At 69.6% G+C, this 115,343-nt stretch carries 72 protein-coding genes and 1 pseudogene (1 of these 73 running past the window's edge); 36 read left to right on the top strand and 37 right to left on the bottom strand.

Annotated features, from left to right (window positions below; translation table 11 throughout):
- Nucleotides 1-179 carry the 3' end of an IclR family transcriptional regulator gene (locus tag ACWC91_RS21580; RefSeq protein ID WP_450639943.1) on the top strand. It extends 589 nt beyond the left edge of the window, so 179 of the gene's 768 nt are visible here — the last part of the coding sequence; the start codon falls outside the window, past its left edge; its stop codon occupies nucleotides 177-179.
- 24 nt (nucleotides 180-203) lie between these two features.
- On the opposite strand, the gene ACWC91_RS21575 is transcribed toward ACWC91_RS21580, so the two are convergent.
- Complete coding sequence (locus ACWC91_RS21575) at nucleotides 204-596, bottom strand: NUDIX domain-containing protein (RefSeq protein ID WP_450639942.1); 393 nt, start codon at nucleotides 594-596, stop codon at nucleotides 204-206.
- 275 nt (nucleotides 597-871) lie between these two features.
- Here ACWC91_RS21575 and ACWC91_RS21570 point away from each other — a divergent pair, with 275 nt between their 5' ends.
- From ACWC91_RS21570 to ACWC91_RS21555, 4 genes are all read left to right on the top strand, one after another.
- Entirely contained in the window at nucleotides 872-1,456 is a 585-nt protein-coding gene (locus ACWC91_RS21570) for an HNH endonuclease family protein (RefSeq protein WP_450639941.1), read from the top strand.
- 225 nt (nucleotides 1,457-1,681) lie between these two features.
- Nucleotides 1,682-3,751, top strand: coding sequence for an AAA family ATPase (locus ACWC91_RS21565; RefSeq protein WP_450639939.1), 2,070 nt, complete (start codon nucleotides 1,682-1,684; stop codon nucleotides 3,749-3,751).
- A 172-nt stretch (nucleotides 3,752-3,923) separates the two neighbouring features.
- Entirely contained in the window at nucleotides 3,924-4,253 is a 330-nt protein-coding gene (locus tag ACWC91_RS21560; RefSeq protein WP_240509975.1) for a plasmid mobilization protein, read from the top strand.
- Entirely contained in the window at nucleotides 4,250-4,735 is a 486-nt protein-coding gene (locus ACWC91_RS21555; protein WP_382353064.1) for a PIN domain-containing protein, read from the top strand. Before ACWC91_RS21560 ends, ACWC91_RS21555 begins: the two co-directional genes overlap by 4 nt.
- Before the next feature lie 1,088 nt (nucleotides 4,736-5,823).
- Here ACWC91_RS21555 and ACWC91_RS21550 read toward each other — a convergent pair.
- Both ACWC91_RS21550 and ACWC91_RS21545 read right to left on the bottom strand, forming a co-directional pair.
- The gene (locus ACWC91_RS21550) at nucleotides 5,824-6,513 is read right to left on the bottom strand and encodes a hypothetical protein (RefSeq protein ID WP_450639937.1); all 690 of its coding nucleotides are present in this window, start codon (nucleotides 6,511-6,513) and stop codon (nucleotides 5,824-5,826) included.
- 273 nt (nucleotides 6,514-6,786) lie between these two features.
- The gene (locus ACWC91_RS21545) at nucleotides 6,787-7,257 is read right to left on the bottom strand and encodes an ATP-binding protein (protein WP_450639935.1); all 471 of its coding nucleotides are present in this window, start codon (nucleotides 7,255-7,257) and stop codon (nucleotides 6,787-6,789) included.
- A 168-nt stretch (nucleotides 7,258-7,425) separates the two neighbouring features.
- Here ACWC91_RS21545 and ACWC91_RS21540 point away from each other — a divergent pair, with 168 nt between their 5' ends.
- Entirely contained in the window at nucleotides 7,426-8,298 is an 873-nt protein-coding gene (locus ACWC91_RS21540) for a helix-turn-helix domain-containing protein (protein WP_450639934.1), read from the top strand.
- Nucleotides 8,295-8,480 (top strand): DUF397 domain-containing protein, encoded by a 186-nt coding sequence (locus ACWC91_RS21535; RefSeq protein WP_351335798.1) that lies wholly within the window; start codon nucleotides 8,295-8,297, stop codon nucleotides 8,478-8,480. Before ACWC91_RS21540 ends, ACWC91_RS21535 begins: the two co-directional genes overlap by 4 nt.
- A 134-nt stretch (nucleotides 8,481-8,614) precedes the next feature.
- Here the strand turns inward: ACWC91_RS21535 and ACWC91_RS21530 are convergent, their stop codons facing one another.
- The 7 genes from ACWC91_RS21530 to ACWC91_RS21500 all read right to left on the bottom strand — a co-directional run bounded on the left by ACWC91_RS21530 (nucleotide 8,615) and on the right by ACWC91_RS21500 (nucleotide 22,527).
- Nucleotides 8,615-11,380 (bottom strand): ATP-dependent helicase, encoded by a 2,766-nt coding sequence (locus ACWC91_RS21530; RefSeq protein WP_450639932.1) that lies wholly within the window; start codon nucleotides 11,378-11,380, stop codon nucleotides 8,615-8,617.
- 122 nt (nucleotides 11,381-11,502) lie between these two features.
- Entirely contained in the window at nucleotides 11,503-14,265 is a 2,763-nt protein-coding gene (locus ACWC91_RS21525; RefSeq protein ID WP_450639930.1) for a site-specific DNA-methyltransferase, read from the bottom strand.
- Between the two features lie 5 nt (nucleotides 14,266-14,270).
- A complete protein-coding gene (locus tag ACWC91_RS21520) occupies nucleotides 14,271-17,489 on the bottom strand; it encodes a BPTD_3080 family restriction endonuclease (RefSeq protein ID WP_450639929.1) in 3,219 nt (1,072 codons plus the stop codon).
- Between the two features lie 78 nt (nucleotides 17,490-17,567).
- Nucleotides 17,568-18,932 carry an AAA family ATPase gene (locus tag ACWC91_RS21515; protein WP_450639928.1) on the bottom strand — a complete coding sequence of 455 codons (1,365 nt, stop codon included), beginning with the start codon at nucleotides 18,930-18,932 and terminating at the stop codon, nucleotides 17,568-17,570.
- On the bottom strand, nucleotides 18,929-20,446 hold the full coding sequence (locus ACWC91_RS21510; RefSeq protein WP_450639927.1) for a hypothetical protein: 1,518 nt from the start codon (nucleotides 20,444-20,446) through the stop codon (nucleotides 18,929-18,931). Before ACWC91_RS21510 ends, ACWC91_RS21515 begins: the two co-directional genes overlap by 4 nt.
- Entirely contained in the window at nucleotides 20,443-21,561 is a 1,119-nt protein-coding gene (locus ACWC91_RS21505; RefSeq protein WP_450639925.1) for a hypothetical protein, read from the bottom strand. Before ACWC91_RS21505 ends, ACWC91_RS21510 begins: the two co-directional genes overlap by 4 nt.
- A 90-nt stretch (nucleotides 21,562-21,651) precedes the next feature.
- Complete coding sequence (locus tag ACWC91_RS21500) at nucleotides 21,652-22,527, bottom strand: hypothetical protein (protein ID WP_450639923.1); 876 nt, start codon at nucleotides 22,525-22,527, stop codon at nucleotides 21,652-21,654.
- Nucleotides 22,528-22,663: 136 nt separating this feature from the next.
- Here ACWC91_RS21500 and ACWC91_RS21495 point away from each other — a divergent pair, with 136 nt between their 5' ends.
- From ACWC91_RS21495 to ACWC91_RS21480, 4 genes are all read left to right on the top strand, one after another.
- Nucleotides 22,664-24,310, top strand: a complete 1,647-nt coding sequence (locus tag ACWC91_RS21495) for a PD-(D/E)XK nuclease family protein (RefSeq protein WP_450639921.1) — start codon at nucleotides 22,664-22,666, stop codon at nucleotides 24,308-24,310.
- The gene (locus ACWC91_RS21490; RefSeq protein WP_450639919.1) at nucleotides 24,307-25,482 is read left to right on the top strand and encodes a pPIWI_RE_Y domain-containing protein; all 1,176 of its coding nucleotides are present in this window, start codon (nucleotides 24,307-24,309) and stop codon (nucleotides 25,480-25,482) included. Before ACWC91_RS21495 ends, ACWC91_RS21490 begins: the two co-directional genes overlap by 4 nt.
- Nucleotides 25,475-28,912 (top strand): pPIWI_RE_Z domain-containing protein, encoded by a 3,438-nt coding sequence (locus tag ACWC91_RS21485; protein ID WP_450639917.1) that lies wholly within the window; start codon nucleotides 25,475-25,477, stop codon nucleotides 28,910-28,912. The genes ACWC91_RS21490 and ACWC91_RS21485 overlap by 8 nt, the downstream gene beginning before the upstream one ends.
- Nucleotides 28,913-28,996: 84 nt before the next feature.
- On the top strand, nucleotides 28,997-31,867 hold the full coding sequence (locus ACWC91_RS21480) for a pPIWI_RE module domain-containing protein (protein ID WP_450639915.1): 2,871 nt from the start codon (nucleotides 28,997-28,999) through the stop codon (nucleotides 31,865-31,867).
- Between the two features lie 592 nt (nucleotides 31,868-32,459).
- Here ACWC91_RS21480 and ACWC91_RS21475 read toward each other — a convergent pair.
- The 3 genes from ACWC91_RS21475 to ACWC91_RS21465 all read right to left on the bottom strand — a co-directional run bounded on the left by ACWC91_RS21475 (nucleotide 32,460) and on the right by ACWC91_RS21465 (nucleotide 36,358).
- Nucleotides 32,460-33,338 carry a copper homeostasis protein CutC gene (locus ACWC91_RS21475; RefSeq protein WP_450639913.1) on the bottom strand — a complete coding sequence of 293 codons (879 nt, stop codon included), beginning with the start codon at nucleotides 33,336-33,338 and terminating at the stop codon, nucleotides 32,460-32,462.
- The gene (locus ACWC91_RS21470) at nucleotides 33,335-34,858 is read right to left on the bottom strand and encodes a M81 family metallopeptidase (protein ID WP_450639911.1); all 1,524 of its coding nucleotides are present in this window, start codon (nucleotides 34,856-34,858) and stop codon (nucleotides 33,335-33,337) included. The genes ACWC91_RS21475 and ACWC91_RS21470 overlap by 4 nt, the downstream gene beginning before the upstream one ends.
- A gap of 252 nt (nucleotides 34,859-35,110) precedes the next feature.
- The gene (locus tag ACWC91_RS21465; protein WP_450639910.1) at nucleotides 35,111-36,358 is read right to left on the bottom strand and encodes an ROK family protein; all 1,248 of its coding nucleotides are present in this window, start codon (nucleotides 36,356-36,358) and stop codon (nucleotides 35,111-35,113) included.
- A gap of 312 nt (nucleotides 36,359-36,670) precedes the next feature.
- Here ACWC91_RS21465 and ACWC91_RS21460 point away from each other — a divergent pair, with 312 nt between their 5' ends.
- The 5 genes from ACWC91_RS21460 (at nucleotide 36,671) to ACWC91_RS21440 (ending at nucleotide 43,287) form a co-directional block, all read left to right on the top strand.
- Nucleotides 36,671-38,485 (top strand): peptide ABC transporter substrate-binding protein, encoded by a 1,815-nt coding sequence (locus tag ACWC91_RS21460; protein ID WP_450639909.1) that lies wholly within the window; start codon nucleotides 36,671-36,673, stop codon nucleotides 38,483-38,485.
- Nucleotides 38,486-38,673: 188 nt separating this feature from the next.
- Complete coding sequence (locus ACWC91_RS21455) at nucleotides 38,674-39,633, top strand: ABC transporter permease (protein ID WP_141356626.1); 960 nt, start codon at nucleotides 38,674-38,676, stop codon at nucleotides 39,631-39,633.
- A complete protein-coding gene (locus tag ACWC91_RS21450) occupies nucleotides 39,630-40,529 on the top strand; it encodes an ABC transporter permease (RefSeq protein ID WP_281156202.1) in 900 nt (299 codons plus the stop codon). Before ACWC91_RS21455 ends, ACWC91_RS21450 begins: the two co-directional genes overlap by 4 nt.
- Nucleotides 40,526-42,304, top strand: coding sequence for a dipeptide ABC transporter ATP-binding protein (locus ACWC91_RS21445; protein WP_281156203.1), 1,779 nt, complete (start codon nucleotides 40,526-40,528; stop codon nucleotides 42,302-42,304). Before ACWC91_RS21450 ends, ACWC91_RS21445 begins: the two co-directional genes overlap by 4 nt.
- A gap of 62 nt (nucleotides 42,305-42,366) precedes the next feature.
- Nucleotides 42,367-43,287, top strand: coding sequence for an ROK family protein (locus ACWC91_RS21440; protein ID WP_263638611.1), 921 nt, complete (start codon nucleotides 42,367-42,369; stop codon nucleotides 43,285-43,287).
- A 694-nt stretch (nucleotides 43,288-43,981) separates the two neighbouring features.
- Here the strand turns inward: ACWC91_RS21440 and ACWC91_RS21435 are convergent.
- A complete protein-coding gene (locus ACWC91_RS21435) occupies nucleotides 43,982-45,868 on the bottom strand; it encodes an ATP-dependent nuclease (protein ID WP_450639907.1) in 1,887 nt (628 codons plus the stop codon).
- Between the two features lie 709 nt (nucleotides 45,869-46,577).
- Between ACWC91_RS21435 and ACWC91_RS21430 the strand changes: the two genes are divergently transcribed.
- Entirely contained in the window at nucleotides 46,578-47,522 is a 945-nt protein-coding gene (locus ACWC91_RS21430) for a serine/threonine-protein kinase (protein WP_450639905.1), read from the top strand.
- A 34-nt stretch (nucleotides 47,523-47,556) separates the two neighbouring features.
- Here the strand turns inward: ACWC91_RS21430 and ACWC91_RS21425 are convergent, their stop codons facing one another.
- From ACWC91_RS21425 to ACWC91_RS21410, 4 genes are all read right to left on the bottom strand, one after another.
- The gene (locus ACWC91_RS21425; RefSeq protein ID WP_450639903.1) at nucleotides 47,557-49,815 is read right to left on the bottom strand and encodes a UvrD-helicase domain-containing protein; all 2,259 of its coding nucleotides are present in this window, start codon (nucleotides 49,813-49,815) and stop codon (nucleotides 47,557-47,559) included.
- A complete protein-coding gene (locus tag ACWC91_RS21420) occupies nucleotides 49,812-56,726 on the bottom strand; it encodes a DEAD/DEAH box helicase (protein WP_450639902.1) in 6,915 nt (2,304 codons plus the stop codon). Before ACWC91_RS21420 ends, ACWC91_RS21425 begins: the two co-directional genes overlap by 4 nt.
- Before the next feature lie 181 nt (nucleotides 56,727-56,907).
- On the bottom strand, nucleotides 56,908-57,579 hold the full coding sequence (locus ACWC91_RS21415) for a hypothetical protein (RefSeq protein WP_450639900.1): 672 nt from the start codon (nucleotides 57,577-57,579) through the stop codon (nucleotides 56,908-56,910).
- Nucleotides 57,576-58,811 carry an AAA family ATPase gene (locus tag ACWC91_RS21410; protein ID WP_450639898.1) on the bottom strand — a complete coding sequence of 412 codons (1,236 nt, stop codon included), beginning with the start codon at nucleotides 58,809-58,811 and terminating at the stop codon, nucleotides 57,576-57,578. The genes ACWC91_RS21415 and ACWC91_RS21410 overlap by 4 nt, the downstream gene beginning before the upstream one ends.
- 428 nt (nucleotides 58,812-59,239) lie before the next feature.
- Here ACWC91_RS21410 and ACWC91_RS21405 point away from each other — a divergent pair, with 428 nt between their 5' ends.
- Entirely contained in the window at nucleotides 59,240-59,530 is a 291-nt protein-coding gene (locus ACWC91_RS21405) for a hypothetical protein (RefSeq protein ID WP_450639896.1), read from the top strand.
- Between the two features lie 209 nt (nucleotides 59,531-59,739).
- Here ACWC91_RS21405 and ACWC91_RS21400 read toward each other — a convergent pair whose 3' ends face one another.
- Nucleotides 59,740-60,510: a hypothetical protein gene (locus ACWC91_RS21400; RefSeq protein WP_450639895.1), complete on the bottom strand. Its 771-nt coding sequence runs from the start codon at nucleotides 60,508-60,510 to the stop codon at nucleotides 59,740-59,742.
- Between the two features lie 486 nt (nucleotides 60,511-60,996).
- Here ACWC91_RS21400 and ACWC91_RS21395 point away from each other — a divergent pair, with 486 nt between their 5' ends.
- Nucleotides 60,997-61,491 (top strand): hypothetical protein, encoded by a 495-nt coding sequence (locus ACWC91_RS21395; protein ID WP_450639894.1) that lies wholly within the window; start codon nucleotides 60,997-60,999, stop codon nucleotides 61,489-61,491.
- 174 nt (nucleotides 61,492-61,665) lie between these two features.
- Here ACWC91_RS21395 and ACWC91_RS21390 read toward each other — a convergent pair whose 3' ends face one another.
- The gene (locus ACWC91_RS21390) at nucleotides 61,666-62,142 is read right to left on the bottom strand and encodes an ATP-binding protein (protein ID WP_450639893.1); all 477 of its coding nucleotides are present in this window, start codon (nucleotides 62,140-62,142) and stop codon (nucleotides 61,666-61,668) included.
- 389 nt (nucleotides 62,143-62,531) lie between these two features.
- On the opposite strand from ACWC91_RS21390, the gene ACWC91_RS21385 reads away from it, so the two are divergent.
- Both ACWC91_RS21385 and ACWC91_RS21380 read left to right on the top strand, forming a co-directional pair.
- Nucleotides 62,532-62,750, top strand: coding sequence for a hypothetical protein (locus tag ACWC91_RS21385; protein ID WP_450639892.1), 219 nt, complete (start codon nucleotides 62,532-62,534; stop codon nucleotides 62,748-62,750).
- On the top strand, nucleotides 62,743-63,975 hold the full coding sequence (locus ACWC91_RS21380; protein ID WP_450639891.1) for a helix-turn-helix domain-containing protein: 1,233 nt from the start codon (nucleotides 62,743-62,745) through the stop codon (nucleotides 63,973-63,975). The genes ACWC91_RS21385 and ACWC91_RS21380 overlap by 8 nt, the downstream gene beginning before the upstream one ends.
- A gap of 181 nt (nucleotides 63,976-64,156) precedes the next feature.
- On the opposite strand, the gene ACWC91_RS21375 is transcribed toward ACWC91_RS21380, so the two are convergent.
- Both ACWC91_RS21375 and ACWC91_RS21370 read right to left on the bottom strand, forming a co-directional pair.
- Complete coding sequence (locus ACWC91_RS21375) at nucleotides 64,157-65,038, bottom strand: hypothetical protein (RefSeq protein ID WP_450639889.1); 882 nt, start codon at nucleotides 65,036-65,038, stop codon at nucleotides 64,157-64,159.
- Nucleotides 65,039-65,378: 340 nt separating this feature from the next.
- On the bottom strand, nucleotides 65,379-67,193 hold the full coding sequence (locus ACWC91_RS21370) for a hypothetical protein (RefSeq protein ID WP_450639887.1): 1,815 nt from the start codon (nucleotides 67,191-67,193) through the stop codon (nucleotides 65,379-65,381).
- A 217-nt stretch (nucleotides 67,194-67,410) separates the two neighbouring features.
- On the opposite strand from ACWC91_RS21370, the gene ACWC91_RS21365 reads away from it, so the two are divergent.
- The 3 genes from ACWC91_RS21365 to ACWC91_RS21355 all read left to right on the top strand — a co-directional run bounded on the left by ACWC91_RS21365 (nucleotide 67,411) and on the right by ACWC91_RS21355 (nucleotide 69,163).
- Nucleotides 67,411-67,743: a transposase family protein gene (locus ACWC91_RS21365; RefSeq protein WP_450639886.1), complete on the top strand. Its 333-nt coding sequence runs from the start codon at nucleotides 67,411-67,413 to the stop codon at nucleotides 67,741-67,743.
- 398 nt (nucleotides 67,744-68,141) lie between these two features.
- Nucleotides 68,142-68,960, top strand: a complete 819-nt coding sequence (locus ACWC91_RS21360) for a helix-turn-helix domain-containing protein (protein ID WP_450639885.1) — start codon at nucleotides 68,142-68,144, stop codon at nucleotides 68,958-68,960.
- A complete protein-coding gene (locus ACWC91_RS21355; RefSeq protein WP_450639883.1) occupies nucleotides 68,957-69,163 on the top strand; it encodes a DUF397 domain-containing protein in 207 nt (68 codons plus the stop codon). Before ACWC91_RS21360 ends, ACWC91_RS21355 begins: the two co-directional genes overlap by 4 nt.
- A gap of 118 nt (nucleotides 69,164-69,281) precedes the next feature.
- Here the strand turns inward: ACWC91_RS21355 and ACWC91_RS21350 are convergent, their stop codons facing one another.
- From ACWC91_RS21350 to ACWC91_RS21335, 4 genes are all read right to left on the bottom strand, one after another.
- The gene (locus ACWC91_RS21350) at nucleotides 69,282-74,381 is read right to left on the bottom strand and encodes a class I SAM-dependent DNA methyltransferase (RefSeq protein ID WP_450639882.1); all 5,100 of its coding nucleotides are present in this window, start codon (nucleotides 74,379-74,381) and stop codon (nucleotides 69,282-69,284) included.
- Nucleotides 74,382-74,405: 24 nt separating this feature from the next.
- Nucleotides 74,406-77,288 carry an SNF2-related protein gene (locus ACWC91_RS21345; RefSeq protein ID WP_450639881.1) on the bottom strand — a complete coding sequence of 961 codons (2,883 nt, stop codon included), beginning with the start codon at nucleotides 77,286-77,288 and terminating at the stop codon, nucleotides 74,406-74,408.
- Nucleotides 77,289-77,427: 139 nt separating this feature from the next.
- On the bottom strand, nucleotides 77,428-78,678 hold the full coding sequence (locus ACWC91_RS21340; RefSeq protein ID WP_450639880.1) for a protein kinase domain-containing protein: 1,251 nt from the start codon (nucleotides 78,676-78,678) through the stop codon (nucleotides 77,428-77,430).
- Between the two features lie 169 nt (nucleotides 78,679-78,847).
- A complete protein-coding gene (locus ACWC91_RS21335; protein ID WP_450639878.1) occupies nucleotides 78,848-81,004 on the bottom strand; it encodes an N-6 DNA methylase in 2,157 nt (718 codons plus the stop codon).
- Nucleotides 81,005-81,150: 146 nt separating this feature from the next.
- Between ACWC91_RS21335 and ACWC91_RS21330 the strand changes: the two genes are divergently transcribed.
- The 6 genes from ACWC91_RS21330 to ACWC91_RS21305 all read left to right on the top strand — a co-directional run bounded on the left by ACWC91_RS21330 (nucleotide 81,151) and on the right by ACWC91_RS21305 (nucleotide 91,197).
- Nucleotides 81,151-82,377: a DNA sulfur modification protein DndB gene (locus ACWC91_RS21330; protein ID WP_450639876.1), complete on the top strand. Its 1,227-nt coding sequence runs from the start codon at nucleotides 81,151-81,153 to the stop codon at nucleotides 82,375-82,377.
- Between the two features lie 108 nt (nucleotides 82,378-82,485).
- Nucleotides 82,486-83,076, top strand: a complete 591-nt coding sequence (locus tag ACWC91_RS21325) for a hypothetical protein (RefSeq protein ID WP_450639875.1) — start codon at nucleotides 82,486-82,488, stop codon at nucleotides 83,074-83,076.
- 137 nt (nucleotides 83,077-83,213) lie between these two features.
- A complete protein-coding gene (locus ACWC91_RS21320) occupies nucleotides 83,214-86,795 on the top strand; it encodes a HelD family protein (protein ID WP_450639874.1) in 3,582 nt (1,193 codons plus the stop codon).
- A gap of 93 nt (nucleotides 86,796-86,888) precedes the next feature.
- Entirely contained in the window at nucleotides 86,889-88,583 is a 1,695-nt protein-coding gene (locus tag ACWC91_RS21315) for a hypothetical protein (RefSeq protein ID WP_450639872.1), read from the top strand.
- Nucleotides 88,580-89,149 carry a hypothetical protein gene (locus ACWC91_RS21310; RefSeq protein WP_450639870.1) on the top strand — a complete coding sequence of 190 codons (570 nt, stop codon included), beginning with the start codon at nucleotides 88,580-88,582 and terminating at the stop codon, nucleotides 89,147-89,149. Before ACWC91_RS21315 ends, ACWC91_RS21310 begins: the two co-directional genes overlap by 4 nt.
- Nucleotides 89,146-91,197, top strand: coding sequence for an Hsp70 family protein (locus ACWC91_RS21305; RefSeq protein WP_450639869.1), 2,052 nt, complete (start codon nucleotides 89,146-89,148; stop codon nucleotides 91,195-91,197). Before ACWC91_RS21310 ends, ACWC91_RS21305 begins: the two co-directional genes overlap by 4 nt.
- Nucleotides 91,198-91,429: 232 nt before the next feature.
- On the opposite strand, the gene ACWC91_RS21300 is transcribed toward ACWC91_RS21305, so the two are convergent.
- The 6 genes from ACWC91_RS21300 to ACWC91_RS21275 form a co-directional block, all read right to left on the bottom strand.
- Complete coding sequence (locus ACWC91_RS21300; RefSeq protein WP_450639867.1) at nucleotides 91,430-91,651, bottom strand: hypothetical protein; 222 nt, start codon at nucleotides 91,649-91,651, stop codon at nucleotides 91,430-91,432.
- Nucleotides 91,652-91,662: 11 nt separating this feature from the next.
- A complete protein-coding gene (locus ACWC91_RS21295; protein WP_450639865.1) occupies nucleotides 91,663-91,980 on the bottom strand; it encodes a hypothetical protein in 318 nt (105 codons plus the stop codon).
- A gap of 130 nt (nucleotides 91,981-92,110) precedes the next feature.
- Nucleotides 92,111-92,332, bottom strand: a complete 222-nt coding sequence (locus ACWC91_RS21290) for a hypothetical protein (protein WP_450639863.1) — start codon at nucleotides 92,330-92,332, stop codon at nucleotides 92,111-92,113.
- Nucleotides 92,333-92,721: 389 nt separating this feature from the next.
- Nucleotides 92,722-94,866, bottom strand: coding sequence for a DUF6351 family protein (locus ACWC91_RS21285; RefSeq protein WP_450639861.1), 2,145 nt, complete (start codon nucleotides 94,864-94,866; stop codon nucleotides 92,722-92,724).
- Nucleotides 94,867-95,165: 299 nt separating this feature from the next.
- On the bottom strand, nucleotides 95,166-95,936 hold the full coding sequence (locus ACWC91_RS21280) for an SDR family NAD(P)-dependent oxidoreductase (RefSeq protein WP_450639860.1): 771 nt from the start codon (nucleotides 95,934-95,936) through the stop codon (nucleotides 95,166-95,168).
- Between the two features lie 156 nt (nucleotides 95,937-96,092).
- On the bottom strand, nucleotides 96,093-97,880 hold the full coding sequence (locus tag ACWC91_RS21275) for an ABC transporter substrate-binding protein (protein ID WP_225079684.1): 1,788 nt from the start codon (nucleotides 97,878-97,880) through the stop codon (nucleotides 96,093-96,095).
- Between the two features lie 115 nt (nucleotides 97,881-97,995).
- Here ACWC91_RS21275 and ACWC91_RS21270 point away from each other — a divergent pair, with 115 nt between their 5' ends.
- From ACWC91_RS21270 to ACWC91_RS21260, 3 genes are read left to right on the top strand one after another with little or no spacing between them, the layout of a single operon-like run.
- Nucleotides 97,996-98,784 (top strand): polysaccharide deacetylase family protein, encoded by a 789-nt coding sequence (locus ACWC91_RS21270; protein ID WP_225079685.1) that lies wholly within the window; start codon nucleotides 97,996-97,998, stop codon nucleotides 98,782-98,784.
- A gap of 58 nt (nucleotides 98,785-98,842) precedes the next feature.
- Nucleotides 98,843-100,087 (top strand): C45 family autoproteolytic acyltransferase/hydolase, encoded by a 1,245-nt coding sequence (locus ACWC91_RS21265; protein WP_450639857.1) that lies wholly within the window; start codon nucleotides 98,843-98,845, stop codon nucleotides 100,085-100,087.
- Nucleotides 100,088-100,142: 55 nt separating this feature from the next.
- The gene (locus tag ACWC91_RS21260) at nucleotides 100,143-101,516 is read left to right on the top strand and encodes an APC family permease (protein ID WP_450639855.1); all 1,374 of its coding nucleotides are present in this window, start codon (nucleotides 100,143-100,145) and stop codon (nucleotides 101,514-101,516) included.
- Between the two features lie 28 nt (nucleotides 101,517-101,544).
- Here the strand turns inward: ACWC91_RS21260 and ACWC91_RS21255 are convergent.
- From ACWC91_RS21255 to ACWC91_RS21245, 3 genes and pseudogenes are all read right to left on the bottom strand, one after another.
- Nucleotides 101,545-101,697: pseudogene (locus ACWC91_RS21255) on the bottom strand (IS982 family transposase); the annotation flags it as partial.
- 96 nt (nucleotides 101,698-101,793) lie between these two features.
- Entirely contained in the window at nucleotides 101,794-103,449 is a 1,656-nt protein-coding gene (locus ACWC91_RS21250) for an amidohydrolase (RefSeq protein ID WP_450639853.1), read from the bottom strand.
- A 43-nt stretch (nucleotides 103,450-103,492) separates the two neighbouring features.
- Nucleotides 103,493-104,827 carry an MFS transporter gene (locus ACWC91_RS21245; RefSeq protein ID WP_450639851.1) on the bottom strand — a complete coding sequence of 445 codons (1,335 nt, stop codon included), beginning with the start codon at nucleotides 104,825-104,827 and terminating at the stop codon, nucleotides 103,493-103,495.
- 140 nt (nucleotides 104,828-104,967) lie between these two features.
- On the opposite strand from ACWC91_RS21245, the gene ACWC91_RS21240 reads away from it, so the two are divergent.
- Complete coding sequence (locus ACWC91_RS21240; RefSeq protein WP_225079690.1) at nucleotides 104,968-105,861, top strand: LysR family transcriptional regulator; 894 nt, start codon at nucleotides 104,968-104,970, stop codon at nucleotides 105,859-105,861.
- A 14-nt stretch (nucleotides 105,862-105,875) separates the two neighbouring features.
- On the opposite strand, the gene ACWC91_RS21235 is transcribed toward ACWC91_RS21240, so the two are convergent.
- Both ACWC91_RS21235 and ACWC91_RS21230 read right to left on the bottom strand, forming a co-directional pair.
- Nucleotides 105,876-107,711 (bottom strand): ABC transporter ATP-binding protein, encoded by a 1,836-nt coding sequence (locus tag ACWC91_RS21235; protein WP_450639850.1) that lies wholly within the window; start codon nucleotides 107,709-107,711, stop codon nucleotides 105,876-105,878.
- Nucleotides 107,692-109,440 (bottom strand): ABC transporter ATP-binding protein, encoded by a 1,749-nt coding sequence (locus tag ACWC91_RS21230; protein ID WP_450639849.1) that lies wholly within the window; start codon nucleotides 109,438-109,440, stop codon nucleotides 107,692-107,694. The genes ACWC91_RS21235 and ACWC91_RS21230 overlap by 20 nt, the downstream gene beginning before the upstream one ends.
- 285 nt (nucleotides 109,441-109,725) lie before the next feature.
- Between ACWC91_RS21230 and ACWC91_RS21225 the strand changes: the two genes are divergently transcribed.
- Together ACWC91_RS21225 and ACWC91_RS21220 are read left to right on the top strand one after the other, a co-directional pair.
- Entirely contained in the window at nucleotides 109,726-110,760 is a 1,035-nt protein-coding gene (locus ACWC91_RS21225) for a GDP-mannose 4,6-dehydratase (protein WP_225079693.1), read from the top strand.
- A gap of 168 nt (nucleotides 110,761-110,928) precedes the next feature.
- Nucleotides 110,929-115,343 (top strand): beta-ketoacyl synthase N-terminal-like domain-containing protein (locus ACWC91_RS21220; RefSeq protein ID WP_450639847.1); only part of this gene is annotated, 4,415 nt, incomplete at its 3' end.

Raw genomic sequence — 115,343 nt, 5'->3', positions numbered from 1 at the left:
ACCTCGAGGAAAGTGCACACGACCTGCACGGCGTAGGCGTGGCCATCCGCAACCGCATCGGGGAACCGCTCGCCGCGATCTCCGTGTACGCACCCGCCGTACGTCTGCGTGAACAGGACATGCCAGCGATTGCCACGGCCCTGCAGGAGACCGCCACCACGATCGCCAGGGCAGCGTGACAGCGGGCGCCGAGGTGCCAGGACTCAAGGCCCCAACGTGATCCGCCCGTCCGGGATCCAGCCCTCCAGGTATCCCGTCAACAGCACATCCACATCTGGCAGATCGCACAGTGTGCACAACTCCTGCCACTGCTCCGGCCCCGCCCAGCGTGTCGCTCCCCTCGAGGGCAGATGCTCCGGCGGAGCACCAGTCGCAGCGAGACGAAAGATGAACACGTGTGCCTCTCGACGGCTCCGGCCTACGGGCACAGGCACCTGAGCCCAGCGGCATCCTTCAACAGCGCCCGCGCGCACCTGCATCGCGCCGACTACATCGCGGAGTATGCGCGCTGCCGCCTCACGGTAGGACTCTGCGGCTCGGACGGATCCTGAAGGGAGCACCCATCGGGGAACAGCTCCAGGCAAGTCGTCTGCCACCAGAGCGAGCCGCCTAGCTGCTCAAGGAGTTCCCTGAGCAGGTACTCAGCCGCTACCTCCCCGGCAGGGGCGAGGTCTTCGTCCATGACGTCGTCCGGCCGTATGCCGAGGCTTATGCCCAGATCCGTGAAGCGCGTTATGAGTCCGCTTCGGGTGCGGAGGCGGTCAACGCCTGGTTCAGGAGGCTCCAGCAGGTCGACAACTACGACTGGCGGCCCACCGCTCTCTGGGCGCTGCGCCACCACGAGGACGACCCGGCATGGCTCGACACGTTCATGCGGGCCTTGGAGCGGCTGTCGGCCAGCATGTTCGTCCGTCGCGTCTACACGACTCCCCGCGTCACACGCTACGCCGAGCTGCTTCGGCAGCTCGACGAAGGGCAGGGCCTCGCCTCCCCGGCCCTCGAACTGAGGGACGACGAGAAGGCCGAGACCCGGGCGAGACTCGACGGCGATCTCTATCTGGTCGGCAAGATCCGCAAGTACGTGCTGCTCCGGCTCGACGAGCTGCTGGCCCGTGGGCAGGGAGTGACTTACGACCACCCGCTCATCACCGTGGAGCACGTGCTGCCGCAGAACCCGAAGGCCGATTCGCAGTGGGGCGGGCTGTTCGACGAGGAGCAGCGTGCCCAGTGGACACACCGCCTGGGAAACCTGGTGCTGCTGAACCGCGCCAAGAACTCGGCGGCCCAGAACTACGACTTCGCCGCCAAGAAGGCCAAGTACTTCACCGGCCGCGGGGGAGTGGTCCCCTTCGCGCTGACCAGCCAGGTACTCCAGCACGTCGAGTGGACTCCCGAGGTGCTGAAGGCCAGGCAGGAGGAGCTGCTGGGGGTGCTCTTCGAGGAGTGGCGTCTGTGAGCGCGGGGGCCGGGGCGGGGTGTCACATCCCGGCCCCGAGCCCAATGATCTCCATAAAATTCCAAAGTGTTCCATTATTGGGTCTCTGTGGGCTATGGTCGTCCACAACTCAGGTCTCACGGCCCCGCGTTACAACGCTGCTCCCGTGTGTCCCTCTGTCGTTCAGTTGCCGTCGGCCTGTCCGGCCGTACGCTCCGCAGTCGTCGCCTCCACGGGAGTCCCGTCATGCCCGTACCTGCCGATCCCGCCCCGGACCCGTCTCCCACAGGGCCGCCCGCCCAGGAGCCGTCGGCCAGCACCCTTGCCAGTCTCATCACCGGGCGGCTCGTCGGCTCGGACCTCGATGAGGACACCCGAGCCCTCCTGCTCACCGCCTTCCAGGGCGACGGCGGGGCGCGCGGCCGAATGCCGGGCGCCTACCTGCAGTCCGTCACGGTCAGCGGCTTCCGCGGCATCGGCCGTACCGCACGCCTCCCCCTCACCCCCGGCCCGGGACTCACCCTGGTCACCGGCCGCAACGGCTCCGGCAAGTCGAGCTTCGCGGAGGCTGTCGAGATCGCGCTGACCGGCGACAACGCCCGCTGGCGCGGCCGCAGCGACATCTGGCGCAAGAGCTGGCGCAACCTCCACCACGGTGAGGAACCCCAGGTCGCCGTGGAGTTGCGCCTCGACGGCGATCCGGAGCCGGCCACCTTGCTGCGCACCTGGCACGGGGACGACGTCGCCGACTCCACCGCCGAACTCGACCAGTCCGGCCACGACCCCGTCCCGCTTCCGGACCTTGGCTGGCAGGAGGACCTGGCGACCTACCGCCCCTTCCTGTCGTACTCCGAGCTCGGCCAGGTGATTGGCGGCAAGCCCAGCGAGATGTACGACGCCGTCGCCTCCATCCTCGGGCTGGAGCAACTTGCCGCCGCCGACAAGCAGTTGCGCGAGCTGGCCCGCGAGTACGAGGCACCCGCCAAGGCGGCCAAGGCCGAACTGCCCGCCCTGCTCACCCTCCTGGACAGCACCGACGACCCCCGCGCCCGGGCAGCCCACACCGCACTGAGCGGGCGGCGCCCGGACCTCGCGCGGGCGGCCGAACTGGCCGCCGGGACCGGCCCGGTGGACAAGGCCCTCCTGTTCGACCTGCGCCGCCGCTCCACCCTGACCGGACCCGACACCGAGGCGGTCACCACGGCCGTGGCCCGGCTGCGCGAAGCCATCGCCTCCGCCGAGGACCTTCGGGGCACGTCCGCCGAGGACGCGCTGCGCCGCGCCGAACTCCTCGCCCGCGCGCTCGCCCACCACCGCGCCCACCCCGCCCTCGACACCTGCCCGGTGTGCGGCGGCACGGCCCGCCTCGATGAGGAATGGGCACGCGACGCCGCCGAGCAGGAACTCCGGCTGCGCGCTGAGGCCGAGCAGGTCCTCACCACCCGCAGGGAACTCAACGCGGCCGCGCAGGCCGTCCGCGACCTGGCCGTCCCGCCCCCCGACTGGCTGCCGTCCGAGATCGCCGCTGCCTGGGACGACTGGCTGCGGTGCCGCACCGTCTCCGACCCGGCCGTGCTGGCGTCCGCTGCCGAGAACGCCGCACGGACTGCCGCCGACGCCGCACGGGTCACCCGCCAGGAGGCCGCGGCGCGCCTCGCCGACCAGGACGACACCTGGCGCGACGTCGCGCAGGTGCTCGCCGCCTGGCTGGACAAGGCCCACGCGGCCGAGCAGGCGGCCCCCGACCTGGCTCGCGTCAAGGCCGCCCAGAAATGGCTCAGGGACACCCACGACGAGGTCCGCGCCGACCGGATGCGGCCCATCGCCGAGGACGCCCAGCGCATCTGGTCCAACCTGCGCCAGCAGAGCAACGTCGCCCTCGGCCCAGTCCGCCTCAGCGGCTCCGCAACCCAGCGCAAGGTCGCCCTCGACGTGACCGTCGATGACATCGACGCCCCAGCGCTCGGCGTGATGAGCCAGGGGGAACTGTACTCCCTCGCCCTGTCCCTCTTCCTCCCGCGCACCTTCCTCCCGGAGAACCCCTTCCGGTTCCTCGTCATCGACGACCCGGTGCAGTCCATGGACCCCGCCAAGGTGGACGGCCTCGCCCGCGTCCTCGCACTCCTCGCCGAGCACCGCCAGGTCGTCGTCTTCACCCACGACACCCGTTTGCCGCAGGCCCTGAAGTACCTGCGGCTGCCCGCCACGGTCCTCACCGTCGACCGCCGTGAGCGCTCCGCCGTACGCGTCCGCTCCGGCGACGACCCCGTCAAGCAGGCCCTGTACGACGCGAAGGCGCTCGCCAGGACCCGGTGACACCACCCCCCAGGTCATTCGCTCGACAGGGGGCAACAGTCATGCCGGGCCCGGAGGCCAGCGGCCCTCTTGCAGGACCGCGAAAAAGATAACGGGGGAGGAGACGTGCCCGCTTGCCCACCTTCGACCGACCGCACTCGCGCTGTCGTCATACGCGTATTACGATGCCCTTGTGGCGAAGACGCGCATCAGCATCAGCTTGGAGCAAGACCAGGCCGAACGCATCAGGCAGCATGCGGAACGGGCGGGCATGGACGTCTCGGCCTACCTGGTGCATGCCGCAACGCGCCAGATGGCCGAGAGCGATGCCATAGAGGAACAGTTCGCCGAGGTGGACGCACTCATCGCCCGGGCAGAGCGGGCAGCGGACGGGCTGCCCGCCGAACCTGCCCCGGAACCGGCCGCTGAGCTGACGGAGCAGGAACGCCGCGAGGTCGAGGAGGCCCTGGGGCTCGTACACGGCCGGGACCGGCAAGGCCGCCGTCCGGGACACGCCGCGTGAGCGCACGGGTGCCGGTCTACGACACCGGCATGCTCATCGCACTCGCCGACCGCAAAGCGAAGGCGGTGGCTCTGCACGAGGGACTGCGCACGGTCCCGCACCGGGCACTGGTGCTCGGACCGGTCCTCGCCCAGGTGTGGCGCCCCCAGCCGGCGCTGGTGCACGCCCTGTCCGGCGTCCTGAAGGACTGCACGGTCCCTCAGGCCCGTACGTCCGAGCCGCCCATGCGTGAGACGAAGGCGGGCCGTCCGGAGTGTCTGGCCTGTGCGACCGGCCCGGACCTCGCGGACTGGCGGCGCATCGGTACGGCGCTGGGGCGGGCGGCCCTGCCGACGAAGAAGAGGCCGGACGTGGTGGACGCCTGGGTGGCCCTGGCAGCGGCCCGGCACGGCAGCGCGGTGATCTTCACCACCGACCCGGGGGACATCCGCGCCTACCTGACGGTCCTCGCGCCGACGGACGTGCATGTGGTCGCCGTCTGACGGACGGGAGTCACTCTCCGCCCCGCCCAGAAGGTCGCGCAGGTGGTGAACGAGCCGTCGGCAGGAGCGGGGCGCGGGGCTCGGCCCTGCGCAGGCTCGCTCCGCGAGCGGGTGCGAGGCGATCAGCTGGCAACGGTGACGGCCATCCAGTGCCACGGCCTCCCCGCGCGCCGACCGCTGAACTCGCCGAGGGTCCTCCACCCGCTTCGCCATTTACCACGGCCGTGGTACTTGGCACGGCAGGAGCACGTGCACAGAAAGCCCTGGGCGTTCTGGCAGGAAGAGTTGCACCTTTCACGCGGGTTGTACTCACGGCCGATGAGGACGCTCGGGTACCTGCGGAGCAGCTCGCGGCTTATGTGGGGGAAATGAGCGCCGGCAACCGTCCAACACTTCTCGTGGCCGTCCCATCGGAACGATCGATCGCTTCCGACCCAGCCGGAGAGTTTCCGCTCGTGCTCCCACATCGTGTGGGCCGGGAACCAGACGCTGAACCACCCATTGGCGGGCAAGCCGATTGTCGGCAGGTGCTCACCCCGATAATTCGGTAGCCACTCAGGGGGCTTGAGGTACTCGGTCTTCTTTCGCCGGTCACGCCTGCGTCCTTTGCCTCCGCTCGCAATCTGCCGGCTGCGTCGAGGTCCGGGCCCCCACTCGACCGACACGAGTGCGGCGAGCTGACCGGAGGCATGGCAAGGGAGATGACTCAGCGGCCTGTCGTGGGCGACCACGCGGCCGTCCTGGTCGACCTGGATGGAGTTGCGGCACTTCAAACTCGTCCGGTTGAACCTTCCACCGCCCACGAGCACCCCCTTGGTTGCGCTGATGTCTCCCGTATCCGCTGTTGTGTCCTGCCGGTCTCGGCCAGCACCTCGTCGGCTGTACCCCCACGCCCAACTGCACGGCATTGGTACCAAGGGTGCGTGCTCGTGAGGTGCGAGTTCCTTGGTTGGCGCTCCTCAGGCTCTGCGCAGGCGGTGTAGGTGCCGGAACCGACTGCGGTGGCGGAGGCGGGGCAGGCACCCGACGTCCTTCAATGCGCCGAGGGCCAGTCAGGCGGTTCTCGGACTCTGGCGGTGTGCTGCGCGTCAGCCATCCCACGACGTCGGGGGTGGGCCAAATGCGCGACGACCGGCCCTCACGGCCAGAGTGGCCATGGCAGCGTTGGCGCCACCACCAATCACAGCGCCGATACCGAAGGGTGCAACTCGACCGAGAACGATGATTCCCTGCTTGGTCCCGTACTTCGTGATGAAGTTCTTCCCCAAGACCTTGTTGATCTGGCGCAACGTCTCGACGGGCACCCTGGCGACAACCTGACGTCCCCAATGTTGCCCCGTACGCTCGGCGACTTTGGTAATGGTGGCTGAGCCGCTCCCGCCGAGCATGATTCCCATCACGATCGTTCGACGGCGCTCGATCTCGTCGATGGGGACTCTGTGGACTTCGGCGAGCGAGAGCGCGAAGAGGGCGCTCAGTTCAAGAGACGAGAGAGCCTCGCCTGCCGACAGTGCCAGTGCGACTCCCGTGCCGACGCCGGGCGCGGCTGCAGTTCCTCCAACCGCCGCACCCGTTCCGGTCAAGGCGCTGACGTACATCCGCTCTAGATTGCGGATTACCTGTTCTGGCGTCGCCTCTGGGTTCCGCTGGCGGGCGCGGGCGATGTTCTTGCGTATTAGTAGGCTCTGGCTGTCGATTGCCTTATCGAGGAGGTCGAGGACTCGCTGCCCACGCACGTCTGTTTCCGGAACCGGTCCGTCGTGGGCACCTGTTGCCATGCCTTGAACTCCTTCGGTCGTTAGGTCCCAAGTCTCCCACTCAGGCCGCCATTTAAGGAGCGTTTTCCCGACAGCTCCTACCTGTCCGGGCTCGGAGCCGTTTGCGGTCCGCGCCATCGGCTGCGAGATCACTGTCAGCACCTGCCAGAGCCTCGTCGAACCGGACTGCGGCGACGGCTCACCTGGGCGTCTGGCCTGACCTCATCGACCGGGACGGAAGGTTGTGCTCAGCCGCCTGCCGCGCACCGGGTGAACCGTGCCCAGCCGTCGTGGTCAGATCCGCCCGCTGTGCGTGTCCGGGCCGGGGGTCTCGCAGGCGCATTCAGCCCAGACCGTCTTGCCGCCGGGCGGGTACGGCTCGACGCCCCAGCGGTCTGCGAGGGCAGTCACCAGGAGGAGGCCACGGCCGGACTCTGTCTCCGGGGACGGTCCGCAGTCCGCAGGCGGTGACGGGAGGCGCTCGCCCCGGGCGTCGGTGACGGCGATACGGAGCTGGCCGGCCGCGGTGTCGAGGGTGAGGGTGAGCCGGAAGTCGCGGCTGTTGACACGACCGTGCAGGGCGGCGTTGGCGGCGAGTTCGGCCACGATCTGCTCGGCGTGCTCGGTGACGCCGGGTGACACCGGCCACGCGCGGAGTTGCTCGGCGGCGAGAAGGCGGGCAAGCCGGGCTCCACGGCGGGTGGACGACAGGAGCTGGTTGAACGTGTGTACGGTGGTGGTGAGTTGGGGTGTGGTTGCGCTCATGGGGCCACGGTGACGGGTCCGCGGCGGCGCGTTCCAGAGCTGCGGTCCGTACGCTGCGTCAGCGTACGGGCACATTTCGTGGACGGTACGGCGGTTCATGCGTCACGCTGGGTGTCGTCGGGTGGGGGACGGCGCACAGCGCGTGTACGGAACCGGAGGTGGCCGCGGATGACCGGCGGCGGTGTGGTGGACGACGAAGACATGCCGGGCGGCGAGGCGGACCGGGAGCCCGATCCCTCGGACAGCCTGCGGACGTTCGGGGCGGTCATGCAGGCACTGCGTGAACTCGCGGGGTACAGCAGAACCGAGTTCGCGGACCTGGTGCGCTTCTCCAAGCACACGGTGGAGTCGGTGGAGTTGGGGCGGCGGATGCCCGATGTGGCGTTGGTGGAGCGCTCAGAGGAGGCGTTGGGGAACACGGGGGCGCTGCGGAAGTCGTCGAAGTACGTGACACGGGGGCGCGGGGATGTGGGGCTCGCGGCCTGGTTCCGGCAGTGGGCTCGGCTGGAGCGGGTGGCGGTGAGCCTGCGCACGTACGAGTGCCGGCTGGTGCCGGGGTTGTTGCAGTCGGAGGGGTATGCGCGGGCCCTGTTCGAGAACCGCATTCCGCTACTGACCGACGAGCAGTTGGAGGCTCAGGTGGCGGCTAGGTTGGATCGGCAGAGGATGCTGCTGGAGCGGCCCACTGTTCCCTTCCACTTCATCGTGGAGGAGGCAGTATTCCGGCGCAGGCTGGGTGGTCGTGACGTGCAGCGTCGCCAGCTGGACTACGTGCTGGAACGTACTGCGCCTCGCAACGTGACACTGCAAGTCATGCCGTCGGATGCGGAGTTGCATGCCTGCATGGACGGCCCCGTGCGCCTTTTGGAGACGCCGAAGGGGCAACGGCTGGCGTACTCCGAAGGGCAGGAGAACGGCCGGTTGATCTCTGACCCGAAAGAGGTGAGCCTCCTCTGTCAGCGCTATGACACACTGCGCTCGCAGGCCCTGAACCCCAAAGACTCCCGGGGTCTGCAGAAGCGACTCCGAGGAGAGCTATGAGCACGTCGGAACTGGCCTGGTTCAAGTCCAGCTACAGCGGCAGCTCGGGCGACGACTGCGTCGAGGTCGCCGTCACCGAACAGGCCGTGTGCGTACGGGACTCCAAGGACGTGTCGCGTCCTCACTTCGCTGTTGGCCGCGAGGGGTGGTCGCAGTTCCTGGGATTCGTATCGGAGGCGTGACGTCCCTTCGGAGGTGAGCGGTAGCCGAGCGTCCGTGTCTGCCAGATAGGGACGCAGACGAGACCATGCACCGCTCACGGTCGATCCTTCCTGGCCCATGCCCTTGCACGGGCCAGGAAGGAGCGGAGTGCCCGTCAGCCTTCGCGGCTACGGCAGATGCCCGCGAAGTCGCAGCCGGCACAGGAGGTGCACCAGTTCTCCAGGCGGGACAGCCGGTTGGTGCGCAGTGAATTCGCCGCCTCCGTGACCCGCTCGCCGAGGTCGGTCATGACCTTGGGGTCCACCATCTCCCGGGTGTCGCGTCCCGCCTTGTCGAGGTTGAGGACCTCGACGACGTCCGCGTCCTGCCCGGTCAGCTCTCGGTATCCGAGCACGTACAGGTGCAACTGGTCACGGGTCAGGTCCTCGGCCTGGGCGCGTTCGCTGGACTTGAAGTCGACGACCGACGTCTCGTTCGTGTCCAGCCGCTTGATCAGGTCGACGCGGCCGGTCACGGTAACGCCGGGGACCGGGTGGATCTCGACGGGCTGCTCGGAGTACCGCGTCTGGTGCAGGGTCGCGCCATGGCGCTCAAGGTAGCGGCGCACGGCCGTTTCGGCGGCGGGGCGGAGCTGGTCGGCCGCCGCCTTGTTCGCGAACGGGAGGTTCAGGTGGCGGTCAACGAGATCCTCCGCCTCCTCGGAGGTGGCGATGTCGCCCTCGATGGCACGTTTGTGGATCTCGGCCATGACGTCGTGCAGGGACTTGCCATAGCCGAGTTCCTTCTGCAGGGGCGAGTCGAAGCCGTAGAGCAGGCGGAGCTTGAAGGAGTATGGGCATTCGAAGAGGTACTTCAGGTCCGAGAAGGACATGACGACCTCGGGGGTGCCGCGCCTGGGGGTCGGTGTCAGTCGGTCATCGGGGGAGGGGACGACCTCCCGGGTCAGGACCGTGTGGACTCCCGTGGCTTCGTTGAAGAAGTCCGAGCGTTTCTTGCCAGTGCGCTTCTCGCTGGGAGCGAAGGAGAGCGCCAGGTACTTCTGGGCGCGGGTGACGGCGACGTAGAAGAGGCGCCGCTCGTCCGCCTCGGTGCCCCGGTAACGGGCCGCGCCCGGGATGAGGTCCTCCTCGACCACGTGGAAGACGCCGAGCCCGCCCCGGCCGGAGGCGGGGAATGTGTTCTTGCGCAGGGCGGGCAGGAAGACGGCGGGCCACTGCATGCCCTTGGCCTGGTGGACGGTGGCGATGACGACGGCGTTGGGCTGGGCGTAGCCGTTGTCCCCGTCGGACTCCTCGTAGTAGTCGGGTGCCTGGTGCTCGACCCACTTGGCGAACGCGTCGAACCGCTGCTGGGGCTCGCTGGTGAGGTGGATGCGCTCGAAGTCCCCGATCGCGGTGGAGAAGCGACCGAGGTTGTAGTAGACGAGTTCACCCCGCTCGCGCGGAACGCGCTCCTCGCGCAGCTCGACGGCTTCGAGGAAATCAAGGAAGACGCCTTGGAGCGTGGTGGAGTCCCAGGGCTTGGACGCGTCCCACCGCATGGCCGCGGTGAGCACGGGGAGTCCGGCGCGGACATCGCCCTCCGTGAGCCCGACGCCGGCGTCGACCCACGCGTCGATCACATCCTGCTCGTCGGCCTCCCCCGCGACGAACCGGAAGCAGCTGACGGCCGCCTGGACCTCCGGTGTCTCGAACAGTTTGGTCAGGCCCTTGATGACATACGGGATGTCGCGGCGCCGGAGTTCTTCGACGAGCGGGCCGGCGTCGGCCTTGACGGAGCGGAACAGGACGGCGAAGTCGGACCAGTCGAGTCCCCGGGGCTCGCTGCCTTCCCGGTCTTGGAACGGCACGCCGCGCAGCCGCTCGATGCGGTCGACGAGCCAGCTGGCCTCCGCCTCCGTGTCCGGGAATTCGAGTGCCAGCAGGTCGCCGCGCTCGAAGGTCTGGTGGCCCGCCGCTGTCATCGCCTTATTGAGGCGTTCGCCAGGCGGAATCTGCTCGACGACTCGACGCGCGAGGTCGACGATGGCGGGGCTGGAGCGGAAGTTCTCGTTCAGCGTGGCTCGGCGGACGCCCGGGTAGCGGTTCTCGATCGTGAGGATGTTCTCGACGGCACTGCCGCGCCACTGATAGATCGTCTGGTCGTCGTCACCGACCACGCAGAGGTTCGCCCCGTGGCGGGTGAGTCCGTGGATCAGCTGCTCCTGGACCGGGTTGGTGTCCTGGTACTCGTCGACGACGACGTACCTGACGGTCTCCTTGACATGCCGCTGGAGGCTCAGGACGGACTCGTCGCCCTCGTCGTTGTCGTCGTTGAGCAGGACCGCGGCGTTGTGGAGGATGGCTGTGTAGTCGAAGTACGCGCGTTCGCTGAGCAGTCGCATGTACTTGTCGAGCCCGTCCGCCACGTCGGAGCGGAGCCCGTCCAGATCCACGTCGTCCTCCCGGAGGATCGACATGACCTGCTGGTACAGCTTGGAGTTGACCCAGCGCCGCAGGGGCTTCGGGGTTCCCTGGACGATCGCGTTCGTTGTGGTCAGCCCTGACTGGGTGCTGTACTTGTCGATGATCAGGCGGGTCTGCACGTCGTTGAGGACGTTGTACTTGAACGCCTCGGGCACGTGGCTGTGCAGCAGGTCGAGGGCGTAGCCGTGCATGGTGCCGATGTACATCTCGGCGAGGCCGTGCACCTCGCCGTGGAGTTCGCGGATCCGTGTGTGCACACGCTCCTTCAACTCGCCTGCGGCCTTCTCGGTGAAGGTGAAGGCGACGATGTTCCTGGGCTGGACACCGGGCCGCCCGATCAGGCGGGCGATCCGTTGCGAGATCACCTCCGTCTTGCCGGAACCGGCGCAGGCGACGATGAGGAGGTTGTCGTCGTGGGTGTCGATGGCGGTGCGCTGGGCGTCCGTGAACTGCACTGTTCCCCCCGAAACTGGCTGTTGTGCTGGTGCTGGTGCGGTGACGTGGTGCTTTCGTGTGGCGTGGTCAGTGGCGGGTGGGGTGCGTGCCGTGGCGGTACGCACCCCACCCGGTGGTGGTGTCAGATGTCGATGGCTTTGAGGACTTCGTCGCCGTAGTAGTTGACGACCTTGACGGCGATGCGTCCGGACTCGGGCTTGGGGAAGGGGCGGGACTTCGTGGTGAAGAGGGTGGACAGCGCCTCGTCGTCGATCTGGCCCTTGAGCGTCTTGCCGAGCCGCTCGTACGGGTTGAGCCCCGTGGACTTCCCGTTCTCGCCCGAGAAGTAGACGTGGCGCACGATGAATGCCTCGGCGTCGTAGTCCGTGTCGATGGACCACATCATGATGTCGTCAGGACCTTCGGCGCGGACGTCACCCGTCGTCGGGTTGTAGATGTCAAGGCCCTTGATCTCGGCGACGAGCTGGCCGTCGCTCGTCTCCGTCAGCTCGATGTCGGGCTCACCGAAGACTGTGAACAGGTTTCCGGCGCCTGTGTTGGCGAGTTCGTCGCCCATGGCGAGGTCCGGGTTCATACGCACGTTGAGCACGGCCATCTTGCCGACCTGACGCTGCTGGATGACGGAGAACTCGCCTCGCTCCTGGTTGATCTCGTTGGTCGCTTCGGTCGCGTTCGCGTCGAAGGCGAAACCGAGGATGAGTAGAAGGTCGATCTCGCCGAACCGGAGCGCTTCACGGGCCGCGTTCTTGATGAACAGGGAGTCGACGGTTCCGTACTCGGGACCGAGCGCGATACCGACGCGGGCCGGTGTCCCCTCCTCGGCGTCCTTGCGGATGCCGACGGCGGTCAGTATCCGCCCGGACACCGGTTCGACCGACTCGAACTCCAGCCGCTCGTTCCGGTAGCCGTTCTGCACGCCGGCCTTCTTGACGTGCTCCAGGATCGTCTCCTCGTACGAGGCGCCGGACGGCATCATCTCGGCGGCCTTCTCGGAGGCGGGGACATCCTGGTCGAAGGAGACGGAGCGGTGCGGCGAGAGCGACTCGACGGTGAAGGGGCCGGCGACGCGGACGGCCTTCTTGTTCTCGTAGGGACGGTCGTACAGCGTCTCGAACTCGGCGTGCTTCTTGATCGCCTTGTCGATCTGGTCGCGGGTCATCCCCTCCTTGATGTCGGGGTTGTTCGCGATCGACTTCAGCGTGATGTGCGGAACACGCTCGTAGACGAAGCCACGGCGGATGTCGTGCTTCGAGGGCGAGCGGTCGAGCGGCTGCTGGCTGAGTTCGGCTTCCTTGGACTTTCCTTCGGGGGAGTCGGCGAGGAGGTATGAGGGGTACAGAGCGCCCATAATGCGGTGGCGGGCAAGGGCGATAGCGACACGGGAAGAGTCGATGGTAATCCAGCGGCGCCCGTACTGCTCCGCTACATAGGCGGTTGTTCCAGATCCGCAGGTGGGGTCGAGAACCAGGTCGCCCGGGTCAGTGCACATGATCATGCATCGCGTCACAGCTGGAAGAGCAGTTTGAACGACGTATACCTTGTCGCCTCCGAATTGGTTCTGCCCCAGTGTGTCGGTCCAGACATCGCTCAACGGCATGGCCGGAAAATCGTCAAGATAACGAACGTAAGAGAGATTCTTTCCGCTGGTCGGGGCGACGCGGCCTGCGGCGATCAATTTTTGCATACCGGGCTCGTTGGTCTTCCAGCGGGCCTTAGGCCCGGGGTCGAATGATCGTCCCCCGATCTCTACCCTGAACCAAGATGCCGCACCCTCTCCCTTGGTGCGCCCCATGCTTTGACTTGTCAAATTATCGCCTGCGAAAATCCTGGCACCCTGAGGGAGAGTGGAGTTATCTGCGACCTCCGCCTTAGTTAGTGGCCGAACGGTCCCGTCAGCTAGGTGTACACGCGTGTACCCTGAACCGCCTGCGCCGCCGGTGGCTTTTTCTCGGAAGAGCTGGCGAAATTTCATGTCTTGCCGTGACTTGGCGTACCAGATAATGTAGTCGGCGGTGCCGCCGAATGTACTGGTTGAGCTGCTGGTCTTTAGGAATGTGATTTGCGAGACGAAATTCTCGCCTCCGAATACTTCGTCCAGGAGGCATCGCACAAGGTGTACGTTCTCGTCTCCGATTTGGACGAATACTGAGCCGGATGCCGACAGCAGGTCGCGCGCCGCAATCAGCCTATCCCTCAAATATGCTAGATATGAGTTGATGCCCAAATCCCACGTATCGCGGAAGGCCTTGAGTTGCTCCACTTCCCTCGTTGCTGAGGCGAGGGCCCCGTCCTTTACGTCCCGCGACCGTGCAGATACCTGCCAGTTCGAGTTGAACTTGATCCCATACGGCGGATCGATATACACCATCTGAACCTTGCCTCGCAGATTCTCCCGCTCCGCGAGGCTCGCCATCACCTGGAGCGAGTCGCCCAGGATCATGCGGTTGGTCCAGTTCATCTGGTGGTTGTACCAGTCGACCTTGTCCAGCTCATCCGGGATGCCGTCGTCGAAGAACTCGGTACCGAAGAGCGAGAGTTCCTCCCGGGCGCTCTCACTTCCCTCGCTCTCCCGCCGCCTCTTCGTCTCGTCCATCAGCTGCTTGACGAGGTAGCGCGGCTCGATCCGCTCCTGCCGGAAGATCGGGGGGGCCGGGACCTCCAGGTCCTCGCGGTCCTGCTCGTCCTTGCCCTTCCAGACAAGCTGGGGGTCCTTGGCGAAGTCGCGCTTGCCACGCCAGGTCATGGCAGCCTCGACTGCCTCCGTGACCAGGTCGAACGCGTCCGCCGTCGGGTTGTTCACTCGTGTTTCCTCATGCTTTATGGCCTCTACGGCCTTGGTGCTGTTCGCGGCGGTCTTCGCACTGCGCTTCCGGGGAGCGGCCATCGTGCTTACTTCCCTTCCTCGTCGTCGTTGCCGTCGTGCTGCCGCCGCTGCCGGGATTCGCCCTCGGCCTCGCGCGCCGCGCTGAACAGGTCGTCGTCCCAGGGGTAGTCATCGTCGCCCCAGTCCGCTTCGTCATCGTCGCTCTTGAGCCTGTCCAGGCTCTTGAGCCCTTCCTCGCACAGCCCCGTCAGCGCCCCGTCGCCGTAGAGCGACTCGATCGCGGCCGCCAGGCCGGACTTGAACGTGGTCGGGTTTTGAGACAGCTCGACATAGCCCCACTTGCCGAAGCCGCCGTGGTTGTTCACGGCCGCGCACCACATCCGCGCGGTCTCCGCCTTCACCGCCCGCTTGCCGGCCGACTTGCGCGAACCCGAGACCTCCACGATCAGGTGGCGCTGCTCGTCGTCCTCGTCCCGGGGCTTGAGCCGGACGATGAAGTCGGGCAGGTACCGGTGCGTACGTCCCGCGAAGAGGTAGGGGATCGCGAACTCTAGGTGGTCGTTCTTGACGTACGACTGCACGTTCTTGTTGCCGTCGAGCAGAGTGGCCAGGATCTGCTCCCACGTGTTGCCGTCTATCCCGTCGAGCACGACGTAGTTCACCGGCGACTTGTCCTCGTCGGCCTCGTAGACCGCCTTGGTGGTGTAGAAGTCCACGTTGTCGGTGGAGCCTTCCGGCGCATAGCGCGCGAAGATGGGCAGCACCTTGGACGTGTTGTTGCCTTCCTGGCGGTTCAGCGCGGCGAAGAACAGCTCAGCCGCCCGTTGCCGCTCCTCGGAGACCTGGGAGATGATCGCCAGGGCACGCTGGTTGTCAGTGCCGACGCAGTGTGTGATCCAGTCCTTGGCGAGCCGTACCAGGTTCGGGAACATCCACGGCTTACGTCCAAGTTTCGGATCCTCCAGCAAGTCCAGTGCGTGTTTGGCCAGTTGGAAGGAGACCTGCTGCACGCGGATGTCCCTGCCGTCGACCAGCGTGTGCCGGGCCTGCTCTCCGACGATGCCCTCCACATCGGCCCGCGTGGCGACGCCCTCGTCGACCTTGAACGGCTCCGCCTCGGTGAAGTCCGCGTAGAACTGCGCCTCCTCCACCTCCACCCGGTATCCCTCCAGGCAAGGGAAAGTGATGCGCAGGTCCTCCCGGTCCCTCATGGCCCGGACGTGCTTCGGCTCCGGTCGAGGCTTGGACTTCAGCTCCCGGTTCGGATCCGTCTGGATGAACTGGAATGGGATGCCGTAGACGTCCGCGTACTCCGGTTCCAGCAGCCCCTCCTCGTTGACCGAGTACGAGATGCGGCGCAGACCGCGGCCCACCACCTGTTCGCACAGCAGGTGGCTTCCGAAGGCACGCACGCCCAGGATGTGCGTGACCGTGTTGGCGTCCCAGCCCTCCGTCAGCATGGACACGGACACCACGCACCGCACGTCCTGCCCGAGCTTGCCCTTCTTGCCGACGGTGTTCAGGACTTCGCGCAACAGATCGGCGTCCTTCAGCGCCTCCACGTCGCGGTCCGGGAACCGGGTGCGGTACTCCTCCTTGAACGCCTCCAGTTCCTCGGCCGCCGCTGCCTTGAACTGGGCGTCGAGCTGGGGGTTGTCGGACTCCAGCTGCGCCGAGTCGACCAGGATGGTGCGCGGGACGGCATAGCGGCGGCCCTGGGCGTCGTAGTTGGAGAAGTGTTCCAGCATGCCCGGCTTGCCGAGTCCGTCGGCGTCCGGGAGCTCACGTCCGGCGATCTGGTCGTACACCCACTTCGAGACCGTCGTGTTGTTGCAGACGATGATGAACACCGGGGGCGTGGATCCGGTGCCCCGGGTCTCCTCCTCCCACCGCGCGAACGCCTGCGCGTAGTTCCGGTACAGGCTGTGGGCGGCACCTTCCAATACCGGGGGGAGCGTCTTGTCCGCGAGCGTCTCCGGCTTCTGGGCGCGCGTCGGCATCTTGTCCCTGATGTGCTCCCACAGGTTCAGGTACGAGACGTCCTTGTGTTCAGCGTCGTCGTCCACCGGTACACGCGGGATCTTGACGAGGCCCGACTCGATGGCGTCCAGGAGTCCGAAGTCGCTGACCACCCACGGGAAGAGGGTGCCCTCCGGGTAGCCCGAGCCGTTCAGGTAGAAGGGGGTCGCGGAGAGGTCGTAGACGGTCTTGATGCCGGTCTTGCGCATGATGTGGTTCAGTCCGTCGAACCACTGACGAGCGTGCTTGTTCTCCTCCTCGGCCTGCTTCTTCTCCTCCCCCTTCAGCTCGTCCAGGGTGACGGCACCCTCCAGGGCGGCCCCGCGAGTCTGGTAGCAGTGGTGAGCCTCGTCGTTGAAGACGATGATCTCGCCCTTGCTCCCGCCAAGATCGCGCAGGACCCGGTTGACCATCATGGGGGGCGTCTCGACGAAGGGGTCGTCCTTGGACTTGGCCAGGAGCAGCTTCTTGGTCTTGGACGCGAGTCCCTGACCCTCCCGCGTCGTCCGGAGCATGAACGTGTGGTAGTTGGTGATCGCCACCTGAGCCTGACCGAGCGCACCCCACAGGTCTGCGGGGACGATGTCCCGCTCCTTGTAGTAGTTGTTCGGGTCGGAGGGCATCAGCACGCGCAGCCGGTCCCGGATGGTCACACCGGGCGCCACCAGGAGGAAGCGCTTGGCGAACCGGCGGTCCTGCGGGCCGGCGACCTTGTTGAGGGTGTTCCAGGCGATCAGCATCGCCATCACCACGGTCTTGCCCGCGCCCGTCGCCATCTTCAGGGCGACTCTGGGCAGGCCGGCGTTGTGCTCCTGATTGGCCTCGTCCAGGTGGGCACCGATCCACGTCTTGCCGAGCTTCGTGCCCACCTCGGTCAGGTAGATGGCGGTCTCCACGGCTTCCACCTGGGCGAAGAACAGCTTCCGCTCACGGGTACCGTCCGTCCAGTACTCCAGAAGACGACGCGTCGTGGGCGTGATGTTCGGATACCCGGCCTGGCGCCAGCGGGAGACCTCGGCTCGGATGTTGCCGATGACGTCCTGGCCTTTGCGCTCCTCCAGGATGCCGTCGAGAAACAGCTCGTGCTGGACGCCGGCGCCGGTCTTGCGTCCCTTCCTGGCACGCGGTACGGGCATCCAGGTCTCGCTCGGGCGGCGCCCGGCAACCCGCTCGCCGGTCGGCTGGCCGCGCTGGTCCAGCTCCCAGTGCCAGGCCGGTTCAGCGTACGGCGAATTGATGATCGGGTTCTCGATCACTGCTGCCATGTTCTGGATATCTCCCTCACGCCACGTCTGCGTGGACCGTACAGTCTGCCACCGACAATGACCCCATTCGTCCCATGATCACGTCGCCCGCACCCGGTGCTCCCCCCGCTGCAGCCACCCCATAACCACCTGATGCGCCCGCCACCCATCCGGAAACTTCGGCGGCACATCCAGGTACACAGGACTGCTCCGCGGATGCCGGTCCAGCAGGTCCCTGATGCCGGCGCGGGCCACCACGACGCACGCGAAGCGATGTCGGGACAGCAGGACGCACAGGCGGCCCGTCTCCAGGTGGAAGGCGGAGGCGTCCTGGCGGCCGGACAGCGGGTGCCAGACCAGGGTGACGTCGAATTCGCGGCCCTGGAGGCGGTTGGCGGTGTCCACGGTGATGTCGGTCAGGCCGCGGGCGGCGAGGCGGGAGCGGACCGCGTCCGCCTGCACGGTGCGTGCCGTGCCGATCGCGATGCGCGACGCGGTCAGGGGCTCCCCGTTGACCAGCGCGCCGCGCTCCAGCAGCCGGGCCGCCGTCGCCGCGAGGGCGTCCGCCACCTCCGGGTCCTGGTCCAGGGTGTGGCGGGCGGGGAGTTCCAGGTGGCCCCAGCCGGAGTCGGCGGCCCGGGCAAGGACGTCGTCCAGTGGGGTGGAGCCGTGGGACAGGCTGGCGTACGACAGGACGCGCTCCGGTGCCGTCGTACCGGGGACGAACCGGTAGAAGGGGTAGAAGGCTCGCTCGACCAGGGGTGCCGCCGTCTCCGGGAGGCGCCAGGAGACGGGGAGCTGGTGGCGGAGGAGGTCGGGGTTGTGGGCGAGGGTGACGTCGACCGCGTTGCGCAGGGGGTCCCAGGTCAGGCCGTGCCAGCGGTCGGTCTCCACGGTGGCGAAGGGGTCGAGCTGGCCGGGGTCGCCGACGAACAGGACCTGCGAGTCGTCCTGGGCGAACAGCGGGGCCGTCGCGAGCAGCCCGTCCGAGCGCATCTGGTACGCCTCGTCGACGATGGCCCACCGCCACGGCGCGCACTTGTCCGGGGTGACGAACGACCACTTCTTCGCGGTGGACACCACGACGGGCAGGTCACGCAGGTCCGTCACCTGGTTGCTCCCGGTCACGTTGGGGTGCCGGGTGACGCGGGGCGGGAGGACGTGGCCACTGGCATGGAGGCGGCCGAGTGCCAGACCGGGGTGCTCCCGCGCGATGCGGTCCACCAGGTCGTCGACCTGCTCGTTGGTCTGCGCGACGATCATGAGCTGGTGGCCGGCGGACGTCAGGTGCCCGGTGGCCTTCACCACCAGCGTGGACTTTCCGGCTCCGGGCGGGGAGTCCACGACGACGCCCCGGCCGGGCGCGGTGTCGAGGCTGGTCAGGATCCCCGCGACCGCCCGGTCCGCGCGTTCGCCGGGGGTGAGGGCTTCGGGCTCCCCAGTGTCGGGAAGGAGGGCGGTCACTCCCAGGTCTCCTCTGCGTCCTCGTCGGTGGGCTCGTACGGCTGCGGCGGACCGCCGTGGGTCCAGGGGGTGTTCTCCTCGTCGGGCAGGGCGGACGGCATGGCCGTGGGGTTGAGCGTGGTGTACGTCAGCTCCTCGCCGGCCTCCGCGAGGGTGCCGGACGGCGCCGGGGGCTTGCGCTTCCTCGCGAAGCCGCCCTCGAGCTGGAGCACCACGGTGTGGCTGCCGTCGTCCTCTTGTCGTACGTCGAGGATCCGGGCTCCCTGGCCGGGCCGAGCGGGGGACTTCACCTCCGTGCCGACCGCGAGGCCGACGCGGGTGTCGGTGCCGGTCCGGAGAGTGATCGTCGGACGCCACACCTGGGAGCCGGGACGGTCGCCGGGGACGAAGCGGTCCTCGTCCCTGGCCGTGACCGTGCCCGTGAACGCCTCGCCGGTCAGCTCGTACTCCGCCATCACCAGCGGGTCGTCGTACGCGCGCTGCGCCTCGTAGCGGGTGACCGCGTCCTCCAGCCGGGCCAGGCGGCGGGCGGCTCGGACGGCCTGGTCGCGGCGGGCCTGCGGGCGGCCGTCGGCGTCCAGGTACTCGGCGTACTCGGAGAACCAGCGCCGGTCGAGGGTCCAGCGGCCGGGGACGTGGGCGCCCTCCGGCAGTTCGCGGAGCAGCTCCACGCCGCGCCACATCAGATGCCAGGTGGGCAGCATCTGGCCGCTCAGCTCATGGTCGATCTGGCGGCCGACCGCCTCGCGTCCGCGGTCGTCGGACGCCTCGTCGTAGCGCGTCATCAACTCGTGCAGGGTCCGGTCGAAGACCGGGTCCGTGGATGGACCCGCCGGTGGCCACACGGCGGGGTCCTCCGCCTCCCGTGCCGCCCGCGCGCCGTCGCTGCCCTCCGGTGGATCGATCCAGGCGAGCAGGGACGCGAGGTGGGAGTCCTCGGAAGAACTCTGGCCCGTGGCCCAGTTGGCGGCGAGCAGCCGGGTCATGGCGAGGAGCACACCGGAGTCCGGGAACTCGGCCAGGTCCGCGAACCAGGTCAGCCACTTGCCGAGGGTCGGCACGGACGGGTCGACCGCGTACGGCCCCTCTGTGGCGCGCAGTCTGGTCAGCCGGCCGAGCAGGCGCACGTACGCGATGCCCTCGCCGTTCGGGACGAGGAGCTGCGGGGCCCGCCGGCAGCGCAGGCGTGCCTCTTTCTCCTTGCCGCGGCCGACGGTGTAGGGCTCCGTCTCCGTCCGGCACCCGTCGATGTACGCGAGGAGGAGGGCGGCAAGGCGCTCGGCGAACCGGAAGCGTTCGGCGCGGTTGCGTGGCTGGTGGGCGGTGAGGAGGGTCGGGTGCTCGGGGTCCGTACCCGCGAGCGCGGCCAGGGGCGCGCACGCCTCGCCGGCGAGGGTGAGCGGCACCAGGACGAACGGCTTCTCGTCCAGGTGCTGGTGGCGGACGGTCGTCAGCGGTTCGGCACGGCCGGTGCGGGAGGCCGTGAGCGTCGCGACGGTGGACAGGACGCTCATGCGGCCCCCCGGCGGAGTCGGCGCAGCCGGGCGGCGGCGCGCAGCAGGTCGGCGGCTTCCGCCTCGGCCTCTCCGGGGGCGGCGACGCCGTCCAGGTAGTCGAGCGCGGTGCGGGTGGAGTCGATGCCCGGCAGGTCGTTGCGCACGCCGCTGCCCAGGCGGGCCGGTGAGGCGCATCCGGCGGCCTCGTCGCGGCAATACCGCGCCATTTCGCAGAAGGACAGGCAGGAAGGTGTGTACGACGCGTCCAACGCCTCTATGGAAGAGGAGAGTTCGTCCGCGCTTCGGGTCGTGTCCAGGGTCGCCGTCTCGGGGAGCTGGGCCGCGAGGTCCTCGGCGCGCCGCAGCCGCGAGAGCTGGAACTTGAGGGCGTCGAGTTCCTGCCGGAGGTCGATCAGGCGGCCGTAGGGGCGGTTGGAGAAGTCCTTGGGGCAGACGAGCAGGAACTCGTGGGAGATCTGCTCGGTGGGCAGGCCGGCCGTCTCGAAGGCGCGGTGCAGCGCGAGGACGTACACCGCGGCCTGCTTGGCCGTCTCGGCGACGGCGGTCGGATTGGCCTGGCCGTCGATCGCCGCGAACGAGCGGATGAGGACGACGTGGAACTTCCCCCCGATGCGGTGGGTGAGCGCGTCCGGCTCCAAGTACGCCGTCTGACCGGCGACTTCGAGGGTGAGCAGGGGACGGTCGAGGATGAGCCGTACGTCCTGGCCGGAGGCCACGTGCGCGATGAGGCGGCGGGTCTCCCGCTCGCGCAGGTGCAGGGCCGTGTTGCCCCCTACCTCGTTGAGGTCGGTGACATGGGCCTCCGTCACGGGGACGGAGAGCTGCTCGCGCAGCAGCCGGATGAGCTCGGCGTAGCTGCCCCACTTCACGAGGCCGTGGAACGCCTGTTCGCGGGCGAGAGCGAAGGGGGACTGGCCGAAGCGCGGCTCGTATCCGACCTGCTGGGCCAGCAGCGCCTTGTCCACACCGGCGGCGTCGAGGACGGCGCGGCGGGCGCAGGCGGGATTGGCGGTCAGGGCGGTGATCTTACGGGCGGTGTACGGCTGAGGGGGCTGCGGTCCGCGCAGCCGCGCGAGTCGGTTGTCGGGAGGTTCGGACTGCTGCGAGGGCATCGTCTCTACTTCGGGAACGTCTTCGGGTACGTCTTCGGGAGCTCACCGGCGTGCGAGGCGTCTGACGTCATCGCCGTCGTGAAGGGGTCGTCAGGACAGGGTCCCACTCGTGTCGCGCAGGGCGTCACGCATCGGTGCCGCACCGAACAGCTGCTGTACGTCGGAGAGTTGGGTACGGGCGCGCTGCGCGGCCGCTTGCCGTTGCTGGTCGTCCTCCTGCTGGTGGACGGCCGCTTCGGCGTGGGCGGCCGCGATCACGCGGGCGGGGTCGGGTTCCGGGGCCGAGGCGTCGTAGGCGCCCGGGATCGTGAGGGCGAAACGGCGCAGCAGCCGCCAAGCTGCGTCGGGGGTCGGATGCCCCGCGGTGGCGAGCCGCTGGATCTGCTCGGCGGTTCCCACCGCGTGGGTGAGGAAGTCGGCACGCGGGCTGAGCGGGCCGATGATCCGCCGCTCCACGGGCCAGGTGGACAGGGCCAGGAGTCCGCGTGCGGGGACCAGGCGGTCGTGGGTCAGTGCCGCGCAGATGTAGTACGGGCGGGCATAGCCCTGTGCCGTGAAGGATCGCTCCTCGTCGCGGCGCAGGGACGCGAGTTTGGTGGCGACCAGCGACTCGGTGAAGAACGCCTCGTAGGTGGACGAGATGAGCTTCGGGGCGGCAGGGGCGCCCAGCAGGGTGAGTGCCTGGTGGACCTGTTCGCGGATCGGGATGGAGCCGTGCGTCGGGCGCTCCGTGCGGCGTGGTGCGCCTGTGGTTGCCGACGTTTGCGGCATCGGGGACTCGGCCGGGGATGCCTCGGTGTCCGGTTCCGCCTCGGTCTCGAGGGCGTGCTCCCAAGCGGCCTCGGCTTCGCGCAGCGCACGACGGATGCGCGCGGTTTCGGCCTTGTCCCGTGCGCGCACGGCACCGCGCAGCTCGGTGCGCAGGTGGGACAGGCGCTGCTCGAGTTCCTCCAGTGATGCCGCCATGCGGGGCAGCTTAGCGCAGCAACCAACCTGTGCCAAGAACTTCCAATGAATTCCAAGATTACCTGCTACGGTCGAATGCGGCGGCGCACCCGGCCGGTCCGAAGGGTGCCGTCTGTTCCGAGGCAAGGGGGAGGCAATGAGTCACGACACGACGGCATGGCACAAGCCGCACTGGCTGACCGGGAACGACGGCCTCGTGCGCGTGGGGCCCGGTACGGGCGGGAGCGAGGAGCACACCTGCCCCTCGCACGCCGCTGCCAAGGCCCGGCCCGGTCTGCAGCCAGCCCGGCCTCTCCGGCTTCCGAAGCCGGAGCTCGAGACGTTCACCCTCGGGCCGGTGATGGACGCCGTCGACCGGGTCGAGTTCCACGGCGAGACACCCGACCAGGCCCTGGCGGGGCTGCGCTCCCGCACCCCCGCCCTCCACCCCGGTCACCTGACGTATGCCGAGCACGCCCTCCGTACGTACATAGAAGCGTGCGCCGGCGACGGTGAGCAGTGGCTGCGGCCGGTCCGCCCCTACTGGGTGGCCCAGCGGGAGAACGGCAAGTTCTGGGAGATGTACGCCTGGTGGCGAAGGTACGAGTCGGCCGACGGACGACTGCGCGAGTACCGGCGGCTGCGGCACGGCGAGGCCAAGGACTCCGAGCCTGGCGAGATCGCCATCGCCGTGTACGTGGCGGTTCATGGGCACCAGGCGGCCTGGCCTCGGAAGTGGGCGCGCGCGTTCCAGCCGTATGGACCCGCCGCCCGGCCCGAGCGGGTGCGTGTCGTCGAAGTCGGGCTCGCCGACGGACGGCCGCGCGTGCAGTTCGACGGGACGGCCGAGGAAGCCGAGGACTACTACGCCGAGCACGGGCACGCGCACGTGGCCCGTATCGTGGCGGGCGGCAGGCCGGTACCCGGCTCATCCTGCGTCGACTGCAAGCAGTTCACGGGCTGCGAGGCCGTGCCGCGCAGGCCGGGTGTCCTCGGCCTTCCCGCGAGGGTGGCACCGCTGAGAAAGGTGTCGGTCAGCGATCTGCGCTATCACGCGGCCTGCCCCGCACAGGGATTCCTCCGTTCTCTGCACCTGCCCAAGTCTGACGAGTACGGCAGCGCGGCCAGGCTCGGCCAGGCGGTGCACGGCTGGATCGAAAAGCTGCACCGGCGCCCGGGATGGCCGCCGTGCGCGGCCGGCGACATGCCCCCGGAGGGCGAGAACTGGACAGAAGGCCGCTGGCGGGTCTCCGACGAGGACGCCGCGGCCGGTCGGGACATGCTGCTCCACCACGTCGACGCCTGTCCCTTCCAGGACGCCGCCCTCATTCAGCGGGTCGAGCCCGAAGCCCTCCGGGTCGTCCACGACACCGCGGCGCAGGCCGTCGTCATCGTCAAACCCGACCTGCTCTACCAGGAGGACGGCTCGTGGGTGTGGCGGGAGCTCAAGACGACACGGAAACGGCGCCGCCACCACGAGGACCCTCTTGACACCTACCCCCAACTCGCCCTGGCGGTCACGCTCCTGGCTCAGGGCGCGCTGGGCGGCGATCCGGACGGCTCGCGTGTCGAGGTGGAGATCCTCCGGCCGGACGGTTCCGATCCGCACGTGATCGACCCGACGGACCCCGGCCAGAAGCGGAAGGCGCTGTCGGTTCTGCGGCGGTACGCAGGACCGTGGCGGGAGGACGAGACATGGGACGCCCGCCCCGGCCCGCATTGCCGGTTCTGTCCGGTGTCCCGGTGGTGTCCGAGCGCCGCTGCCGCGCCCGACGGCGCCGTCGCGAGAGAGGGGGAGGCGTGACCACGACCGACATGAGGGATGCACGGTCCGAGGACGCCGTCGGCACGGACGAGGGGCTGCTCCGACAGATCGCCAGCGCCCTGGCGTGCCTGTCCCGGCAGAGGACGGTACCCAACCCGGTCTATCCGGCGAAGGTGCAGAACGCGTACAACCGCCTCGTCCTGCACTGCCTGCGCCGGGGCGAGGAACCGCCGGACAGTGTGCCGCAGATGGTCCGCTGGGCTTGTGAACGGCCGCTGATCGAGTGGCCGTTGGAGCTGCCGCCCGAGAACTTTCCGGGCACGGCTCTGCTCGTCGATCCGGAGACCCGGCTGCCGCACCAGCTGTGTCTGGAGTGGGAGGTGAGCGCGGCCGACCCGGCCGCCGAGCTCTTCGAGAACGAACGCATCCGGGAAGCACTCGCCGTGTGCCGTGCGGCCAAGTCCCCGCAGGCATACACCGCGTTCCGGGCCCTGCTCACCTCCAGGCCCGTGCTGACCGGCGCCGAGCTGGCGCTGCTCGGCGGCGATCCCGACTGCGGAATGCTGCTGCACGACGTTATCAAGCGCTGCTACGAGCCCGTGCCCGCCTCCTACCTGCGGCGCGGCACGTACCGGCAGTGCGCTCGCTGCCGCTGCCTGATGGTGCCGCTGCTGCACGGCGGCCACCGATGTGAACTGGACCGGTGCCGCCGCGACGGCACTTCGGACGACGGCACGCCGCTCCGTGCCGACAAGGGCGGGGTCTTCCAGCTCAGCCGCCCCCTGCGGATGTTCATCACCAGCCCCGGGCTTGCGGAGACCGATCTGCAAGCCGCCCTGGAGAAGCAGTTCGGAATCACCGCCGAGATGTGGCCCAACTACGACGCGTACGACCTGCGCGTCCCCCTGCCGGGACGACGGCACTGGGCGGTGGACGTCAAGGACCGGGTGAACCCCGTTCTCCTGGCGCGCTCCCTCACGCCGTTCAGGAACGAGCCGCCGTACGACCGGGCGTTCCTCGTCGTGCCCCGCTACCGCTTCCGCGACAACGAGGCGTATGGGCGGCAGTTTTGCCGCAACCTGCCGGAGGACCTGGCCGATCGGGTCACCCTGCTGGACGACCGGGCCTTCCTGCGGCTGGTCGCCGATGAGATCTCCATCCCACGTGACAAGGCGGGGGACCCGCGTACCGAAGGAGGACGCCGTGCGTGACCGCAGAGGATGGCACCGGCGCTGCTCGCCGCAGCAGCTCACCGAGGTGTGGCCGGCGAACCTCGGCAGCTTCCGCCCCGGCGACCTTCTCGACGTCGAACTGGGCCTGTACCTCCTGGAGGACGTGACGCCCACCCGCACGGCCGCCGATGTCTGGCCGCTGCTGGGCGGTTACCCGTACAGCGAGGTGTTCGGAGACGTCCGCACCGACGAACAGCGGCTGCGCGTTCTGCGCGCCCGCCACTATCTGTGGGACATGCGGCGACGGCACGCCTGGTCGGAGGCGCTGACCGACTACCTGAAGGTCCCCCAGCACCTGCGCGGATACGACATCGACGGACCCGGCTCCGTACCGAGCCGTCGGGAGCCGTCGCGCGCCGCAAGCCGTTTCGAGATCTTCGAAGAACTGCTCTGCACCCCTCCGCGGTTCGCGACGCGGTCCATTCCGTTCGCCGAGGAGGGAGAGCACACCTTCCGGGTGCAGGACCGTACCCACTCCGTGGTGTTCGACGAGGAACTGCTGACGGACACCCTGCCGCGCGCCCACGCGCTTGACGCACCACTGGCCGGGTGTGGAGAGCCCGTCGACGTCACCTGGGAAGAGCTCGAGAAGGCCGCCGACGAGATGGACGCCGTCGAAGCGTCGGCACCGGAGGGGGCGCGGGGCGGCTGGGCCGGGCGGCTCCGGCGGGTGAAACTGCTCGTGCGCGACGCGGAACTCGGCCGCTTCACCGAACAGGGACGGCTGAGGATCGAGCGGCTGCTGCACCTCGTGGGGATGGTGGGAGCCGGCAAGTCCACCCTCCGGGACATCCTGACCTACCACCTCGTGACCCGGACACCCCGCCGGGTCACCATCGTCGTCGGCGACGTGGCCGAGACGCTCGCCGTGGTGGAGCAGTTCGACCGGCTCGGTGTGCGGGCGGCGCCGATCCTCGGGCACTCCACCAGGGAGCGCAACATCAACCGGCTGCACCGCCGCACCGCCACGGCCGGCGCCGCCACCATGCTCGGGCACGACCACGCGGGCTTCGCCTACCTCAGTAGCGCCTGCCCCGTCGACGTGCTGCGCGGCCTGGAAGCCCGCCGCCCGCTCGGCGTCCGCGAAGCACCGTGCATCACGCTGTACACCGTCCCCGAGCAGCAGGCCACGGACGGCGATCCCCTCCTCGACAAGGAGTACAGCACGCAGCGTGACGCACAAGGCCCGAAGCCGCAGCGGAGACTGTGCCCGTTGTGGAACCGCTGTCCGCGCCACCGCGGGGCTCGTGATCTGGTCGACGCACAGGTGTGGGTCGCCACCCCGGCGGGTCTCGTGCACAGCTCCGTCCCGCTGCACCAGCACCAGGAACAGCTCCGGTACCTCGAACTCGCATGCCGGCTCAGCGACCTGATCATCGTCGACGAGGCCGACCGGGTGCAGATGCAGCTCGACACGGCCTTCGCGCCGGCCAGCACTTTGGTGGGCAAGGCCCCGAACTCCTGGTTCGACGAGGTCGCCGTCCACAAGTTCCAGCAGATGGCCCGGGACGGCCGGCTCCAGCTGTCCGCCCGTGACGTCGACGACTGGACCAACGCCGTCAACACGGTCAGCGCCGCCACCGACCGCCTCTTCGCCCTGCTCGTCAAGGACGACAAGCTCAGGCGGTGGATCAGCGTCGACTACTTCAGTGCCTTCACCCTCCACAACCTGCTGCTGGACAGCTGGTTCCCGGGGCGGAAGGAGGGCGAACGCCCGCCTGCGGCGGCCCGGACACTGGACGGTGCGCTCGGTCGGTTCCGCGACGACCCGCTGCACGAGCAGCAGAGCACAGGAGACGACGATGAAGTGACACCCTTGGTGAACACCTTCGTCCACCTCGCTTTGGAACTCCTGCACGCGCCCCAGGGAGCACGGACGCGTGAGAGGCTGCGCGACACCCTCACCGACATCGTCGGAGACGACAGCACAGTGCTCGCGGACGCCGACCTCCAGGCCCGGCGCTTCGAGTTCACCCTGCTCCTTTCCGCTCTGCACAGCCGCCTCGACTTCATGACCACGTTGTGGCCGCGCGTCGAGGCCGCCCTCAATCTCGAGAGCGCCTCGAACGTGCTCTCCCGCAGGCCCCCCAAGGACTACGAGGCGGTCATCCCCGAGTCGCCCATGGGTAACGTGCTCGGCTTCCAGTTCCGCCACGACGACCGTGAGCACGATGGTGACCGCAGCGGTGAACTCCGCTTCTTCCACTGCAACGGCGTGGGCCGCGAACTACTCATGCGGCTCGGTGACCTGTGCGCCGTGGACGGCCGCCCGGGCCCGCACGTCCTACTCATGTCCGCGACGAGCTGGGCGGGCACCTCGAGCAGGTACCACGTGCACGCCGAGGTCGGTGCCGTTCTGCGTCCTCACGACGAGGAAGTCGAAGCCGTCCTGGGCAGCGAGTTCCGCAAGGAGTTCCTGTACTGGCCGGGGAACGACCGGCCCAAGCCGCTGCGCCTGTCCGGCTGCGACCCCGAGGAAAGGCCGCAGGCCCTTCTGCACATGCTGCACCAGCTGGCGGTGCCCGACCGGAGCCTGCCCGACGCCGAGAGCATGCTGGACGCCGAGCTGAAGGAGATCGACGATCCGGACCGCCGCCGCATCCTGTTGCTCGTCGGCAGCTACGACGAGGCACGCCGAGCTGCCGAGTACCTCAACCAGATCCCCGAGTGGAACGGCCGCGTCACCCGACTCGTGTCCGACGACGCGGACTCCGACACCGCCTGGACCCGGCTGCCGGAGGACTCCGCCGCACGGACACTGCCCCGCGGTGACGTGAAGGCCTTCCCCTCGGTCGGCGGCGACATTCTCGTCGCGCCGCTGCTCGCCGTGGAGCGAGGACACAACATTGTCCTGCGCGATGGCAAGGCGGCCATCGGCACGGTCTACTTCCTGGCACGCCCCCACCCCCGGCCCGACGACATCTCACTCGCCATCCAGTCCATCAACGACTGGGCCGTACGCCAACTCCGGGATGCCGACGGCTCCTTTCGGCAAAACGCACTCGCCGCCGCCACCCCCGACCAGGCAGCCGTGGCGTTCCGCAGCCGCGCACGCCGTCAGTGGAACCGCTTCCTCACCCGACGGCTGGCCTGGTCCAGCCTGCGAGACGAGGAGAAGGCGGCGTTCACCTGGGACCAGCTCGTCGTCATGTGGCAGGTCATCGGTCGTCTGGTGCGCGGCGGCGTGCCAGCCCGGGTGGTCTTCGTGGACGCGGCTTTCTCTCCCAGGGAAGCCGGATTCCAGGACACGGACACCCCCGACACCAGCCTGCTGGCGAGCATGCGTGAGGTGCTCGCCCCCTTCTTCGAGGACGGGAACACGGCGGAGCGGCACCTTGCCCCGATCGACAAGTCCCTGGTCCGTGAGCTGTACGAACCGCTCTATCGCGCCCTGGTGGACATGGGCTGACGGCATCCGTCACCACAGCGCACCGCCGGCGTGTACGCGTCGCGTCCGAAGACTTCACGCCTTGCTCCGAGGAGAACCGACACCATGGCCTACCAGCACAACCGTCCGGCGGCGTACCTGCCCGACCCGGCACGGGGACCCTTCGTCGTCCCGATGCACACGCTCTCCCTGCCCGCCCACTGGGAGGAACCACTCCTGAGCCTCCACCACGGCGGAATGACCGAGGGGCAGGCCGAGCGACGACGCCGCGTACCCACAGCGGCTGTCAACCAGCTGATGCGCGCCACCGCGCCGGACATCGTCACGGTCGACTCCACGGCACGGTTCGGTTCGGAGAACCCCTGGCTGTACTGCCAGGACGCGTACCCGATGGCGGTGACGAACCTCTACATCGCCACCTGGCTCAAGAGCCTCCCGCGCGATGCCGGCGATCCCGAGACCGCGCCCCTGCTGATGAACTGCTTTCGTGACCTCGACACCGCGGCTCTCAGCTGGCGGCCCGGCAGGGTCGACCTCCTCGAGCAGAAGGTGTCGCCCGGAGGAACCGCTCTACCCGCGCCCCACGTGTACCGGTTGCTTCCCGACGTCCTCGCCGAAAGGATCGCGCGCCAGGGACCGTACGAACACCACGGGCAGCAGCTGTCGTTCCGACAGGTCGCCGGCCGCACGGGGGCCAGGGGGCAGGGAAGCGGGGGCGCCGAGCTGATGTCGAACGTGATCGAGTACGCACCCGGGCGGCGCAGTGGCGGCGACGGCAAGCCGGCCTACTACGCGGCGACCCTCCGCATCACCGTGCGCACCGTTCCCTTCTCACCCGTCTCGCGCGTCCACGTGGCCGCCGGCGTGCGTCGGTTCGTCACCGGCAAGGTCTACATGCCGTACGGCAAGGGCGTGTCCGCGTACCTGCTCCCGGACGACTCCCTCGTCCACGACGGCCCGCAGCCGCAGCGTTTCGCCGTCGCCATGCTGGAGTGGAAGAACGGCACCACGGACTGGCGTCAGGGCGGAGCAGAAGGAATGCTCGCCGGAATCAGCGCACTCAACGCCCTGCCGTCCCCGGACCGGCTGGTGAAGGAAGCCGACCACTGGATCCACGGCCGGGACGGCATCCGGATCGCGATCGGGCACCAGGCGGCCATGGGCAGGCACACGATCGGCACCGGACTGATGCCCAGTGAACGCCGACGGCTGATCGAGTGGGCGGAGCAGGCGATCGCTCCCGAATTCGTCTCCGTTCCGAAGCTCGAGCGCAGCGCGTACGCGCGGCCGCCCAAGAAGCAGCTCAAGAAGCTGCCGTCCATTCCCAAGAACATGGAAGAGAAGGATCCCGAAGAGCGCGCGGTCATCCTGGACCAGCGTGAGCTGAACGCGGCCCACAACGCTCAGGTTCTGCGGGCACGCCTGGCCGAAGCTCTCGAAGGGGAAGACCTCACCGCGGTCGTGCTCCACCAGAACGACGCCATCCGCGATCAGATGATCGCAGCGGCGGAGACTGGGCTGGGGCTGGCCGGGCACCGGCGTGAGCAGGGTCCCGATACCTGGGTGTGGGAGGCGAAGGAGCTGACCGTCCGGCTGCACGTGCGGCCACTGGGCGCTCTCGGTGCACCGCTGGGAGGCGACGGCGTGCCGCGCCGGGGGCAGGAACACGACAAGGCCATCGAGGAGCGCCGTATCGGTGTCGCGCGGGCCATGGGCGCCCTGCGGGAAGCCGTCCCCGGGGTGCGGCTGGCCTTCGTGGAGCTCGACGGGCAGGATGCCTTCCGCCACGCCAAGCGACGGACCGACCCCAAGCACGCGATCCGCCTCGGCTGCGCGGACGCAGGCCTGGTGACCCAATTCATCCGTCCACCGGAACCGGAAGCGGAGACGGAGGAGGCTCTCGCCGATGCAGGTCTGCGTGCCGCCGCGGCCTGGTCGGACGGCCTGCGCCAGACTGGCATGCGGCTGGTGCCTCAGCACACGCTCGGTGACACGCTCATCCCCGCAAACCTGAACCAGGTGGCCTTCCACCTCGTGGAACGCCGCCTTGACGGGCCCACGGGCAAGCAGCAGTTCACGCCGATCGCGGTGCTCATCCGACCAGGCGCGAAATGCGTGCTGGGCAAGTCGGCCGACATGCACGCATGGGTGCCGTACCCCGAACTCCTCAAGTCATTGACGGGAAGGGTCGAAGGCAGGAAGAACAGCGCGGAGCAGTCGGCCCTCATGGCGGCCTTCGTCAAGAAGACCCTCGCGCAGCTGCGCAGTACCCCGACGCTCGTTCTGACCCACGCCCAGGACGTCCGGAAGCGCTGGCCATGGCTGAGGAACGACGGGCTGGAACGGGACAGGCTCGGCCTCGACGGGGGTCCCCTTCAGCGGATCGGTCTGTACGGCAAGCAGCTTCGTATCGTTCGGATCGCCGATGGCAGCCGGGACGAAACGGCACAGTGCTGGGCCGAGGCGGAGGAACTCTCTCCCAAGTTGGAGGGCCAGCAACGTGGGGGCATCGCGATGGGGCTGTGGCGGCCCGGAGTGCGGGGTGACTCGGACCGCGTCTTCTACAGCACGACCGGCAAGTCCGGCTCGCAGCCAAATCTCACCAACGACGACGCCAAACTCACTCCGCACACCAACGCCTCGGGCAACAACGCCTACCGGCCGACGGCGAACGCCTGGAATCCGGACCTCCTCGAACTGACCGTCGCGTGCCTTCAGCCCGGTGACGATGCGGAAGCATGGGCCGCATTCGTCCACCAGCAGCGTTTCAGCGAGGACTACCGTGCTGGTCGCGAGGGGTTGGCTCTGCCCTTGATCCTCCACCTCGCGCGACTCGCGGACGATTACGCTCTGCCTCACGAGATCGAGGAGGCTTTGGACCCGACGGAGCCCCAGGCTGCGGCCACGCCGGACGATGCTCTGTCGGGCCAGCTGGCCTTCGACTTCGACCTCGATGACGGGGATGACGACGAATGAAGCTTCCTGCTGGGGAGCCGAGGGAGTCTCACCCCTCGGCTCCCCAGCGGGTAAGGCCTCTACTACCTCAGGGGCGTAGGTGCGGCCATCAATAAATGCATACGCATACTCTCGGGGAGTGATCTTGCGGCCCGCGGGAACCTCAACATCAATTAGTCCTGTTGTGCCTGGTCAAGGGATCTCGTGAACGTCCCACCATCGCATGGGACTTCGGCCTTATGGCCGGGGTCCTTGTGGCGTTTTTGTAGCTGATCGTGATGCCCGAGGGGCCTTTCTTATCGGCGTCGACGGCCTGGATGCGCTGTGCGATGCCTTCGAGCCTCTCAGTGATCGCTTGGATCTGGCCGGCGGTGAGGGGCGCCTCCTTCTTCCGAGTGACGGCGGGCAGCGCATCGAGCTTCTTCTGCGCCGCGTCCCTGTCGCGCTGCGCTTCGTTGGTCCAGTGGGTGACGACGGCCGGATCGGCTCCGGCGTCGAGGGCGGCCTGGTAGCGGGCGAGCCGCCGCTCACATTCCCTGCCCCCGAGATTCCGCGGTCCCGCGCGAACCGCGGAATCTCGGGGCGGCGCGCTCCGGCAGGGAGCGTCGGCCGGTCAGCCGGCTGGCCGCGATTCCAGCATTCTCCTGGCCTCGGCGACCACCGCCGGGTCGGTGACGAAGTACGTGTCCTGCTCGGCGGAGGCGCTGGAGGCGCCGAGGGGGATCCACGCACCCCCCCGCCGGGGTTCGGCGCGGCGCTTCGCGGAGAGGTGGACGGCGGCGACACCGGCGGCGGTCAGGGCCGGGATGTCGGCAGGGCGCACCCCGCCGCCCGCCATCACCTGTACGCCGGGCGCGGCCTCGACCATGGCGGCGAGCGCGGCGAGTCCCTCTCCGGCGGCCGGGGCACCGCCGGAGGTGAGTACCCGGGTGAGCCCCAGGGCGGGCAACAGCGCGGCGGTGGCGACCGGGTCCGCGGACAGGTCGATCGCGCGGTGCAGGGTCACCTCGACGGGGCGGCCCGCGTCATGAGCCGCCGCGGCGAGGCGGTTGACGGCCTCGGTGTCGAGGCCGCCGTCGGCGGTGAGCGCGCCGACGACCACGCCGGAGGCGCCGGAGGCGATCACGGACCGCACCTCGGCGACCATCAGGGCGATCTCCTCGGCGTCGTGGACGAAGTCGCCCGGTCGGCAGCGGACCAGGACCTGCACCGGCAGGCCTACGGCGGCGACCGCCTCGACGAGGGCGGCCGACGGGGTCAGACCGCCCAGTTCCAGGCCGGTGCAGAGTTCGACGCGATCGGCTCCGTGGTCGAGGGCGACACGGGCACCGGCCGGTGAGGTGACGGCGATCTCCAGTGTGGGCCGGCGGACCGGTCCGGCAGGGCCGGGCCGCCCGAGCCCGGGAACCTCGTCGTCCGCCACCGGTGCCGGGACCCGGCTCGCGCCGCCGGCCCGGGGCAGGCCGAGGGGCCGGGTGGTGTGGTCGGTCATTCGTCGTCCCCGGTGAGCGGCTGGTCGGAGGCCGGGATGATACGGGCTGTCAGGTCCGGGTCGGCCATGTCGCGGTCGAAGGGGAACATCGGGCGGCGGATGCGGCGGTGGCCGAGGCGTACCAGGTCCTGGTCGACACCTCCGGGGGTGAGGGCCATCTTCCAGCCGACCGACATGTCGAACAGCTCGGGCTCCAGGTAGCCGATCTTGACGATCACGATGTCGGCGGAGCGCGGGTCGAGGCCGAGGTCGGTGAAGTCGTGCTCGTGGTGGTACGGCTTGCGCAGCCCGGTGAGGATCGCGTACACGCTGCCGACCCGGATGACGACCTCGGTCCCGGCGTCCCGGTCGCCGTGCCGGATCGCGTGGACCACGCCGGTGAGGGTGACGGGGCCGGCGTGCCGGTCGTCGACGTCGGCGCCGGCGCTGACGGTGACGGTGGCGCCGACCCCGGCGGCGACGGCGGTCTCGATCGCGGCGGGGCCGGGTACCGAGGCGTAGATGACGGTCGGCCCTTCCTCCTTCTGGAACTCGGGGCGCTCCAGCAGCCGGGTCAGGCCCCAGGTGACGTCACCGGCGCCGCCCGCGGTGGGGTTGTCGCCGGTGTCGCTGATGAAGTACGGCCGCTGGTCGGAGGCGAGGGCCTCGTCGAGGAGTTCGTCGTAGGTGCCGGTCGGGGCGACGAAGTCGAAGTCGTGGCGGGCGTTCCAGAAGCCCCGGGCGAGTCGTTCGGCCCCGGCCGAGACCGCCGCCGCGTCGTCGCCGGTGACGACCACGACGGCGCGGTTGCGGGGTTCGTCGGCCCAGGCGTAGCCGACCCAGATGGCGGCGTCCGTCACGCCGTCGGCGGCCTCGACCTCGTCGACCGCCGCGTACACGCTCTTCGCGGGTTCGATCCGGGTGGAGGTCTGCTCGCCGGCCAGCAGCACCGGGACCGGGACCCACGCCTTGACCGGGCGGGGGGCGCCGGACGCCAGCAGGTCGACCAGGTTGCGGACGGCACGCTCCTTGGTCTCCATGTGGTCCTCGTGCGGGGCCATCCGGTAGCAGGTGATCAGGTCGCTGCGGTGGGTGAGTTCGCGGGAGACGTTGCCGTGCAGGTCCATCGAGGTGGAGATGATCACGTCGGGGCCGACGGTGGCGCGGATCCGCTCCAGCAGCACGGCCTCGGCGTCGTCGATCCCCTCCACGGTCATGGCGCCGTGGATGTCGTACCAGAGACCGTCCAACCGGGGCAGCGCGGCGAGGCGCTCGATGAGCTCGTCGGTGAGCGCGGTCCAGGCGGTGGCGGTGACGGTGCCGCCGGGCAGCGACTTGCCGACCAGAGCGCCGTGCCATTCGGCGGCCTCACGCAGTTCCTCGCCAGGGGCGAGGAAGGGGTACCGGTCGAAGATCTCGGCGCCGCGCGAGGGGTGGAAGGCGGGGGCTTCGGTGCGGGCCGGGGAGAAGGTGGAGGACTCGATGCCGAGCCCGGCGACGGCGATGACCGGGCGGGCGGCGGGGGTGCGGGTGTGCGACATGGCTCCTCGGGCGGGGTGTGGTGCGTGAGGCTCGTTCCGCGGCCCCCCACGAGGGGGCGTGCCGCGGACTTCGATATCTGGGCGGGTGCGGGGACTTCGGGAGTGGCCCCTGGACAGACCCCTGGGTTCAGGGCTCGGGGGCCGGGACCGGGGGATCGTCCGGGAGCCGGGGTACGGGCTGCGGTTACCGGGCGGGTACGTCGCCGTGTGCGCGGAGTAATTTCCGTGACTGCCAGGCTTTTTGCAGCAGCGTCAGATCCCTCCGCGGCCTGCGGCGGTGTGCTGCCGGTCGGCGCCGGTGGTGTGGCCGATGTCGCCGAGGGCGCGGGTCAGGGCGCGCTGCAGGGCGAAGAGTCCGGCGCCGACCAGGCCGGCGTCGGCGCCGAGACTGGCCCGCTCGATGGTGAGGTGTTGGGTCACCAGCGGGTGGCAGCTCTCGTAGAGCTTGCTGCGCACCGCGGCGACGAACGGTTCGAGGGTGGAGAGGATGCCGCCGAGGTAGACGGCGTCCGGGTTGAAGAAGTTGACGTTGGCGGCGAGCACCTGGCCGAGGTGGTCGCCTGCCCTGCGGACGGCGCGGGTGGCTTCCGGGTCGGCGTCGGTGGCGAGCCGCACCACGTCCTCGGGGCTGGCGACGTCGAGACCGCGTTCGCGCAGGATGCGGACGAGCGCGGCGCCGGACGCCACCGTCTCCAGGCAGCCGGTGTTGCCGCAGGAGCAGGGGATGTCGGCGCCGCCGTCGATGCGGATGTGGGTGATGTCGCCGGCGGCTCCGGTGGCGCCCCGGTAGAGGCGACCGTCGGCGATGACGCCGGCACCGATCGCCGAGCCGATCTTCACCATGATCGACTGCCGGTGCTCGGCGGGTCGGACGCTCTGCTCGCCGACCGCCATGCAGTTGGCGTCGTTGTCGACGGCAGCCGGGACCCCGAAGCGGTCCTCCAGCCAAGTGGCGACCGGGAAGCGGTTCCAGCCGAGCATCCGGGACGGCAGGACGACGGCGCCGGAGGCGACGTCCACCGGCCCGGGCAGGGAGAGCCCGACGCCCCGGAGCCGGTCGCGTCCGCGCTGCTCGGCGAGGGACTCCAGGTGCTCGACGAGCCTCGGCAGGGCGGCCTCGGGACCGTCGGCGACCTCGAACGGGACGTTGGCGACGCCACGGACACCGCCGCCCGGGAGCACCACACCGATCCGGGCATGCCGGCCGCCGACGTCGGCGGCGACGGCGTACTCGTCGTTGCTGCCCGCCCTGAGGACCCTGCGGGGGCGGCCGCCGGTGGAGGACTGGGTGCCCTCCTCGGCGATGAGCCCGCGCTCGACCAACTGAGCCACGGTGAGGGAGATGGTGGAGGCGGCCGTGCCGAGGAGTTCCGCGAGTTCGGCGCGGGACGACGCCTGGCCCGAGGCGACGAGTTCGAGGACCCGCGTGGCGAGGGTGGCCGTGCCCTTCGGGGACACGCCCTTGGTGGTCTTGCGGTCCCGTGCACTTATTTCAGTCATGTACGAAGTAACTTCCGCAACGGTGGGTGTGACGGAGACAGTACGCCCGTCCAGGCGGGCGGGGAACAGTTCCATGAAGAAAGTTGGGGAGTGTCGATGCAGGTGAAATCGCCTCAAATTGACGCATAGACACTGCCTGAGACGCCTGGAGTGGATGGATGTGACTTTTGTCGAGGCTGTAGAAACTTACTTTTTACTAATTCTTGTTTGTTTGTTCGGCGAGTCCGTCGTTGACTGTCGGCCGTACACAGCGCCGACCCCGCGGCGCCGACCCGGTCTCCCGGGACGGGTCCTTTCACTCTGAGGAGAGCCATGTTCCTTGCTCACACGGCGGCCGGCCGCCGCTGGGCCCTCGTCGCGGGTGCCGCCGTCACCACCGGCGCGCTGCTCACCGGCTGTTCCGGCGGTGGTACCTCGTCCTCGGGCTCGGCGTCGTCGGACACCATCAACTACGCCCTCCCGGCGAACTTCACGCCGAACTGGATCCTCCCGGTCGGCACCGCCTCGCACCTGAACACCAACAACTCCTCCATATCCCAGGCCGTCTGGGAGCCGCTGATCGCGTACGACGGCTCCACCGGCAAGGTCGGCTGGAACAAGGACAACTCGCTGGCCACCGACGCGAAGTTCGCCGCGGACAGCAAGAGCGTGACGATCACCCTCGGCGATCGTCACTGGAGCGACGGCAAGCAGATCACCTCGCGCGACGTCGAGTTCTGGTTCAACCTGGTCAAGGCCAACAAGGCGGACTGGGCAAGCTACAGCCCGGGCAAGGCACCGGACAACTGGACCTCCTTCAAGACGATCGACCCCACGCACTTCACGATCACCTTCGACAAGGCGTACAACCAGGAGTGGATGCTCGCCAACGAGCTGAGCATGATCCGCACGATGCCGCAGCACGTCTGGGACAAGACCAGCGACTCCGGCGCCGTCTCCGACCTGGACCGCACCGCCGCCGGCGCCAAGAAGGTCTGGACGTACCTCAACAACGCCGCCAAGAAGATCTCCGGCTACGCGACCGACCCGCTGTGGAAGACGGTCAGCGGCCCGTACACCATCAAGTCGTTCTCCACCGCGGGCAAGGTCGAGCTGACCGCCAACGCGAAGTACGACGGCGGCGGCAAGGCCAACATCAAGAACGTCAACCTGCTCCCGTTCACCACCACCGAGGCCGAGGTGAACGCCCTCCGCGCCGGCACCGTCGACTACGGCTACATCAACGCCACCGACCTGAGTCAGGAGTCGTCCTTCAAGGCCAAGGGCTACTCGGTGAAGCCGTGGACCGGCTGGGCGATCACCTACCTGCCGTACAACTTCAACAACCCCACCATGGGCCCGGCGTTCAAGCAGCTGTACGCCCGCCAGGCGATCCAGATGTCGGTGGACCAGACCACCCTCTCCAAGGTGGTCTTCAACGGCACCGCCGTCTCCACCTACGGCCCGATCCCGCAGGGCCAGGACTCGTCCTTCGTCTCCTCGGAGCAGAAGAACAACCCGTACCCCTTCGACACCGCCAAGGCGAAGAAGCTGCTCACCGACCACGGTTGGACCGAGCAGGGCGGCACCATGGTGTGCACCAGCCCCGGCACCGGCGACAACCAGTGCGGCGCGGGCGTCGACAAGGGCACCAAGTTCGAGATGGAGGTGCTGTCCCAGTCCGGCTCCACCGTGACCGACAACATGATGAGCGCGCTGCAGTCGTCGTTCGCGAAGACCGGCATCAAGTTCGGCATCAAGACCGCCCCCGTCAACTCCGTCCTGTCGCAGGCCGGCCAGTGCACCGCCGACCAGTCGAGCTGCAAGTGGCAGCTGTCCTTCTTCGGCACCGCGGGCAGCTGGTACTTCCCCGCCTACCCGAGCGGTGACTCACTGTTCGCCACCGGCGGCGGCTCCAACTTCGGCAACTACTCCAACGCCGAGGTCGACAAGCTGATCACCGAGACCACCACGTCCTCCTCGAACGAGGCGGTGCAGAAGTACAGCGCCGCGCTCGCCAAGGACCTCCCCGTGGTCTGGCTGCCGGAGCCCGACTACCAGATCTCCGTGGTCAAGGACGGCCTCGGCGGCTTCGCCCAGGACTCCCTCGCCAACTTCCACCCCGCCATGTGGAAGTGGACCAAGTAAGCCCGGTCGGTGCCCGCGCGGGCCTGCGGAGTCGCCCGGCCACCCGGCCGGGCCGCCGCGGGACCCGCGCGCACCCCTCGCGCGCCGGCGCCACACCGGCACCCGCCACGCCGGCACCCACGTCGCAGTGACGTCCATGCCCAGGTGACGCCCGCGCGCGCCACAGACACGAAGCGACCGGAAAACACATGAGTACTTCCTCGTACCTGATCAGACGTGTCCTCCAGGCCGTCGCGGTGATCGTCATCGTGACGATCGTCGTCTTCGGCCTGCTGCACGCCCTGCCCGGAGGCCCCGCGCGCGGGATCCTCGGGCCGCAGGCCACCGCACAGCAGATCGCCCACTTCAACCACGAACAGGGTCTCGACAAGCCCCTGCCCGTGCAGTACTTCTACTACCTCGGCCAACTGCTGCACGGGGACCTCGGGACCTCGTACACCCTCAACGAGCCGGTCTCCCAGCTCATCACCGAGCGGCTGCCGAAGACCCTGGTCCTCACCGTGCTGTCGGCTCTCGTCGGCCTCGTCCTCGCCATCCCGATGGGCATGTGGCAGGCCGTGCGCCGCAACAAGCCGGTGGACTACGTCATCACCACGCTGAGCTTCATCGCCTACTCCACGCCCGTGTACTTCCTCGGGCTGATCCTGGTACTGGTCTTCAGTCAGGCGCTGGCGTGGTTCCCGTCGCAGGCTCCGCAGGGCGAGACGCTGGGCCAGGTGTTCTCCGAACCGCAGGCCCTGGTACTGCCGGTGGTCGCGGGCGCGGCCTCCATGGTCGCGGTGTTCAGCCGCTACATGCGGGCGGCCACCCTGGAGAACCTCTCCGAGGACTACGTCCGCACGGCCAGGGCGGGCGGCTCCCGCGCCCGCGCCATCCTGTGGCGGCACGTGTTCCGCAACTCGCTGACGCCCGTGGTCGCCATGCTCGGCTACTACGTGCCGGTGCTCTTCGGCGGTGCCCTGGTCGTCGAGCAGCTCTTCAACTACCCCGGCATGGGGCTGCTGTTCTGGACCGCTGCGCAGTCCTCCGACTACCCGGTCCTGCTGGGCTGCGTCCTGGTGATCGCCGTCGCCACCGTCGTCGGCACCCTGCTCGCCGACATCGTCCAGCGGATCATCGACCCCCGAGTGAAGGCAGGCCGGGCATGAGCGCCGTCATCCAGCCGGACATGGCCCCGACGAAGGCCGCCGGGCCACGTGAAGCCTCCGGCGCACGACTCGCCGTCCGCCGCTTCCTGCGCAACAAGCTGGCCGTCGTCGGACTCGCCGTCGTGGTCCTCTTCATCCTGTTCTGCTTCGCCGGTCCGCTGGTGTACTCCACCGACCAGACCCACACCATGCTTCAGCAGGTCAACCTCGCCCCGAGCGGCGCGCACTGGCTCGGCACCGACGCCGTCGGCCACGACGAGCTGGGCCGGCTGATGTACGGCGGCAAGGTCTCCCTGATCGTCGGCCTCGCCGCAGGCGTCCTCGCCACCGTCATCGGCACGCTGTGGGGCGCCGCCGCCGGTTACGCGGGCGGCTGGATCGACGCCGTGATGATGCGGATCGTCGACGCCGGCATCGCCATCCCCGCGCTGTTCATCCTGCTGGTGGTCTCCGCCATCACGACGCCCGGTCTGACCGGTCTCGTCCTCATCCTGGGCCTGGTGTCCTGGCTGGTGCCGTCCCGGCTGGTCCGCGCCGAGACACTGACCCTGAAGAACCGGGACTACGTCCTGACCCTGCGCGCCATCGGCGGCACCCACGCCCGGGCGATCCTGCGCCACATCCTGCCGAACTCGGTGTCCACCATCATCGTCGCCGCGACCTTCCAGGTCGCCGACGCCATCCTGCTGGTCGCCTACGTCTCCTATCTGGGCATGGGAGTCAGGCCGCCGCAGACCGACTGGGGCGGCATGCTCTCCGCCGGTCTCACCGCCGCCTACTCCGGCTACTGGTGGCTCATCCTGCCGCCCGGCCTGGCCATCATCCTGGTGGTGTGGGCGTTCAACGCGATCGGGGACGGGCTCCGCGACGCATTCGATGTGAGGGGACGCGGATGACCGCCACCACCAAGGGCTCCGCCGCCCGCACCGCGGCGTCCGGCCCGATCCTCGAACTCGACGACCTCGGCGTCGTCTTCACCACCGAGACCGGCGACGTACCCGCGGTCAGGGGCGTGTCCCTCCAGGTCCGGCCGGGCGAGACGCTGGCCCTGGTCGGCGAGTCCGGCTCCGGCAAGTCGACCATCGCGCTCGCCGCGATGGGCCTGCTCGCCGGGAACGCCCGCGCCACCGGCAGCGCCGTCATCGCCGGCACCCAGATCGTCGGCGCCTCGGAGAACGGCCTCGCGGCGCTGCGCGGCAAGACCGTCTCCATGGTGTTCCAGGAGCCGGCCACCGCGCTCGACCCGCTCACCCGGATCGGGAAGCAGATCGCCGAGGTGATCCGCAACCACCGCGAGGTGTCCGCCAAGGGCGCCGCCGCCGAGGCCGTCGAACTGCTGCGCCGGGTCGGCATCCCCGAACCGGAGAAGCGCGCCCACGCCTACCCGTTCCAGCTCTCCGGCGGACAGCGTCAGCGGGTCGTGATCGCCATGGCCATCGCCAACGAGCCAGGCCTGCTCATCGCCGACGAGCCGACCACCGCCCTCGACGTGACCGTGCAGGCCGAGATCCTCGACCTGCTGCGCCGGCTCGCCGTCGAGACCGGCACCGGCGTGCTGCTCGTCACCCACAACATGGGCGTCGTCGCCGACTTCGCGGACCGGGTCGCCGTCATGTACCACGGCGAGATCGTGGAGACCGGACCGGTCGAGGACGTCCTGCTGCGCCCCGCCCACGACTACACCCGGCGCCTGCTGGCCGCCGTGCCCCGGCTGTCCGTCGCCGAGGCCGCAGACGGCACCGGCCGGCTTGCCGCGTCCGTCCCGGCCCAGACGAACCGTTCCGCGGCCGAGCCGTCGGCCTCGCCTGCCGGGCACGGCGGCCCCGAGGGCGAAGCGGTGGTCGAACTGCGTGACCTCAACGTGGTGTTCGGCCGCGGCAAGGCCGCCGTACGCGCCCTCGACGGAGTGTCGTTCCGGGTCGGGCCGGCGGAGACCCTGGGCCTGGTCGGCGAGTCCGGCTCCGGCAAGTCCACCGCCGCCCGGGTCGCGCTCGGCCTGATCCCGCCCACCTCCGGCACCGTCTCCCTGTTCGGCGCCGACCTCGGCCGCACCCGCGCCCGGGCCCGCCGCGCCCTGCGGGCCGGTATCGGTGTCGTCCTCCAGGACCCGGTGGCCTCCCTCGACGCTCGGATGACCGTCGGCGAGTGCATCGCCGAACCCCTCCGGGTGCACCGTCGCGACCTGTCCGCCAAGGACCGGCAGGCCAAGGTCGCCGCCGTCCTCGACCGGGTCCGGCTGCCACGCGAACTCGCCCGGCGTGCGCCCCGCGAACTCTCCGGCGGACAACGCCAGCGGGTCAGCCTGGCCCGAGCCCTGATCCTGGAACCCCGGCTGCTGGTCGCAGACGAACCCACCAGCGCGCTCGACGTGAGCGTGCAGGAAGCGGTCCTGGAGGTCATCACCGAACTCCAGGGCGAACTCGGCTTCGCCTGCCTGTTCGTCTCCCATGACCTCGCCGTCGTACAGCACTTCGCGCAGCGCGTCGTCGTGATGCGCGCCGGCCGCATCGAGGAGCAGGGCTCCACCGGGACGACCCTGCTGCACCCGGAGACCGACTACACACGCCGTCTGCTGGCCGCCGTGCCGGTGCCCGACCCGGTGGTGCAGCGAGGCCGCAGGGCCGAACGCCTGGCCACCCTCGCGGCCGGCCGTACGGAGGCCCAGGCGTGACCGGACCTCTTCTCTTTCCCTACACCCCGCAGGACCCCGCCATTCCCAGCACCCTCCGGCCGCTGTTCGCCGGCATCGACATCGGCGGCACCACCACCCAGGTGGTGGTCTGCTCGGACGACCTGACCGTCCTCGACCGCGCGGAGGCCGCCACCCCGGCGCTCGAGGGCGGCCGGGCCATGGTCGGCGCCGCGCTCGACGCGCTCGCCCCGCTGCTGGCCCGCACCCCGGGCCGCCTGGTGGGCGCCGGAATCGGCGCCGCCGGGGTGGTGGACTCCGCGAACGGCCGCATCCTGGTCGCAAGCGACTCCTTCCGCGGCTGGGCCGGCTTCGCCGTCACCGCCGCCGTCGAGGAGGCCCTCGGCGTCCCGGCCTTCCTGGACAACGACGTCAACGCCTTCCTCTACGGGGAGGTCTGCGGCGGAGCGGTGCGCGGCGAGGCCGACGTCCTCGGCATGACCCTGGGGACCGGCGTCGGCGGCGCTCTGTGGACCAACGGCTCCCTGTACGCGGGTCCGCACGGCGCGGCCGGCGAGATCGGGCACATCCCCGGCTTCGGTGACCTGCCCTGCTCCTGCGGCGGCCGGGGCCACCTGGAGACGTTGGCCTCCGGCCGCTCCATCGGGGCTCGTTACGCCGACCGCACCGGCCACCGCCTCACCGCCCGCGAAGTCGCCGAGGCCGCTGCCCACGGCGACGAGGACGCTCTCGCGGTGTACCGCGCCGCGGGAGCGGGCATCGCCCGCGCGATCGTCATCACGGCGGGCGTCGTCGACATCACCACGGTGGTCGTCGGCGGCGGCGTCAGCCGCGCCTGGCCCCTGCTTGAGCCGGTCATCCTGTCCGCCCTCGCCGTCGACCCCCCGGTCAGCGGCCACCCCGTCCGCCTGGTCCAGGCCGCCCTGGCCTCCGACGCAGTCCCGGTCGGTGCCGCCGCCCGCGCCCGACGCGAACTGGGTACGGAGGTGAGAGCGACGGCGTAGGGACCCACCAGCCCCCGAAGTCCGCGGGCCCAACCCGCGGACCACACCGGCATGGCGGCCCGGGTACGCGTGGAGCCGGCGTGTGAGCATTGTCCTCGCCTCGCGCCACCCGGCCGGGCGGGTGGACCGTGTTTACCAGAGCCGTCCTTGCGCCACCGCGAGCGTATCGTTGGCGGTCAACTCCCCCCTCGGACACAACCACTGACGGTACGGTGACGAGGGCCTCGACGTTATGGTCGTGGTCTCGTCTTGTCGTGGGTGTCGCCGGGGCGCTGGTGCGCCCGTGGAGCTGGTCCACCGACACAAGTCACCGTCCGGCGCAGCGGCGGCGAAATCCAGCGCGATCGGGCAGTGGGGTGAGTGCGGCGAAATCGCCGGCCTGGCCGGCCCGCCCGGCTCCGGCAGCGGATTCGAGGGCGGGAGCACCCGGGGTCCGGCTGATCCGCGGGACGTACGGCGTCGGCCCCAAGGAGACCACAGGAAGGTGGCCCAGTCGGCGCCCCGTTCGGAACACCGCCGCGATCTGCGCATCGATTGGACTCAGAGGTGCCGGGCGGACGGCCGTGGCGGTCAGCGGCTGCGCTCACACCATGCGGGGGTGGGGACCATCCCTACCCGGGGAGGACCTTGAAGGTAGCGTCGTGTGGCGGATAACGGGGCGTAGGGACGGTGGGCCCATAGCGGCCAAGTGGGGCTACGTCCGGGGCGTCGGCTGCGCAGCCATGTCCCTCACGTTCTCCAGCAACGCGTGCAGCAGCTTCGGTTCACCGTCGGCGGAGCGCGCGGCCTCCGCGTACGTCGGCACGTGCTTGCCGTCGACGTACCCGGTGCCCTGCGCGATCAACTCCTGGCGGCGCGCGTTCCATGCAGGCCAGGCGTCCTTGAGGTACGTGTCGAGGTCGTCCTCGAAGACCGTGTGGGTCGCTTCGCTCCTGGTCGTGGGACGTGCCTCGGCCGGAATTCCCAAGTAGCCGAGGATCTTCGTGTTCTTTCCTGCCGATTCCCGCACCCTGTCCTCCTTCTGAGCATCGGTGAGGTTCTTCGGCCCGGTGTCCGCGTCGAAGACGAGGTAGCAGCGGACACCGAGGCCCGAGAGGATGGCGTGGCAGAGGATCATGTTGTCCTTGCCCTCCGCATTCATTACGCAGATGCCTTCGGCTCCGAGGTGGAGTCCCTGACGCTCCGCGAAGGCGACGAGGACGCTCTCGTCCGTCGCGCCCTCGACCACGATGGCGACGTTGGCGAACAGCGCCTCGGCGAGATTCTTCACGTAGCGGGTAGCCCCCCGGCGGGCGATCGACTTCTCCTTCACGTGGCCGTCAAGCGACTGACGCAGCTCCTCCTCGGTGAGTCCGCGCAGGCACACCTCGGGATGGTCGCCGCCCACGGCGCGGTACAGCCTGCGGACCTGCTGGTAGTCGCTCGGGTCGATGAACACCGGGCTGTGCGTCGCGTACATCACCTGGGTCTGGTCCTCGGCCGACTCGACCAGGCTACGCAGTACCTGCGCGAATACCCTGGTCTGTGCCGGGTGCTGGAACAGCTCCGGCTCCTCGATCGCCAGGCACAGGGAACGTGTGCCGCTCTCTGGGCGGCGGCGCTCCGAGAGATACCTGAGCGCGGCGATGATCAGCGCGCGCTGGAATCCGTGCCCCTGTCGCCGTACCGGCGTGAGGGCCGCGCCGTCGCGGATGTTGACAGCGAAAGCGGTCCTTGCCCGCTTCGGGACGTGGGCCGTCGGTGTGACGACGACGTGCCGCCCGGTGGTGAACCGGCCGACCTCCTGGGAGAGGGCGTCGGACAACTTCGCTAGCACCGGCCCGTAAATCTCCTCGTGCACCTTCTCGCGGGCGACCTGGGCGTCCTCGTCGATGGCCGTGAACTGTGCTTCCGCCTCTGAGCGGTCGACCGCGTGCTCGAGGATCCGGCCCACCACGGAGGCCTTGTTGTCGTCGGTCTCCTCATAGGCGCGCAGGTCGGCGGAGATGAAGACGAAGTCGATCAGCTTGCCGAGCAGTCCCTGGCCGGCGAAGCCGAAGAATTGCGTGCCTTCGACCTCGGCCTCGGTGAGCCGCTCCCGGTGCGCCGCCTCCCAGGCCCGCATCTCCGCCTCGGCGGCGTCCCAGCTGCGGACGGCGGGCAGGCCGAGTGCCGGGTCCTGGTCGCGCAAAGCCTTGTACGCGGCCGTCCTTTCCCGGTTGCCGGCGCTCTGCCGGATCCGCTCGAAGGGGGGATAGGCCAGGGCCTTGCCCGTGATCCGGTCCTCCCCGTTCTCCCAAGTGCGCCAGATACGCAGGCTCTCCACGCCCTCCGGCGCGTAGTGGCCGAGCGCGGCACTGTCGGACGCGGTGAGACCGTCGAACTCGACCTCCACGCGGATCCGCTTGGTCTTCGCCGCCGAATGGACGTCCTCCTCACCGAGGCCGCCGCCCTTCTCGCCGTTGAAGAACCAGTCCAGGGCGCGCAGCACGGTGGACTTGCCGACACCCGTCGGGCCGATGAGCGACGTGATGGAGTCGAAGGAGACGTCGAGGCTGCGAAGGCAGCAGAAGTTCTCGATGAGGACTCGCTTGATCTTCACGGTTTTCCTGACGTGTGAAGGAACGGAATGCCCGGCTCTGGGGGAACGGGTTTTGGACCGCAGGTCATGGCATCCGGTGGCGGGGCGTCGACAAGGGCGACGCGTTGGCGCTGGGGATCCCCTCGGGCATGTGGTGACGAGTGCTTCTGGGGTCCCCCAGCCGCCATCGGAAGCATGAACACCTAACCATGTCAGTGAAAGCACTGTCAATCTACTGTGGGTGCAGTGATTACCGAGGCCCGTCAGGGAGCGTGTCCATGGGGGTGCGGCGTCGCTTGGGGACGCAGAGGAGTGCCACACCGAAACGGCAGTGCGCTTCGGTGTGGTGACGGTCTTCAAGGAATCAGTCGGCGGTGACGCCCGCCTCGGTCAGGAAGGTGCTCGGCTCGCCAGACCATGAGACGGAAAGGCTGTCCCTGCTGGTGAAGCCTGTCTGGCGGCCTTGCCCCAGCAGCTCATCTCCTTTGGTCGTGCTGGACCGTTACTGCCACAGGGAATCTCTTGCAGAGCATTCGGTAGCGCGTAACCAGCCGCTTCACGGCTCGGGTGACCAGGCATCACCTCCGTGAGAGCTGGTCTCCGCTGTCCAGGAGAATCTTCCTGGTACGCGCGGGACTGGTCGCGTTCCTCCGTGCGGGCTGCCGACGGCGGCCTCTGCCAAGCTGCCCGCGCATCGACATGCCACTGGGGCTCACCGAGGGAAGTGAACGTGGAGCAGTTCGCCGCGGGCAAGGTTCTGCGTAGCAGGTACAGGCTGGACCGGATGCTGGGCAGAGGAGCGATGGGGCATGTCTGGCAGGGGACGGACGTGTATCTGGAGCGGCCGGTGGCGGTCAAGACCGTTGCTGCGGATCTTCTGGCCCTGCCGGACTGGCGCCCCACCGCCCTGGCGCGCTTCGAGAGGGAGGCCAAGGCCGCCGCTCGTCTGGACCACGCCAACATCACCACCGTGTACGACGCCGCTGTCACCGAGGACATCTGCTGCCTGGTGATGCAACTCGTCGACGGGACGACCCTCGACAACGTCATCGACGGCGCCGACGGTGGGCGCCTGTCCGCGCCCGCGGCCGTCTCCGTGGCCGCGCAAATGTGCTCGGGGCTGTCCGCCGCGCATGCTGCCGGCCTGGTGCACCGCGACCTCAAGCCCCAGAACGTGATGGTCCGCACGAGCGGTCTGGTGAAGATTCTTGACTTCGGTCTCGTGAAGGTCCTCTCTGACACCGACCCGCGGCTCACCATGACGGGCGAAACACTCGGCAATGTGTCCTACGCGTCGCCCGAGCTCTTGGCCGGTGAGAAACCATTGGACGGTCGCAGTGACTTGTACGCGGTGGGATGCCTGCTGCACCACATGCTCACCGGTCGGCCTCCCTTCCACGGCAAGGGTCCCGCCGAGCTGGTGACCCTGCACCTCACCGCGTCCCCGCCCCGGTTGGCCGACTGCGGTGCCGAGGCCCCGGCCGCGCTCCAGGACCTGCTGCAAGCGCTGCTTGCCAAGCGTCCCGAGGATCGTCCTGGCGGTGCGGCGGAAGTGTACGCGGCTCTTTCCCCGTACCTGCCGGTTCCTGATCCGGCACTCGCGATCCGCAGGATGCCGCCGGAGGATCCCCGGCGGCCGTTCCTCGTACCCCAGGGACCGGTCGTGCCGCGTTAGCCAGAGCGAACCGCGGCACGATCCCAGGAGTCGGTCATGCCGCGACAGGCGGCCGAACCTTGATCAGTTCCTTGAGGAACGGGCTCGGTTCTCCGTGCCAGAAGACGTCCAGGCTGTCCCGGGCGCGCGTGGCCGCCACGAAGAGCAGGGACCGGGCGCGCTGCATCTCCAGCCGGTAGCGCGCCGGGTCCGTGGTCCGCCGCTGCTGGACGCTCGCACGCGGCACCAGTCCATCGGTCACGCCGGCGATGATCATGCGCTGGTACTCGAGCCCCTTGAAGCGGAACATCGTGCCGATGTGGACGCCGCTGTCGCCGCGGGGTCCGTCCGGGCCGATCTCCAGCGCCCGGATGCCGTGCTGGGCCAGCGCGTACGCGACCTCGCTCGCCATCTGGTTGGTCGGCACGGCGATCGCGATCTGCTCGTGCGGCAATTGACCCCAGGACTCGATCAGCGCAGCGATCGCCTCACGCTCGTCCTGCCAGTCGCTCAGCCGGTGCAGATCCGGAACGGTGCCGCTGAGCACGGACCGGTACCCGGCCAACGTCTCGGTGCTGCCGTCGAGGTCGTCGTACGTCTCGTCGCCGAGCACGTTCAGCGCGGAGCGCAGGATCTGCCGGGTGGTGCGGTAGCTCAGTGACAGCTTCGACGACCGGCCGCGGATGTTGATGCCGAGACTGCCGAGAGTCACCTGGTTCTTGTAGATCCGCTGGTGGGTGTCACCGACCAGGAAGAGGTCGTTGCGGTCCGGAGCGGTCATCGCACGCAGCATCTTCCAGTGCGCGGGCCGCAGGTCCTGAGCCTCGTCGACCACGATGTGCCGGTACCGGTAGCGCAGCCAGCCTCCCGAACCGTCGGCCACGTGGACGTTGTCGAGGCCGCCCGCTTCCTCCCGCTGGCGGTCGATGGCCTGGATGCGCCGGGCGCGTTCTGCCTCCAGCTGGGCTGCCCGCTCCGCGACCTGGTCCCATGTCTGGATGCCGAGCCGGTCGAGGCGCTGGGTGAACCGCTCGGCGAGCTGCCAGATCTCGGCGCGTTCGGCACGGCTGACCGTGCGTCCGCGTCCGGCCCGGCGGGCACGGAAGTAGTCCGTGCGGGAGGTCACGGCCTGGCCGAGGATCACCTGCGTCCACTCGTCGTGCAGGAACTCCGCGTCCCAGCCGTCCTCGCTAAGTTCGTCGAGGAGCGAGCGCCATTCGCGGACCGACTGCGCTTCGTCGACGATCCGCTTGCGGTTGCCCGGTTCCGCCTCCCGAACGGTACGCAGCGCGAGCTGGTCGACGTGGCTGATCTCGACGCGGGACAGCAGTGCCTCACCGCCGAGCGCCAGCAGCCGGGACCGCAGGTCCGCCGCGAGGTTCTTGTTGTACGTGGTCAGCAGGATCGGCTTGTTCCGGCCGGCCGGAAGCTGCTCGACCAGGTGCTTGACCCGGTGCAGCGCCACGATCGTCTTGCCGGTGCCCGGCCCGCCTCCCACACGTGCCGGGCCGCTGTAGTCCCGCGTGACCAACTTGGCCTGGGTGGGATGCAGGAACACCTTCCAGCGCCCGAAGTCCTCGCCCTCCAGCGCCTCGCGCAGCGCGTCGTCGGTCGTGGTGACGATGGTGGCGGGACGTTCGACGGCAGCCCGGAAGTCCTCGGGATCCACGGGTTCGGGCGCCGCCACGGGGGCGGTGACCTGCTCCAGGACGTCGTCGTACTCCTTGCCGTCGTACAGCGCGAGCAGCACCTCCCCGGAGAGCTGCGGCGCGTACTCGACGAGTCCGAGGAGCTGGTCCTCGGTGGTCAGCGCGGCGACGACCGGGATCAGAGACGGCGCCACACCCAGGTCGGTGAGCTGCTGCTCCGACCAGTTCCCGAACAGCGGCTCGGGACCAGCCGGCTCGGCGGGACGGGCCGGCTCGGCCGGAGCGGTGCCCCGCGGCGGCGCGGGACTGAGCACTTCCTCCCGCACGACCTGCAGGTCCACGTACTCGATGCCACCGGTGACGCGGTTGACCGAGTACGTGAGCCGGTCCAGATGCGCGTACACGTCCTTGCGGTGCTTGACCGAGACGATCAGCCAGTCGTCGTCGGCCAGGCGCAGCAGAAGCGCTCGGTACTCGTCGTTGACGCGTGCCGAGTGCAGCTTGTCGTGGCCCTGCAACTGCTTGAGACGCAGTCCCGCGGACTCGGGGTTCGTCTTGAACTTGTGCTGGAAGTCGTAGATCGCGCCCTTGACCGGGCGGGGGAGCTTGAGGATCTCCCGGTCCGCCTTGTCGAGCAGGCGCAGCGTCACGTTCTTGCCGGTCACGGCTGTTCGTTCTCCCCGTTCTCCGTGGTGGTGTCGTCAGGCTGGTCAAGACGCTTCCGGTCACCGGATGGTGGTGCGCCCCCAAGACGGTCCGCGAGGTCGTCGGCGGGCCAGTCGGCAGCGGGCCGCACTTCCCAGCCGGCCGCGGTGAACGCACGGTCGCGGTCGACGGCCTCCGGGTCCTCGTCCTCGCCCTCCGGCGGGCGCGGGGCGAGGACGACACCGACGCGTGCGCCGGGCCAGGCCAACTCGGCCATCCATCCGTCCTCGTCGAGCTCGTAGCCGTCCTCGGGGACCGGGACACCGCGCGCGGCGAGGGCCTCGGCGAGTGTGAGCAGGCCAGGCTCGTCCGGGTCGAGGTATTCGACGACTTGGTCCCACGCCGCGTCCCGGACGGGCGGGGCGACGCCTGCCGCGGACACCTTCGCGGCAGCCGGGGCGGGCGGCGTAGGGGCGGCGGTCTCGGCCGGTGCGGGCGTGCCGTCGGCGGTCGCGGTGGTGGCGAGAGTGGCGCGGAGACTCTCCAGGACGCCGCTGCCACCCGTGACCGCCAGGGTCTCGACGGGGAGCCCGTCGAGACGGCTGGTCGTGAGCTGGACGGCGTCACCGCCGCCGGTGTCCAGGAACTGGAGCACGTTCGACCAGTACAGCCAGGCCCGCCAGCGGCGCTTGTGCGCCTCCTCCTGGGCATGGACGCCGGGCGCGTCGTCGAGGAGGGCGATGCCGGTCCACGCTGGGGGCTTCGCACGGCCGTCCGCGGCGAAGACCAGCGGCAGCCCCCAGCCGTCGGTGACCGTGAACAGCTGTACCGGGCCGCGCGGTCCCGTGGGCGTTCCGCCGTGCAGCGCCGCCGTGATCTGCTCGCCGAGCGCGTCCGGCAGCAACGGGACGGGGCGGGCCCCGGTGCCCATGAAGCCCGCCAGGGCGGCCTCGGCCCGCCCCTGCCAGCGCTTCGCGTCCGGCCGGCGCAGATATTCCACGAGTTGCACGGCCGGATTGACCCACACCGTCTCCGCGAGCTCACCGGGCAGCCCGCCCCACACCTTGGCGTAGAAGTCGCGGGCCTTGCCGCGGGCCTGGTCACTGTACGGCTCCCACACCGGGTCGGCCGGTCCCGCACCCGCGTAGCCGGTGTCCCGGACGCGGCGCTGCCACTCCTTCACGTCACCGTAGGTGAGCTGGAAGACCCTGAGTCCTTCAGCGCGCAGCCGCGTGCGCTTGACGGCGTCGTCGCCGACGCGGTTGTGCTCCCGGCCGGCGTGGAACTCGTAGCCGTCCAGGTAGAGCGCCACGCGCGGGCCGGGCGCGTCGAGTCGTTCGAAGAGGACGTCGGGGCGGGTGCCGTCGAGGACGCGCTGCTGCGACACCCGCCAGCTCAGCGTGGTGCCGTCGGCCGCGGTCAGCCGCAGGTCCAGCGCGTGGGTGCCGGCCGGTGTGATGTAGGCGTCGCCGCTGGCCCGGCTCTCGGGCAGCTTGGCCCACTCCCGCAGCGTGTCGATGAACAGGACCTCGAGATCGCTCTCGGCCTGCCGGTGCATCGGGATGTGCTGGGTGGTGGCGACGGGCGAGGTGCGCCAGCGCTCGCCGTCCGCGCCGAGCAGCTCGTCCAGCATCTGCCGGACCTCATTGCGGCTGACCTTGTCGTAGTCGGCCGGCGGCACGCGGCGCAGCAGGCAGCGGTGACAGCCGTCCAGGCCCTTCTCCCGGCAGCCGCAGTTCTCGATCACCTCACGGGCCTTCAGCAGGACCTCGCGGAAGCCGTCGGAGGTCGCCAGGCGGTGCAGGTAACCGGTGCCGCCGGGCAGCCGGTCGTACACAACGAGGAACCGGCGCGGCCAGTCGCGGTCCTCGCCGTCCGGCATGGACGCGGCGGTGATGTCGATGTGGTCGGGGTCGCCGCCGTAGCGGGCGGCTATGCCCGCGAACAGCGCGGCGGTGAACGAGGCGAGCCGTTCCTTGGCCCGCGCCACGGACGCCGGCAGCAGGATGCGGACGGCCTCCGTCGTCAGCTCGTGCGCCAGCAGCAGTGGCACGTCAAGACCGGCGCCCTGCTCCTCCCCGCTGCCGCGCAGCCGCCGGCGCGGGCACCACAGCTGGTGGTGGGCGCTCGCGCGGGTGGAGCGGGCGAGGGACGCGGTGAGCGCGTGCTGCGACTGGTCGACGACCGGCCGCCCGTCGGCCGTCGCCCCACCGCAACTCGTGCACACGTAGAACGGGTTCAGGCGTACGTCGTCCCCGGCCAGCGGCACCGTGCTGCTGCCGTCCTGCCGGTCGACCCCGAGGTTCAGGGTGCGGACGACGGCCTTGCGGGTGAAGTCCGCGCCGAAGACCGCGGTGTCGTGCCGCCACGATCCGGCCGCCAGGTGCGCCGGGTCGATGTCGACGGTGGTGAGGACCGCATACCGCCTCCGGTCCCGCTCGTCACGGTCGTCCCGTACCCGGGCGTCGTCCCGCTTGTCCCGCGACAACGCGCGCCGGGGCTCCAGCACGTGGTGCACGCAGCCCGCGTCCGCTATCTCCCGGGAACCGCACCGTGGGCACGGCGAAGTGTCGTTCTTCGGATCGCCGTGCGTGCGCGCGTAGCCGCAGGCCGGGCACAGGCGCCACACCGCCCAGGCGCGCCGCTCGGGGCTGCCGATGTCGAGGGCGCGCACGACGTGCCGGTAGCCGTTGACGTAGAAGCTGTTGCCGGGCGCGAGTTCGGTCAGGGCCAGTTTGCGGGAGCGCTCGTAGTCGCGCACCTCGCTGCGGTACACCTGCTTCCGGCGCTCGTCGTCGCCCTCCGGGGCCTCCGTGCCCTCGTCGTCCCCGGAAGCCTCCTTCCAGTAGAGCGTGGCCTCCAGCGACGTCGTCGTGTCGGTGAGGCTGTAGTTGGGCAGCAGACCCAGCTCCACGAGGGCGCCGTGCGCACTGGCCTGGCTCAGCTCGCGCAGCAGCTCGCCCGTGGCGCGCCGTTCCGCGAGCAGCTCGCGCCGCTCCGCACCCTGCTCACGGTCCTCGGCGAGCAGCCCGTCCACCGCGGTGTCGATGGCGGCGATACGGCGGCGCAGCTCCTCGCGGCGCGCCGTCCATTCCTCCTCGGCCTCCTGCAGGGTTCGCGCGATGCCGCCGGTGGCGTACGCGCGCAGCTCGTCCGCGGCGTGCGGGGACACCCCCCGGTCGTCGTCCGGGCCGCCGGGCGCCTGCGGGAACAGCGCCAGGAACTCCTCCACCAGCCGCGCCCCGTGGGTGAGCGCCGCGTCCGACAGATCCTGGCACCAGCCGGTCGTGCCGAACAGCGCCGACGACAGGCGCGGCACCGGCATGAGCGGCTCGCCGTCCGCCGTGGTTAGTTCGCCGCGCGCCGCCCGGTCCAGCAGGTGCGCCGTGTACTGGCGGCGCAGGATCTCGACGGCCGACAGATAGCAGCCCGGCGGCACGATGTCACCGGCGATCATCTCGGTCGGGTCGTCCAGGTAGTACCGGTCGCGGGCCCGGCGCCCGCCGAAGGCGACCACCAGCGCGTTTCCGGTCCTGCGTCCGGCACGCCCGGCACGCTGCACGTAGTTCGCCGGGCCGCCCGGAAGCGAACCGAGCAGCACGGCCGACAGGTCGCCGATGTCGATGCCCAGCTCCAGGGTGGGCGTGCAGGAGAGCACGTTGGGGTCGGTGTAGTGGATGCCCTGCCGGAACGTCCGCTCCACCCGCTCCCGTTCGGGCCGCGTCAGCATGCCGGTGTGCTCCGCCGTGACGACCCGGTAGGTGCCGCCGGTCAGATACAGGCGGCGGTAGTAGTCGGCCCGGTAGTCACGCTCCAGTTTCCCGCCGAAGCCGCCGCTGCCCGCCCCGGTCGACGACATGCCGTACTGGGGCGGGGTGAGGGTGCCGGTGCAGCGGAAGCGCGGGCAGGGGTGCCCGTACCAGCGCGTGCGGCGCTCGGGCGGCACCACCTGCTGCCAGCCGCACTCCTCGCAGGACACGAACGCCTTGTTGACCAGGTCGTCCGGCAGGAGCCGCACGTGGACGTGGCCCGGCTGCAACCCGTAGACGCGGGTCGTGCGGTCCTTGGCGGTGCGCACCGACAGCACGCCCTCGTCCGCGAGGACGGGCAGCAGCCTGCGCAGGTACTCGGCCGCTTGCGCCGCGTCCAGGCCGAGGCAGCGCCGTGTCCAGTCCTGGTACCAGTTGCCACGACCGGTGATCGTGTCGAACTTCGTCTTCTCCTTGGGGCCGTCGAGCAGGAACCTCGGCGGTGCCACGTATCCCTCGGGGAAGGCCGGCATGCCCTCCGGCCGCTGCCCGGAGATGAGGTACTGGTTGACGCCCGCTTCCTTGATCCAGGTGTCCAGCCACCGGTGCCGCACGCCGCCGCGCAGCCGCAGCCGCTCCAGCAGTCCCCGCACGTACGCCATGTACCGCTCGGGCGTGGGCAGTCCGCCTTCCAGACCCAGCTGTCCCGGCAGTGTGAGGTGCAGGTCGCGGGCGAGCGCGACGATCCGGTCCGGTTCGGCGACCACGACCTCCGCGGCCGTGGTCCGGGTCAGCTCCAGGGTGCGCCCGAGCCGCGACCGCAGCCCGAACTCCATCACGGTCGCGAAGGCGAGCCGTTCACCGATGAGCTTCCAGGTCCGCGCGTCCCCGGTGCCGCGCCCCGACAGCAGCCGGTCCACGCCCGGTTCGTCGTGCAGGTCCGGCGGGACGACCGCGGCCAGCGTCTGCGGGTCGTCCACGGAGTCCAGGACCTCGCCGATGAGGTCGTTGAGCGGAACCGGCGCACCGGCGTCGTCCAACTGGTGTGCCAGCAGCGAGCGCAGTGAGAACTTGTACGAGGCGTTGGCGACGTACCCGGCGCGGTGCGCCGCGTCCTGCGTGGAGTCGTTGAACAGCAGTGTCTTGCGCTCCTCCGGCGCCAGCGCGATCTCCTGGCCGCCGGTGAACAGTTGGGTGACCGTGGCGGAGGCCAGCGCGGCGAGCGCGGTGCCGAGGAACCTGATGCCGTTGTCGGTGTTGCACGCCGGGCAGGTGTCGTCCTTGGCAGCCTGGTCCGCGGTCTTCTTGTCGAGAATGGCCCGCGCGAACCAGGCGTCCTGCAGCCCCTCCCCGTCCTCGGCGACGGGCAGGCGGTAGGTGCTCTGCGCCCCGTCCAGCACCACGACGGACTGCGGATCGACGCCACCGGCCTGCTTCGGCGCGCTGCCGGTGAGCGCCGCCAGGGCGTCTCGCGCTTCGGCCGGCGTCGCCGAGATGAAGTACCGCAGCCGCCGCTTGTCGCGTCCGACGGCGGCCTGCCAGATCCGCAGCGGGCTGGTCTCCAGCTTCTGCGGATCGGCCTCCGGGGACAGGGCCGCCCAGCCCGAACGGCCGCACACGCGGCAGTAGATCGCGGGCAAATGGGCCTGGGCCGGGCGCTGCACGGTGTCCGAACCGGGCAGCGCCTGGGGCCGCCGCGAGTCCGTCGTCGGCCATTCGTCGCTGTCCGACTGATCCTCGGAGGCGGACGCCGCGGTGAGTGCGGAGCGTCGCGCGACGGCCCGCTCGTCCTCGTACCAGCGGAACTCCGGCCGGCCGCTCACCCCGCTCAGCACCCGCCCCACCGGCCGCACCCACAGGTGCGCCTCGATGTGCAGCAGCGGACGCGGCCGGCGCTCGTCGGACTCCGGGTCCCGCGCGGACGACAGCAGTGCCACGAACCGCGACAGCGCCTCCAGCGCGAGCCGCGGGTTCTCCCGCGCGGTGCGCGCCCACGCGTACCCGAAGCGGGCCATACGGTCCCGCAGCCCCCACTCGTCGAGCGGCTCGCCGTTCAGCAGCGCGAGCACACCGTGAGTGAAGTCGTGCTTCTTCAGCAGCCGCCCGATCTGGAAGGCGTCCAGGCCGCGCCGTCCCAGCAGCCGCTCGGCGAGCCCGTCCAGGTCGAGCCGGTCCGGGTCGGACTCCACGCCCGGCCCGCCCGAGACCTCGATGACCTCCTTGGGGCCGGGAGGCTCGGGCAACTCGTAGTCGATGTCGCCGACGAAGTCGTCCGCGCTCAGCCGCTCCTCACCGATCACCGCGTCCGGACCGAACGGCACCCCGAACACCTGCTCGGCGACCGTGAGGATGCCGCCGGTGTCGCCCCCGCCCTCACCGAGGGTCGCCGAGGTCGCCACCGGGCAGATCGAACCGAGCGGCCGCTCCGGCTTCGAGGCGCCCACGACCGCCGCCAGCCGCCGCAGCAGCATCGCCACGTCCGTGCCCTGCGCGCCGTCGTAGGTGTGGAACTCGTCCAGCACCACGTAGGCCGGTTCGGCACCCTCCCACAGCGGACGGTCCTCGGCCCGCTGCAGCAGCAGGTCCAGCATCTTGTAGTTGGTGATCAGCACGTCCGGTGGCGACTGGCGCATCTCCTCGCGCCGTGTCATCACCCGCCGGAAGTCCGTGTCCGGTTTATCGCCGATGTATAGACCGGCCGTCACCTGCGCCAGTTCGGGCTGCGCCAGGTACTCGCCGATACGGCCGGCCTGGTCGGTGGCGAGCGCGTTCATCGGGTACAGCAACACGGCCTTCACCCCGCGCCTGCCCAGCGCCCTCTGCCGTCGGCAGTGGTCGAGCACGGGAATCAGGAACGACTCGGTCTTGCCGGAGCCGGTGCCGGTCGTCACGAGCGTCGGCTCGGCAGCCCCCTTGTACGTGCTCAGCCGCTCCCACGCCTTCGCCTGGTGCCGCCACGGCGTGAACGCCGGCTGCCACTCCAGCGCCGACCGCCACCCGTCGTCGGCGGGATGGAACGGCGTCCTGATCCGCAGGTACGGCCCCCGGAAGATCCCCGTCTCCGGATCCCCGAGGAACCGCTCCAGCGCGAGGCGCGTGTCCTCGTCGGCCAGCGCGTACGTCGTCGTGAGGTACTGCGTCAGACTGCCGCGGAGCTGCGCGGCGGCCAGGGTGGGCTTCACGAGGACCTTTCGGGCAGGGCGGCTTCCGGGATCGCCGGGCGCGCACCGCCGTGACAGTCGGCGAGAGCGGCGTGACGATCAGCATCAAAAATACCGCTCACCTCCGACAACGGGAGCCGCCCCGGCATATTCCGGTCCCGGTCGTGCGCTGCGCGCATGCCCGGTGCGACCGAAATGTCAGTCAGGTCCAGCCTGTGAGGTCGCCCACGAAGTCGTCGTACGAGCGGTTGCTGCCGCGTGGAGAGGGAATCAGCCGGTGCTTCAGCGCCTCGCGGGCGACCGCGGGCCCGTCGCTCTCCCGGAAGACCGGCTGGCCGAGCCCCCGCTTGAGTTCCTCCTTGGCATGCTTGACGCGGCCTGTGTCCCTGTCGAGCAGATGGGCGGGGACCTTCCAGCGCGGACGAACGTGCGGGAACGCTTCCGGGAAGAGCAGCAGCCAGCCCTCGGTCTCCCAGGCAGCGAGCGCGATTGCGGTCCGGAACTCCTGGCACTGGCGTGTGAACTCGTCGGCCAGCGTCTTGCGGATCCGGTCGTACTGGGCGTCCGTGTAGCCGTCCAGGTCCTCGTGGACGACGAACCCGAGCAACTCGGCCCGCTCCAGGCGGGCTTTGGCCTGCGCCTTGCCGGCCAGTGCCTCCACGGCAGCGGCGAGCTTCGGGCCGGACTTCCGGCGCAGCCGCACCGGGTCGTTGATGCGGACCAGCTTGGCCGTTGTGTCCAGGTCGGGCCGGTGAGCACGTATGAGCGCGGCCAGGACCTCGCAGTCGTTCCGGTCCTCACCGGCGAGCACGATGACACCCCGTTCCGGCGCCCGGGAGGCCCGGCCGCCGCCGTGCCGCCCCTTCGGGCTCACAGCTCACCTCCGGTAAGGTCGCCCCTCAGCGCCCCGGAGAACCACAGCTCCCCGAGCGGCTGTTCCCCCGACGCTTCGACGACGTCCTTCACTTCGTCGACGGTCAGAGCCGGGATGATCGAGGCGCCGTTCTCGTCGCGGTCGCACACTACGAACTCCTCCGGATACAGCCGGTCGACAAGCGCGGGAGAGTGGGTGGCGACGATGAACTGCGTCTGCTCGGCGGCTTCGCGCAGCCGCTGCACGACGAGTTCCAGTGCCTGCGGATGCAGGCCGTGGTCGATCTCCTCGATGCACGTGAACGCCGGAGGGTTGGGGTCGTACAGCAGCGCCAGCAGTCCGAGCAGCCGGACCGTCCCGTAAGAGGCATCGGCGAGAGGGGTCAGGCGGCGCAGACCGCGCTCGCGCAGCACGACGGTCAGCTGGTCGGTCGCCCCGCCGACCTCCTCGAACTCGATGTTCTCCAACTGTGGCAGGACCGTACGGGCGTCGGCGACCAGATCGCCCCAGATCTCCTCGCGGCCGCTGAGGTGGATCAGGAACCCGGCCAGGTTCTCGGCGTGGGGCGAGAGGGTGGCGAAGTCCGCACCGCGCAGGTGGGTCGGCTGCCGGGCCGCCGCCACGTCGACGTCGAACACCCGGAACGACGACAGCCGGTCGGCGACCCGCGTCACCTCGTCGCCGCCGTCGGCAGGACCGAGCCGGGGAAGTGTGGACAGGCCGCTGCTCAGCCTCCTGATGCCGAAGCTGCCGCTGTCCTTGGTCTGCCCGGCGCGCTCGTCGACCACGCGCGCTTCCTCACCGGAAATGGTGATGCGCCGACCACGCCCCTGCTTGCGTTTGAACGCGAAGCTCTCCTCACGGGAGAGGGTGTAGGTCACCCTCTTGACGTCCCGGTTCGACGGCAGCGAGCGACGCCGGATCGTGAGGTTGTACTCGTCGGGCGCGTTGAGGGTGGAGTTGCTGGTCCAGGTCGCCTTGAGCTGGATGCGCATGGACGTCGGCGGTTTGCTCCCGCCCCAGAAGGCCACTTCGTCGAACCCGCCGCGCGAGTCCAGTGCCGGCTGGAGGTCGGTGCGAATGATGTCGGCGAGGAAGTCGAACACCTCCAGCACGTTGGACTTGCCCGCTCCGTTCGGGCCCACCAACACGGTGAGCGGACCGAGCGGTACGGTCACGTCACGCAGACTGCGGAAGTTCTCGACGTGTAGTTCGAGCAGACGGCCAGGCATGGGACGAAACCTATCGGGTCGGTGACAGGGGCGCGGGGGAGTGGACCGGACGCGCCACCCGTGCCGCCGTGTTCTCCGTCCCGTTCGAACGCGGCCCGGGACGGCGGGCGAGGGCACGTTCCGGTGCGAGGGCGAGCCGACATACGAAGCAGGCTAGGCCTGGCCACTGACATTGCGTCCCCGGGCGCCGGTTCACCGGATCGGGGTGTCCTTGCCTGCGTGGAGTGGATGGCTGAAGTCGGACCTGGTGCAGGGGTAAGGACACTCTTCCGAGCAGCTGCGCGGGTGTGTCCGCGCATGTGACAGACCCACCCGGCAGGCTGCCAGGGTCCCACCGTGATCCGGGCGATATCCGGCCGAGCTGGTACCGGGGGCCCGCCGGTGCGACGGTAGCCGGACTGCGCTCTCTACGGATATCGAGGCCCATCATGTCCGGTCTGCCGTTCTTCGCCCCCTGTCTGGTGTTGGTCTCCGCACTCTGGGCGATGTTGCCGTTCCTTTGCCCCCGGCAGCGGCGGACGGGCATCGTCATCGCTGTCTCGCAGCTCATCGGGACTGTGGCGATCACGCAGCCCTGGACCGAGAATTGGTACTGGGACGTCGGGTGGTGGCTGATTCTCGTCTTCGGGCAGGGCGCCCTTATAGCGCTGGGGCGCTTGGCTTTCGAACTCAGCCCGCTCGGCGCTCGTCGCCACCGCGCGGCGCCCCAGTCCCCGTGAACCGGAATCGATGCGTAGAAGGTGTCACTCTCCGGCGGCCGCCTGGTGTCCTCCGAGACCGAACGTTTCGAGTACCACTTCGTCTGCGAGAAGTGGCGCGAGTCGCCGGACGGTGTTCCGGTGCTCGTCCGGGCGTCGCACACCTGCGGTCCCCGGACATCGGCGGAAGCGTCACGGATGCCCCATGGGAGCGTGCGACTCACCGGGCGTCACCCCGGGTACGGGACCACGTGCCGGCCCTGGCGCCGAGTGTCGAGCAGGCGGAACACCGCCAACACCAGTCCCACCAGGACCGCCCACAGGACGATCACCCCGACAGGCCCGGTCCACTTGCCGAACAGTCCCGCCGGAAGGGCACAGGCAACGACAACGACTGCACGTTTTCCTTGCCGCGCGAGGACTGCGCGCATCCCCGTCGTGGCGTAGCCGGGTGCGCGCGCGACCACCTGCCCGCCGACACGGACGACGAACCAACCGAAGGTGATCGTGCCCAGGGCGGCGGCCGTGGTGAACCCGGGCCGTCCTTCCGGGGTGTCCTTGGCGGGCTGCGTCACACCGTCCTTGCCGACAGCGATCTCGTAGTCCCGCCACATGGTGACGGTGACCACGTCTCCGGCACGCAGGTGCCTGAGCAGCGGCTCGGCTCCTTTCAAGTCCACTACCCAGGGCCCGGGGTCGGGCCCGTCGAGCTCGAGTGCGTATCGCGAGTACTCCTTGGACCCTCTCTTGATCACGGTGTCGCGTACGGTGGCCTGGACGGAGCGCAGGCAGTCCTCGGTGACTGCGCTCCCGCAAGGGCGGGCAGCCTGGTAGGCGCGCTCCTCGGCCATGGTGTCGGGCACCATGGCCAGAACGCCGCCGGCGGCGACGAGCAGGACGATGCCGAGCAGAACGGCGCCCGCACCGCAGCAGCGGTACCAGAGAGTGCGCAGTCGCAGCGCCGGTTGACTGTCGCTTCGGCTGGTTTCTCCGTACGGCATGTCAGCTCCACCGCCGTACGGCCGACCCGGCCGCCTCGGTCCACTTCACCGGCCGGTACTCGCTCACCACGTCGCCCTCCGCCCTTCCCGCCGGTCGTCGTGCCGACGGCGTTGCGCCCGTGGCATTGAGCCACGCCTGTCTCCCCGTCCGCCATACCGGATTCCGGCACGATCGTGACGGAACATCAACGAACCCCCGCGACAAGACCGGAGCGATCGCTTTCACACAAGCACCCTGCGTGTCGGATAGTCCATCGGTCAGGTTCATGGCATGTCTGTTGTGGCGCCAGGTCCGCCTCAGGGTGCCCGGAGTGGGCCCTGCGTCGCACTCATAGGGATCATGGTGATCCGAGTGCGTATCACGCCTGATGATTAAGTTGGTGATCCGGCTGGACGAGGTCCTCGACTTCATCGGCAAATGGCCGAACGTGGATGAGGACGACTACCGCGAAATGGCGGACGCCGTGCGGGAGTGAGGGGTTGGCGATGGATCTGGTACTGGACCCGCCGCGCGGAGTCGCGCCGATCCTGATGGGCATGACGTTCGACGAGGCGCTCGCCGCCGTGCCCGACTGGGGCGAGCCTCGGGTACTGCGGCGCCCGAGCCGGAGCTCGGCGAAGGCGTCTTGGACCCTCGACCATGTCGGCGTACAGGCTTTGGTCGAGGGCGGGACCCGCGTCACCGCGATCGAGCTGTGGTGGCCCGGTGAGGGCCGCACGTCCAGCACTCGCGTCCTGCTGGAGGGGGACGAGGTGTTCACCATGCCCGCCGGTGCTCTCTTCCGGAGCGCTGCCGAGCGGGGCTGGAGGGTCGATACGTCGCAGCCCGAGTACCCGGTCATCCCCGGGGTCTCACTGGGCTTCACGCGGCGGACCTCGCAGGAGGTCGAGCGTGACGCCGACGGCCTGCCGAAATACATCACCTCGGTCCTGGTGGCCGGCAAGGACTACTACAACTACCGCTGTGCACAGGACCCGTAGGGGGCGAAGCTGATGGACAGGTCCAGCAGGCTCTTGAACCCCTGGACCTCCATCCGGGTCGGCATCGGCCTCCGTCATGTCTGACGTTCATGCGTGGTCGATCGTCTGCCACACGTGAAACATCGTGGCTCGGCGTATCCGGGACGGCTGATATAGCCCGCGCACTCGGTGCGGTCATTCCGCCGAGGGCCGGGACGCGCTCAGTGACGCCCACACGGTCTTGCCGGGGCCGCAGTGGCGGTCGGTGACGCCCCAGTCGTGGGCCAGGGCGGCGACGAGGAGGAGGCCGCGGCCGGACTCGGCGTCGGGCTGTGCGGGTGGGGCGACGACGGGCCGGCGTTCCGTGCGGGTGTCGGACACCTCCAGGCGCAGCCGCCCGCCGTCCGCCTCGGAGGTCAGGCGGACGTGGAAGTCCCGGCCGGGGACGCGGCCGTGGCGTACGGCGTTGGCGCACAGCTCGGCGGTGATCAGGGTCAGCGTCTCGTTGACCTCGCTGTCGTAGGGGTGGCCCCAGGTGTCCAGGCAGTGCGAGATGAAGTGCCGGGCGAGACGGGCGCCGCGCGGGGTCGACGTGAAGGCCATGGCGAACTCGATGGGCGGCGGGGGAGCGGGAGAGAGCAGCCGGTGCCGCCGCGGAGAGGAACTGTGCATGACCTCAGCGTGGTGGTTACGACAGGCGTGTCACCAGCAGCGACGCCTGTACGGGACGACGCTGTACGGGTGAGGCGCGGGCCGGGCCCCGTGCGGGTTGGTGTCGTGTGGTCTCGATTCGTTCACGCGCTGCGGGTGTGACGCACGCCGGGGGCAGCCGGCGGATCGGTGGTGCGGGGTGACGCACGACGGCGTCACCGTCGGCCACCGGTCCGCCGACCGTACGGTGCGGGCCCACTTCTTGGTGTCCTGCCCTACCCGACGGGAGCGCCCCGGCCTTGATCGGAGCTGATGGGACGTCCTGATTTCCTCATAGTGTGCACACCGCGCACTATGTGACGCTAAGTTGCCCATGCGTAGACATCAGCGACGACGAAAGGTCTACTGCCATGGCTCGAATCGACCTTGCCCATTTGGCCCTCGCCGCATCCCAGAACATCGTCACGGCCGACGCGGTCCGTCGTGACCCGGCCGTCGTCAAGGCGGCCAAGCAGTTCGCGCAGGACGGCGCCCAGGCATTGCGCTCCGGTGGTGTGCTGGTCAGTGAGGCCAGAGCCTCCTGGCGTCGCCACAGCCCGTCGGTCAAGGAGTCCGGAACCGGTGAGTGACTTCAGCGCCGAGGCGATGGGTCTCGTGGTCCGTGACCATCGCCAGGCCCAGAACCCCCCGATGACCCAGGAGGAGTTGGCCGAGCGGGCCGAGTACGGGAAGGGCGGCGCGGTCTCGATCTCCCGGATCGAGCGTGGACTTGTCAGCCCGGGGGAGCACCGTCTGGCCGCCATCGCGCTCGCGCTCCGACTGACACCCGAGCAACTCAAGGACGAGGCGGAGGACCGGACCAGGGTGCTCGCTCGTCAGCGGGACCGGCGGCCGGTGAAGTTCCGTGACCAGGTCGCGGAGACGAAGAGACGTCACGCCGAGCTCACCGAGAAGGTGGCCCAGCGGTCGAAGATCGCCCAGGAACACGGGGAATCCTTCAACCGTGTGCACGACGCCGTGCGCGACAAGTTCTTCCTGAGGTTCGTGGAACTGGCCGAGAGTATCAGCGGGGCTCCCGGGCCGGAACAACCCAGTGAGGAGGAGATCGAGGGCACGGGCGACATCCCTACGGCGATCCGTGTCGAGGCCATGTCCGCCGGGATCGCCAACGCGATCCACGGCACCGCCGGTGGCGCCGCTGGAAGTGTGGTGGGGGCGGCAGCAGGTGGCGCCGCGGCCTATGGTGCCTTCACCGCCGCCGCGTTGTTCGGCACCGCGTCCACCGGAACGGCGATCTCCGCGTTGTCCGGGGCCGCCGCGACCAACGCGACGCTGGCCCTCCTGGGAGGAGGCACGCTGGCTGCGGGAGGTGCAGGCATGGCGGGAGGAGTTCTCCTCCTCACAGGCATGGTTGCCGCCCCGGCCGCAGCGCTGGGGGCCGCCGGCTTCTACGTCGTGAAGCAGCGCCGGACCAAAAAGGAGGAGGAACGTCTGCGAACCGAGGTCCAGGCCGCGGAGGCGGCTCTGAATCAGTCACAGCAGGGCTTCGACACCATGGTCGACGTGCTGGAGCGCTCCACGGCCACGATGGAGTACATCGAAGTCCACGGCACCCACGCCCTGGAGAAGTGGAGGGCAAGCCTGCCCCCGGAGCCCCGGGACTGGGCAACCCTCGGTCACGAGAGCCGGCAGCGGTATCAGGAGTTCCTCACCGTGGCCGGGTGCTTCCTCGCCGTGGACATCATCAACGTCCCGGCTCTCCTCACGGCAGAGCCCGAGGCGCTGCGAGACATGGGCAGGGCCATCGACGAGACGCTGCGGTACGCGGACATGACGGTCAAGTCGATCGTCTGACCCCCGAATCCGCTACTGACCAACGGCATGGGGTCCCTGGAGCGGCGATGAAACGCGCGGGTGCGGGTGGGTGTACAGGCGGGGGCTGTACAGGGGAGGCGGCGCGCACCACAGTGCGGGTGGGGGAGGTGAAGTCACGTCGAAGGCGCGCCGGCCTCGTGAGCCGTGAATCCGGGCGGTGTCAGGCGAGCCAGCGCAACCGTCCGTCGCCGGCCATCTGACACGTCAGTCGGATCCCACCGGACGAGGTCACCTGAGCACCGTCCAGGTTGCACTTCCGGTTGGGTTCGTTGCAGCTGCCCTTCTTGTGGCCTGGTACGTCGGCGCAGTTCAGCGTGTCGTGCGCCTCTTGCCCCTCCGGCGAGAGGTTGTCGTAGTTGCTCCCGTCATGTCGGCCCGGCGAGTCGGAATGCGTGCTCTGAGGAGTGGGCTTCGTGCGGACCGAAGGCACCCGCTTCGTCGGCTCCGGCTCGACCACCGGCTCGGCGGGTTGCGTCTCCGCCTGCTCAGAAGGTGATGCGGTGACGGTCTCGGTTGCCGTTGCCGTTGCCGTAGCAGTCACCGTGACTGTGGTCGTCGGAGCCGGACGGGCCGCGGTCTCGGCAGTGGTCTGGGGTGCGCTTCCGCCCGGAGCAAGAGCAAGAGCAATGGCCAGAGCACTTCCTGCGACCACGGCAACCACAGGGATCAGATGCCGGGCGCGGAGGGGAGCGTGAGAAGCGATGGGCAGTCGAGTACGAGAGGACGTGAGGAAAGCTCTCTGGGGCTCGTTGGACTTCTTCTCATGGACAGTACGAACGCGTTCCTTCCCTTCCGAGGGAAGGGGCTGCGCAGCGGTTGCGGCGTTGAGTTCGGGGGATGCGGCGCGGGTGGACTCCCTCTTGCGCGACAACAGCATGGCGAGGGCCGCGTCCAGCTGCGCACGGTGTGCCTGAGCCTCCTGGGCCGCCAGAGCCTCCCGCCGCCCCGGGCCAGGATCCACCCCGGGGAACGGGAACCTGCGACTCCAGTCGCTCTTGTGGCAATTCGCGCAGTTCGAGACGCCTTCGTTCTTGACGCGCATCAGTCGGCCTATGCCGTGTCCGCAAAATGGGCATCTGTGACGAACTGTGTGCATGCCTCCCCCTCGATGACCCACACATGCCTGAAGTGACCCAAATGTAGATCATGAGTGGAGTGGTGCTGCTCCGCGCCCCTGTCGGCCTGGAACCCATTACGGATCTCTTTCCACTCTGCGGGGATGTGCTCGAATACGTCGTGGCCGTCTTCCTCGGCCGCAGCGTCGCCGAGGCCGGTCCCGGACGCCACGCTGTCCGGGACCGGCCCACAGGAGTTGGCCGATGCCGATGCCCGCACCGGCGGCGGCGACAGCGGCCCCTATGGTGCGACCCACCCAGAGGCGGTCACTTCACCGGCACCAATTGCAGGTCGATTCTCCCCTTGCCGTCACCTATGACATCGACGGTCACCTGCAGACGCATCTCGCCCCACGCGGCAAGTCCTCCCGCTTCCAGCAGCATGACGCCCTCCGGCATTTCCACCTCATCACGCACGTGCGAGGGAATCGCGCTGTCGGTCACATGCATCCACAGGCTGAGGACTCCACCCGCCCCGGACAGAGTGTCTGACAGATCTGGCATCTCCGCGATGTGATCGCGCGCAGCCCTGTCGACACGCTCCGGGTCCGCCATGCCGGTGCGCCCCATGTCATAGGACTTGCTGTAGCTGACCACGCCGAAAAGCTCTCCGGCAGACGCGGACTCCGGTAGCTGCACCATGAAAACCCCACGCGAGCCATCCGATCGGTGCGACATCACCGTGAACCCGTCCCGGACCAGCAGGGCACACACGTACTGGCCGAACAAGCCCTCGTCCAGTTCCGCCGCGACAACCTGCCGCGCCCCCAGTGCAAGGTGCCACGGCGAGTCGTCCGGCAGGGTCTTGAACCCGAATCCGGTGATGCGACCGACGGCCTTCGTCCCGGGCGACGGTACCGAGTTGTACTCGGTGATCAGCGACAGCCCTTCGCGGCACCACCGGTCGAGCACGTCCAGATCTACGAGGAACACGTGCTTCTGCAGGGCGATTTGGGCACGAATTGTGCTATCGAGCGGGAGGGTGGTGACCATGAGCCGGTTCGTATACACGGAAAGATCTACCGTCGTGTAGTCCGTCTCCCCAGTGAAACGGAGGCGGGTTGAATCGACTTCGATCTTGAAGCGGGGCATGGGTGCCCCGGGAGCGAGCCACCCCCCGGCCCTGGCAATGACCACATCGTTATGAGTGTGAAGCTTCCTCCACAGGTCTTCGTCGAAGAGTTCGGTGAGCTCTCGCAAGGCCCCCTCCTGTCCGATGGAAGCGCTCAAGCATGTCACCGAGAGTGGCTCGAATTCCTTACCGCTCTTCGATTTGAGGAGTTCGATATCAGGGTGCTGCGCCCAATAGGCGGTCACACCCTGGAAGCCATCGGCCATCATCGTTCGGGAGCGCGAGGGGGTGAATCCGTCACGGATCAGCAGGCAGGCCACCAGTAGGTCCAGCTGTTCCCTGTCCAGGTCTGCCAGGAGCTTGTGCCGCTCGTCGCTCGACAACTCGGGGTCGACGACCGCTGCGATGGTGGCGACCTTGACCGCCACCTCACTCATCACCGCTTCGCCGGCTTCGATACTCCGCTGGATCTTCTTCCGCTTCTTTGCCAGCTTCTTTTGCTTCTTCTTCTCCTTCTTCCGCCTCTCCTCCTCGGCCTGCGCCTCGCGCTCATTCTCGGCTTCCGGGGACTTTGCGCGTTCCAGCAGTTCAGCCGCGTGGCGATTGGCGGGGGTGATCATCCCGTCTGCGGGAGAGTATGTGAAGCAGCCGACATTCAGCCGGTCCGCGGCAACGAGCGCGGCAGCGGTGTACCCGGAATTGGCGAAGAAGAGCATCTCGCCATCGTTCAAGCCGCGCGCCCCGAAAAGTTGCTGTATCAGGTTGGGTGGAATGGCCTTCCCATGGAACTTCACCTGGCCGTATATTCCCGGGCCAGATATGTCCAATCCCCCGTCGGAGCCATCGCGGGTCGGTTCCGCCTGCGGAAAGCCGAGCCACCTGACCCACGCGAGTGCATTGTGTTCCGCAGCCTGCCAGTCGGGCACCGGGCGGGGGGCCGGAGACGCGCCGGGACGCATCCCGCTGTCCGATGCCTCTTCTTCTGCCATGGTGCCGGCCTGGTGGAACATGACCACAACGCCCCTCCGTATGTGAAAATTTGGTAATCGGAGTGTAGTCATCGGGTGTAGTGGTGAATTCGTCAGGGGCCCGTACATGCGGACGCGGGCGCTGCGTGCAACGGCAGGGTGCCATGAGCCGTGTCCGGCAAGGGTGAGGAGCCATGGCGGGGATCGCACGCCTCGATGGGCAGGCGGCGAAGTCGAGGGCGAATCGGCGCCTGAAGACGTGCAATTCCTGTGCGCCCCCGGCGGCACCCCGTTGTGGGTCTCCGACGCCGAACCTGGCAGTGTCCCCGACGTCACCGCTGCCCGTATCCACACTCTCCCCGCGCTGCACAAGGCCGCCGCCTACGGTCTGCCCACCCTCGCGGGCAAGGGTTATGCCGGTGCCGGGATCGAGGTCCACGTCGCAGTGCGGCGCGTCAAAAGTCAGTCCGAGCAGGCCCCGCACATGGACGCACGAATCACAAACGGCCTGATCGGAAGCATCCGCGCACTCGGTGAACACGTCGCCCTCGAACTCCAGCAACACTGGCGCACCTTGCGCCCACCTGAATGAACTGTTCATACCAACTGCCTCGCGAGCATAAGGGGACTCCGCGAGGAACTCGGCATCACCAACGTCACCTCGGCCCCGAGTTCGCGATGCGGACCGACGCGCACTCGGTCGGAGGCAGGCCGGCCCGCCAGGTCGAACGCTACTTCGTGACACTTCATGCGGGAACCGGTGCGACGTTCTCGTGAGCAAGTGAGCGGGGGCGGGTCCTGGCGTGAGGCCGTGTACAGGCGGATGCAGTGCGGGGGAGGGCGGCGCTCGCACCCGGTACGGGGGAAGTGGGGTCAAGTGCCGCGACGGGAACGGTGCGTGTCTTTACAGTGAGCCGTGAGTGACGGTCGGGTGCGGTGCCTGCGACGCGGGCGCGCGCCACTGTGCGGGTGGGTGAGGTGAGGTCACCGGTGACTACGGCTCACGGTGAGGGCGAGGCGGGCATCCTGCGGTGCTTCGGGCAGCAGTTGCGATTGCTGAGAACGAGCCGGGGGCAGACACGGGCGGAGTTGGGTGCGAAGCTCGGTTACGGCGAGGACATGGTCGCGTCGGTGGAGCTGGGGCGGCGCATCCCGAGACCGGAGTTCATCGAGCGGGCGGATGCGGTGCTGGAGGCCGGCGGGCTGTTGATGGTGATGAAGGAGGAGGTGGCGCGGGCACGGTACCCGGCGTTCTTCCGGGATGCGGCGAAGCTGGAGGGGGAGGCGGTTGAGCTGCATGTTTATGCCAACCAGGCCGTGCCGGGCTTGTTGCAGGTCGAGGAGTACGCGAGGGTGGTGTTCGAGATGTGGCGCCCTCTCCTGGACGAGGAGACCGTGAACCAGCGCGTAGCCGCCCGGCTGGCTCGCCAGGAGTTGTTCTCACGCAGGCCGATGCCGACGATCAGCTTCGTAATCGAGGAGAGCACTCTGCGAAGGCCGCTGGGCGGGAGCGCGGTGATGCGGGCGCAACTGGAGCAGGTCCTCTTGTACGGTCAACAGCGCAATGTCGAGATCCAGGTGATGCCGATCGACCGCCGCCAACATGCTGGCATGGGCGGTCCGTTCACCTTGATGGAGACAGACAAAGCGCAGAGGATCGCGTACGTGGAGGTGAACGAGCACAGCCACCTCTACAGTGAGCGACCGGCGGTCCGGGGTTTCGAGGAGCGGTACGGCATCTTGCGTGCTCAGGGCCTGACGCCCTCGGAGTCACTGGCATTCGTGCAGAAGCTGTTGGGAGACCTATGAACACGGAAGACGCTAGCCGCCAGCCCCGCTCGGAACTGCGTTGGTTCACGAGTAGCTACAGCAGCGGTGCGGGTGGCGAGTGCGTTGAGGTTGCCTTGGAGGCGACCGCTGTGCACGTGCGTGACTCGAAGCGGGTCGCTCAATGTGGGCCTGTGCTGAAAGTCGGCCCCGCAGCATGGTCGGCGTTGCTTGAGACGATGTGAGCTTGTTGCCGCGTGAGTTCCGCCCGTCTGATGGCCAGGCGGGCGGAGCTGTAAGGCAGGTCGCGACGGTCGGTGCGTCTCACAAGGAAGCGCCGACCGTCGCTATGAGGAGCGGAACTTACGCCTCACCGCCGCCAGGCGGAGTCCAGCGGCCAGCGGCGATCTCCTCGTCCAAGCGAGCTTGGAAGTGCGCGTGCGCGGCGCGCATCTCGGTCTCACGGTCCGCCTTGTAGAAGGGGGCGGTGTAGCCGGTGGGGGGCAGGGCAGTGGCCGGGTTTTCAAGGTGGGCCATGAGGTCGATGTAGTCCTGCTTCGTCTGCCCATGGCCGTAGGCATAAGGGTCGGCTGCGATTCGACGGCCCGTGGCATCGAAGTACATTGCCGCTTCACGGTCGGCGAGGACGGCGTAGCGGGACTTGTAGATCGCGACTAGCTGATCGTCTGTAATGCCGAGCCAGACTGACACCAGAGCGTCAAGTTCCACCAGGGCTGCTCGGCGCTCATGTTCCGTCCGCAGTGGCGTTTCATACGACCACGTGGGCTTTAGGTGTCCGGCGAGCGGTTTGACGTTTGGCAAAGCCGGGATGGCCCACTCCTCGTAGCCAGGCCAGGTGGGGTCGAACAGTTCCTCCCAGAGCGGTGAGTAGGCGTTGGTCAGAGCGTTGAGGCGAAGAGCGCGGAGGAGTAGAGGAGCGGCGAGGGGGTGGTCGACTGCAGGCGCGGGCATCTTGTGGGCTTCCGCGACTCGAAGATGGGAACGAGCCGTGATGCGGAGAAGGTAGTCCAGCGGGAGCGCCGCCCAAAAGCCCGCATTCAAGACAGTTAGACGGTCGTCAGTGAAAGCCATGGAATTTACGGCGTCAACATGGGCGGGGCCTGGCGGAATTAGGGCGGCGAAGAGGCTACGCTCGGTGTTCTTGGAGTCGATCATGACGCGCCAGGCCAAACGGTATCGTTCCGTATAGCGGTGGTCATCCCAGCGGTCTTGGGCGTTCTCGTATACGTCGCGACTGGCAGCCCGCGCATAGGTGGTCCGGGGGGCGCTGTCTTTGTCCAAATTAGTTAGCTGCCAAGCGCCCCAATCTTTTCCGTTGCGCATGGGGAGATTGGGCTGTTTGGCGAAGGGGTTCGCCACTGAGAAGTGCGAGCCTTGTAGAATTACTTCACTCCAGGTGGCTGCTTCGCCCACTCGATATCGGATGGTGCCATCTTGCTTCGCTGTGGTTTCGTTGTATCCGGCGCTGATGAATGGTCGATGAGCACGCAGCCTGTTTTTCACGCGAGCCAGTGAAACGATGGCATCCTGTTCGTGTGTGGTGATCGAATGCAGCAAAGGTGTTTGTTCGGTCGGTGACTCCTCGTTCGAGGCGAGGAGTTGCCACTGACTCAGTAGGGCCCGTGTGACCCGAATTACTCGTGATTTGTGTGGCCTTACGTCCCAAGTGCCTCCGAACTTCTGGGAAGGGATTGGTCCGGAGCCATCGTGGGCCAAGGAGTCGGGAAGTACTGACGCGGAGTGCAATTGACTCAAAGTGAGAAATTCAATTTCTGACTTTTGCGCTCCGTAGATGTGAAGCCCGAAGGGGACGGTGCGGCCGATCTCAAAAGCCCAGTTCCCTGAATTGATGAAGGTAGCGTGCAATCTCAGATGGTGATATGACTTCACTCGAAGGCGCCCGTCTTTCACGCCCTCGAGATGAGTGTCTGGGTGAATCATTCCGGACGATCCGGAATTGTTTGAGTGGCGCCACACTTGGCACATGAAAGAGCGGTACAGGTTAGGGCGGGACCCAGTAATTAGGGGATATAGTGCAATTGAGCTGAGCAATTCACCGATCCCGGTATTCGTGGCAAGTTCATCCAAGAAGTAAGTACGTTCACGGCGATCTAGGGTTTCCGCTTTCCGGAGCCGCCACTCCTCTGTGCTTGGCTTCTCCGAGAGTTTGAACCATGGTTCCAACTCGGCCAGAACAGCGTCCTCCTGCCAGTCCGGCCTTACCCAAGGCGGATTCCCCACCTGCAAGTCATAACCGCCCCGCGCAAAGACTTGCCCGAACTCCAACTCCCAGTGAAAGAAACCCTGCCGCTCAGCCACATCCTGCGCGGCCGCCGCCCATGGATACCGCGACTCCAACCAATGAGCGCGGTCCATGCCCATCCATTCGGGCAACTCGTCCTCGTACCGTTCCAGTTCGTCCAGCGTGGCGAACTGGGCCACCAGCGAGTCCTCCGGCACGCCCTGCGTACCGAGCAGCGACTCCGCGAAGTCCAGCCAGTCGTCCAGCGAGGCCAGGGCGATCACCGGGCGTCGCTCGCCGCGGATCTGCTCCTTGCGGCGGCCGCCCCGCGCGCTCTTCGACTTGACCTCGACGACCTCAACCTCGCCGAACAGGTCCTTCGTCTCATACGTCTCCCGCGCCGGCGCACCCGACTGGCCCGGAACCGGAACCACAGCCGCAGCCGACGGCACGACCCACTCGCCCGACTGTGAGGCGACCTCCGCCGCCCGCGCGTACGACTCATGCGACCCGTCCAGCAGCGCAGCGCTCTGCACAGGCCAGAACCACAGTGCGCACCACGCGTCCATCAGCGTCTTCAGGCGCCAGTACGGGGTGTCGACCGCCTCCAGGTCGGCCTTGACTTTCTCCCTCGGGACGGCGACCTCGGGCGAGCGCAGCCAGCCGTCTTCCGCGCCCCACACGTCGATCCGCCGCGAGATCTCCCGCTCGGAGATCTCCAGGCGGCGGACGACCAGCTCCCACAGGTACTCCGCCCGCCGCGCCAGGCCCTGCAGGCGCTTGGTCTGCGTGGTGTTGGGGGACTTGGTGATCGCCTTGCGCCAGGCCGCGAGCGCCTTCGCCTCCTCCGGGGCCAGCGTCTTGGCCTCCTTTTCGGCCGCGACCGCGCCCCACTCCTTCGCCGGGAGGAGGAAGTGGTGCACCGCGCCTTCGGGCAGCGGGACGCCCGCCAGTGCCTCCGACAGCGGGAAGCGTTCCGGAGTCGTACCCAGCCAGCCGCCCTTCTTCAGGCGCTCGGCGGAGTACACCTCCCTACGGCCGCCGATCAGCGAGTTGCCGCGCCGCAGGTGCAGGCCGAACCACGGGGCCTCCATCCCCGGGTGCATGGTGTTCAGCCAGAGCGACACCTCCGCCAGCTCCACCGCCGTGTCGTTGAGGTCGACGCCGTAGGAGTTGTGCAGGGCGATATACGCCTTGGCTTTCTGGAGTTCGACCGCGTACTTCTCCGTGTCGATGGCGACGCCCAGCTCGTCCTGGCGGCGCCGCAGGTACTCCGCCGCGACCTGGTTGATCGCCTCGTTGAGGAACGCGCCCGAGCCGAGCGCCGGCTCGCAGATCTTCCAGTCCAGCATCTCCCGCGCCTCGGTGACCGTGTCGTCCTGGTCCAGGCGGTGCTGCAACGCGAGCTGGACCGTCACGCGGGTCAGGGACTCGGGCGTGTAGTACGAGGCCGAGGTCTGGCGGTCACGGCCCGACAGGCGGTACACGAACGCGCCCGGCGCGTATTGCACCCGCCGTTCCTCGCCCGTGTCCTCGTCCTTCTGGCGGACGAACACCTCGTCGGGGTACTCGTCGGCCTTGGTCGCCGGGATCAGCCACGAGCCGTCCTTGGGATCGCCGTTCTTCGCGACCTCGTACAGCTCCTCGCCCGCGACGAAGCCCGAGTAGGACATCAGGCCCTCGTACACCGCGCCGAGTTGGTTGATGCCCAGCTGGGCGTAGGAGATGAAGCCGCCGCGCTCGCGCTTCTTGCCGCGCGTCAGCATCAGCAGGCGCAGCACCCGGTACAGCGTCTCGTTGCGCAGGCGGGTGTCGATGAAGCGTTCCTCGCCCCGGAACTCGTCCTCGCCGTCCGCCTCCGTGTCGACGCGCGGGTCCGGGACGGCGTCCCGCCCGATCAGCCGGATCGCCTCCGGCTCGAACAGCTTGGAGTGGAGGGGCTCGAAGCGCAGGCCCAGGTCTTCCGAGGTCTTGGCGGTCACGGTCTCCGCAGGCTCCGTGTCCACGCCGTGCGTGCGGCGCGGGCGGTAGCCCTGTTGGACCTTGCGGAAGAGAAGGTCCAGCGACTCGTACAGGTAGAAGCCCTTGCGGGACTTCTCGTCGACGAGGTCGCGCTCGGCGATCAGCTCGCCCAGGCGGCCCAGGCCGTAGCCCAGCTGGTACTCGGGGTAGTCCGAAGGCAGGATGCCCAGCTCGGGGCGGGCCTCCGCGTACAGCAGGAACAGGACACGGTACAGGTAGCGCAGCGACTCGCGCGTCAACTGGCGGCCCAACTCGGGGAGTTCCTTGACCTCCTCCGGGCGGACGCCGGCCTCGCGCAGCCGGTCCAGGACCTCGTTGGCGATCAGCTCGACGCTCAGCCGCAGGCCGTCGCGCAGTTCGCTGGAGACGCCCACCGCGTGCTTCGTCGACTTGTCGAGGAGCGCGGCGAGGGGGTTCTCGACACCCTCCTCCGGCGTGCGCAGCGAATCGGCGCCGAACAGGGCGGCTACCGTGTCGAGTTCGCCGCCCACCTTGGTGTCGTTGCGTTCCAGCGCCATGTCCAGCGACACCGCCAGGTAGCGGCCCTCGCCCCACGCGGCCCGGTCGGCAAGGACGACGACGCCGCCGACCAGCAGCAGGATGTAGCGGGGTGCGTCCTCGCAGGCGAACAGGAAAGAGGCGAGCTTGGAGCCCGTGGCGATCGTGTGCTGGCCGTCCAGGCGCAGTTCGTCCAGGAGGCGTCCCGCGCCGTCGGGGTCCAGTGCGTCGTCGGGCTCGGCGGACCAGCCGCAGTCCAGGGCGACGAGGTCCTTCTCCGCGTGCGCGACGGTCACCTCGTTCGACTGGTCGGCGCGGACGACGGTGAGCGTGCCTGGCTTGGCGTCGAAGCCGAGGGCGCGCAGCACCTCCGCGTTGAGGGCGCGGACGCGGTCGCGCCACTCGGGGGCGTCGTACGTCACGGCGTCGTCGCCGGTCGCCGCCCGTTCCTCGTCCATCGTGAAGTACGAGCGGGCCGCGAAATAGGGGCGGCGCAGGGCGCGCAGGCCCGCGCGCGGGGTGATCGGCAGCGCGCCCTCGGGGTGCTCGGTGCCGGCGGCGTCCTCCTCGCGCTGCTTCCACTGGGTGAGCAGGCCGGACTTGAGGTCCTTGGGGAGGACCTCGGCCAGGTAGTGCGCGGAGAAGTAGTCGCCGCGGTTGACCAGGGAGTCGAACGTCATCGTGGTGAACCTCTGGGTGATGAGTCAGGCGGCGTGGGCCGGGGCGAGGACGGCGAGTACGCGCAGCATCGGGCGGCCGGTGGTGAGGAGGGAGTCCGCGAGGGAGGCAAGACGCTCACGGGTGCCGGTGGGCGCGGAGCCGCCGCCCGTCAGCGTCGGCTGCTCCCACGAGCCCAGGCGGGCCTTGTACTCCTCGATGGGGGCCTTCAACGGTTCGTCCCACGCCTCACGGTGCTGCTCCAGGAAGGCCTCCGCGGTGTCCAGGACGCCGGGGATCGCCTCGGTCAGGCGGGTCGTGTCGTGGGCGAGGCCCGGGTTCGCCATCGTCGGACCGACCTTCGCGCGGCGCAGTACCGCAACCATGTCGTCGTCGACCTCGCCGTCCGTGGTGACCGCCATCCACTTGACGACGGTCGGGCGGCCGAGCGCGTTGGAGTAGATGCCCTGGACGAGGTACGTGGGCCGGGACACGTCGGCGGTCAGCACCGGTGCCTCCTGGCGGTCCAGGCGGACCAGGACCTTGTCCGTGAGCCACTCCATGACCGGGTGGAGGTCGGTCAGCAGGGAGATGTCGGGCCAGCTGGAGCTGGCCGAGGCGCGGGCGCGCGTGAGGCTGTGGTCGGCGAGGCGCCGGTTGAAGGTGACCTTCAGGCGGTCGCGCAGGCCCTGCTCGCGGACGTAGTCCGGGGGCAGGGCCTTGAGGCGGTGCACCAGGTCGGAGGGCGGGACGAAGGAGAGCAGGCCGGTCTCCGGGTCGGCGGACAGGTCCAGTCGGTCGTGGGCGTCCGGGTAGACCTCGCGCAGTGCCTCGTCCAGGAACTCGCGGGTGGAGGCGAACAGCCGGGGCACGTGCGCCCTCGGCACCGCCGTGGTGCCGTCGCCGCCACTCGCGTCGGTGGCGGCGTCCTCCTCCGGTTCGTCGTTGACGGCGCCGAAGAAGTCGGCGAGGAAGTCGTCCACGGCCTCGTCGGGGCCAGCTCCTGACGTGCGGTCGGTGTCCAGGGACTCGTCCACGCTGCGGCCGCGCAGCAGGTCCTGGATGAGGGACTTCTCCTCGGCCTCCGCCCGGTAGAGGCCGGAGACCGCCTCCGCCGTGCCCAGCGACTGGTGGGCCTGGGCCTCGCGCTCCAGCAGGCGTTCCGCGACGAGCGTGTCGTCCTTGGCGCCCTCGACGTCGCTGGTCAGGATCAACGCCCGGAACTGCGGCTGGTGGGCCTGCCCGTAGCGGTCGATGCGGCCGTTGCGCTGCTCGATGCGGATGAGCGACCAGGGCACGTCGTAGTGGACGAGCTGGTGGCACTGGCGGTGCAGGTTGACGCCCTCGGAGGCGACATCGCCGGTGAACAGGATGCGTACGGGCGTGTCCGCGAGGCCGAAGTCCTCCACGCACTGCATCTGCTGCTCGTCCGACAGGCCGCCGTGCATGACCCGGGCCGCCTCCTGGGCGGCCTTTCCCTTGAAACCGAGGGCCTGCGGCACGGTCCGCGCCAGCCACTCCAGGGTCTGCACGCGCTCGGAGAAGACCACGACCCGGGTGTCGGACTTCGGCCCGACCCCGATCTCCCGCAGCTGCTCCAGCAGGGCCCCGAACTTGCCCGAATCCGTCTCCGTCATGCCCGAGGCCAGCTCCAGCAGCCGGTGCAGGGCCGCGCGTTCGGCGGCCGTCGCCTCCGGGGCGTTCTTCTTCTCCAGCGTCTTGATGCGCGTGGTGACCGTGGCCTTCAGCGCGGTGTGGGAGGAGAGGAAGGACTTCAGCAGCGTGTAGGGGAACAGGGGGACGTCGCTGACCGACTTGGAGCCGTCGGACGGGAGCCAGACTGCGGCCAGCTCCTCGAAGATCTTCTCCTCGGCGGGGGTGGCCGTCACCCGGATCGAGCGGGAGGGACCGCGGTCCGCCCACTGGCCCTTCATCTGCTCCCGCACCTCGGGGCTGACCTTGGTGCGGCGGATGAACAGGTGCTTGATGTCCTCGGCGCGGTAGTGCTCCGGGTCGCGGATCGCGGCCGGGTCCAGCAGGGAGATCAGCTCGGCGAAGGAACGGGCGTCACCGTTGTGCGGGGTCGCGGAGGCCAGCAGGAGGGCGTCCGTGTGCGGGGCCAGCGTGCGGGCCAGCTGGTTGCGCAGGGAGCCCTTGTTGATGAGGTTGTGCGACTCGTCGATGACGACCGCGTCCCAGTTGATCCGCTCCAGGTGGTGCTTGTACTGGTCGGTGTTCTTCAGCGTGTCGATGGAGACGATGACACGCTTGAAGTACGTGAACGGGTTGCGGCCTGCGGGGATCTCCCGCTGGATCCGCTCGATGCCCACCGAGTCCAGGCGCACGAGCGGGATCGCGAACCGCGTCCACAGCTCGTGCTGGAACTGCTCCAGGACGTGCTGGGGGGTGACGACGAGGATGCGTTCACCGCGGCCGCGGCGGATCAGTTCGGCGAGGGTGAGGCCGATCTCCAGGGTCTTGCCGAGACCGACGACGTCCGCGATGAGCATGCGGGGGCGGAGATTGCGGCCCGACAGGGCGAGTTGGGCGGGACGCTGCTGGTAGGGGAGCGAATCCAGGAGGAAGGAGTCCGCGAGCGCCAGGCCGCGCTCGGCCTGCGGCAGGGGCGTCTTGCGCAGGACCGCCTCCAGGAAGAGGCGCGAGCGGCGGAAGTTCGGCGAGTCGTCCCGCACCAGGCGCGTCCGCCGCGGGTCGAGCAGTTCGATCCGGTCGAGCCCGGTGAAGAACACCGCCTCCTGGTCGCGCACGAAGTCCGATGCGCCGACGGCCTCGATGCGGGCGCCGTCGTGCTCGGTCCGCGTCGCGTTGCGCACCAGCCACACCTCGTCCCGTACGAGGATCTGGGCGCCCGGCGGGAACAGGGCGTCCTCGACGCTCGTCGCGGGAGCGGTGCTCAAGTCGGCGGTCACGCGGGTGCCTCCTGGGCGTTCGTGTTCATGGGGTGGATGTGTCCCGTGGCGGTGGCCGGTGGGGGCACGGCCGAACCGGCGGGACGCGTGGTCGGGGACAGTGGTCGTGCGGCTCGGCCCGGCCGGCCGGTTGCCGGTCTCAGAACGGAGCCTTCGCCGCGTACGCGGCCCGGAGACGCTCTGCCGTCTTGCGGGCCTGTACGGAGTGCCGCAGCGTGTGCGTTCCCTCCTTGGGCCGCCTGGGCGCCGTGGGTGGGCGGCCCGGCGCCGGCTGCTCACGCCGGGGGCCGTCGGAGGGATCCTGCGGGGCGGGAGGCAGAGTGCCGGGGGAGTCATGAACGGGAGGCTCGGCGGGGCCAGGGGTCTCGACCAGGGTGGGGGAGGTCGCCGGCGTGTCGGACGGGATCGGCGTTTCCAGGTCGGCCGGGATGATCTTCGTGCCCGGGGTGTCACTCGCGGGGGCGGGCCAGGAGACGGTGGGGGCGCCGTCGGCGGATGCCGCCTTGTGCCGTTGCCCCGCCGTGTGCGCGGTGAGCCTGCGCCGCGCCTGGGCGATCTTCATGCCCTGGGCCTCGATCACCGAGCGGCACTGCTGCACCACATCGGTCAGCGACGGCCGGTCCTCGGCGCTCTTGGCGAGCATGCCGGTCAGGAGTGGCAGCAGTTCGCTCGGCACGCCGGACAGATCCGGTGCCGTGCCGAGGTCCGTGACAAGGTGGAACACCATGTACGGGGTGGCCGCCTCATGCGGATAGTGCCCTGTCACGGCGAAGAGCAGCAGCGCGCCCAGCGCGTACACGTCCACGGCCGCCGTCAGCGGCTTCGCGCCCGCGGCCTGCTCCGGCGCCATGCAGATCGGAGTGCCGACGACCTGATGGGGGGCCGTGAGGGAGATGGTCGACTCGGTGAACGCGGCCAGGCCGAAGTCGATGATCTTCGGGCCGTTCGGTCCGAGTAGGACGTTGGCCGGCTTGAGGTCACGATGGAGCAGGCCCTGGGTGTGCACGGCCGACAGCGCCTCGGCGAGGATCGCGCCGAGCGCCGCGGTGAGGACGGACGGCAGCGGTCCGTGCGAATTGACGTGTCGCGCGAGGTCCGGGCCGTCCACGTACTCCGTGGCCAGCCACGGTTGTTCCGCCTCCGCGTCGGCCCCCAGGAACGCCGCGATGCGTGGACCCCAGATGGTCTTGAGCACCTCGATCTCCTGCGCGAACCGCTGTCGGGACTCGGAGTCCACGACCGACGGTTTGATCACCTTCACCGCGGCGGGCTCCCCGCCGAGCGACTCACCCAGGAAGACCTGGCCCATGCCACCTTGGCCGATCCGGCCGAGGAGTTCGAAGTCGCCCAGCGTGAGCGGGTCCTCGGGGTTCAGGGGCGTGATCTGCACGTGTGTCCTCGAAATTCGGTCTTGGGCGAGCGTCCGATCAGCCGCGATGCGCGCCTGGAGACACGGTAGTGGATGCGGCCGGGCTCAGGAACGGGGATTGCGGGATGCAGATATCAACCCCTGAAGGTGAAGAACTTGTGGAGGGTTTCGGGCGGTGGTGGTGTGCCACCTATGACGTCCCGTCCCGGGACGGGAGCAGCTGCCCCCCGGTCAGCCCGCCCGCCAGCAGTCGTGCCGTCTCCTCCGCCAGCAGTGTCGCCCGCTGCGCCTCCGCCCGGAGCTCGTGCACGTGCCGGAACGCCTCCCCGTATCGCCGCTGCTCCTCCAGCGGCAGCAGCGGTACGCGCAGCCGGCCCGGGCTGACCGTCAGGACCGTACTGCCGGTCGACGCGCCCGCGATGTTCTCCTCCGCGCCCAGGAAACCCGCGAGGAACCAGGGGTCCAGGCGGGCCGGGTCCGGCCGGAAGAGGTGGACGTGGAGGCCGAGCAGCGCGCCCGCGTCCTCCTCGCCCGCGACACGGGCCATCGAGCCGTCGCCGCTCGCGACCGCGCGTACGAGGACGTCTCCGACGGCGATCACAGGCGTCGTATCGCTGCGCAGCTCCGTCGTATCGCCCGTGGGCCCCGACCCACGCGCGATGTCCGAGCCGGTGAGCACCGCGCGGGCGCCCCCCTGCTCCCCGCTCCTGCCCTCGTCCTCCGCGCGGCCCCGTGCTCCCTCGGGCACCGTCCGCCGCAGCGTGAGCGCCCCACCGCGAGCGAGGTCGGACGCCGTCGCCGTACGCCACTCACGTGCCGCCGCGCCCGCGGCGCTCCACTCCTCCTGCCCGGCCACCCGCGCGAGCGACTTCGCGGCCTTGACGAGATCCCGGCGTGCGGCGTCGACGTCGGCCGACAGTTCCGCCGGATCGACGTCGGCCCGTGACGCCCGTACGAGCCGCGCAGGGGTCAGGTCCACCATGTCGTCCAGCAGGTCGACCACGTCGGCCGCGTGCGCGACACCGGGTTCGCCCTCGAACGTGTCGGGGCTCTCCGCGAAGGCCCGCCATGCACCCAGGGCACGCGCCGTGATCCCCTCCCAGTCCACGGAAGCGGATCGGCTACCGCCCCTCGTCCGCGCGGTCACCGCCGCCCCACCGTGCCCCGCCGCCGACGTATCTGTCGCCGTATCCACGAAAAGCACCGACTTGCGCTCGGGCCCACCCGGCTCGGGCCGTTGCAGCACCCACACCTGAAGCCCGACGTGCAACGGCACCGACGCGCCCGCCGGCAGCGCGATCACCGCGCGCAGCGCCCCGCTGCGTACCAGCTCCGCCCGTACGCGACGTCCCGACGCGCGGCCGGCCGTGGCCGGCGGCAGGAGCAGGGCCGCGTAGCCGCCCGGTGTCAGGTGGGCGAGGGCATGCTGCACCCACGCCAGCTCCGACTCGGCGCGGGCCGGTACGCCGTACGCCCAGCGGGGGTCGTACGCCAGCTCGTCGTGGCCCCAGTCCCGGACGCCGTACGGCGGGTTGCACAGCACCGCGTCGGCGAGCAGCTCGGGGAACGCGTCCGCGCGGAGGCTGTCGGCGGCGCGGACGGTGACCTCGGCCTCCGGAGCCGTCAGCATCAGGCTCACGGCACTGCGCCGGGCCTGCACGGGAAGCGTGTCCTGGCCGTACAGCTCGCGCACGCCCCGGCGGGCGGCGGCCGCCAGGAGGGTGCCGCTGCCGCAGGCCGGGTCGAGTATGCGGGCCGGCGAGCCCGGGATCAGGCGGGCGAGCAGGTTCGCGAGCGGTGCGGGAGTGCGGTAGGCGCCGGATGCGGCGCTCTCCTCCAACTCCCGTTCGGCGAGCACGCCCAGCGCGGCCTGGCCGCCCTCGTCGCGTACGCACGCGTACAGCGCGCGCAGCACCGCCGCGTCGCCCGCCTCGAAACGGACCGCGTCAGCGCTCGGAACGGCGTCGGCCACGGAGGCCGCGTCGCGGCGTGCGCGGGCGGGGAGGTCCGCGTCCGGCAGCTCAGCGGCGGCCGTCAGTTCCTCCGGCGAGCGGCCCGCCGCCGCGAGCACGAGGAGCAGCAGGTCCTCCGACGTACTGCCCCCGCTCTGTGCGCGCAGACGGAGCGTGGTGCGCAGCTCCTCCGACGGGCTCGCCGCCGAGGCGTGACCGCGCGAGGCGAGCCAGGCACGCACGGACTCCAGGTCGTACAGCGGGCTGCCGTCCGTACCGCCGGACGGCGCGGGAAAGTCCTCGTGCCGACGGCGCCAATTGCTGACCGTGGCGCGCGTGACCCCCGCGATGCGGGAGATCTCTGCGGCGGTGACCTGCGCGGATGGCTGCGACATGGCGGGAGCCCTGAGCCTCTCGGTAGTGAACAGCTAACAACTTACAGCACTCGTCAAGTTTGTCTGAATGTTTGACGGCGCTTTCACTGTTGTGCTTTTCTGGTTCTGCTTCCGAGTGGAAGCGACCGATCTCCGGGGGGAGTTCCATGCGCCTGACCATTCCGACCGCTGTCGTCGAAGGCACGCAGCTCACCGTCATGCCGTTCCGCGACGACGCCGTCGTCGGGACGATGTCCGTGCCCGCGCTCGTCCAGCTCGTGCCGTCGCCGCGCGCCGAGGAGGACCCGCGCAGGCTGAAGGCCGCCTCGGGCCTGGTACGCCGGCACGCCGAACTACGGGCCACCGTGCAGCGCACGCTGAAGTCCTCGCAGAAGGGCAAGAACGTCGGCCCGTACGCCGAGTACATCGCCGCCGGCCTCAAGGGCGAGCTCGGCGCCGCCTGGTCCACGCCGCCGGTCACTCTGTGGCACGCCGGACCGCTCGCCGCGCTCAGCGACGAACTCGTCCCCGGCAGCGGCCTGCGCACCCTCACCATCGCGCCGGGCACGATGGTCATCGCCATCGACGGCGAGACCCAGACCACCGCCTGGCACGATCTCTACGACAACCCCGAGGGGTACGGCCTGACGTACCCGGAACTCGCCCAGGTGCGCCTGCCGTTCGAGCTGTACGTCGACCTGTCCCCGGCCGACGCGCGGCAGATCTTCTACGACCGCAACGTCGAGGGCGTGGCCGTCGCCAAGAACCTCGCCATGTCCATGGACCAGCGCGATTTCGGTACCCGACTCGCGCACATGGTCGCCGACTCGGTACGGGTCGACTCCGACGGGCAGCGCATTCCCTTTGCGCGGTTGGTGAACGCCAGCAAGCGGCAGGTGTCCGCGAGCGACCGAGAGGTCGTCACCCTCTCCGCGTTGCGCGCCCTCGTCGTCACCGCTATCTACGGCCGGAACGGACTACAGCGGTCCGCCGAGTCGGTGCACGAGGACGAACTGCCGACGGGGTACGGGCCCGAGCAGGTGGAATCCGCCGTCGTACCGATCCTCGGGCAGCTGATCGCCCGCCACGCCAGCGCCTTCACCGAGCGCAGCGCCATCACCGCGCCCGCCGTCCTTGCCGGCATCGGTATCGCCGTCCACCACACCATGCCGTGGAGCGACCCGGCGTCCGCCTTCCGCACGGACGACCTGGTACGCCTCCTCGACGGCGTCCGCTGGGAGCGGGAGGCGAAGTACTGGGACGGGGTCGCCGCGAAGACCGGCACCTCGGGGCGCCTCAACTTCAGCGGAGGCGTCAAGGACTCCGGCGGCCGGGTCGCCGAGGCGATCCTCTACCCGGCGACCGAGGCGGGCCGCAGGATTCGCGGCCTCTGAACTCCGGCGCGCGACCACGGCCTGCCCGGCCACCGATGAGCGCGCTGTCCTGCGGCGGCCATCACGTCACCCACCCGCATCGCACGCACCCAGGAAACGGAGCACGCCATGACCTTCCACCAGCCTCCCCCACCGCCGCCCCACCACAGCCCGCAGGGCGCCGGCCCGTTCGGTCTCGGCACACCCACCGGCCCCGGACAGCCCGCTCGCAGCCGCAGACAGCGGCTGAAGTACGGGGCGGTCGCGCTGGTGTCACTGCTCGTCGGCGTCGGCATGGGCGCCAGCGGTGGCTCGGCGGAAGCCGGCAAGGAAACCGCCGACACCAAGGCCGCACCCCGCCCCACGGTCACCGTCACCGAGACCGCCGAGGCCGAAGCCCCCGAGCCCGCGCCCACCGTCACAGAGACCGAGACGGTGACGGTGACCGCGAAGCCGAAGAAGACCAAGAAGCCCGGCCCGGCGGCCGCCTTCTCCGGCGAGGGCGAGTACCTGGTCGGCGAGGACATCAAGGCCGGCACCTACAAGACGGTCGGACCGGAGGACGAGTTCGGCTGCTACTGGGAGCGGGCCAAGGACGCCAGCGGCGAGTTCGGCTCCATCATCGCCAACAACAACCTCAACGGGCCGGGGCGCGTGACGCTGAACAGCGGCGAGTACTTCAAGACCAACCGGTGCCAGGAGTGGAAAAGGGTCGGCTGAGGCCCCCGGCGTTCCAGGCAGTGACGAGCATCACAACAACCAGGCGCGGGTCGGAGAAGTCGAAGTATGAGCCGAGGCCCGATGTCTGTTCCGGAACCGGCAGAGCACAGCGGCAGGAGAAAGGCAGAACGGACAGCATGCCGAAGCGCGCACGACGGGCCGATGTGCTGGCTGTGGAACAGCGAGCGGTCGACCACGCCTACCGCTGCCTGGAACGCACGCGACGTGAGGCCGAATACCTCAAGGGATTGCCCGCCGCAGCCAGCGGCAAGGACGCGATCGACGTAAACCGGGCATGGCAGAGTGAGCTGGACAATCTCGACCTCGGCGGCAACGCCCTGGTGTTCATGCGGGCCGACGTCGACGAAGGGACCGGTCGCGAGTCGCTCTACATCGGACGGCGAGCGGTGTTCGACGAGGAGCGCAACCCTGCCGTCATCTCCTGGAACGCCCCTGCGGCGATCAAATGGAGGCTGACCAGCGAGCAGGAACCGGGCGATGTGCGCCTGCTGCGCCGGATCGTCTGCGACGAACGGGTCGTTCAGCGGTATTTCGACCTGCACGGGACGGACGGCACGAGCCCGTCGCTGCAGGCTGTGCGGGAGGAGCGAGAGGACACCGCTGGGACCGGTGCCCGGGGCGACTCCGCTGAGGACCGAGAGCACGGCTCCGCCCCAGAGGAGCTCGAGAAGGCCGGCGAGTCCGAGGAGCCGGACTGGAACGACCCGCTGCTGGACGAACTGGACCGAGCGCGCGACGGTGCGATGCACGACATCGTCGAGACGATCCAGCGGGATCAGCTCCGGCTCGTCTCGGAGCGGCCACGGGGCGTACTGATCGTCCAAGGGGGCCCGGGCACCGGAAAGACAGCGGTGGGCATGCACCGCGTGAGCTGGCTGCTCGACAACCGGCATGTGCCAGCGGACGACATCCTGGTGGTCGGACCGAGCCGTGGATTCCTGGACTACGCGGGCAGAGCCCTCGTCGAGTTGGGCAGCGGGGGCGTGACCATGCTCGAATTGCCCGCGCTGTGGTCGGGTGGGAACGCCCGCCGTGACAGGCACCAGGCCGCCGTCGTGAAGTCCGACGCACGGATGGCCCGAGTCCTGCAGCGTGCCGTCGACAACCACACCACTACAACGGTTGAGCGCCTCGAAGCGCTCGTCGGTGGGCCGGAGTTCATCTTCGAACTGCGGCGCCGGGAAGTCGTCGTGCCCGTCGCGGAGATTGCCGCCATCGTGGCAGACGCCCTCACCGGCGACAGCCCTTACCGAGTCCGCCAGGAACGTTGTGTCCAGCAACTCGTGCACCATCTCACCCAGGCCTACATCGGCTTGCTCCCCGGTCCTGCCGACACCGACTACTTCCCAGAGGTACGCCAACTACGTCCCGTCATCCGGCTGCTGCGCCGCATCGCCCCCGAACTCTCGGCCCGTGACGTGCTGCGTCGGCTTCTCTCCAGCGGCGCTGCCTTGGCGGCAGCGGCCGAGGGAATCCTGACTCCGGACGAGCAGACCGCCCTCGTGGCGCAGCAGGACGGTCATTCCCGTGCCCGAGCAGCCGGGGAACACAGTCTCGAGGACCTGGTCTGCCTGGACGAGCTGAAGTATCTGCTGTCAGGACGTCCCGAGCGGACCTACGCTCACGTCGTCGTGGACGAGGCGCAGGACCTCACGCCGATGCAGGCCCGCTCACTGGCGCGTCGCTGCCCCGGCGGGTCCATGACCATCCTGGGAGACCTCGCCCAGGCGACCGGCTCCTTTCCGTACCAGGACTGGGAGGAGCTCGGCACGACACTCACCGGCAGGGACGGCTGGCGGGTGGCCGAACTGCTGACCGGATTCCGCGTGCCCGGTGAGGTCATGGATTACGCGCGGCCCCTCGGCACCCACTGCGCACCAGGCGTCGGTGTCCCCGACTCCGTACGGCGAACGGGCACCGAGGTGATCGTCGTGCAGGGCGGCGACCCGGCACAGCGCGCCGCCGAGTGCGCCCTGGCCATCGCGACGGGGCCGGACGGCGCGCACCAGCACCGAACCACCGCGGTGATCGTTCCCGACGTGACGTCGTGGAAGGAGACCGTGGCCACCGCCGTCTCCGAGCAGGAATCGGTCTCGGTGCTCACTGCCGAGGAAGCCAAGGGTCTTGAATTCGATCATGTCGTCGTGACCGAACCGTCGGCGATCACTGCGGACGACCCGGCCGGACCGCGTCGTCTGTATGTGGCACTCACCCGGTGCACCCAGTCCCTGACGGTGGTCCATCAGCGGTCCCTGCCGCAGTGGATCGGCGGGCCGGTGAACGCCGTGCCCACTCCCAAGCAGTTCCTGGCTCAGGTCAGCAGGAGGAAGAGTCCGCAAGGCGCGTCCGGTCTGTGCACCCGGTACCGGGCGGACGGCACGCGGTGCGCCAACGAGACACGGCAGGCGGACGGATGGTGCCGACAGCCGGGATGCGGAGGGTTCCGCACGGCAGAGCCCGCGTCCCTCGGCAAGAGCGACTACCTCGGGGTGCCCAAGGAAGGCGTGACAGAGGCGAGGCTCCAACTCACACCGGAACAGATCGCCGACATCCGCATCACCTCGGCCGCGTGCGGCGCCTTCGTGGTCCGGCACCGGGGCAGCCTCGGCGAGGCGGCCGTGGAACTCCATGCGATGCTCACACCGTTCCTGGCCGAAGGCCGCCACTTCCGCTCCCCGGACGGGTGGTTCCTGGACCTGGAGGGCTACCGCCTCCTGCTCGACGCCGACGCGCGAGCCGTGAAGGCATACGTCACGGGCCATCCCGAGCGCAGCTACGCCCAGGTGGCGGCGGGAATCCCCTCGCGGGTGGGCCAACAGGCACGCGGAGAACGGCGGTCGGCTCTCACGCCCCCAGAGGCCGCGACGGGCCTGGGCCTCTCCGACGAGGCCGCCGTCCGTGCGGTGAACCTCGACAGCCTTCACGTCACCCAGGGAGCCTGCATCGCCTTCGAGAAACTCTCCCAGTCCGTGCACCTGGCGGACGACGCGTTCGTGAGAAGGCTCCGGGAAGAACTCACAGCCGAGCTCTTGGCAGGAAGGATCGAGTGGGTGGGGGATCGCCTGGTTGTCGAGGGCGATTGCTACCAATGGTGGATGCGGTCGGACGGCCGGGTGCTGACCACGGTCCGCAGAACCGGAACAGAGATCTACCGGGGATTCGAGGCCCAGCAGGGCGACGAACCCCCACACGAAGGGAAGGACATGCCGACGACCGGCACAGCGGGTGAGGTCACGAGCGGCGTCACGACGCCGGGAAGTGATCCCGGCCTGGCCGACATGGTCGCGGAGCGTGAACGTTCGGCGCGGGCCGATCGCGCGCACGAGAGCCTGCGCCACAGGCTGCTGGCCGACCTCTACGAAGGCTCCGGGGACGTGGGGGACACCGCGTACGTCGACGCGTGGAGCCACGGGCCCGACGGCACGACCCTCTTTGAGGTACTGGCCGACGGCGCACCGACGTACGAACGGATCCGTGAGGCGGCCCTGCACCTGCTGGAGGCCTCCAGCCTGCACCCCCAGGAGCCCGCCGAGTACCTGGTCGTCGTGCTCCGGGAGCCACCGGCCGAGACATGGGCCGTCGACGCCTGCGACCGTGCGTTCAGCGTGGACCTCGTCTGGCGGGACGGAGATGCATGGGCCGGGCCCGCCGCGCAACGCGTCCGGCACACGTCGCCGGACGAACACGGCGCATCGTAGCCCCGGTGACGATGCCGATCGTGGAGCGCGGGAAAGTACAGGACGGCGGACTCGTGTCCGGCGGGACTTCCCGGACGAGTGATGTGAGAACAGATGACGCATGAGGAACGGCCGAACGCCGGTCTCGAACCGGACGCTTCGATGTCCCGGGCGGAGATGGTTGAGGCGTGGCGTGAGCGACGCCGAGCGCGACGCGCCCGGCCGGACGCCACCACTGACGGAGCGGCTGGCCTGGACGGATTCGCCCTGCGCAGGTGGCGCAGGGCCGGTGTGTTCGGCGCGCACGCGGTGGAACGCGTGGAGCGGCATCTGGCCGACCTCGTCAACACTCGGCCCGCTGGGGGGAAGGAACCCGACTGGGTGCTGGGGACACTGCGCCAGTGCCTCGACGGAGACCCCGTCGCGCAACTGCCTTCCGCCGTCCGCACTCTCCTGGAGCACCGTGCGGCCGACGACACCGTGACCACCATGACGGTGATCCACGAGTGCGGTCTGCCGTGGCTGACACCGCACGGTCAGACATGGCTTGAGCACCTTCTGGGCTCCGGACCGGCGGTGTTGCCCCGAGAGGGCCGCCCTTCGACGTCCGAGGACGTGTCGGGGGCCTTCGCCCTGCAGTACGCCCTCCGCCACGACGAACTCACCGCACTGCCGCGCCCCGTGTACGACCGGATCCTGCCCTGGGCGCCCCTCGGGACCGTCGACGACCTGATCGATGCGGCGATGGTCACCCGTGACGACGAGCCCTGGGAACTGCGATCCGACCAGTGGGAACGGAACTATCTGAGAGCCCGGCTCGCACCAGAACTGGTGGACCGGGAAACCGCCGAGGCGATCGGATGGGAGCAGTTCCTGCAACGGGAGCGGTTCCTCGACGGAGAGTACGCGGAGGGTGGGGAAAGAGAGCTGTACGACCTGCTCCAGCGGGCGGCCGAGGGGGATACGAGTGTCGTCAAGGAACTCGAGTACGTCCTCCCGCGCACCCTCGTGTTGAGACTGCGCCACATCAAGGACGGAGCCCTCACCGGCAACTGGGAACCGGACGTACTGGCCGACCGTGGGCTGTGGCGGCTCATGTCCGCGCTGTGGGAACCGAAGGCCGCTGTCCAGCCCCAACGCAGTGCCTTCCATGCCCTGGCAGCGCTGCGTCATGCCTACGACTGCATCTGCGCGGGGGACTTGAAGAGGGCCCGAGCCCAGGTGAACAGATTCCTGGACCACGAGCACGGGGACCCTCTGCAGAACGCAGAGGCATGGAACCTGTCCGCCTACTTGGCGTTCCTGGACGAGGACCTGAACACTGCGCTCATCGCCCTGACCCGTGTCGCCGGCTTCCAACCGGCGGCGGAACCCAACCTCGATCTCGTCAAGCGAAGGCAAGCCACGCCGCGCAACGATCGGCCGCACCCTTCCAACCCGTATCTGGAACTCGGCCTGCCCAACCAGTCGGCCGTCTGGAAGCAGCGGTACCGGGACCTCCGGCGTGAGTTCGCCGACGACCGTGAGGAAGCGGCCCGGCTCAACCGGGCCATGCGCCGCATCCAGCAGGCCGAACAGCACGAAGACTGGTCGGACTTCTTCGTCCTGCCGCTGGACGAATCGGTGTTCAGGCTTCCGGACGACCCGCCCGGCACCCTCGTACCGCCGGTCGAGCCCATGCCCCGGCAGACGGCCTCCCATGACTCCGACGACGCGGACACCGTTCGGCGCCGAGCGGTCGCCGACCTCCTTCCCACCCTTCTCAACGCGCCACGGCGCCCGGATCACCAGCACAGGATGACAACATGAGCAAGAACAAGGCGCCCAAGAAGCCCACCGGGCTCAAAGCCAGGAAAGAGGCTCGGGCCTGGGAAGCGGACATGGAACTCCGTACGTACCGTCCCGAAGAACTGCTCAGTCCCGCGGAGTTGCTGTCGCGCTTCACTGAGAAGGCCCGGGAACTGGTCGACCAGATGCCGGACGAGAACCGCCCCAACAGCGCCGAATTGACTGCGGCGTTGCGGCAGGCCGTTCTCGAGGCGTTCAGGACACGGGAGCAATACGTGGCGCGACTGGTTGAGACGGACGCTGCCAGCTGGATGACCGACATGCCGGCGAAGAGTCTGCGCCGCGCCATTCGAACGTCGCTGGTCGACTCAGGGATCCGTGTCGTCGAGTCGAGCGATGAGCGAGAAAACTTCGTCGTGGTCGAGGGTGAAGGCGACGGCTTCGAGGTCGTGCGTCCGGCTTACGTGGACCAGGCCACCGGAAAGCTGATCCTCTCCGGCCAGTTGCGCCGCGTGTTCGTCCCGGGCAAGCGGGTGAACGGCGAGAACGGTGCACAGGACGCAACGGCGATGGAGGAGAAGCCGTGACCGCAACCGGAATCGACTTTGGCACTACCAACTCTGTTGTCGCCCAGTGGCAGGGCGATGGCGTTGAGGTACTGCCGCTCGACGGACACCACCTCGACGCCGACTGGCGCCGTCCCGGTTTCGACCTGCTCTTCCCCTCGGTGGTCGGGATGAGCTCGCTGCGGAGTGGGCCACTCTTCGGCTGGGAGGCGAAGCTGCGCTCCGAGGAGGCCGCCGAGGCGTGCAAGCGCCTCCTCAAGAGCGACGAGTACGTCAACGTGCAGGGTCGCCGCTTTGCCGCCACCACCGTGGCAGCCGGTGTCTTCATCGCCATGAAGGACGGCGCGCGGCAGAACCTCACCGAAATCGACCGGGCCGTGATCACCGTGCCCGCGAACGCCACGGGCGCCGCCCGCTACCGCACGCGCGCCGCCGCCCGCTTCGCCGGCATCGAGGTCCAAGCACTCCTCAACGAGCCGACGGCCGCCGCGATCTCGTATGTTCATGAACTGCGTGAGGAGGCGCCGCAGATTCTCGTATTCGACTGGGGTGGCGGAACGATCGACGTCACGGTTCTCGACTACGAGGACGGATTCTTCGAGGAGCGCGCCTCCCGTGGGGTGACGGAACTCGGTGGGCTCGAGATCGATCGTCGGCTGCGTAGCATGGTTCTGGAAAGGGCGCCTGCACGGCGCGAGTGGACGCCTGCCCAGAAGCGTCAGTTCCGGCTCGACGTGGAGCGCAGCAAAATTCTGCTGTCCTCCCAGCGGTCCGTGAGAATCCGGACTCCGGACGACAAGGAAGTGGAGATCTTCCAGGAGGAGTTGGAGGAAGCGATCACGGACCTTGTCGACCGTGCCCTGGCACCGGTCGAGGAGTGTCTCCGGGATCTGCACATGGCCCCGCTCGATGTGGACGACGTCCTCATGATCGGGGGCACCAGCCAGATCCCGAGCGTGCGGGCCGCGGTCGCGGAGGCCCTGCAGATGGAGCCCGTGCCGACGTACCTGTGCGATCCCATGACTGCCGTAGCGCGTGGTGCGGCCATCGCCGCAGCCGTCCTGTCGAAGGAGACGCCTGGCGTCATCCAGGTGGCCAACAGCCACGCACTGGGAACCGTGACCAAGAAGCCTGATGGGCGCCGGCAGTTCAGCCAGATCATCCCCAGGAACTCGCCGTTGCCCTGGAGCGAGCGGAAGAGCTATACGCCCACCCGTGACTACGAGCGCAAACTCGCGGTGGAGATCTGGGAGGGTGACCCGGACAAGGAGCTGGCCGACTCCGACAACGTCCAGCTCACCGAACTGATCCTCGAGTACCGGACACCACGCGTGCGGGAAGAATCCAGATTCGATCTGGAGTACACGTACGACTCCGACGGCCTGCTGCATGTGAAAGCTACCTTGGAACAGACGGGCGAGGTCGTTGTCGACGAGGAGGTGAAGAGCTTTGGTTCGGGTGGGCCGACGCCGGAGGTACGCAAGGAGCTCGACGACCTGCTCACGGTGAACCCGGAGTCGTCGCGGGCTCTGTCCGCCAACGGCTCGGACAAGCTGGCTCGGCCCGTCTCGTCGTACTCCAGGGTGGGTGACCCCGATCAGGGTGACGAAGTACATACTCTTGTGGTCGACGGCTCCAATCTGGCATGGATCGGCCACTCACCCACCCGACCCGGTGTCTACGAGGAGGACGACCGGCCGAGTTACGCCCAACTTGTCGGCGCCCGCGAAGCGCTGGCGCTCAAGTTTCCCGGAGCGGAGATCCACGTCGTCGTGGACGCCACCCTCAGACACAAGGTCGCTGAGGAAGAGAAGGCTGCCGTGACCGCCGCTCTCAGCAAGGGCGACATCCTTCAGCCGCCGGCGGGCACGGAGGGGAAGGGCGACGCTTTGGTGGTGGCTATCGCAGATGAATCGGGTGCGATCGTCGTCACCAATGACAACTACGTCGAACTTCAGCACCGTTACCCGTGGTTGCGAGAGAACGGGCGAGTTCTCGGAGCCACGCGCACCAGGGACAGGTGGGTCTTCACTTCCCGGACCTGCGTGGCACCGCGAGGAAGGAGCTGAGGCGTACAGCCATGCGGGCGACCGGCTTCGTGTCTGCCCTGGGCGACCGAGGTGTATCCGGAACGGGTCCGGCGTTCCGCTGTGTTTGCCAGTGAGCCCTGCGGTGTGCCGGCCGGTGGCCGGGCGCCCACCGCAGGGCAAGCAGTACGGCTGTTACTGGAGGTGGATGCGGCGCGCCACGGCGGGTACTGGGCCAACGCCGAGGTGATGCACACAGTGATGCACCCCCTGCTCATTCCGCCTCAGCAAGGCGATACCTGACGGGCCGGTCTTCCACCTTCACCAGCAGACCCTCGCTCGCGAGGTCTCGGAGGATCTGGCGGGTGTGCTTGTCCTGCGGGTCGTGGCCGGCGTCGCGCAGAGTGCGAAGACTGCGTTCGGTGTCCCAGTAGCCGCCATACCTACGCACCGCTCTCTCCAGATCGGCGCGCTGGCTGGAGGTGGGCTCGGTCATCGTGCTGCTCCTCAGGACTGGTCGGCTGTGGTCGTGTGGGCACGCTTCGTGTGGTTGGCGATGCTCGCGGGTGCGCCGACGTAGTCACATGCCGGGCACTTCCGCCATACGCCCTCGGACACGGCACGCGCACTCACCGAGTGTCCCGGGCCATATCCGTGTCCGTGCAGCAACTGGGCGACGGAGGAACCGTATTCGACAGCGAGCAGGGCCGCCTCCGCCACCTTGTCGTGGCCGGGAGCGAAGAAGGACCCCGGTCCGACCTTCTTGGCGCAGCCGCACCAGCAGGTGCCGGTCGGAGTAAGGTGCGGGAGAGGTTTCGGCGTCATGATGCCACGGTAGATCAGCGAGGGTGACTGCCCGGGGGCTTTGCCGTGTTTGGCGACAGGACCCAGATCCCGATGTCAGTGCCGTCCGTCATTGTGCCGCTCATTTTCAACGGATTTCATGACATCGCGCTCAGAGGCCGATCATGGTGCGGCCGTCGAGCAGCAGGTCCACGTCCCACGTCCAGTCGCCGTCGATGCAGGCACTCGGTGTCAGTCGGCCGAACGGGCTCTCCCGCACCGGGGGTTCCCCGTCGAGACCAAGGCCGTACTTCATGGCGTTCCAGTCTGGGCTGCAGCTGGTATTGGGATACCACAGCCCGCCGTAGCGCCCGGCATCCTTCAGGATGTGCACGTCCAAAGCTCAGTGCCGGTTCGGTGACGGGAGCCGCTGCGGACGCATGTCCCACGTCCCGGACTGACTTGGCACCCAGGCACGGCGTCGTACCCGTGGTGCGTCGATCCCCTCCGAGGGAAGGTACGGCAGCGGTACCCCGTCAAGCCCGTCGCGGATGGAGTCGTCCCCGAGCGACGACGAGCGTATCGTCACCCGTCAACTCGCCCCTCGGATACTCACCTTGAAATGCCTGGTCAATACGTTGACCAGGCATTTTGCTTGCAGTCGCCGTATATGGCCGCCCAGTGGCGATGGCGACCTCGGTGCAGCGACGCGCTGACCTGCGCCTTCAGCGCGGGGAGTCGTGGGGGTTTGTGTCGGTGATGGAGTTCGGGTGCGACCTGAGGTCAGTCGATCAAGCCCCTCACACCCGTGGTGCCGCCCACGGCCTGCCAGGTGCCGTTCAGCGGGCGCTGCCCGTATCCGGCCTTGGACCAGTCGCAGACGCCGGTCGGGAAGATCTCCCGCAGCCGGCGCAGCTCCGCGGTGCTGAAGCCGACCGCGTAGTCGGCGGCGTGCACCGGCTTGCGGCGGCAGGCGACGACGTCGTCGGTCAGCGGCGCCCCGGCGACCAGGCGCGGCGTGGGGTACGCCGGGTACAGCTCGCCGCATCGCCCACGGTTGTCGTACGTCAGCCGCTGGGCGATCTTCCGCGGCCGCGTGTCGCGGGTCCAGCAGGCATCCGTCAGGCCGGCGGGCTTGCCCGCGGTCACCTTCCGCGCGAGCGGCCGGTCGGAGTGGTCGGCGGTGACCGATGTCAGCCAGGCGTCCATCGCGGTGAGCGCCTGCCGCAGTACCGGGCTCTCGAGACTGAAGTAGCCGTAGCGGTCGTCCTCCTCGAGCATCACCTGGTTGTCCGCGTTCCCGTTCGCCGCGACGAGCCGCGCCCTGGTGGAGAAGCCGTGCACCACCATGTGGATGTCACCGCCGTGCGCGTGGTCGGTGTAGGCGCGGTAGTCGATGATCGGCGTGCTCGCAAGACCGCCGCCGCCCGACAGGATGCGCCCGGTCCCGTACGCCGCCTCGGTGGCCGTGAGGTCGGCCCGGGTCCGCTCCGCGGTGGGCCGGGCGTCGCGGTCGATGCCGCCGATGCCGGCGTTGAGGTCGAGGAACTGCTTCTTGGTGATCGTGCCCTTGTCGAGGGCGTCGAGGCCGTACTGCACGCCGACGTTGTCCAGGGGGCGCAGAGCGAAGCCGGTGCGGGGCTCCCTCCCGTAGACGTTGACCGTGTGGTCGTAGACCGTGGCTCGCGCACCTCCGGGGTTGTGCTCCGCGTCGTAGCGCTGGTCGGCCGGCAGGCCGGCGGGGAACTCGGCGTCGGGATCGAGCCGCTTGGCCCCGTCGCTGAGGTTCGGGATGGACTCCCGCACGCCGAAGCCGGAGACGGCCCGCTGCTGCTCGGCGCTGAAGCTGCCGGGTGCGGTGTCCGTGAAGTAGTGGTCGAGCAGCCGCGAGTCGAGCAGGGTGAAGTTGGTCGCGGAGGTGACGTCGGGGAAGCTGCAGCCGACGACGATGCCGTTCAGCAGGCCCGGGTAGTTGTCGGCGATCTGATGGCTCTGGTACGAGCCGCCGGAACAGCCCCAGCCGATGGTGAACCGCGGCACGCCGTACCGCTCGACGAAGCGCTCCTTGACCATCATCGTGGACTCGGCGGCCAGCAGGTCGTCGCAGTTCTGCCCGAAGACGTTGAGCGAGGAAGAGGCGACGGCGTAGCCCCGGCGCAGCATCTCCGAATCCAGCACGCCGTCGACGGTGTTGCCCTGGGTGTACCAGCCGGCGCGGCAGCCGCCGCCGAAGGTGTAGATCAGGCGGCCGTTCCAGCCTTCGCTGCGCGTGACCGGGTCCGGCTCGGGCCGTGAGGGGTCGTGCAGCAAGGCGATCTGGTAGATGGCCCGGTTGACGGTGCCGGTCTCGACGCGGATCAGGAACGGCACCGTGGCGCCAGTCGTCGTCGTGGTGTGCGCGAGGTCCGCGGGCCGGGCCTCGCGGTCGGGGAGCGGTTTTATGGTGCCGTCGGTCGAGCGGTACGCGTAGTCGACCCGTGTCCGCACGGAGCAGTCCTTGTCGAGGGCCGGGCCCAGGGTCGAGCCGTCGACGAGTTTGAACGACTGCGTGGCACACAGGTACGGGTGCTCGTGAGGGCCGCTGATGACCGGCCCGGTGACCGGATGGTTGCGCACCTCGAGGACGTCGCGCGCGGCCCGCGCGCCGGGCGCGCCGCCGGTCGTGGCGGCGATGCGGTTGCGGCCGTCCGCGAGCCCGGTGACCAGGCCGGTGAGGCCGTGGCCGTCGGCGTCGGGGCTGAACTGCCCGGTGACGTCGGTGCCGTTGCGGGTGACGCGTACCTCGCCGGGCCGGGTGCCGCCGGGCACACGCACGTGGACCAGAACGTCCCCGCCGGTGACGAATCCGGGGCGGGTGGAGACGGTGGTGACGGCGAGGCCGCCCTGGCCGCTGCCGGCCGGGGGAGCGGCCCCGGTGGCGAGTGTCATTGCGAGGAGCGTTACCGCGGTGCCGACCAGCGCGGTGAGAACGGTCCGCTGTCGTCCGCGGCGGCGGACCGCTCGTCTGAACGGGGACACGGTGAGCCTCCCATGCGGGGTCGTACGGTTCCCAACGGATCAACGATCCAGGACAGATCGCCGCCTCGGCATTTCCAGGCGTGGACGCCTGGGCGGCATCCTTCGCGAGTGACCCGGGTGGATGAGGTTTCCGGCAAGGGCAGGGACAGGACCACGGGACAGGACCACCATGCGCCGGCCGGTGGCGGCGGTGGGTGAGGTTCGGGGAGTTACGGTCTCGGCCAGGTCTCCGGGAGATTGTGTCCGCCGTCCGCCACGAGCACCGACCCCGTGACGAACGAGGCCGACTCGTGCGCCAGGAACAGCACGCAGGCTGCGATTTCCTCCGGGGTGCCACTCCGGCCGATCGGGCCCGCCGCGGCGGCCGCCGCCTCGAATTCCAGCTGGGCACCGGTCGCTACGTAGCCGGGTGCCACGACGTTCACCGTGATTCCGTCTCGAACGACCTCAAGGGCCAGCGCCCTGGACAGCCCGACCAGGCCCGCTTTGGCGGCGGTGTAGGTGGCCTGGCCGGGCATCGCGTTGACCGTGCCGGTGGTGGAGCCGACCGAGACGATGCGTCCGTAGCCGGCCGCTCCCATTACCGGCACCACGGCTCGGCACATCAGGAACGCGGTCGTCAGGTTGCGGGTCAGCGCCGCGTTCCAGTCGGCCAGGGACAGCGTGGCGATGTCGTCGTCGGCGTCCCAGCCCGAGGCCACGGATGTCATGCCGGCGTTGTTCACCAGTACGTCGATGCGGCCCCAGCGGTCCAACGCGGCCCGTACCAGGGCGTCCGCTGCGCCGTCGACGGTCAGGTCGGCGACGACGCCGACGGCGTCCGCGCCCAGTTCCGCCGCCCGCTCGTGCACCCGCTCGGAAGTGGCACCCAGCACAACCCGGGCCCCCTGCGATACGAGCGCCCTGGCAACCGCGGCACCGATTCCGTTCGGGGCACCGGCGCCCGTGACGATTGCCACCCGATCTTGGAAGCGCGTCATGAGGTCATGCTACAGACGGACGAGTTGAGGCGTTTGCGCAGTGCACGGCGCCGTGTTCGGCGGGATGGGGCCGCCACCTGCAAGGAGCCGGGCTCGCACTGTCATACGCAGAACTGCGTATCCACCCCGGGTCGCGGGGCCGCCCACGGTGACGGCTCAGCCGGACGGCAGGTGCAGCCGGCTCATCGAGCCGAAGTCCGGTGGGCTCAGCACCACCGAGCGCCCGTTCTGGATCTGCGACGTGATCAGGGGCTGCCCCAGCGTCGGGTCCGAGGTCCCGTCCGGGAAGCTCAGCGGGGACTGCCCGCCGTCGGCGAAGCTGTAGATGCCGTTGAGCCCGCGGTGGACGTCCTCGCGCAGCGCCCGGCACGTCCCCGCGGGCACCGTCCCGCCGTTGCGGGCCCAGGCCCAGGCGAGCAACTGCACCTGGTCGAAGGCCGCACTCGCCTGGGTGGGCCCCGGCTCGACGCCGTACCGCAGCAGGTAGTTGCGCTGGAAACGCGTCGCCGTCACCGAGTCCGTCCGCGAGGTCGTCGAACTCCACACCGCGCCGTCGGCCAGCGGCCCCAGCAGGTTCCTGAAGCGGGGAAGCGACGCGGCGTAGACGTAGTGCACGAGGCCCGGGAAACCGGACTCGTGCAGCAGCCGGTGCAGCACCGCGATCTCGTCCGGCACGAAGTGCGCCACCAGTACCAGATCGGGAGACGCGCCCGTGATCCGCTCGACCACCCGTCCCCAGTCGACCCGGCGGACCGGGACCGTCGTCCGCAGCGCCACCGACCAGCCGACCGACGCCAGTGACTCACCCAGGCCGCCGTCCGCGATGCGCGCGCTCGGGCTGTCCATCTCGACCACGGCGACCGTCCGGCTGCGCGGGGAGTACGGGCGGTGGTGCTCCAGCCCGCGCACGAACCGCACGAACGCCGACGCGTAGTACTTCTCCGACGGGCACGTCTGGAACACCATCCAGTAGCGCCGCGGATCCGACCGCACCAGTTCCGCGTGCCGCTCGAAGGTGTCGAGGTGCAGGAACGGCCTGCCGTAGTCGGCGGCCATCTCCAGCAGGAACGGGTTCTCCGCGCTCAGGTAGTTGCTGGTGACCGCGTCCACCTCGGCCGCGACCAGCCGGTTCATCGCCGTCCGCACGGCGTCGGGATCGTCGATGTCGCAGTCCTCCACGACGTGCTCGACCCTGCGCCCGCCGATCCCGCCGGCCGCGTTGATCTCCTCCACCGCGAGCGCCGTCCCGCGCAGATGCTCCTCACCGTCCTCGGCGGCGCTGCCGGAGAGCGACACCAGGCTCCCCAGCAGAATCGGCTTCCGGGCCGACGCCGGCGCCGGGGCCCAGGTGCGTTCGGGGTCCGAGCGGAACATCGTGGCGAACCTCTCGACCCCGACCACGGCCACCTGCGCCACGTCCTCGACCCCGCCCGGCATCGGCAGCGCCAGCAGATTGCTGTCCACCGCCAGTGCCGCCAGACCCGCGCGGCTGCGCTGACCCAGCTTCTGCAGCAGTCGCTCCACCTGGGTCGACACGGTGCGGGGCCGGGTGCCGAGCCGGTCCGCGACCTCGGTGTTGGTCAGCCCGACCGCGACGAGCGTGAGCACGTCGATCTCGCGCCGGGTCAGGCCCCGTGCCGAGCGCACCTCACCCGTGCTCACCAGGGCGTGGTCCTGCTGGTCCCCCCGCGCCCGGTGCCGTTCCATCCGCACATCCAGCCAGAGCCCGTCGGCCCGGTAGACGAACTGCACCTCGGGCCGGTTGAGCAGCAGGAACCCCCGCGCGTACAGCACCAGCCGCCCGGGCGGCACCGCGCCGCGCAGGACCACGGTCCGGCCGAGGTGGTCGGCGGTGAACTCCCCGGGACCGGACGGGGCGGCACCCGACGGATCGTGCCCCCGCAGACCTTGTCCCGGTCTGCCGGGCACAGGGCTCGCAGTCATCGCCGGAGCATACGTCAAATGACGCATGTCGTTCCCGGCAGGTGGCGTGAAACTGCCGTCTCGGCGTCAGCAGCGTCGTCAGTCGCATCGATCAGTCGCATCGAGGAGAGCTCTTATGTTCACCTGGCCCGAGGGGCACCGGTTCGGAGCCACGATCAGCTTCGACTTCGACGCCGAGGAGGTGTGGATCGGCGAGAACCCCCGGAACGCCGACCGCCCCGGAGTGCTGTCCCAGGGCGCGTACGGCCCCAGGGTGGCCGTGCCGCTCCTCCTGGAACTGCTCGACCGGCACTCGATCACCGCGACGTTCTTCTGCTGCGGCCGGGACGCCGAACGCCACCCCGAGTCGATCCGGGCGATCCTGGCCGCCGGGCACGAGATCGCACACCACGGACTGACCCACACCTCGCCGACGGAGCTGTCCGCCGCCGAGGAGCGCAGGGAGCTGCGCGAGGGGCTGGCGATCCTGCGCTCCACGGGCGCGACGGTGACGGGCTACCGCTCCCCGTCCTGGGACTTCAGCGCCAACACCCTGGACCTGCTGGTGGAGCACGGCTTCGAGTACAGCTCGAACCTGCTCGACCACATCGTTCCCTACCGGCACGCGGCCCACGACCTCGTCGAGGTGCCCGTCTCCTGGATCCTCGACGACGCCCCGCACTTCTGGTTCGCCAACGACACCTGGAACAAGACCATCCGCTCCCCGCGCGAGGTCCTCGACGTATGGCGTCCGGAGATCTCCGGTATCGCGGCACTGGGCGGCCACGTCATGCTCACGATGCACCCGATGATCATCGGACGCCCCTCGCGACTGGCCGTGCTCGACACGGTCCTGACCCAACTCACCGAGGAAGGCGCCTGGTTCGGCACCGCCCATGAGACCGCCCGCCTCGCCCGGGCCTGACCGCCCGCCGGCCGGCCCGAGCGACCGCGCCGGCGAACCCGCGACCGAAGGAATCCCCATGCACGACACTCCCGCACCCGCCTTCCCGCGGATCCGTGTCCGCGGCACCGCGCGGGAGCGCGGCGTGCAGTACGGGGCGCGGGCCCGGCCGCAGGTCCACTCCGCCCGGGACGGGTACGAGCGCTCCTTCGCCGAGCGGGGCGTGTCCTGGCCCGAGGCCGTCGCCTTCGCCCGGCGCCACCTTCCGGCGGTCACGACGGCGTACCCCGAGCTGGTCGAGGAGATGGCGGGCATCGCCGAGGGCGCCGGTCTGCCCTTCGAGGACATCTTCACCATCAACTGCCGCACGGAGATCCTCTGGTGGGCGCAGACGGACGGGCCTGCCCCGGCCGACGCGGCCCACGGGCCGGCCGAGGCCCCGGCCGGCAGAGGTCCCGGGGAGTGCACCTCCTTCGCGTTGGCTCCGCACCGCACCGCGGGCGGCGTCACCCTGGTCGCGCAGAACTGGGACTGGCTGGTGCACGGTGTCGACTCCGTGGCGGTGCTGGAGGTGGAGCGCGAGGGCGGGCCGAACTTCGTCACCCTCGTCGAGGCCGGGCTCCTGGCGAAGACCACCCTCAACGCCCACGGGGTCGGCATCGCGCTCAACACCCTGATCAGCTCCCGTGACGACGGCTCGCCCGGCATCCCCTTCCATGTGCTGATCCGCGCGCTCGCCGACTGCCGGCACGTCCACGACGCGGTCGGGATCCTCGCGCAGCACCGGCGGGCCTCCTCCGGCAACTACCTGGTCGGCGCGGCGGGCGGAGCCATTCTCGACATCGAGTGCCTGCCCGGCGGCCCCGAGGGGGTACTGCCGGTCGTGGCCGAGAACGGCGTGCTCACCCACAGCAACCACTTCCTGTCCGCCCTCCCCGCGGGCCGCGGCCGCGACCTGGCCGTGCGGGCGATGCCCGACAGCTATGTGCGGCTCGGCCGGATCCGCGACCTGGTCCCCGGCCCCGGCCCGGAGCCGGTGACGCTCGACGTCCTGGACGCGGCGCTGCGCGACCACACCGACGCACCGAGTTCCATCTGCTGCCACCCCGACGAGCGCTCCGCCCCGGCGTCGCGGTGGACCACCGTCATGTCGGTGGTCATGGACCTCGAACAGCGTGCGCTCCACCTGAGCGAGGGCAACCCCTGCGCGACTCCCCGCCTGCGCGTCGACTACGCCGACCTCCTGCGCGAACCCACCGGCCCCACCGACCGCACGGTCCCCGTCCGGACCCGGACCCGGCCCCAGCACGCGGCCCAGACCTGACCCGCACCGGTCCGCCCGACCCCCGCACCGTTTTCCAGACCAGGAACCGATGACCATGACCTCACCGACCACCCCCGCCCCCACCTCCGACCAGGACCGGGCGCCGGCCGCCGAGGGCCTGCGCAAGGTCCTCGGCCTACCCGCCGCCGTCATGTTCGGCCTGGCCTACATGATGCCGCTCGCGTCGTTCACGACCTACGGCGTCGTGAACACCATGACCGAGGGCCACGTCGTCACGTCGTACTGGATCACGCTCGTCGCGATGCTCTTCACGGCGGCCAGCTACGCGGCCATGGCCGGTGCGTACTCGGCCACCGGCGGCGCGTACACCTACACACGCCGGACCCTCGGCGGTCACGTCGGCTTCCTCGGCGGCTGGACCATCCTGCTCGACTACGTGCTGCTGCCGATGATGGCCTACCTGGTCATCGGCGTATATCTGCACCAGTCCTTCCCCGCCGTCCCGCAGGGCGTCTGGATCGCCGGGTCCATCGCGCTGGTGACCGTCCTGAACATGGTCGGGATCACCATGCTCTCCAAGGTCAGCTCGGCGATCGTGCTCGCCCAGACCGTCTTCCTGGTGCTGTTCGCGCTGCTCGCCGTGAGGACCGCACGGGGCCAGGAGATCCCCTCCCTGTGGGACGCGCTGGCCGGCCGGGGCCCGGGCACCGCAACCGCCCTCGCCGGTGCCGCGATCCTCTGCTACTCCTTCCTCGGCTTCGACTCGGTGGCGTCCCTGGCCGAGGAGACCCGGAACGCGCGGCGCACCATCCCGCGCGCCATCCTGCTGGTGACACTCCTCGGCGGGCTGCTGTTCATCGCGGTCTCCCTGGTGTCCAGCCTGGCCTTCCCGCACTGGCAGAACTACACGAGCGTCGACGCCGCCTCCCTCGACGTCGTCCGCGCGGTCGGCGGCAAGCTCTTCGAGTCGTTCTTCACCGCGGCGTTCGTCGCGGGCTGCTTCGGCGCCGTGCTGGCGCAGCAGGCCACGGTGTCCCGCGTGCTGTTCTCGATGGGCCGCGACGGCGTGCTGCCGCGCAGGGTCTTCGGCTATCTGCACCCGGTGTGGCGCACCCCGGTGTACGCCACACTCGTGGTGAGCGCCATCGGCCTGGTGTCGCTCCTCGTGGACCTCACCCTCGCCTCCTCGCTCATCAACTTCGGCGCGCTGACGGCCTTCTCCCTCGTCAACATCGCCACCGTCAAGCACTACGTCATCGACGGGAAGCGCCGAGGCGCCGGACCGATCCTCCGCTACCTGGTGGCTCCCGTGATCGGACTCGCCCTGAGCGTGTGGCTCTGGACGAGCCTCTCCGAACAGGCCTTCGTGATCGGTCTCTGCTGGCTGGGCGCCGGCCTCGTCTACCTGGCGGCGATGACGCGCGGATTCCGCGTCGCGCCCCCGGACCTCGACATGACCGAGGCCTGACGAGGCAGAGGCGTGAGCGGTGCGACCGGCCTGGGGCCCGCCCCGATGCCACCGGGGCAGCGAGGTCGAGCCGGCCCTTGCAGGTCTCCTTGACCGACTCGATGACCTGCCGCAACGGCTCGAACAGCTGTGCTCCGGGTCGCTCGCTCTGTCCCTTGCAGGTCGGACGCAGCAGGCGGATTCACCAACCGGCTGACCGGCATGCGAAGTTGCGGCCGAAGGAGTGCCTGTCGCCGGTGGTGGCGCACTGCATCTTGCGCCCGCTCGGCGGAAGCGCTCAGGCCACGACCTTCAGCGCCCCCACGTCGTACGCCACCCGGCCGCCGACGACCGTGGCCCCGACCGTCAGGTCCGCGATGCGGTCCGGGGCCACGCCGAGGAGGTCGTCGCTGAGGACCGCGAAGTCGGCGAGCATGCCGCGGGCCAGGGTGCCCTTGATGTGTTCCTCGTGGACGGCGTGGGCCGAGCCGACCGTGTACGCGTGGAGCGCCTGATGCGCCGTGACCGCCTCGTGCGGGGCGATCGGAGCGCCCGACGCGGTGCGGCGGTTGACCATGTCGGCAATGCTGAGGAGCGGGTCGGAGGCGACCACGGGGGCGTCCGACGAGCCGGGCAGCACCACGCCCGCATCCAGGAACGACCTCATACGGTAGAGGAGTTGACCGCGGACCGGGCCGAGGGCCGCGAGGAGCCCGTCGCCGGTCTCGGACAGGAACCGGCCCTGCGGTACCGGGATCAGGCCGTTCTCGGCGATGCGGGCGACCTGTGCGTCGCTGGTCACGGCCGCGTGTTCGACGCGGTGGCGGACATCGGCGCGCGGGTGCAGCCGCTGTGCCTCCTCGTACGCGTCGAGTACGACGTCGAGGGCGGCGTCCCCGATGGCGTGCGTGGCGATCTGCCAGCCGCAGCGGTGCGCCTCGACGATGTGGCGGCGGATCTCCTCGGGCTCGTGCTGGAGCAGTCCGCTGTTGCCGGGCGCGTCGTGGTAGTCGCAGCACATCGCCGCCGACCGACCGATGAGCGAGCCGTCCGACATCATCTTGGTCGGCCCGATCCGCAGCCACTCGTCGCCGAGCCCGGTGCGCAGGCCGAGGTCGAGGCCGTACCAGGCGGCGCCCGGCTCGAAGGCGCCGCAGTCGTGCAGCGTGGTGATGTACGGCATGACCGTCATCCGCACGCCGAGCAGGCCCCGTTCGCGTGCGCGGAGGTAGGCGTCCAGGTCGGCGGGCCCGTTGCCGATGCCGTCGACGGCGCCGATGCCCGGCTCGGTCACGCTGGTCAGACCCACCTCGAGGGCGGCTCGCGCGCCGGTGGCGATGTGGGCGATCCACTCCTCGGCCGGCTCCGGGCGCAGTATCCGCTCGACCAGGCGCATCGCGGTCTCCTGGAGCAGTCCTTCGGCCCGTCCCTCCGCGTCGCGTACGACATGACCACCGGGCACGTCGGGCACCGCGGACAGGTCGGTGTGTCCGGCCCGCGCGAAGGCCGCCGTATTGGCGACGGCCATGTGGTGGGAGGTGTGCACCAGCCAGACCGGACGGCCTCCGGCCGCCCTGTCGAGGGCCTCGGCGGTCGGGTGGGCGCCGATCTTGTTCTGGTCGTAGCCCGCGCCGAGCACCCAGGTGCCTTCGGGCAGGTCCGCGGCCCGCTCGGCGACCGCGGCGTACAGCGCGTCCAGGCTCGGCACGGCCGCGTACGAGAGGTCCAGCTCGCGCAGGCCCTTGCCGACGTAACTGAGGTGGTGGTGCGCGTCGTTGAAGCCGGGGACCGCGTGGGCGCCGCCGAGGTCGACGACCGTGCCGGCGGTGCAGCCCACCAACTCCTCGTCGAGGGCCACGATCCGGCCGCCGAACACGCCGAGCGAGGTGGCGGTGGGGCGGTCCGGGTCGAGGGTGGTGAAGCGTCCGTTGCGGAACACGGCGTCGAGGCGCACGGGGATCAACTCCTTGGGAGGGGGCAGGAGGTACGTCGGTGGGTCAGGCGGCCGGCGCCGCGGCGGCCGGCGGCTGCGGTGCCCGCCGGTCGGTGACCCGGGCGAGCACGGCGACGCAGGCCGTGGTGACAAGCAGCAGGACGGCGTAGAACGCGACCACGGGCCAGACGGAGCCGCCGCCCGATGTCAGCAGGGCCTGCGCCACCAGCGGGGTCGTGCCACCGATGAGCGTCGAACACAGCTGGTACGAGAGGGAGATGCCGGTGTAGCGGACACGGGACGGGAAGGCGCGGGCGAGGAATCCGGCCAGGACGGCGTAGTACCCGGAGCCGCTGATCATGGCGAGCGCGATGCCGAGGAACACCAGGAGCGGCCGCGCCGTCTCGATCATGAGGAACATCGGGGCGGCGACGACGACATTGGCGAGCAGTGAGCACACCATGAACCGGGCCTCGCCGACCCGTTCGGAGATCAGCGCGGCGACCGGCTGCCACACGAACTGCACCACGGAGAGCCCGAGCAGGATGTAGAGCATCGTCTGCCGGTCCATGTGCAGTTCGTTGGTGGTCCAGGAGAGCACGAACGTGTTGGTGAAGTACGCGGCGGAGATGCCCATGATCGAGGCGCCGATGCCGAGCAGCACCACGCGCCAGCCGGTGCGCAGCACTTCGGCGATCGGGAGCCTCACCACGTCGCCGCGCTCCCTGACCCGTGCGAAGTCGTCCGACTCCTCGACCTTCAGCCGGATCAGGAGGCCCACGACGACGAGCAGTCCCGAGAGCAGGAACGGCACACGCCAGCCCCAGGCCAGGAAGGCCGCGTCGTCCAGGGTGCCCGCGGCGAGGAAGACGAGGGTGGCCAGGATCGCGCCGGCCGGCGAGCCCTGCTGCACCATCATGGCGAAGAAGGAGGCCCGCCCCCTGGGCGCGCTCTCGGACGCCATGAGGACCGCGCCGCCCCATTCACCGCCCACCGCGATGCCCTGCACCGCGCGCAGGAGAGCGAGCAGGACGGGTGCCGCGACTCCTATCCGCGCGTGCGTGGGCAGCACGCCGACCAGGAAGGTGGCGGCTCCCATCAGGAGCAGCGTGGTGACGAGGGTGCCCTTGCGGCCCATGCGGTCGCCGAAGTGGCCGAAAATGATCCCGCCGAGCGGCCGGGCGAGGAAGCCGACCCAGAAGGTGGCGAACGAGGCGAGCACACCCGCGGCGGGCGACACGTCGGGGAAGAACAGCTTGCCGAAGACCAGCGCGGAGGCCGTTCCATAGATGTAGAAGTCGTACCACTCGATGGTGGTGCCGACGAACGAGGCGAGACCCGCGCGGCGGGCCCGGCTCGAAGTACGGGATCTCCCGAGGGCGGCAGACGGGACGTTCATGGGGCCTCCGGCGGACGGGCCAGGCGGTGAACAGGACGTGCCCTCAGTTTGAATTCGGCCACTCATGCCGTCTAATACTTGATGGGCAAGGTTCCCATGCCTCTGAGGCATGGACTCCCGCGAAGGCCCGGAGGTCATTCATGGAACTGCGCGTGCTGCGCTACTTCCTCGCCGTCGCCGAGTCCGACTCGGTCACCGCCGCGGCGCGCAAGGTGCATGTCGCCCAGCCCTCCCTGTCGCGTCAACTGAGCGCACTGGAGAAGGACTTGGGCGTCTCGCTGTTCACGCGCCGGCCCGGTTCCCTGACATTGAACGCCGCTGGCCGCCGTTTTCGGCCCATCGCCCAGGACCTGGTGCGCCGTGCCGAGCAGGCCGCCGAGACGATGGCGGCCGCCGGGCAGGGCGAGGGCGCGGCCTTCACCGTGGTCGCCTCCCCCTCCACGGTGGCCTATCTCCTGGCCCCGTTCATGGCCGGTGGCGCCACCGCGGGGCCCACGCTGCGGGACGCCCTTCAGGAGGAGCCGAGCAAGGTCTTCGACACGCTGATGCGCAGCGACGCCGACCTCGGCATCTCCACGACTCCGGCGCCGGCGCCGCTGGAGTCGGCGTTCCTCGGCCGAACGCCGGTCATCGCGCAGGTGCCCGCCGGTCACCCCTGGAGCGAGCGCACCACGATCACTCTCGCCGAGCTGGTCACCGAACCGCTCATTCTGATGACTCGCTCCAATGTGGCCCGCCTCGTCGTGGACGAGGCCATCAGCCGTGCGGGCCTCACACCCGCCGGGGTGTCGGAGACCGGCTCCTCGGCCTTCGCGCAGGCGCTCGCCGCGGCGGGCCGAGGGGCGTGCCTGGTCACGGACGACGCCCGCTTCGGCCTCGCGGAACTGGTCGTGCGGACCGCCGACGGGCCACTGACGGTCCCGCTGTATGCCGGGTGGGATGCCTCGCACTATGCCCGTACCGCCCTTCACGCCCTGGTGGACGGCCTGCGCGACTACTGCGACGAACGCAGGCGGCGGTTCCCGGGGCTGTGAACGCGGTCAGCCGGTCAGCCGATCGTCGCCTCGGCCGTCGGCGCGTCGGCTCGGGACGCGTGCAAGCGGGCGTACGCGCCCTGGGCCGCGAGGAGTTGGTCGTGGGTGCCCTGTTCCACGATGCGGCCGGAGTCCATCACGACGATGACGTCGGCGTCCCGGACGGTGGACAGGCGGTGCGCGATCACGAAGCTCGTCCGGCCCGCCCGCAGGGTGTTCATGGCCCGCTGGATCAGCAGCTCGGTGCGGGTGTCCACGGAGCTGGTCGCCTCGTCCAGGATGAGCACGGCGGGCCGGGCGAGGAACGCCCTCGCGACCGTGATCAGCTGCTTCTCCCCGGCGCTGACACCGCCGGACTCGTCGTCCAGGACCGTGTCGTATCCCTGCGACAGGGTGCGGATGAACCGGTCGGCGCAGGTGGCGCGGGCCGCCTCGACGACGTCCGCGCGGGTCGCGTCCGGGGTCCCGTAGGCGATGTTCTCGGCGATGGTTCCCTTGAACAGCCAGGTGTCCTGGAGGACGAGGCCGAAGCGGGAGCGCAGGTCGTCGCGGTTCATCGCGGCGATGTCGGTGCCGTCCAGGAGGATGCGGCCCGAGTCGATCTCGTAGAAGCGCATCAGCAGGTTGGCGACCGTGGTCTTGCCGGCGCCGCTCGGGCCGACGATCGCCACCGTGCTGCCGGGTTCCACGGACAGTGACAGCCCCTCGATGAGCGGCACGTCGGGGGAGTAGCGGAACGACACGTCCTGGAACTCCACCCGGCCCTCGGCGCGTTCCACAGCGAGCGGTCGGCTCGGTTCGGGTTCCTGCTCCGGCGCGTCGAGCAGCGTGAACACCCGCTGCGCGGAGGCCACCCCGGACTGCAGGCGGCCCGCGACCGAGGCGATCTCCACGATCGGCTGGCTGAACTGCCGCGCGTACAGGATGAACGCCTGCACATCGCCCAGTGTCAGCGAGCCGTCCACGACCTTCCAGGCGCCGACGACGGCGACCGCGACATAGCCGAGGTTGGCGACGAACATCATCACGGGCTCGATCGCGCCGGACGCGAACTGTGCCCCCGAACCCGCCCGGTACACCGCCTCGTTGCGCTCGTCGAAGCGCCGCTCGGCCTCCGCCCGCCGGTCGAAGGACTTCACCAGCGCGTGCCCGGCGCACATCTCCTCGACGTGCGCGGTCAGTTTGCCGCTCGCGGCCCACTGGGCGGCGTACCGCGGCTGGGCCCGCTTGGCGATCCAGGCGGCGAGCAGCCCCGACACCGGGACGCTCAGCAGCATCACCCCGGCCAGCGAAGGCGAGATGATCAGCATCAGGGACAGCATGATGACCAGCGAGAACACGGAGCTGATCAGATCGGTCAGGGTCTGCTGGAGGGTCTGCTGCAGGTTGTCGACGTCGTCCGTGCTGCGGCTGAGCGTCTCGCCCGCCGGCAGCCGGTCGAAGTGGCGCAGCGGCAGCCGCGCCAGTTTCTCCTGCGCCCGGTGCCGCAGGTCGTGGATGAGCAGACGGACCACCGATGCCACCAGCCAGTTCTGCACCAGCATGAACACCGACGCCGTCACGTACAGAACCAGCAGGATCAGCAGCAGCCTGCCGAGCGCCCCGAAGTCGACGCCCGGGGCCGGCCCGCCGTGCCCGAGGACGCCGTCGGCGATCAGGTCGGTGACGCGGCCCAGCAGCAGCGGACCGAACGCGTTGAGGAGGATGCCGACGACACCCGCCGCCAGGGCGAGGCCCACGGACCGGCGGTGCGGGCGCAGCAGACCGGCGAGCCGGCGGACCGGCCGGTCCGATTCGCGCGCCTCCTCCTCTCGCGCCTCTTCGTGCTCCTCAGGGACGTCCGGCGCCATGAGCGGTTTCCTCTCGGGTGCGCTGCGAGAGCGCGATCTCGCGGTACGTGGGACTGTCGCGCAGCAGCGCGTCATGGGTGCCGGTGGCGGCGATGCCGCCCTGGTCCAGGACGACGATCCGGTCGGCGTCGCGCACGGAGGCCACGCGCTGCGCCACGGTGATCACGGTGGCGCCCGCCGTGTGGGGGACCAGGGCCTCCCGCAGCGCCGCCTCCGTGCTCTGGTCGAGCGCGGAGAAGGAGTCGTCGAAGAGATAGACGGCGGGGCGGCGCAGCAGCGCCCGTGCGATCGCCAGCCGCTGGCGCTGGCCGCCGGAGACGGTGGTGCCGCCCTGGGCGATCTCCGCGTCGAGGCCGCCGAGCCGGGCCACGAAGTCGTCCGCCTGGGCGACCCGCAGCACCTCCCACAGCTCCTCGTCCGTCGCGTCCGGCCGGCCGAAGCGCAGGTTGGTCGCGACGGTCCCGGCGAACAGGTACGGCCGCTGCGGCACGTAGCCCACGGCGCCGGCCAGCACCGACGGGTCCAGTTCGCGCACATCCGTGCCGCCGATCCGCACCTCGCCCGCGGTCGCGTCGACCAGCCGCAGGATCAGGTGCAGCAGCGTGGTCTTGCCGGAGCCGGTGCTGCCGAGGACCGCGACCCGCTCACCGGGCTTCAGCGTCAGCGACAGGTCCCGGAGCACGGCGTTCTCGGCGCCCGGGTAGCGGAACTCGGCGTCCAGCAGCTCGACCTGCCCGGCGGGACCCGTCATGGGCCGCGGCGCGGTGGGCGGGACGACGTCGGTCTCCGCGTCCAGGACCTCCGTGATCCGCTCCGCGCACACCCGGGCCCGCGGCACGTTCAGGAACACGAAGGCGAGCATCACCACGGACATCAGGATCAGCGACAGATAGCTGAGGAAGGCGCTGAGCGAGCCGATCCGCATGCTGCCCGCGTCGATCCGCCGCGCCCCCACCCACAGCAGCGCCAGGGTGAACAGGTTCATCAGCAGCAGAACCGACGGCAGCATCACCGCGATGAGCCGGCCCACCCCCAGGGACAGGCCGAGGAGCTTCTCGTTGGTGCGGGTGAAACGCTCGCTCTCGTACGAGTCGCGGGCGAAGGAACGCACCACGCGCACCCCGGTGATCCGCTCCCGCAGCAGCCGCCCGATCCGGTCCAGCGTCCGCTGAAGCCGGGCGTACAGCGCGGCCATACGGGCCAGCAGGAAACCGAAGCAGACGCCCACCACCAGCACCATCGGAACGAGGATCAGGGCCAGCGGCACGTCCTGGCGCAGTGCGAGCACCACACTGCCCAGGCACATCAGCGGGGCCGCGACGAAGATGCCGAGCCCGGACTGGGCCAGGTTCTGCACCTGCTGCACGTCGTTCACCGAGCGGGTCAGCAGGGACGGGGTGCCGAAGCGGCCGATCTCGCGGGCGGAGAAGTCCAGCACGCGGCGGAAGACCGCGGAGCGCAGGTCCCGCCCGAGGGCGGTGGAGGTGCGCGCGCCCAGGGCCGCGGCACCGAGCGCCGCGGCGATCTGCACCACCGCCACCACCGCCATCACCGCGCCGATGGCGCCGATGCGATCGCTGTCCTCGCGGACGACTCCCTCGTCGATGAGCGCGGCGCCCAGCGTCGGCAGCAGCAGCGTGCCGAGGATCTGCACCAGATGCAGGGCGACCAGAGCGACGACGGAACCCGCGTAGGGGCGCAGTCGTGTGCGCATGAGTCTCAACAGCACGGAATGACACCCCGGTTGACGGCGGCCAGAAGCCGCCCGTTGGAACGGAGTCGGCCGGCACGCCGACCCGGTCATTGGATCCCGCACCGCACCCGGATTTCCCTAGTGTTCGCCCCGGCCGCATCGGCCCACCCGGGAATTCCCTAGTAAGTTCGAGAAGCGTTGACATTGACTTCCGCCGCTTGGGAACGTGCCGGTGTCTATCGTCCGGACAGCTTTTCGAGGCCAGGTCGTCGACCGAGCGCAGCGTTTGGACGGTCTCTTCGCGGTTGAGATGGGAATGAAATGCCCAAGCGCGCACTGATCACCGGAATTACCGGCCAGGACGGGTCCTATCTGGCGGAGCACCTGCTGTCGCAGGGGTACCAGGTGTGGGGTCTCATCCGTGGCCAGGCCAACCCCCGCAAGTCCCGGGTGAGTCGGCTCGTTTCGGAACTGTCCTTCGTGGACGGCGACCTCATGGACCAGGCCAGCCTGGTCTCGGCGGTCGACAGAGTACAGCCGGACGAGGTGTACAACCTCGGCGCGATCTCGTTCGTGCCGATGTCCTGGCAGCAGGCCGAGCTGGTCACCGAGGTGAACGGCATGGGCGTGCTGCGCGTCCTGGAGGCCATCCGCATGGTGAGCGGACTGAGCATGTCCCGCACCGCGGGTCCCGAGGGCCAGATCCGGTTCTACCAGGCGTCCTCCTCGGAGATGTTCGGCAAGGTCGCCGAGACGCCGCAGCGGGAGACCACGCTCTTCCACCCGCGCAGCCCCTACGGCGCGGCCAAGGCGTACGGTCACTTCATCACCCGCAACTACCGTGAGTCGTTCGGTATGTACGCGGTCTCCGGAATGCTGTTCAACCACGAATCGCCCCGTCGTGGCCAGGAGTTCGTGACCCGCAAGATCTCTCTGGCGGTCGCCCGCATCAAGCTGGGGCTCCAGGACAAACTGGCCCTCGGCAACATGGACGCGGTCCGTGACTGGGGCTACGCGGGCGACTACGTGCGCGCCATGCACCTGATGCTCCAGCAGGACGCCGGCGACGACTACGTGATCGGCACCGGAGAGATGCACACCGTGCGCGACGCGGTCCGCTACGCCTTCGAGCACGTGGGCCTCGACTGGGAGGACCACGTCGTCATCGACCCCGACCTCGTGCGGCCCGCCGAGGTCGAGGTGCTGTGCGCCGACAGCTCCAAGGCGCAGGTCCAGCTGGGCTGGAAGCCGAGTGTCGATTTCCCGGAACTCATGCGGATGATGGTCGACGCCGACCTTGCGCTCGTTTCCCGGCAGAACGAACTCGACGACCTTCTGCTGGCGCACAGCTGGTAACGGGCGAAAGCCCCTCCAAGTTCTAGGGATTTCCTGCCGGACCTCCCTCCAGACTCGCCTCATGGCTTCTCCCGCAGGGGAGAGCCATGTGGCGAGTCGGTGTTCTGCAGCACGGCGCAGAGATTTCGGCGATGCGTGTACGGCCGTCGGCCGTCGGGATGGGTTGAGATGGACAACGAACAGAAGCTCCGGGATTACCTCAAGCTGGCGACCGCCGATCTGCGACGCGCGCGGCGGCGTGTGAGCGAGCTGGAGTCGTCGGCCCAGGAACCGATCGCCATCGTCGGCATGACCTGTCGCTACCCCGGTGGCGTCAGCAGCCCCGAGGACCTGTGGCGGATGGTGGAGGCCGGCGAGAACGGCGTCACCCCGTTCCCCGCCGACCGCGGCTGGGACATGGAGGCGCTCGCCTCCTCGCCGACCTCCCGCGGTGGATTCCTGCACGACGCGCCGGACTTCGACGCGGACTTCTTCGGCATCTCACCGCGCGAGGCGGTCGCCATGGACCCGCAGCAGCGGGTCGTCCTGGAGTCCGCCTGGGAGGCGTTCGAGCGCGCCGGCATCGACCCCACCTCCGTCAAGGGCAGCCGCACCGGCGTCTTCATCGGCGCCATGGCCCAGGACTACCGGGTCGGCCCCGCCGACGGCGCCGAGGGCTTCCAGCTCACCGGCAACACCGGCAGCGTGCTGTCCGGCCGCATCTCGTACACCTTCGGCACGGTCGGTCCCGCCGTCACCGTCGACACCGCCTGCTCCTCCTCCCTGGTCGCCCTCCACCTCGCCACCCAGGCGCTGCGCGCGGGCGAGTGCACCCTCGCCCTCGCGGGCGGCGTCACCGTCATGTCCGGCCCCGGCACCTTCATCGAGATGGGCCGCCAGGGCGGACTGTCCGCCGACGGCCGCTGCCGTTCCTTCGGCGACACCGCCGACGGCACCGGCTGGGCCGAGGGCGTCGGCATCCTCGTCCTGGAACGCCTCTCCGACGCGATCCGCAACGGCCGCGAGATCCTCGCCGTCGTCCGCGGCACCGCCGTCAACCAGGACGGCGCCTCCAACGGCCTCACCGCCCCCAACGGCCCCTCGCAGCAGGCGGTCATCGAGCAGGCCCTCGTCAACGCCCGGCTCGCCGCGGGCGACATCGACGTCGTCGAGGCGCACGGCACCGGCACCACCCTCGGGGACCCCGTCGAGGCACAGGCACTGCTCGCCACCTACGGGCAGAACCGTGACGAGGACAAGCCGCTGCTGCTCGGCTCGGTGAAGTCCAACATCAGCCACACCCAGGCCGCCGCCGGTGTCGCCGGTGTCATCAAGATGGTCATGGCGATGCGGCACGGCGTGCTGCCCCGCACCCTCCTCGCCGACGAGCCCACCCGCCACGTCGACTGGTCGCAGGGCGCCGTCCGCGTCCTCACCGAGAACACCGAATGGCCCGCCACCGGCGCCCCCCGCCGCGCGGCCGTCTCCTCCTTCGGCATCAGCGGCACCAACGCCCACACCATCGTCGAGCAGGCCCCCGAGCCGGAGCCCGCCGACACCGAGGACGACGCCCCGGGCACCCCGGCCGCCGTCACCGGCGTGGTGCCCGTGCTGCTCTCCGGCCGCGGCCCCGAGGTGCTGCGCGCCCAGGCCGCCGCCCTGCTCACCACCCTCGGCACCGGCACCCCGCCCGCGCTGACGGACACCGCCTACTCGCTCGCCACCACCCGCACCGCGTTCGAGCACCGGGCCGTCCTGCTCGCCTCGGACCTGCCCGGCCTCACCGAGCGGCTGACCGCGATCGCCGACGGCACCGACCCGGCCGCCCTGGCCGACACCGTCACCGGCACCGCCCGCACCGAGACCCGCCTCGCCGTCCTGTTCACCGGACAGGGCGCCCAGCGACTCGGCGCCGGCCGCGAACTCGCCGCCCGCTTCCCGGTGTTCGCCGCCGCCCTGGACGCCGCCCTCGACGCCTTCACCCCCCACCTGGACGTGCCGCTGCGCGAGGTGCTGTGGGGCGAGGACGCCGCCCGCCTCGACCGCACCGAGTACGCGCAGCCCGCGCTGTTCGCCGTCGAGGTCGCCCTCTACCGCCTGCTGGAGTCCTTCGAGGTCAAGCCGGACCACCTGGCCGGCCACTCCGTGGGCGAGATCGCCGCCGCGCACGTCGCCGGCGTGCTCTCCCTCGACGACGCGGCCACCCTGGTCGCCGCCCGCGGCCGACTCATGCAGGCGCTGCCCGGGGGCGGCGCGATGGTCGCCGTGCAGGCGAGCGAGGAAGAGGTCGCCCCGCTGCTCGCCGGCCACGAGGACCTGGTGTCCCTCGCCGCCGTCAACGGCCCCTCCGCCGTCGTCCTCTCCGGCGACGAGACCGCCGTCACCGAGCTGGCGGCCCGCCTGGCCGCCGACGGACGCAGGACGAGCAGACTGCGCGTCTCGCACGCCTTCCACTCGCCGCTCATGGCACCGATGCTCGACGAGTTCCGCAGCGTCGTCGAAGGCCTCACGCTGCACAGCCCGCTGCTCCCCGTCGTCTCCAACGTCACCGGTGAGCCGGCCACCGTCGCCCAGCTCACCTCACCCGACTACTGGGTCGACCACGTCCGCCACGCCGTCCGCTTCGCCGACGGCATCGACTGGCTCGCCCGGCACGACGTCACCGCCTTCCTCGAACTCGGCCCCGACAGCGTCCTGTCCGCCCTGGCACAGAACTGCCTGGACGCCGCCGGCTCCGACGCGGTCACCGTGCCCGCGCTGCGCGAGGGCCGCTCCGAGGACCACACCTTCACCGCCGCGCTCGCCGCGCTGCACACCCACGGCACCACGCTGCGCTGGGACGCCTGCTTCACCGGCACCGGAGCCCGCCGTACCGACCTGCCGACCTACACCTTCCAGCGCCGCCGCTACTGGCCGCGCGCCGTCCAGGGCGGCGCCGCCGACCTGCGCTCCGTCGGGCTCGGCGCCGCCCACCACCCGCTGCTGTCCGCCGCGGTCTCCCTCGCCGACTCCGAGGGCGCCCTGCTCACCGGCCGGATCTCCCTGCTCGGCCACCCGTGGCTCGCCGACCACACCGTCCGCGGCACCACCCTGCTGCCCGGCACTGCCTTCCTGGAGCTGGCCGTCCGCGCCGGCGACGAGGTCGGCTGCGACCGCGTCGACGAACTGACCCTGGCGGCGCCGCTCGTCCTGCCCGAGCAGGGCGGCGTCCAGGTGCAGCTGTGGATCGGCAACCCGGACGAGTCCGGCCGCCGCAGCGTCACGATCTACGGCCGCCCCGACGCCGACGAGGACGCCCCCTGGACGTCCCACGCCACCGGTGTGCTCTCCCCCTCCCGTGCCGCCACCGACTTCGACGCCACCGTCTGGCCCCCGGCCGGTGCCGAGGCCCTCCCCGTGGACGGCCTCTACGAGCGGCTCGCCGACGGCGGCTTCGGCTACGGCCCGCTCTTCCAGGGCCTGCGGGCCGCCTGGCGCCGCGGCGACGAGGTGTTCGCCGAGGTCGTCCTGCCCGAGTCCGGCCACACCGACGCCCAGTCCTTCGGCCTGCACCCCGCGCTCCTCGACTCCGCCCTGCACGCGGCGTCGTTCGTCGACCTCGACGAGCGCGCCGCCGGCGGACTGCCCTTCTCCTGGGAGGGCGTCAGCCTGCACGCGAGCGGCGCCACCACCCTGCGGGTGCGGCTGGCCCCGGCGGCCGGTGACGCCGTCGCGATCGCCGTCGCCGACGACGCGGGACAGCTCGTCCTGTCCGCCGACTCGCTGATCCTGCGCGCGGTCGCGGCCCACGAGATCGACGCCGCCGCCGCGCTGGTCCGCGACGCCCTGTTCCGCCTCGACTGGGTGCCCGTCACGGCCGTCGCCGCCGCCTCCGGCACCGCCGCCCTTGTCGGCGAGGACCCCTTCGGCCTGCGCGCCCTGCCCCAGTTCGGCGAACTCGCCGTCCACCCGGACCTCCCGGCCCTCGCCGCCGCCGACGCCGCCGTCCCGGACACCGTGCTGCTGCCGCTCACCGGCACCGGCCCGGACGCCGACCCGGTCACCGCCGCACACCGCGCCGCCACCGACGCCCTCGCCGCCGTACAGACCTGGCTCGAGCAGGACGAGCGGTTCGCCGCGTCCCGGCTCGCCCTGGTCACCCGGGGCGCGACCACCGGCCACGATCCGGCCGTCGCCGCGGTCTGGGGCCTGGTGCGCTCCGCCCAGTCCGAGAACCCCGGCCGCTTCCTCCTCGTCGACCTCGACGCCGAGCAGGATCTGCCCGCCCTTCCGGCCGCCGCTCTTCTGGGCGACGAACCCCAGCTCCGCCTCCAGGACGACGAGCTCCGTGCCGCCCGTCTGGTCCGTCGTCCCGCTCCTACCACCGATGCGGTTCCCGTGTTCGGTGGGGAGGGTGCGGTGTTGGTGACGGGTGGTACCGGTGGGCTGGGTGCGGTTGTGGCGCGTCATCTGGTGGCCGGGTACGGGGTGCGTGAGCTGGTTCTGGTCAGTCGTCGTGGTGGTGAGGCCGCGGGTGCGGCCGAGTTGGTGGCTGAGCTGGCGGAGTCGGGTGCGCGGGCGACGGTCGTGGCGTGTGATGTGACGGATCGTGTGGCGGTGGCTGA

It is taken from the genome of Streptomyces sp. NPDC001204 (assembly GCF_053598035.1).
The sequence above is the reverse complement of the archived record's forward strand: the minus strand, read 5'-3'. Positions and strand labels throughout refer to the sequence as shown.

Excerpts from the sequence above, each read along its gene's own strand:
- ACWC91_RS21370 (WP_450639887.1), bottom strand. The coding sequence starts at position 67,193 with ATGTTCCACCAGGCCGGCACCATGGCAGAAGAAGAGGCATCGGACAGC.
- ACWC91_RS21270 (WP_225079685.1), top strand. The coding sequence starts at position 97,996 with ATGTTCACCTGGCCCGAGGGGCACCGGTTCGGAGCCACGATCAGCTTC.
- ACWC91_RS21265 (WP_450639857.1), top strand. The coding sequence starts at position 98,843 with ATGCACGACACTCCCGCACCCGCCTTCCCGCGGATCCGTGTCCGCGGC.
- ACWC91_RS21500 (WP_450639923.1), bottom strand. The coding sequence starts at position 22,527 with ATGGCGGCATCACTGGAGGAACTCGAGCAGCGCCTGTCCCACCTGCGC.
- ACWC91_RS21295 (WP_450639865.1), bottom strand. The coding sequence starts at position 91,980 with ATGACGCCGAAACCTCTCCCGCACCTTACTCCGACCGGCACCTGCTGG.
- ACWC91_RS21350 (WP_450639882.1), bottom strand. The coding sequence starts at position 74,381 with ATGACGTTCGACTCCCTGGTCAACCGCGGCGACTACTTCTCCGCGCAC.
- ACWC91_RS21395 (WP_450639894.1), top strand. The coding sequence starts at position 60,997 with ATGGATCTGGTACTGGACCCGCCGCGCGGAGTCGCGCCGATCCTGATG.
- ACWC91_RS21470 (WP_450639911.1), bottom strand. The coding sequence starts at position 34,858 with ATGTCGCACACCCGCACCCCCGCCGCCCGCCCGGTCATCGCCGTCGCC.
- ACWC91_RS21450 (WP_281156202.1), top strand. The coding sequence starts at position 39,630 with ATGAGCGCCGTCATCCAGCCGGACATGGCCCCGACGAAGGCCGCCGGG.
- ACWC91_RS21465 (WP_450639910.1), bottom strand. The coding sequence starts at position 36,358 with ATGACTGAAATAAGTGCACGGGACCGCAAGACCACCAAGGGCGTGTCC.
- ACWC91_RS21310 (WP_450639870.1), top strand. The coding sequence starts at position 88,580 with ATGAGCAAGAACAAGGCGCCCAAGAAGCCCACCGGGCTCAAAGCCAGG.
- ACWC91_RS21480 (WP_450639915.1), top strand. The coding sequence starts at position 28,997 with ATGGCCTACCAGCACAACCGTCCGGCGGCGTACCTGCCCGACCCGGCA.
- ACWC91_RS21315 (WP_450639872.1), top strand. The coding sequence starts at position 86,889 with ATGACGCATGAGGAACGGCCGAACGCCGGTCTCGAACCGGACGCTTCG.
- ACWC91_RS21390 (WP_450639893.1), bottom strand. The coding sequence starts at position 62,142 with ATGCACAGTTCCTCTCCGCGGCGGCACCGGCTGCTCTCTCCCGCTCCC.
- ACWC91_RS21330 (WP_450639876.1), top strand. The coding sequence starts at position 81,151 with ATGCGCCTGACCATTCCGACCGCTGTCGTCGAAGGCACGCAGCTCACC.
- ACWC91_RS21525 (WP_450639930.1), bottom strand. The coding sequence starts at position 14,265 with ATGGCCGCTCCCCGGAAGCGCAGTGCGAAGACCGCCGCGAACAGCACC.
- ACWC91_RS21355 (WP_450639883.1), top strand. The coding sequence starts at position 68,957 with ATGAACACGGAAGACGCTAGCCGCCAGCCCCGCTCGGAACTGCGTTGG.
- ACWC91_RS21400 (WP_450639895.1), bottom strand. The coding sequence starts at position 60,510 with ATGCCGTACGGAGAAACCAGCCGAAGCGACAGTCAACCGGCGCTGCGA.
- ACWC91_RS21510 (WP_450639927.1), bottom strand. The coding sequence starts at position 20,446 with ATGAGCGTCCTGTCCACCGTCGCGACGCTCACGGCCTCCCGCACCGGC.
- ACWC91_RS21235 (WP_450639850.1), bottom strand. The coding sequence starts at position 107,711 with ATGGCGCCGGACGTCCCTGAGGAGCACGAAGAGGCGCGAGAGGAGGAG.
- ACWC91_RS21260 (WP_450639855.1), top strand. The coding sequence starts at position 100,143 with ATGACCTCACCGACCACCCCCGCCCCCACCTCCGACCAGGACCGGGCG.
- ACWC91_RS21505 (WP_450639925.1), bottom strand. The coding sequence starts at position 21,561 with ATGCCCTCGCAGCAGTCCGAACCTCCCGACAACCGACTCGCGCGGCTG.
- ACWC91_RS21245 (WP_450639851.1), bottom strand. The coding sequence starts at position 104,827 with ATGAACGTCCCGTCTGCCGCCCTCGGGAGATCCCGTACTTCGAGCCGG.
- ACWC91_RS21275 (WP_225079684.1), bottom strand. The coding sequence starts at position 97,880 with ATGACTGCGAGCCCTGTGCCCGGCAGACCGGGACAAGGTCTGCGGGGG.
- ACWC91_RS21520 (WP_450639929.1), bottom strand. The coding sequence starts at position 17,489 with ATGGCAGCAGTGATCGAGAACCCGATCATCAATTCGCCGTACGCTGAA.
- ACWC91_RS21240 (WP_225079690.1), top strand. The coding sequence starts at position 104,968 with ATGGAACTGCGCGTGCTGCGCTACTTCCTCGCCGTCGCCGAGTCCGAC.
- ACWC91_RS21225 (WP_225079693.1), top strand. The coding sequence starts at position 109,726 with ATGCCCAAGCGCGCACTGATCACCGGAATTACCGGCCAGGACGGGTCC.
- ACWC91_RS21540 (WP_450639934.1), top strand. The coding sequence starts at position 7,426 with ATGACCGGCGGCGGTGTGGTGGACGACGAAGACATGCCGGGCGGCGAG.
- ACWC91_RS21405 (WP_450639896.1), top strand. The coding sequence starts at position 59,240 with ATGTCCGGTCTGCCGTTCTTCGCCCCCTGTCTGGTGTTGGTCTCCGCA.
- ACWC91_RS21495 (WP_450639921.1), top strand. The coding sequence starts at position 22,664 with ATGAGTCACGACACGACGGCATGGCACAAGCCGCACTGGCTGACCGGG.
- ACWC91_RS21570 (WP_450639941.1), top strand. The coding sequence starts at position 872 with ATGCGGGCCTTGGAGCGGCTGTCGGCCAGCATGTTCGTCCGTCGCGTC.
- ACWC91_RS21280 (WP_450639860.1), bottom strand. The coding sequence starts at position 95,936 with ATGACGCGCTTCCAAGATCGGGTGGCAATCGTCACGGGCGCCGGTGCC.
- ACWC91_RS21385 (WP_450639892.1), top strand. The coding sequence starts at position 62,532 with ATGGCTCGAATCGACCTTGCCCATTTGGCCCTCGCCGCATCCCAGAAC.
- ACWC91_RS21325 (WP_450639875.1), top strand. The coding sequence starts at position 82,486 with ATGACCTTCCACCAGCCTCCCCCACCGCCGCCCCACCACAGCCCGCAG.
- ACWC91_RS21410 (WP_450639898.1), bottom strand. The coding sequence starts at position 58,811 with ATGCCTGGCCGTCTGCTCGAACTACACGTCGAGAACTTCCGCAGTCTG.
- ACWC91_RS21565 (WP_450639939.1), top strand. The coding sequence starts at position 1,682 with ATGCCCGTACCTGCCGATCCCGCCCCGGACCCGTCTCCCACAGGGCCG.
- ACWC91_RS21335 (WP_450639878.1), bottom strand. The coding sequence starts at position 81,004 with ATGTCGCAGCCATCCGCGCAGGTCACCGCCGCAGAGATCTCCCGCATC.
- ACWC91_RS21375 (WP_450639889.1), bottom strand. The coding sequence starts at position 65,038 with ATGCGCGTCAAGAACGAAGGCGTCTCGAACTGCGCGAATTGCCACAAG.
- ACWC91_RS21320 (WP_450639874.1), top strand. The coding sequence starts at position 83,214 with ATGCCGAAGCGCGCACGACGGGCCGATGTGCTGGCTGTGGAACAGCGA.
- ACWC91_RS21445 (WP_281156203.1), top strand. The coding sequence starts at position 40,526 with ATGACCGCCACCACCAAGGGCTCCGCCGCCCGCACCGCGGCGTCCGGC.
- ACWC91_RS21535 (WP_351335798.1), top strand. The coding sequence starts at position 8,295 with ATGAGCACGTCGGAACTGGCCTGGTTCAAGTCCAGCTACAGCGGCAGC.
- ACWC91_RS21460 (WP_450639909.1), top strand. The coding sequence starts at position 36,671 with ATGTTCCTTGCTCACACGGCGGCCGGCCGCCGCTGGGCCCTCGTCGCG.
- ACWC91_RS21475 (WP_450639913.1), bottom strand. The coding sequence starts at position 33,338 with ATGACCGACCACACCACCCGGCCCCTCGGCCTGCCCCGGGCCGGCGGC.
- ACWC91_RS21550 (WP_450639937.1), bottom strand. The coding sequence starts at position 6,513 with ATGGCAACAGGTGCCCACGACGGACCGGTTCCGGAAACAGACGTGCGT.
- ACWC91_RS21545 (WP_450639935.1), bottom strand. The coding sequence starts at position 7,257 with ATGAGCGCAACCACACCCCAACTCACCACCACCGTACACACGTTCAAC.
- ACWC91_RS21285 (WP_450639861.1), bottom strand. The coding sequence starts at position 94,866 with ATGACACTCGCCACCGGGGCCGCTCCCCCGGCCGGCAGCGGCCAGGGC.
- ACWC91_RS21300 (WP_450639867.1), bottom strand. The coding sequence starts at position 91,651 with ATGACCGAGCCCACCTCCAGCCAGCGCGCCGATCTGGAGAGAGCGGTG.
- ACWC91_RS21455 (WP_141356626.1), top strand. The coding sequence starts at position 38,674 with ATGAGTACTTCCTCGTACCTGATCAGACGTGTCCTCCAGGCCGTCGCG.